Annotated in this window: 110 protein-coding genes and 3 pseudogenes (2 of these 113 cut by a window edge); 69 read left to right on the top strand and 44 right to left on the bottom strand. The window is 66.6% G+C overall.

Annotated features, from left to right (window positions below; all coding sequences use genetic code 11):
- The 12 genes from C6A86_RS28800 to C6A86_RS28745 form a co-directional block, all read left to right on the top strand.
- Positions 1-817 carry the 3' portion of an NAD(P)/FAD-dependent oxidoreductase gene (locus C6A86_RS28800; protein WP_311100970.1) on the top strand. 692 nt of this gene lie to the left of the window's left edge, so only the last 817 of its 1,509 coding nucleotides appear in the window; the start codon falls outside the window, past its left edge; its stop codon occupies positions 815-817.
- Between the two features lie 142 nt (positions 818-959).
- On the top strand, positions 960-1,388 hold the full coding sequence (locus tag C6A86_RS28795; protein ID WP_158263286.1) for a pyridoxamine 5'-phosphate oxidase family protein: 429 nt from the start codon (positions 960-962) through the stop codon (positions 1,386-1,388).
- Positions 1,389-1,498: 110 nt separating this feature from the next.
- Complete coding sequence (locus C6A86_RS28790; RefSeq protein ID WP_105364282.1) at positions 1,499-2,227, top strand: peptidase E; 729 nt, start codon at positions 1,499-1,501, stop codon at positions 2,225-2,227.
- The gene (locus C6A86_RS28785; protein WP_105364281.1) at positions 2,224-2,517 is read left to right on the top strand and encodes a hypothetical protein; all 294 of its coding nucleotides are present in this window, start codon (positions 2,224-2,226) and stop codon (positions 2,515-2,517) included. Before C6A86_RS28790 ends, C6A86_RS28785 begins: the two co-directional genes overlap by 4 nt.
- Complete coding sequence (locus tag C6A86_RS28780; RefSeq protein ID WP_105364280.1) at positions 2,508-2,987, top strand: GNAT family N-acetyltransferase; 480 nt, start codon at positions 2,508-2,510, stop codon at positions 2,985-2,987. The genes C6A86_RS28785 and C6A86_RS28780 overlap by 10 nt, the downstream gene beginning before the upstream one ends.
- A gap of 108 nt (positions 2,988-3,095) precedes the next feature.
- Positions 3,096-3,731: a DUF3887 domain-containing protein gene (locus tag C6A86_RS28775; protein WP_199196262.1), complete on the top strand. Its 636-nt coding sequence runs from the start codon at positions 3,096-3,098 to the stop codon at positions 3,729-3,731.
- 148 nt (positions 3,732-3,879) lie between these two features.
- Positions 3,880-4,572, top strand: coding sequence for a TetR/AcrR family transcriptional regulator (locus C6A86_RS28770; protein ID WP_105364279.1), 693 nt, complete (start codon positions 3,880-3,882; stop codon positions 4,570-4,572).
- Positions 4,573-4,686: 114 nt separating this feature from the next.
- Positions 4,687-5,532 carry an ABC transporter substrate-binding protein gene (locus C6A86_RS28765; protein WP_105364278.1) on the top strand — a complete coding sequence of 282 codons (846 nt, stop codon included), beginning with the start codon at positions 4,687-4,689 and terminating at the stop codon, positions 5,530-5,532.
- 31 nt (positions 5,533-5,563) lie between these two features.
- On the top strand, positions 5,564-6,367 hold the full coding sequence (locus C6A86_RS28760; protein ID WP_105364277.1) for an amino acid ABC transporter permease: 804 nt from the start codon (positions 5,564-5,566) through the stop codon (positions 6,365-6,367).
- A gap of 10 nt (positions 6,368-6,377) precedes the next feature.
- Positions 6,378-7,142: an amino acid ABC transporter ATP-binding protein gene (locus C6A86_RS28755; protein ID WP_105364276.1), complete on the top strand. Its 765-nt coding sequence runs from the start codon at positions 6,378-6,380 to the stop codon at positions 7,140-7,142.
- Between the two features lie 41 nt (positions 7,143-7,183).
- Positions 7,184-8,782, top strand: a complete 1,599-nt coding sequence (locus tag C6A86_RS28750; protein WP_233213076.1) for a gamma-glutamyltransferase family protein — start codon at positions 7,184-7,186, stop codon at positions 8,780-8,782.
- A complete protein-coding gene (locus tag C6A86_RS28745; RefSeq protein ID WP_233213075.1) occupies positions 8,779-9,456 on the top strand; it encodes a YoaK family protein in 678 nt (225 codons plus the stop codon). The genes C6A86_RS28750 and C6A86_RS28745 overlap by 4 nt, the downstream gene beginning before the upstream one ends.
- Positions 9,457-9,844: 388 nt before the next feature.
- Here C6A86_RS28745 and C6A86_RS28740 read toward each other — a convergent pair whose 3' ends face one another.
- The 3 genes from C6A86_RS28740 to C6A86_RS28730 all read right to left on the bottom strand — a co-directional run bounded on the left by C6A86_RS28740 (position 9,845) and on the right by C6A86_RS28730 (position 12,666).
- Entirely contained in the window at positions 9,845-10,630 is a 786-nt protein-coding gene (locus C6A86_RS28740; RefSeq protein ID WP_199196261.1) for an SDR family NAD(P)-dependent oxidoreductase, read from the bottom strand.
- Between the two features lie 90 nt (positions 10,631-10,720).
- Positions 10,721-11,731, bottom strand: coding sequence for a zinc-binding dehydrogenase (locus C6A86_RS28735; RefSeq protein ID WP_105364275.1), 1,011 nt, complete (start codon positions 11,729-11,731; stop codon positions 10,721-10,723).
- 47 nt (positions 11,732-11,778) lie between these two features.
- A complete protein-coding gene (locus tag C6A86_RS28730) occupies positions 11,779-12,666 on the bottom strand; it encodes an IclR family transcriptional regulator (protein ID WP_105364274.1) in 888 nt (295 codons plus the stop codon).
- 57 nt (positions 12,667-12,723) lie between these two features.
- Between C6A86_RS28730 and C6A86_RS28725 the strand changes: the two genes are divergently transcribed.
- The 5 genes from C6A86_RS28725 to C6A86_RS28705 are packed head-to-tail and all read left to right on the top strand — an operon-like array spanning position 12,724 to position 17,505.
- Complete coding sequence (locus tag C6A86_RS28725; RefSeq protein ID WP_105364273.1) at positions 12,724-13,989, top strand: sulfotransferase; 1,266 nt, start codon at positions 12,724-12,726, stop codon at positions 13,987-13,989.
- 9 nt (positions 13,990-13,998) lie between these two features.
- Complete coding sequence (locus C6A86_RS28720; protein WP_105364272.1) at positions 13,999-15,264, top strand: alkyl sulfatase dimerization domain-containing protein; 1,266 nt, start codon at positions 13,999-14,001, stop codon at positions 15,262-15,264.
- Positions 15,261-16,010 carry an SDR family NAD(P)-dependent oxidoreductase gene (locus tag C6A86_RS28715; RefSeq protein WP_105364271.1) on the top strand — a complete coding sequence of 250 codons (750 nt, stop codon included), beginning with the start codon at positions 15,261-15,263 and terminating at the stop codon, positions 16,008-16,010. Before C6A86_RS28720 ends, C6A86_RS28715 begins: the two co-directional genes overlap by 4 nt.
- A 23-nt stretch (positions 16,011-16,033) precedes the next feature.
- Entirely contained in the window at positions 16,034-16,501 is a 468-nt protein-coding gene (locus C6A86_RS28710) for a VOC family protein (protein ID WP_105364270.1), read from the top strand.
- Between the two features lie 11 nt (positions 16,502-16,512).
- Positions 16,513-17,505, top strand: a complete 993-nt coding sequence (locus tag C6A86_RS28705; RefSeq protein WP_105364269.1) for an LLM class flavin-dependent oxidoreductase — start codon at positions 16,513-16,515, stop codon at positions 17,503-17,505.
- 16 nt (positions 17,506-17,521) lie between these two features.
- Here C6A86_RS28705 and C6A86_RS28700 read toward each other — a convergent pair whose 3' ends face one another.
- The 3 genes from C6A86_RS28700 to C6A86_RS28690 form a co-directional block, all read right to left on the bottom strand.
- A complete protein-coding gene (locus C6A86_RS28700) occupies positions 17,522-18,073 on the bottom strand; it encodes a YaeQ family protein (protein ID WP_105364268.1) in 552 nt (183 codons plus the stop codon).
- A gap of 79 nt (positions 18,074-18,152) precedes the next feature.
- Positions 18,153-18,884: an SDR family oxidoreductase gene (locus tag C6A86_RS28695; RefSeq protein ID WP_158263284.1), complete on the bottom strand. Its 732-nt coding sequence runs from the start codon at positions 18,882-18,884 to the stop codon at positions 18,153-18,155.
- A gap of 122 nt (positions 18,885-19,006) precedes the next feature.
- On the bottom strand, positions 19,007-19,891 hold the full coding sequence (locus C6A86_RS28690) for an NmrA family NAD(P)-binding protein (protein WP_105364266.1): 885 nt from the start codon (positions 19,889-19,891) through the stop codon (positions 19,007-19,009).
- Between the two features lie 269 nt (positions 19,892-20,160).
- On the opposite strand from C6A86_RS28690, the gene C6A86_RS28685 reads away from it, so the two are divergent.
- A complete protein-coding gene (locus C6A86_RS28685) occupies positions 20,161-21,633 on the top strand; it encodes an MFS transporter (RefSeq protein WP_105364284.1) in 1,473 nt (490 codons plus the stop codon).
- A 256-nt stretch (positions 21,634-21,889) separates the two neighbouring features.
- Here C6A86_RS28685 and C6A86_RS28680 read toward each other — a convergent pair whose 3' ends face one another.
- Positions 21,890-22,699 carry an oxidoreductase gene (locus tag C6A86_RS28680; RefSeq protein WP_105364265.1) on the bottom strand — a complete coding sequence of 270 codons (810 nt, stop codon included), beginning with the start codon at positions 22,697-22,699 and terminating at the stop codon, positions 21,890-21,892.
- A 37-nt stretch (positions 22,700-22,736) separates the two neighbouring features.
- Positions 22,737-24,170: a DHA2 family efflux MFS transporter permease subunit gene (locus C6A86_RS28675; protein WP_105364264.1), complete on the bottom strand. Its 1,434-nt coding sequence runs from the start codon at positions 24,168-24,170 to the stop codon at positions 22,737-22,739.
- Between the two features lie 111 nt (positions 24,171-24,281).
- Here C6A86_RS28675 and C6A86_RS28670 point away from each other — a divergent pair, with 111 nt between their 5' ends.
- Positions 24,282-24,752 carry a helix-turn-helix domain-containing protein gene (locus C6A86_RS28670; RefSeq protein ID WP_105364263.1) on the top strand — a complete coding sequence of 157 codons (471 nt, stop codon included), beginning with the start codon at positions 24,282-24,284 and terminating at the stop codon, positions 24,750-24,752.
- Here the strand turns inward: C6A86_RS28670 and C6A86_RS28665 are convergent.
- Both C6A86_RS28665 and C6A86_RS28660 read right to left on the bottom strand, forming a co-directional pair.
- Positions 24,749-25,705, bottom strand: a complete 957-nt coding sequence (locus C6A86_RS28665) for a PDR/VanB family oxidoreductase (protein ID WP_199196263.1) — start codon at positions 25,703-25,705, stop codon at positions 24,749-24,751. The two genes, C6A86_RS28670 and C6A86_RS28665, sit on opposite strands and share 4 nt — an antisense overlap.
- A 49-nt stretch (positions 25,706-25,754) precedes the next feature.
- The gene (locus C6A86_RS28660; RefSeq protein WP_105364261.1) at positions 25,755-27,098 is read right to left on the bottom strand and encodes an SCP2 sterol-binding domain-containing protein; all 1,344 of its coding nucleotides are present in this window, start codon (positions 27,096-27,098) and stop codon (positions 25,755-25,757) included.
- A 199-nt stretch (positions 27,099-27,297) separates the two neighbouring features.
- Here C6A86_RS28660 and C6A86_RS28655 point away from each other — a divergent pair, with 199 nt between their 5' ends.
- Positions 27,298-27,936 (top strand): helix-turn-helix domain-containing protein, encoded by a 639-nt coding sequence (locus C6A86_RS28655; RefSeq protein WP_105364260.1) that lies wholly within the window; start codon positions 27,298-27,300, stop codon positions 27,934-27,936.
- A gap of 88 nt (positions 27,937-28,024) precedes the next feature.
- On the opposite strand, the gene C6A86_RS28650 is transcribed toward C6A86_RS28655, so the two are convergent.
- Complete coding sequence (locus C6A86_RS28650) at positions 28,025-28,918, bottom strand: LysR family transcriptional regulator (protein ID WP_105364259.1); 894 nt, start codon at positions 28,916-28,918, stop codon at positions 28,025-28,027.
- Between the two features lie 116 nt (positions 28,919-29,034).
- Here C6A86_RS28650 and C6A86_RS28645 point away from each other — a divergent pair, with 116 nt between their 5' ends.
- The 3 genes from C6A86_RS28645 to C6A86_RS28635 all read left to right on the top strand — a co-directional run bounded on the left by C6A86_RS28645 (position 29,035) and on the right by C6A86_RS28635 (position 31,531).
- Positions 29,035-29,316 carry a PLD nuclease N-terminal domain-containing protein gene (locus C6A86_RS28645; protein ID WP_158263283.1) on the top strand — a complete coding sequence of 94 codons (282 nt, stop codon included), beginning with the start codon at positions 29,035-29,037 and terminating at the stop codon, positions 29,314-29,316.
- A 70-nt stretch (positions 29,317-29,386) separates the two neighbouring features.
- Entirely contained in the window at positions 29,387-30,172 is a 786-nt protein-coding gene (locus tag C6A86_RS28640; protein ID WP_311100969.1) for a helix-turn-helix transcriptional regulator, read from the top strand.
- Positions 30,173-30,331: 159 nt separating this feature from the next.
- On the top strand, positions 30,332-31,531 hold the full coding sequence (locus C6A86_RS28635; RefSeq protein WP_105362622.1) for an FAD-dependent monooxygenase: 1,200 nt from the start codon (positions 30,332-30,334) through the stop codon (positions 31,529-31,531).
- A 103-nt stretch (positions 31,532-31,634) separates the two neighbouring features.
- On the opposite strand, the gene C6A86_RS28630 is transcribed toward C6A86_RS28635, so the two are convergent.
- Entirely contained in the window at positions 31,635-32,489 is an 855-nt protein-coding gene (locus tag C6A86_RS28630; RefSeq protein ID WP_105362623.1) for an alpha/beta hydrolase, read from the bottom strand.
- 51 nt (positions 32,490-32,540) lie between these two features.
- On the opposite strand from C6A86_RS28630, the gene C6A86_RS28625 reads away from it, so the two are divergent.
- Positions 32,541-33,110 carry a TetR/AcrR family transcriptional regulator gene (locus C6A86_RS28625; protein WP_105362633.1) on the top strand — a complete coding sequence of 190 codons (570 nt, stop codon included), beginning with the start codon at positions 32,541-32,543 and terminating at the stop codon, positions 33,108-33,110.
- A gap of 243 nt (positions 33,111-33,353) precedes the next feature.
- On the opposite strand, the gene C6A86_RS28620 is transcribed toward C6A86_RS28625, so the two are convergent.
- The 3 genes from C6A86_RS28620 to C6A86_RS28610 form a co-directional block, all read right to left on the bottom strand.
- Positions 33,354-34,442 (bottom strand): methyltransferase, encoded by a 1,089-nt coding sequence (locus C6A86_RS28620; protein ID WP_105362624.1) that lies wholly within the window; start codon positions 34,440-34,442, stop codon positions 33,354-33,356.
- 70 nt (positions 34,443-34,512) lie between these two features.
- Positions 34,513-35,139: a CIA30 family protein gene (locus C6A86_RS28615; protein WP_396834452.1), complete on the bottom strand. Its 627-nt coding sequence runs from the start codon at positions 35,137-35,139 to the stop codon at positions 34,513-34,515.
- Complete coding sequence (locus C6A86_RS28610) at positions 35,133-35,603, bottom strand: DUF4174 domain-containing protein (protein WP_105362625.1); 471 nt, start codon at positions 35,601-35,603, stop codon at positions 35,133-35,135. Before C6A86_RS28610 ends, C6A86_RS28615 begins: the two co-directional genes overlap by 7 nt.
- A 186-nt stretch (positions 35,604-35,789) precedes the next feature.
- Here C6A86_RS28610 and C6A86_RS28605 point away from each other — a divergent pair, with 186 nt between their 5' ends.
- The gene (locus C6A86_RS28605) at positions 35,790-36,044 is read left to right on the top strand and encodes a hypothetical protein (RefSeq protein WP_105362626.1); all 255 of its coding nucleotides are present in this window, start codon (positions 35,790-35,792) and stop codon (positions 36,042-36,044) included.
- 32 nt (positions 36,045-36,076) lie between these two features.
- Here C6A86_RS28605 and surE read toward each other — a convergent pair whose 3' ends face one another.
- Both surE and C6A86_RS28595 read right to left on the bottom strand, forming a co-directional pair.
- Positions 36,077-36,865 (bottom strand): 5'/3'-nucleotidase SurE, encoded by a 789-nt coding sequence (gene surE, locus C6A86_RS28600; protein WP_105362627.1) that lies wholly within the window; start codon positions 36,863-36,865, stop codon positions 36,077-36,079.
- 20 nt (positions 36,866-36,885) lie between these two features.
- The gene (locus tag C6A86_RS28595) at positions 36,886-37,905 is read right to left on the bottom strand and encodes a 1-phosphofructokinase family hexose kinase (protein ID WP_105362628.1); all 1,020 of its coding nucleotides are present in this window, start codon (positions 37,903-37,905) and stop codon (positions 36,886-36,888) included.
- 537 nt (positions 37,906-38,442) lie between these two features.
- Between C6A86_RS28595 and C6A86_RS28590 the strand changes: the two genes are divergently transcribed.
- The 3 genes from C6A86_RS28590 (at position 38,443) to C6A86_RS28580 (ending at position 43,159) form a co-directional block, all read left to right on the top strand.
- Positions 38,443-39,735, top strand: coding sequence for a hypothetical protein (locus C6A86_RS28590; RefSeq protein ID WP_142406936.1), 1,293 nt, complete (start codon positions 38,443-38,445; stop codon positions 39,733-39,735).
- Between the two features lie 36 nt (positions 39,736-39,771).
- Complete coding sequence (locus C6A86_RS28585) at positions 39,772-41,013, top strand: CdaR family transcriptional regulator (protein ID WP_105362630.1); 1,242 nt, start codon at positions 39,772-39,774, stop codon at positions 41,011-41,013.
- A 130-nt stretch (positions 41,014-41,143) separates the two neighbouring features.
- Complete coding sequence (locus C6A86_RS28580) at positions 41,144-43,159, top strand: fatty acid desaturase (protein WP_105362631.1); 2,016 nt, start codon at positions 41,144-41,146, stop codon at positions 43,157-43,159.
- Between the two features lie 18 nt (positions 43,160-43,177).
- Here C6A86_RS28580 and C6A86_RS28575 read toward each other — a convergent pair.
- Positions 43,178-43,802, bottom strand: a pseudogene (locus tag C6A86_RS28575) (winged helix-turn-helix transcriptional regulator).
- A gap of 80 nt (positions 43,803-43,882) precedes the next feature.
- On the opposite strand from C6A86_RS28575, the gene C6A86_RS28570 reads away from it, so the two are divergent.
- The 8 genes and pseudogenes from C6A86_RS28570 (at position 43,883) to C6A86_RS28530 (ending at position 51,650) form a co-directional block, all read left to right on the top strand.
- Positions 43,883-44,788: an alpha/beta fold hydrolase gene (locus C6A86_RS28570; RefSeq protein WP_105362632.1), complete on the top strand. Its 906-nt coding sequence runs from the start codon at positions 43,883-43,885 to the stop codon at positions 44,786-44,788.
- A 127-nt stretch (positions 44,789-44,915) separates the two neighbouring features.
- Complete coding sequence (locus tag C6A86_RS28565) at positions 44,916-45,680, top strand: IclR family transcriptional regulator (RefSeq protein WP_311100968.1); 765 nt, start codon at positions 44,916-44,918, stop codon at positions 45,678-45,680.
- Between the two features lie 321 nt (positions 45,681-46,001).
- Entirely contained in the window at positions 46,002-46,475 is a 474-nt protein-coding gene (locus C6A86_RS28560; RefSeq protein ID WP_158263243.1) for a tripartite tricarboxylate transporter TctB family protein, read from the top strand.
- Positions 46,476-47,974: pseudogene (locus C6A86_RS29240) on the top strand (tripartite tricarboxylate transporter permease). It begins immediately after the preceding gene.
- A gap of 46 nt (positions 47,975-48,020) precedes the next feature.
- Entirely contained in the window at positions 48,021-49,025 is a 1,005-nt protein-coding gene (locus C6A86_RS28545; protein WP_105362376.1) for a tripartite tricarboxylate transporter substrate binding protein, read from the top strand.
- Complete coding sequence (locus C6A86_RS28540) at positions 49,025-49,651, top strand: methyltransferase (RefSeq protein ID WP_105362375.1); 627 nt, start codon at positions 49,025-49,027, stop codon at positions 49,649-49,651. The genes C6A86_RS28545 and C6A86_RS28540 overlap by 1 nt, the downstream gene beginning before the upstream one ends.
- Positions 49,651-50,442 (top strand): DUF1932 domain-containing protein, encoded by a 792-nt coding sequence (locus C6A86_RS28535; RefSeq protein WP_105362374.1) that lies wholly within the window; start codon positions 49,651-49,653, stop codon positions 50,440-50,442. Before C6A86_RS28540 ends, C6A86_RS28535 begins: the two co-directional genes overlap by 1 nt.
- Positions 50,443-50,564: 122 nt before the next feature.
- Positions 50,565-51,650, top strand: coding sequence for a glycoside hydrolase (locus C6A86_RS28530; RefSeq protein WP_105362373.1), 1,086 nt, complete (start codon positions 50,565-50,567; stop codon positions 51,648-51,650).
- Position 51,651: 1 nt separating this feature from the next.
- Here the strand turns inward: C6A86_RS28530 and C6A86_RS28525 are convergent, their stop codons facing one another.
- The gene (locus C6A86_RS28525; RefSeq protein ID WP_105362372.1) at positions 51,652-52,452 is read right to left on the bottom strand and encodes a DUF1906 domain-containing protein; all 801 of its coding nucleotides are present in this window, start codon (positions 52,450-52,452) and stop codon (positions 51,652-51,654) included.
- Positions 52,453-52,651: 199 nt separating this feature from the next.
- On the opposite strand from C6A86_RS28525, the gene C6A86_RS28520 reads away from it, so the two are divergent.
- Together C6A86_RS28520 and C6A86_RS28515 are read left to right on the top strand one after the other, a co-directional pair.
- Complete coding sequence (locus C6A86_RS28520; protein WP_105362371.1) at positions 52,652-54,373, top strand: VanW family protein; 1,722 nt, start codon at positions 52,652-52,654, stop codon at positions 54,371-54,373.
- 169 nt (positions 54,374-54,542) lie between these two features.
- Entirely contained in the window at positions 54,543-56,006 is a 1,464-nt protein-coding gene (locus tag C6A86_RS28515) for an APC family permease (RefSeq protein WP_105362370.1), read from the top strand.
- Here the strand turns inward: C6A86_RS28515 and C6A86_RS28510 are convergent.
- The 4 genes from C6A86_RS28510 to C6A86_RS28495 form a co-directional block, all read right to left on the bottom strand.
- Positions 55,924-57,156: a lycopene cyclase family protein gene (locus tag C6A86_RS28510; RefSeq protein ID WP_233212918.1), complete on the bottom strand. Its 1,233-nt coding sequence runs from the start codon at positions 57,154-57,156 to the stop codon at positions 55,924-55,926. The genes C6A86_RS28515 and C6A86_RS28510 overlap by 83 nt on opposite strands.
- A gap of 25 nt (positions 57,157-57,181) precedes the next feature.
- A complete protein-coding gene (locus tag C6A86_RS28505; protein WP_105362378.1) occupies positions 57,182-58,876 on the bottom strand; it encodes a CocE/NonD family hydrolase in 1,695 nt (564 codons plus the stop codon).
- Between the two features lie 36 nt (positions 58,877-58,912).
- Positions 58,913-59,581: an NAD(P)-binding domain-containing protein gene (locus tag C6A86_RS28500; RefSeq protein ID WP_311100967.1), complete on the bottom strand. Its 669-nt coding sequence runs from the start codon at positions 59,579-59,581 to the stop codon at positions 58,913-58,915.
- Positions 59,582-59,697: 116 nt separating this feature from the next.
- Positions 59,698-60,984 (bottom strand): EAL domain-containing protein, encoded by a 1,287-nt coding sequence (locus C6A86_RS28495; RefSeq protein WP_105364508.1) that lies wholly within the window; start codon positions 60,982-60,984, stop codon positions 59,698-59,700.
- A gap of 173 nt (positions 60,985-61,157) precedes the next feature.
- Between C6A86_RS28495 and C6A86_RS28490 the strand changes: the two genes are divergently transcribed.
- The 8 genes and pseudogenes from C6A86_RS28490 (at position 61,158) to fbaA (ending at position 68,512) form a co-directional block, all read left to right on the top strand.
- On the top strand, positions 61,158-62,009 hold the full coding sequence (locus C6A86_RS28490) for a CoA ester lyase (RefSeq protein ID WP_105364507.1): 852 nt from the start codon (positions 61,158-61,160) through the stop codon (positions 62,007-62,009).
- A gap of 108 nt (positions 62,010-62,117) precedes the next feature.
- Positions 62,118-63,110: a substrate-binding domain-containing protein gene (locus tag C6A86_RS28485; protein WP_105364506.1), complete on the top strand. Its 993-nt coding sequence runs from the start codon at positions 62,118-62,120 to the stop codon at positions 63,108-63,110.
- 8 nt (positions 63,111-63,118) lie between these two features.
- The gene (locus C6A86_RS28480; RefSeq protein ID WP_105364505.1) at positions 63,119-64,126 is read left to right on the top strand and encodes an ABC transporter permease; all 1,008 of its coding nucleotides are present in this window, start codon (positions 63,119-63,121) and stop codon (positions 64,124-64,126) included.
- Complete coding sequence (locus C6A86_RS28475) at positions 64,123-64,917, top strand: ATP-binding cassette domain-containing protein (RefSeq protein ID WP_396834443.1); 795 nt, start codon at positions 64,123-64,125, stop codon at positions 64,915-64,917. Before C6A86_RS28480 ends, C6A86_RS28475 begins: the two co-directional genes overlap by 4 nt.
- On the top strand, positions 64,895-65,827 hold the full coding sequence (locus C6A86_RS28470; RefSeq protein WP_105364504.1) for a PfkB family carbohydrate kinase: 933 nt from the start codon (positions 64,895-64,897) through the stop codon (positions 65,825-65,827). Before C6A86_RS28475 ends, C6A86_RS28470 begins: the two co-directional genes overlap by 23 nt.
- Entirely contained in the window at positions 65,824-66,474 is a 651-nt protein-coding gene (locus C6A86_RS28465; protein WP_105364512.1) for a nucleoside/nucleotide kinase family protein, read from the top strand. The genes C6A86_RS28470 and C6A86_RS28465 overlap by 4 nt, the downstream gene beginning before the upstream one ends.
- Complete coding sequence (locus C6A86_RS28460) at positions 66,471-67,469, top strand: LacI family DNA-binding transcriptional regulator (RefSeq protein ID WP_105364503.1); 999 nt, start codon at positions 66,471-66,473, stop codon at positions 67,467-67,469. Before C6A86_RS28465 ends, C6A86_RS28460 begins: the two co-directional genes overlap by 4 nt.
- A 21-nt stretch (positions 67,470-67,490) precedes the next feature.
- A pseudogene (gene fbaA / locus C6A86_RS28455) lies at positions 67,491-68,512 on the top strand (class II fructose-bisphosphate aldolase).
- Between the two features lie 13 nt (positions 68,513-68,525).
- On the opposite strand, the gene C6A86_RS28450 reads toward fbaA, so the two are convergent.
- The 4 genes from C6A86_RS28450 to C6A86_RS28435 form a co-directional block, all read right to left on the bottom strand.
- Positions 68,526-68,993, bottom strand: a complete 468-nt coding sequence (locus C6A86_RS28450) for a hypothetical protein (protein ID WP_105364501.1) — start codon at positions 68,991-68,993, stop codon at positions 68,526-68,528.
- A 43-nt stretch (positions 68,994-69,036) separates the two neighbouring features.
- Positions 69,037-69,348 carry a hypothetical protein gene (locus C6A86_RS28445; protein ID WP_158263293.1) on the bottom strand — a complete coding sequence of 104 codons (312 nt, stop codon included), beginning with the start codon at positions 69,346-69,348 and terminating at the stop codon, positions 69,037-69,039.
- Positions 69,349-69,502: 154 nt separating this feature from the next.
- A complete protein-coding gene (locus C6A86_RS28440; protein ID WP_105364499.1) occupies positions 69,503-70,423 on the bottom strand; it encodes a DUF5996 family protein in 921 nt (306 codons plus the stop codon).
- Positions 70,424-70,490: 67 nt separating this feature from the next.
- On the bottom strand, positions 70,491-71,108 hold the full coding sequence (locus tag C6A86_RS28435; protein WP_233213097.1) for a sigma-70 family RNA polymerase sigma factor: 618 nt from the start codon (positions 71,106-71,108) through the stop codon (positions 70,491-70,493).
- 250 nt (positions 71,109-71,358) lie between these two features.
- On the opposite strand from C6A86_RS28435, the gene C6A86_RS28430 reads away from it, so the two are divergent.
- Complete coding sequence (locus C6A86_RS28430; protein WP_158263292.1) at positions 71,359-71,904, top strand: TetR family transcriptional regulator; 546 nt, start codon at positions 71,359-71,361, stop codon at positions 71,902-71,904.
- A gap of 13 nt (positions 71,905-71,917) precedes the next feature.
- On the opposite strand, the gene C6A86_RS28425 is transcribed toward C6A86_RS28430, so the two are convergent.
- The 6 genes from C6A86_RS28425 to C6A86_RS28400 all read right to left on the bottom strand — a co-directional run bounded on the left by C6A86_RS28425 (position 71,918) and on the right by C6A86_RS28400 (position 78,784).
- Positions 71,918-74,047 carry a DNA gyrase subunit A gene (locus C6A86_RS28425; RefSeq protein WP_105364496.1) on the bottom strand — a complete coding sequence of 710 codons (2,130 nt, stop codon included), beginning with the start codon at positions 74,045-74,047 and terminating at the stop codon, positions 71,918-71,920.
- An 18-nt stretch (positions 74,048-74,065) separates the two neighbouring features.
- The gene (locus tag C6A86_RS28420; protein WP_105364495.1) at positions 74,066-76,099 is read right to left on the bottom strand and encodes a toprim domain-containing protein; all 2,034 of its coding nucleotides are present in this window, start codon (positions 76,097-76,099) and stop codon (positions 74,066-74,068) included.
- A gap of 93 nt (positions 76,100-76,192) precedes the next feature.
- Positions 76,193-77,368 (bottom strand): aromatic acid exporter family protein, encoded by a 1,176-nt coding sequence (locus C6A86_RS28415; protein WP_105364494.1) that lies wholly within the window; start codon positions 77,366-77,368, stop codon positions 76,193-76,195.
- A 96-nt stretch (positions 77,369-77,464) separates the two neighbouring features.
- Positions 77,465-77,707: a hypothetical protein gene (locus C6A86_RS28410; RefSeq protein WP_233213098.1), complete on the bottom strand. Its 243-nt coding sequence runs from the start codon at positions 77,705-77,707 to the stop codon at positions 77,465-77,467.
- Complete coding sequence (locus tag C6A86_RS28405) at positions 77,700-78,551, bottom strand: formate/nitrite transporter family protein (RefSeq protein WP_105364510.1); 852 nt, start codon at positions 78,549-78,551, stop codon at positions 77,700-77,702. The genes C6A86_RS28410 and C6A86_RS28405 overlap by 8 nt, the downstream gene beginning before the upstream one ends.
- An 83-nt stretch (positions 78,552-78,634) precedes the next feature.
- Complete coding sequence (locus C6A86_RS28400) at positions 78,635-78,784, bottom strand: hypothetical protein (protein WP_158263291.1); 150 nt, start codon at positions 78,782-78,784, stop codon at positions 78,635-78,637.
- Positions 78,785-78,904: 120 nt separating this feature from the next.
- Between C6A86_RS28400 and C6A86_RS28395 the strand changes: the two genes are divergently transcribed.
- Positions 78,905-79,564, top strand: a complete 660-nt coding sequence (locus C6A86_RS28395; RefSeq protein ID WP_199196287.1) for a pyridoxamine 5'-phosphate oxidase family protein — start codon at positions 78,905-78,907, stop codon at positions 79,562-79,564.
- Between the two features lie 48 nt (positions 79,565-79,612).
- A complete protein-coding gene (locus C6A86_RS28390; RefSeq protein ID WP_105364491.1) occupies positions 79,613-80,713 on the top strand; it encodes a glutamate--cysteine ligase in 1,101 nt (366 codons plus the stop codon).
- Here the strand turns inward: C6A86_RS28390 and C6A86_RS28385 are convergent.
- Positions 80,659-83,073 (bottom strand): PEP/pyruvate-binding domain-containing protein, encoded by a 2,415-nt coding sequence (locus C6A86_RS28385; RefSeq protein ID WP_105364490.1) that lies wholly within the window; start codon positions 83,071-83,073, stop codon positions 80,659-80,661. The two genes, C6A86_RS28390 and C6A86_RS28385, sit on opposite strands and share 55 nt — an antisense overlap.
- Positions 83,074-83,100: 27 nt before the next feature.
- Here C6A86_RS28385 and C6A86_RS28380 point away from each other — a divergent pair, with 27 nt between their 5' ends.
- The 3 genes from C6A86_RS28380 to C6A86_RS28370 all read left to right on the top strand — a co-directional run bounded on the left by C6A86_RS28380 (position 83,101) and on the right by C6A86_RS28370 (position 84,443).
- Complete coding sequence (locus C6A86_RS28380) at positions 83,101-83,685, top strand: TetR/AcrR family transcriptional regulator (protein ID WP_105364489.1); 585 nt, start codon at positions 83,101-83,103, stop codon at positions 83,683-83,685.
- A gap of 15 nt (positions 83,686-83,700) precedes the next feature.
- Positions 83,701-84,129 (top strand): thiol-disulfide oxidoreductase DCC family protein, encoded by a 429-nt coding sequence (locus C6A86_RS28375; RefSeq protein WP_105364488.1) that lies wholly within the window; start codon positions 83,701-83,703, stop codon positions 84,127-84,129.
- 89 nt (positions 84,130-84,218) lie between these two features.
- Positions 84,219-84,443: a hypothetical protein gene (locus C6A86_RS28370; RefSeq protein ID WP_105364487.1), complete on the top strand. Its 225-nt coding sequence runs from the start codon at positions 84,219-84,221 to the stop codon at positions 84,441-84,443.
- Positions 84,444-84,512: 69 nt separating this feature from the next.
- On the opposite strand, the gene C6A86_RS28365 is transcribed toward C6A86_RS28370, so the two are convergent.
- Positions 84,513-84,767, bottom strand: coding sequence for a hypothetical protein (locus C6A86_RS28365; RefSeq protein WP_105364486.1), 255 nt, complete (start codon positions 84,765-84,767; stop codon positions 84,513-84,515).
- Positions 84,768-84,821: 54 nt separating this feature from the next.
- Entirely contained in the window at positions 84,822-85,199 is a 378-nt protein-coding gene (locus tag C6A86_RS28360; protein WP_105364485.1) for a heme-binding protein, read from the bottom strand.
- Positions 85,200-85,656: 457 nt separating this feature from the next.
- On the opposite strand from C6A86_RS28360, the gene C6A86_RS28355 reads away from it, so the two are divergent.
- On the top strand, positions 85,657-88,458 hold the full coding sequence (locus C6A86_RS28355; protein WP_105364484.1) for a hypothetical protein: 2,802 nt from the start codon (positions 85,657-85,659) through the stop codon (positions 88,456-88,458).
- Positions 88,459-88,467: 9 nt separating this feature from the next.
- Here the strand turns inward: C6A86_RS28355 and C6A86_RS28350 are convergent, their stop codons facing one another.
- Together C6A86_RS28350 and C6A86_RS28345 are read right to left on the bottom strand one after the other, a co-directional pair.
- The gene (locus C6A86_RS28350) at positions 88,468-89,490 is read right to left on the bottom strand and encodes a fused (3R)-hydroxyacyl-ACP dehydratase subunits HadA/HadB (protein ID WP_105364483.1); all 1,023 of its coding nucleotides are present in this window, start codon (positions 89,488-89,490) and stop codon (positions 88,468-88,470) included.
- 307 nt (positions 89,491-89,797) lie between these two features.
- Positions 89,798-91,357, bottom strand: coding sequence for a DUF222 domain-containing protein (locus C6A86_RS28345; RefSeq protein WP_311100966.1), 1,560 nt, complete (start codon positions 91,355-91,357; stop codon positions 89,798-89,800).
- Between the two features lie 287 nt (positions 91,358-91,644).
- Here C6A86_RS28345 and C6A86_RS28340 point away from each other — a divergent pair, with 287 nt between their 5' ends.
- Both C6A86_RS28340 and C6A86_RS28335 read left to right on the top strand, forming a co-directional pair.
- Positions 91,645-92,913 (top strand): sensor histidine kinase, encoded by a 1,269-nt coding sequence (locus tag C6A86_RS28340; RefSeq protein ID WP_233212898.1) that lies wholly within the window; start codon positions 91,645-91,647, stop codon positions 92,911-92,913.
- Entirely contained in the window at positions 92,910-93,554 is a 645-nt protein-coding gene (locus tag C6A86_RS28335; RefSeq protein ID WP_105362126.1) for a response regulator transcription factor, read from the top strand. Before C6A86_RS28340 ends, C6A86_RS28335 begins: the two co-directional genes overlap by 4 nt.
- 6 nt (positions 93,555-93,560) lie before the next feature.
- Here C6A86_RS28335 and C6A86_RS28330 read toward each other — a convergent pair whose 3' ends face one another.
- Positions 93,561-94,151: a TetR family transcriptional regulator gene (locus tag C6A86_RS28330; protein ID WP_105362127.1), complete on the bottom strand. Its 591-nt coding sequence runs from the start codon at positions 94,149-94,151 to the stop codon at positions 93,561-93,563.
- A gap of 117 nt (positions 94,152-94,268) precedes the next feature.
- Here C6A86_RS28330 and C6A86_RS28325 point away from each other — a divergent pair, with 117 nt between their 5' ends.
- From C6A86_RS28325 to C6A86_RS28315, 3 genes are read left to right on the top strand one after another with little or no spacing between them, the layout of a single operon-like run.
- Entirely contained in the window at positions 94,269-95,711 is a 1,443-nt protein-coding gene (locus C6A86_RS28325; RefSeq protein WP_233212899.1) for an MFS transporter, read from the top strand.
- A complete protein-coding gene (locus C6A86_RS28320) occupies positions 95,702-96,361 on the top strand; it encodes a 1-acyl-sn-glycerol-3-phosphate acyltransferase (RefSeq protein WP_105362128.1) in 660 nt (219 codons plus the stop codon). Before C6A86_RS28325 ends, C6A86_RS28320 begins: the two co-directional genes overlap by 10 nt.
- 26 nt (positions 96,362-96,387) lie before the next feature.
- A complete protein-coding gene (locus C6A86_RS28315; RefSeq protein WP_105362129.1) occupies positions 96,388-96,594 on the top strand; it encodes a zinc-ribbon domain-containing protein in 207 nt (68 codons plus the stop codon).
- Here C6A86_RS28315 and C6A86_RS28310 read toward each other — a convergent pair.
- Positions 96,587-98,797 carry a molybdopterin-dependent oxidoreductase gene (locus C6A86_RS28310; RefSeq protein ID WP_233212900.1) on the bottom strand — a complete coding sequence of 737 codons (2,211 nt, stop codon included), beginning with the start codon at positions 98,795-98,797 and terminating at the stop codon, positions 96,587-96,589. The genes C6A86_RS28315 and C6A86_RS28310 overlap by 8 nt on opposite strands.
- Before the next feature lie 46 nt (positions 98,798-98,843).
- Here C6A86_RS28310 and C6A86_RS28305 point away from each other — a divergent pair, with 46 nt between their 5' ends.
- The 5 genes from C6A86_RS28305 to C6A86_RS28285 are packed head-to-tail and all read left to right on the top strand — an operon-like array spanning position 98,844 to position 103,814.
- Complete coding sequence (locus C6A86_RS28305; protein ID WP_142406902.1) at positions 98,844-99,494, top strand: TetR/AcrR family transcriptional regulator C-terminal domain-containing protein; 651 nt, start codon at positions 98,844-98,846, stop codon at positions 99,492-99,494.
- On the top strand, positions 99,491-100,618 hold the full coding sequence (locus C6A86_RS28300) for an LLM class flavin-dependent oxidoreductase (protein WP_105362131.1): 1,128 nt from the start codon (positions 99,491-99,493) through the stop codon (positions 100,616-100,618). Before C6A86_RS28305 ends, C6A86_RS28300 begins: the two co-directional genes overlap by 4 nt.
- The gene (locus tag C6A86_RS28295; protein ID WP_105362132.1) at positions 100,611-101,777 is read left to right on the top strand and encodes a sulfotransferase; all 1,167 of its coding nucleotides are present in this window, start codon (positions 100,611-100,613) and stop codon (positions 101,775-101,777) included. The genes C6A86_RS28300 and C6A86_RS28295 overlap by 8 nt, the downstream gene beginning before the upstream one ends.
- 2 nt (positions 101,778-101,779) lie before the next feature.
- Complete coding sequence (locus C6A86_RS28290) at positions 101,780-102,577, top strand: TIM barrel protein (RefSeq protein ID WP_311100965.1); 798 nt, start codon at positions 101,780-101,782, stop codon at positions 102,575-102,577.
- A 1-nt stretch (position 102,578) separates the two neighbouring features.
- A complete protein-coding gene (locus tag C6A86_RS28285; RefSeq protein ID WP_311100964.1) occupies positions 102,579-103,814 on the top strand; it encodes a hypothetical protein in 1,236 nt (411 codons plus the stop codon).
- Here the strand turns inward: C6A86_RS28285 and C6A86_RS28280 are convergent.
- Positions 103,802-104,881: a cellulase family glycosylhydrolase gene (locus tag C6A86_RS28280; RefSeq protein ID WP_142406908.1), complete on the bottom strand. Its 1,080-nt coding sequence runs from the start codon at positions 104,879-104,881 to the stop codon at positions 103,802-103,804. The genes C6A86_RS28285 and C6A86_RS28280 overlap by 13 nt on opposite strands.
- Positions 104,882-105,321: 440 nt before the next feature.
- The gene (locus C6A86_RS28275) at positions 105,322-106,356 is read right to left on the bottom strand and encodes a hypothetical protein (protein WP_105362216.1); all 1,035 of its coding nucleotides are present in this window, start codon (positions 106,354-106,356) and stop codon (positions 105,322-105,324) included.
- A 76-nt stretch (positions 106,357-106,432) separates the two neighbouring features.
- On the opposite strand from C6A86_RS28275, the gene C6A86_RS28270 reads away from it, so the two are divergent.
- Complete coding sequence (locus C6A86_RS28270; protein ID WP_105362217.1) at positions 106,433-107,080, top strand: TetR/AcrR family transcriptional regulator C-terminal domain-containing protein; 648 nt, start codon at positions 106,433-106,435, stop codon at positions 107,078-107,080.
- 126 nt (positions 107,081-107,206) lie between these two features.
- Positions 107,207-108,202, top strand: coding sequence for a glycoside hydrolase family 6 protein (locus tag C6A86_RS28265; protein ID WP_105362218.1), 996 nt, complete (start codon positions 107,207-107,209; stop codon positions 108,200-108,202).
- Here the strand turns inward: C6A86_RS28265 and C6A86_RS28260 are convergent.
- Positions 108,186-108,749: a TetR/AcrR family transcriptional regulator gene (locus C6A86_RS28260; protein WP_396835417.1), complete on the bottom strand. Its 564-nt coding sequence runs from the start codon at positions 108,747-108,749 to the stop codon at positions 108,186-108,188. The genes C6A86_RS28265 and C6A86_RS28260 overlap by 17 nt on opposite strands.
- Before the next feature lie 161 nt (positions 108,750-108,910).
- Here C6A86_RS28260 and C6A86_RS28255 point away from each other — a divergent pair, with 161 nt between their 5' ends.
- The 3 genes from C6A86_RS28255 to C6A86_RS28245 are packed head-to-tail and all read left to right on the top strand — an operon-like array spanning position 108,911 to position 112,439.
- The gene (locus C6A86_RS28255) at positions 108,911-110,053 is read left to right on the top strand and encodes an RES domain-containing protein (RefSeq protein ID WP_105362220.1); all 1,143 of its coding nucleotides are present in this window, start codon (positions 108,911-108,913) and stop codon (positions 110,051-110,053) included.
- An 8-nt stretch (positions 110,054-110,061) separates the two neighbouring features.
- Entirely contained in the window at positions 110,062-111,384 is a 1,323-nt protein-coding gene (locus tag C6A86_RS28250; RefSeq protein WP_105362221.1) for a ClC family H(+)/Cl(-) exchange transporter, read from the top strand.
- Positions 111,385-111,401: 17 nt separating this feature from the next.
- Positions 111,402-112,439 carry a GlxA family transcriptional regulator gene (locus tag C6A86_RS28245; protein WP_105362222.1) on the top strand — a complete coding sequence of 346 codons (1,038 nt, stop codon included), beginning with the start codon at positions 111,402-111,404 and terminating at the stop codon, positions 112,437-112,439.
- On the opposite strand, the gene C6A86_RS28240 is transcribed toward C6A86_RS28245, so the two are convergent.
- Complete coding sequence (locus C6A86_RS28240; RefSeq protein ID WP_105362223.1) at positions 112,389-113,396, bottom strand: GlxA family transcriptional regulator; 1,008 nt, start codon at positions 113,394-113,396, stop codon at positions 112,389-112,391. The genes C6A86_RS28245 and C6A86_RS28240 overlap by 51 nt on opposite strands.
- A gap of 223 nt (positions 113,397-113,619) precedes the next feature.
- Between C6A86_RS28240 and C6A86_RS28235 the strand changes: the two genes are divergently transcribed.
- Positions 113,620-113,910: the 5' portion of a DUF1097 domain-containing protein gene (locus C6A86_RS28235; RefSeq protein WP_105362224.1), read on the top strand. The gene runs 234 nt beyond the window's last position; the window shows 291 of its 525 coding nt (coding positions 1-291); the start codon lies at positions 113,620-113,622; its stop codon lies off the right edge, out of view.

Here is a 113,910-nt window from a genome sequence, read left to right as displayed (position 1 = left end):
GTATCGTCGAGTTCCTTTGCTGCAGAAACTGGTTCGTGGCACCGTCTACACCTATCGGGAGGGCTACCTCGTACTACTGGCACATCTCACGTGGCTGCTGCCGATAGTTCAGCTGATCGCCAAGGCTCGACTGCGCCGCCAAGTGCCCGACCCGGCGTTGCGCGCCGCGTTGACGCCGGACTTCCGCATCGGGTGCAAGCGAATCCTGCTCACCAACGACTGGCTGCCCACCCTGTCACGCGCCGACGTCGATGTGGTGACCAGTGCCCTGGCCGAGATCACCGCCACCGGAGTCCGTGACGGCGCCGGGACGTTGCACGAGGTTGACACCATCATCTTCGCCACCGGCTTCACCCCCACCGAGCCTCCCGTCGCGCACCTGCTGACCTGCGCCGACGGCCACACCCTGGCCGCACACTGGGCGGGCAGCCCGAACGCGCACCTGGGCATCACCGTGGCGAGCTTCCCGAACCTGTTCCTGATGTACGGGCCCAACACCAACCTGGGACACAGTTCGATCGTCTACATGCTGGAATCTCAGGCCGCCTACCTCGCGGCTGCTCTCCGCACGATGCGCACCGAGGGCCTCGTGTCGATCGACGTCCGCCCCGAAACCCAGGCGTCCTACAACGCGTGGGTCGACGCCGCACTCGGGGGCACGGTGTGGAACTCCGGGGGATGCTCCAGCTGGTATCTGGACTCACGAGGCCGCAACTCGGTCATGTGGCCGACGTTCACCTTCCGATTCCGTTCCCGCACCAAGACCTTCGACGTGCAGAACTACTTCACCCGCACAGCGCGGCAGCCCGCGACGTGAACATCTTGGTTGGCGATGACGCTCGCCCTATCCGAGACGAGCTGGCCTTGGCCTTGGATGGCGAGTGCCGGGAGAGGATGTTGCCGAACTGCCACGCTCAGCGTTGATTTGGCGGTTGGTACCCTTTCTCATGCCAGGAAAAATGAGTGACGAACAAATCGAGGCGTATCTCGACAGCCGCCCGTCCTGGGCAGTACTGAGCACCATCGACAAGGACGGATTCCCGCACTCGGTGCCACTGGGATACTTCCGCCTTGGCCGCGACATCATCATGGGTGTGCGAGACGGGACACGCAAAGTTGCCAACGTCGAAAGCAACCAGAACGTGAGCGTCATGCTCGAAGACGGCTCGAGCATGACAGACATCCGAGGAGTGCTGTTCCAAGGTCACGCCCGGATCGTTCGCGAACCAGGCGAAGCACTCGAGCTCGCGAGAGCAGGCGCCCGGAAGCGCGGCGTGCCAGAGTCCGAATGGCCTACCCAACCTCGGGCGGGCACCGCCTACATCCGCATGACACCGCTGAGAACGTTGTCTTGGGACTATTCGAGTCCGACGTCGGACCAGGCTTAGCTTCGATCGGCACCGCCTAAGAGTGATGGCCTCAGGCGCGGCCGCCAGCACCGCCGTGGCCTCCTCAGTAATCGGTTGTGCACCTTTATGTGTGCGCCTACCGTCGTTGGATGCCCGCAGATGCACCGACCATCCTCGCCACCAGCGGGGGTATCGGGGCTGGACGGCGGACCCGATTTGAGTTCACGGCATTGACTGACTTCGCGGTCGACTTGTCCGGGGTCGTCGGTCGCGCGCCACGCATCTGCTTCCTGGCCACCGCGGTGGGTGATGACAAGGCCGTGCTGCATTGCTTGACCGAGGCCGCTCAGGTGCGCGGCTTCATTCCTTCGCACATCGCGCTGTTCCCGATGCCGACATTCGCCGATGCCGCGGCACACCTGTTGGAGCAGGATGTGGTGTGGGTGTTCGGGGGCAGTGCCGCCAACTTGCTCGCGTTGTGGCGCGTGCACGAACTTGACGTCGCGCTGCGAGCGGCATGGCAGTCCGGCGTCGTGCTGACCGGGATATCGGCAGGATCGATCTGCTGGCACGCCGGGGGCACCACTGACTCGTTTGGCCCAGCGCTTCAACCGATCAGCAATGGGTTGGGATTCCTGCCGTACGGCAATGGTGTGCACTACGACTCCGAGGAACAACGCCGCCCATTGCTGCATGCCCTCGTCGAAGATCGGGTGCTGCCGGCCTCCTACGCCACCGATGACGGGGCAGGACTGCTCTACCGCGGAACGACGTTTGTGGAGGCGGTCGCTGAGAATGGCACAGCAGGAGCATATTTCGTGCAGAGACTGGGAGATGGCGCGGCGGAGTCCGCGCTCGACGTGCGGCGGCTGCGATGACCACGATTACGTTCCGTGCGGCCGGTGTCGAGGACTTCGAGTTCATTTTCGAGCTGCACAAGGCCACGCTGGGTCCGTACGTGAATCAGGTGTGGGGCTGGGATGACGCGTTCAGCGCCGATCGCGGTGTGCGCCTGAGCGTGTTGAAGGTCAACAGCGATGCCCGCCGTCTATACCGGCGCCTGGGGTTCGTCGAGTCGAAGGTCGAGGGCGCAGACGCCGACGTCCGTGTGCATATGCGCGCCCATCCGCCGGCGCACTCAGCATTCCGGGTGATGGGATGTCGGTGACGTTGCGTGCAGCCACGCCCAGTGATCGCGTGTTCATGGTCGAGATGGCGCGGTATGCCTGCGTGATCGAGGATCGGTCCCTGCCTGACCCGGACGATGACGAGGTGCAAGAGATGTTGCCCGCGCCAGGAACCGTGGCGATCATCGCCGAGGTCCGTCAAGGATCGCCCGCTGGCGCAGTGTGGACCTATCACAGCAATCCACCGCTGCACACGGATGCTGTCGGGGTGCCGTTGCCCGAGCTGTGCATGGCGGTCGTGCCGGAACAGCGCGGCGCCGGCATCGGGGGAGTGCTGCTGGATGCTCTGTTCGCAGAGCTCGCGCCACTGTGCGACACGATGTGCACCAACGTCCACGTCCGCAATCCCGCACGACGACTCTACGAACGCAAGGGCTTCCGCGAGGTCGGCCGGGGCCACGGCCCGCTGGGGATAGCGATGCTCAAAGACCTACGCCGAGAGGGCGATTGACACAGCCGCCTGGACCCCGGTGTCGTTCGTGACCCAGGGGCGGGCCCGAGTCGCCGCCGTGTCAAGAATTACTTGACAAATGCACTCCCGTCATCTTAACCTTGACACGTGCCGGCCCCGTTTACCGCGATCGCACAGCAACTTCACCGCCAGCTGGGGCAGTTGCTTGCCGCCCCGATCCTGCGTGCCGAGGACGACCCGCTCAAGGGAGTGCTTGCGGCACAGGAGATTCAGGGACGGGCTGAGGAATTACTGGCCGCCGCCGTGCAGCGGGCACGAGAATCGGGCCGAACATGGCAGGACATCGGCGAGGTCCTAGGGGTATCGCGGCAGGCCGCCTTCCAGCGCTACGGCAAACCGATCGACCCACGAACTGGAGAAATGATGAACACCACGGCTCTGCCTGAAGCTCAGGACCTGACCGAGACGATCCTCAGCGACATGGCGCACGCCCGATGGGCAGATATCAGCGCCCGCTTCGATGCCACCATGCGCGACGGGCTCACCGATGAAGGACTTGCCGAGGCGTGGGCTCAGATCGTGGGGACGGCTGGAGCGTACGAAGGGCACGGAGACATCACCGCCGTGCGCGCCGGGATCTTCACCACGACGGACACGCCGCTGGCCTTCGAGGCCGGCGATTTCGTCGCGCGCATCACCTTTCGTGATGATCACACGGTGGCCGGGTTGTACATCCTCAACCCGGATGCGGCCGCTCGACTCAGTGGGCCGACCACGACGTAGGTCAGTCCGCCTGAAAGATGCGCTGTGTGCCTCACAGGAGTCGGTGAACTACTTCGCCGACTTCCTGGAGCGGGTCCTCACGACCGGCTGGTGATCTCCGCCCCAGCTACCGACGATGGGGAGGGAGGCCGTATGTCACAGTTGACGGGTGAAGTACGGGAAGGGCTGGGAACCGAAAGCCGTGGACTGGGCGTCGACGCGCGGCCGCATCCTGCTGTCGGCGTCGGTGCTGTTCGCCCAGCGCGGCTACTTCGGCACGTCGACGCGTGACATCGCAGAGGCCGTCGCGATCCGGCAGCCCTCACTGTTCCACCACTTCCAAGCCAAGCACGAGATCTTCCGTGCCCTGGTCGAACTGGACCTCGGGCCCTCGATCGACCGGATGAACCAGCGGCTTGCCGAGCAGTCGAGTTGGGCGGAGAAGTTGCACCTCGCCATCGCCTGCGACGTCCGCGAGATCCTGGTTCAGCCGTTCGACGCGCGGGGTCTGTACCAGGACGCCGTCCTGGGGCTCGACGACTTCGAGGCCGAGCGTGAGGGCATCGCCATGTTCCACCGGCAGGTCGAGAGCGTCGTCGACGGCGGGCACCAGGCAGGCGAATTCGTCTCCTTCGAGCCGAGTTTCGTGCAACGCGCCATCAACGGCGTGTTGTTCGAGACGCTGCGCGAGCAGGGCGGTCCTTCCGGACGTGTGCGGCACGAGCGGCCGCTGCAGGCAGCCGACTTCGTGGTGCGTTCCATGCTCGTCGATCAGTCGCGGCTGGCGAACGTCCGGGAGGTCACACGTGGGCGCCTCGGCGAGATCGAACGACGCGGCGTCGATCTGACCACCGTCAACTGACTCCGTCTCATGACGACTGGGTAAATCGTGTTACGAGTTCGGTCACACGCATCCTCCGCGGTCAAAATTGCCCTATCGTTCGATAGGGAAGCACCGCAGACATCTGGAGGAACGATGAAGACGACGTTGATCGCCGGCCTTGCCGGCGTAGCACTCTTCGGACTGGTCGGTTGTTCGTCGTCGGACGAGGCGGCGCCGAGCCCCACCGGTCCGGCGAAGGTACAGCCACCGGCAATCCTGGAAACGAACACGCTGACGATCTGCGCGTCGAACGACGGCACGCCGCCCAACGTCTATCACGACGAGACCGGCAAGCTGATCGGCAGCGAGGTCGATCTGGGAGAGGCGCTCGCCGCCCAGATGGGGGTGACTGCCAGATTCCACGAATCCTCCTTTGCCACACTGATTCCCACGCTGCAGGCCAAGCAATGCGATGTCATCATGGCGCAGCTGTACATCAAACCCGAACGTGAAAAGGTCGTCGACTTCGTGCCCTACGTCTTGTCAGGCACGGGCATCGCCGTCTCTGAGGACAAGCCCTCCGACATCACCGGCCTGAATGAGAGCCTGTGCGGAAAAAAGGTCGTACTTGCGGTGGCCACCACGGCCGAGTCTCTGGCCCAGGAGCAATCGGAGAAGTGCACGGCGGCAGGCAAGCCCCCGGTCGACATCACCCGCACCAGCCAGGCCGACGTGTCCATTCAGCAGGTGCAGAACGGCCAGGTCGACGCGTACATGGAAACCGCTGAGACAGTTGGCTACTACGCCACCAAGACCGGCGCCAAGATCGAGCCGGTGGGCGAGCCTTTCGGCACCATCCAGATCGGCGCCGCGACATTGAAGGGTAATACCGCGCTGCACGACGCGATCGCGCAGGCGCTCGGCGAACTGGAGTCCAACGGCACCTACGCCAAGATCCTGGACGAGTGGGGCATGGGCGACCTGAGCATCACGAAATAAAAGCACCACGAACGGATCGAGAGATATTCCCGTGCAATTTGATTGGGCATTCTTCTGGAAATCGCTCTTCACCCCGAGCGAACCGTTCCTCGACGGCCTCGTCCTGACCATCGTTATCTCTGCGATCGCGATGGTCCTTGCCACGCTCGTCGGTCTCGCCGTGGCACTCATGCGCCGGTCACGCGTGGCCGCCGTCCGCTGGGCTGCCGGTTTCTACATCTGGGTCATCCGGGGCACGCCACTGCTCGTGCAACTGGTGATCATCTACACCGGGCTGGCTGCCGTCGGGGTCTACCAGTTCCACGACGCGTCCATCCTCGGGCTTTCGGTGAAGGCCGCCGTGCAGGCCGCGATCATCGGGCTGATGATCAACGAGAGCGCCTACATCGCCGAGATCATCAGGTCGGGGCTGGATTCCGTGCCGAAGGGGCAGTTCGAGGCCGCGGCGTCGCTGGGCATGACACCGGCCAGGTTGATGCGCTTCGTCATCGTTCCGCAGTCCCTTCGCGTGATGGTGCCGCCGATGGGCAACTCGTTCAACGGGATGATGAAGACCACATCGGTGCTGTCGGTGATCGGCGTCAGCGAGATGTTCCTCGTCACGCAGCAGATCAGCTCGGCGACTTTCCACACCTTCGAGATCTTCATCGTCGCGGCCATCTACTACCTCGCACTGACCACGGTGTGGACGTTCATCCAGGCCGCCATCGAGAACAGCCTGACCCGCCAACTCGGTATCGAGCAGCGAGTCACGATCACCCAGCGGCTGCTGGGGGCGCGTCGAGCCGCGGGTCCCACCACTCCGGACCCCGCAACCCTGCAGCCGCACGGGTAGAGGAGAAGCTATGAACGACAAAGTCATCGTGTCGGTGCGTAATGCGTGCTGCACGCTGGGTGGGCGCCGGGTACTCAACGACGTCAACCTCGACGTCCAGCGCGGCCAGGTCGTCGTGCTCATCGGCCCCTCCGGGGCGGGCAAGACCACTCTGTTGCGGTCGCTGAACCATCTGGAGCAGCTGGACTCCGGAGAGGTGCTGATCGGCGGCGTCTCGATTGCGCATCGCGAGACGGGATCGCAGCGCAAGGTGGGCATCGCCGAACTGGCGCGTCGCCGACGCGAAATCGGCTTCGTCTTCCAGCATTTCAACCTTTTTCCGCATATGACCGCGCTGGAGAACGTGTGGAACGGTCCGGTCCGCGTGCTCGGTCAGCCCAAGGCGAAGTCGCGCGAGGACGCCAAGGCGCTGCTGGAGCGAGTGGGGCTGGGAGACAAGGAAGAATCCCGACCCAGTCAGCTCTCCGGTGGCCAACAGCAGCGCGTGGCGATCGCCCGGGCACTGGCCATGCGGCCGAAGGTGATGCTGTTCGACGAGCCCACCAGCGCGCTGGATGTCGAGATGGTGGGCGAGGTGCTCGAGGTGATGCGCGAACTGGCGCGCGACCAGATGACGATGGTGGTGGTGACCCACGAGATGCGGTTCGCCCGTGAAGTCGCCGACCGCATTGTCGTCATGGATGGTGGCCGCATCATCGAGGACTCCCCGCCAATCGAACTCTTCTCCAGCCCAAAAAGTGACCGCACCAAAGCATTCCTGTCGACAATCCACTGACATCGACACCATCGCCTACTCCTGAGGGGACCAGCTCACCCGTGCTCACGTTTCGACCAGGTGCGTTCACCGGCGCGATCGCCACACCGCATGTCGCGGCCACCGACGCGGCCATGGCGGCCTACCGCGACGGCGGAAGCGCCGTCGATGCCGCCATCGCCGCCGCCGCAGTACTGACCGTGGTGTATCCGCACAATGTGGCGCTCGGCGGTGACCTGATCGCGTTGGTCCGCACACCCGACGGCGCGGTGCGCTGCGTCAACGCGTCGGGATGGTCGGGCGCTGCCACCGACGTCGCTGCGATGCAGGCCAGGTACGGTGCGGCCCTGCCCGACCGTGGCGCGGACACCGTCACTGTCCCCGGCGGCGTGCGCGGGTGGGAGACGTTGCAGCGCTTCGGTAGTCGGCTCTCGTGGAAGCGGTTGATGCAACCCGGTGAGCAGGTGGCCCGCGAGGGGGTGCCGGTGCCGGCCTCGCTCGCCGCTCACCTCGCCGACCCGGAGAACGATGACCTGCACGGCCACGAGGACTTCGACCGGGTGTTCCGACCCGGCGGACGGCGCATCCAACGGGGCGAGGTGTTCCGACAGCCCGAGCTGGCCGCGACATTCGCAGCCCTGGCCCGCGGCGGACCCGACGAGTTCTACACCGGCGACCTCGCCGTACGCACTGTCCAGTACCTCCGCTCCCGCGGTTCGGTCCTCGACGACGCCGACTTCGCTGAGTTCGCAGCCGAGGTGACCAATCCACTGTCGGTGGACTTCGGTGGCCTGACCGTGTCGACCAGCCCGCCGAACACGCACGGCCTGGTGATGCTGCGGGCGCTGCGGGCACTCGAGGAACTGGGGATCGACGATCCCCTCGGCGAGGGAATCGGGAGGCTGATGCGGGTGTTTCACCACGCGAACCGGCTCCGGTCGGAGTATCTCGCCGACCCGCGACACCGCCCGGTCGACGTCGATGCTCTGGTCCACGGCGATCTGCGCGCGGCCACCTCGCTGGTCGACGCGACCCCCGCCGCCTCCGTGCCGGGCGGTGACACCGTGGGAATCGCAGCAGCCGACAGCGACGGCACGGCGGTCTCGCTCATTCAAAGCGTCTATCACGCATTCGGTTCCGGCCTGATCGACCCGGAGACCGGCATCCTATTCCACGACCGCGGCACCAGCTTCTCGCTACAGCCGCACTCGCCGAATCTGTTGGCGCCCAGAAAGCGTCCGCTGCATACGCTGATGCCGATGATCGTCACCCAGAACGGCGAGCTGCGGCAGGTGCTGGCGACGATGGGTGGACAGGGTCAGCCCCAGATCCTCACCCAGGTGTTCCTACGAATGTTGGCCGGGGTGTCCGCCGCGGACGCGGTCGCCGCGCCCCGTGCGATCGTCGGGTTGCAGACGGTCGGTGCGACGGCCGATTCCGTGGTGGTCGAGGCGGACGCCGACCGGGCGGCGATCACAGCGCTGCTGGACTCCGGTCTGTCGGTCGAAGTTGTGGGGCAGCACACCGAGGGACTCGGTCAAGCCAATGTGGTGACCGTCGACGCGGCCGGTCGGCTCACTGCTGCAGTGGATCCGCGGGCAGACGGCGCAGGGACGGTCACCCAGTATGCCCGACACGAACGTGACTCGGAGGCAGGGTGATCCGTCATCTGCACGTGTGGCTGATGATGGCGCTCACGGTTGTGACGGGAGCGCTGGACGCCGTCGGCTACCTCGGCCTGGACCGCGTCTTCACCGGCAACATGACAGGCAACGTCGTCATCCTCGGGATGGGCGTCGCCGCGGAGGAGGGCCTTCCCGTTGCCGGCCCGCTGATCGCCCTGGTCGGGTATGTGGCGGGGGCAGCGATCGTCGGCGGGATGATCCGCGGCCGCGCGCGGGCGTGGACTTCGGCAGTGACGGCTACCATGTGCATAAACGCCGTAGTACTGGCGGGCGTGGCAACCGCGTTACTGTTCGTGCCCGTGTCGGGACGGTCGTCGGGTGGCGTTGCGGCGGCCGCGACCATCGCACTCGTTATGGGTGCACAGGCGTCCATCGCGCGGTTCCTGGCGGTGACCGACTTGACCACCGTCGTGGTGACGTCGACCATCACGTCGTATGCCAGCGAAACCCTATACAAGGGTGGCCTGATCTGGTTCACTCACCGCCGGCTGTGGGCCGTCGTCGCCATCTTCGCCGGCGCGCTGGCGGGCGGGCTGCTGATGAAGATGCACATCAGCGTGCCGGTCTACGCGGCGGCGGCCGTGACGCTCGCCTGCGCAGTGCTGGCCCACCATTTCTGGGAGCGCGCGGAAGCTGTGGGTGCTCAATAGGCAAGACGGACAGGACAACCCCGCCGTGGGCGATCTGAGATTGCCGTCGATTTGGTGCCTATCGCGGTCCGAGTAGGGCAACTTTCCTTAGGACGGCGGAAGGTCCTCATTCGGCTGTTCGATGGTAATCACTCGGGTTACGTCTCCACGGCCGCGCTCGAACTCGCCGGCATCAGTGGTCCCGTCGAACTCGACCCGCTCAACGAAGTGGTTTGCGACGAATCCGGTCTTCCGAAAGCGCTTTTCCACGAGGAGGCGGATCTGCTCTCGGAGGTCCGATCCTGCAGGCGGTTGTCGTTCGCGCACCTGCGGCTCGCATCCAGGTGTACTCAGCGGCATCCCATATGAAAGTCGTCCGCTTCGCTGGCAACGTCAGTTCGCGGGGTATTCACGCGCCGCGCTCCTCGGCGATGGAGTTTCCGCCGTCGACGACGAAGATTTGGCCGGTGATGTAAGACGCCGCGGCGGAGGCAAGGAATGCGACGAGGGCCGCGACCTCGTCGGGCCGACCGGAGCGGCCCAGTGGGGTGGCAGCTCCCATTGCGTTCTCGTGTTCGGTCGCCGACCCCGTCGCGATCCAGCCCGGGGCCACGATGTTCGCGGTGATGCCCTGGTGGGCGTTGTCGATCGCAATCGATCGGGTCAGCCCCACTAAGGCTGCCTTTGCGGCGTGATAGGCGGCGTCTCCACGGTAGGCCATCACCGGTCCCGACACCGAACCCACGTTCACGATCCGCCCGAAACCCCGCTGCGCCATGGGCGTTAGCACGGCTCGGGTGACGAAGAAGTTCGTGTCGAGGTTGCGGGAGATTGCCGCGCGCCACAGGTCGTCGGACGTGAGTTCGGCCGGTGTCTGTTCTTCGCTGCCCGTTGTGGCGGTCATGCCCGCATTGTTAACAAGGACGTCGACTCGGCCGAAGTGCTCGACGGTGTCGCGAGCGAGTCGCTGCGCGGTCGAAGAGTCGCTGAGATCACCGATGAAGCCAACCGCCACGGCGCCGGTGGCGGTCAGCTCGGCCACACGGTCATAAATGCGCAATGACGTCGCCGCGATCAGAAGCGCATGTGTGGGCGCCAAGGCTCGGGCGCAGGCGAAACCGATGCCGGTAGGGCTGCCTGCCCCCGTCACCACCGCAACGGGCCGCGAACCATCGGCTGCTGTCGGGACCATCATTTTGTCACCGTACTAGTGGAGCGACAAACATCGCGATCGCGCACTTGGCCACACCCATCCCCTCTGCGACCGCCGGGACACAGGGTGCCCTCAGTTCGTGGTGATGATGATCTTGTCGGCGGCCCCGGGGTCGGCGGCGAGGCTGAGCGCGTGATCCAGGTCCGCGAAGTCGACGGTATGGCTGATGATGAGGGCATACTTGTGCCAATTGGCGACGAGATCTGCTGTTACGGCGAAGATCTCGGTGGGATACCCGATGGAGCCGACAAGGGTGATCTCGTTGCTCATGATGCTGAGGAAGTCCACGGGAACGGGCTTCTTGTGGACCGCGACGACGCCGACGGTGGCGCCCTTCTTGGCCAGCGCAATGGCGGTCTCGACGACTGCGGGGACGCCGGCCGCGTCGAGGTAGATGTCGGTGTCGGTCTTTCCGGGGAACATGGCTTCGCCGGTCCCGTGGATCGCGACGAGTCGCTCGGCGATGTTCTCCTCCGCGGAATTGATGACCGCGTCGGCACCGACCTGAAGCGCCTTTTCGAGACGCGATCCGATGACGTCGGCTACGACGATGTGTTGCACACCAAGTGATCTGAACGCCAGGACGGCACCCAGCCCGATGGGTCCGGCACCGAAGATGAGCACTTTGGACTCGGGTTTGGGGTTGCAGCGGTTGGCGGCGTGCAGTGCCACGGCCATGGGTTCGTTGAGGGCAGCGACTTCGAAGGGAATGTGATCGGGGATGACTTCGAGGCCTACGCCGCGCTGAGCGTCGGCGATCAGCAGGTATTCCGAGAGCCCGCCCTGGGCGCCGCCGTTGCCGATGATGTCGCCGGGCGTCGCCATCGGGTCGATGACGACGTGATCGCCGACGGCGATGCCGGTGACTTCGGAACCCACTTCGGCAACCTCCCCGGCAGCCTCGTGCCCCAGCGGCATACACCCATGGTGCGGAGGCAGACCGCCGATGGCGATGTAGAGCGCGTCCGAACCACAGATGCCGCAGGCACGAATCCGGACGAGCACGTCCCGCGGCCCGGTGACGGGCCGCTCCGCGTCCACCACGTCGGTCTTTCCGGGTGCGGTGACGATTGCTCTCAACATGGCGGGCCTTCTTTCCGGGGTCTGCGGGTGCGACTGTCGAGCGGTTGTCATCGCGTTGCTTCGATGGCGGCGGCCGCGTTGAGCACCTGAGTGCTGAGGGACCTGACCGCTGACGCGGTGAGTTCGCCGAAGGGCGCGGCGGTGATCGACATGACGACGGCCCCGTCGGGGTTGCGGATGGGCGCCGAGACGGTGGCGATGGCGACGGTCGTCTGGCTGTCGAGCTCGTCGGCCAGGTAGTCCACCACGGTCAGGTCGGCGAAGGCTTGCGCCAACCGGATCGTGATCGAGTCGCTCCCGGTGGGGGGTCCCATGGCGCGCAGGGCTGAATAGACGCTCACGTACTCGGGGGTCAGCCGTTCCAGGACGACGCCGCGGTCCCGCACCTCGGACAGCACCGCCGACAATCGGGCCCGTAGCGCACTGGAGGGCTCGCCGATGCCGTCGAGCCACCGCTGCTGATCGCCGGCGCCGGCCCAGGCCACGAAGTCTCGACCGAACGGGGCCACCAGGGGTAGCCGAAATCCGGGCTGCAGCGCCGGGCCGCGCGACGCGTCACCGGCGGCCTCGATGACGGCGATCGTGTCGGCCTCTCGACGGGCGACGAATACGGGAAGACGTGTGGCAGTGTGGAGTTCGCGCAGAACATGCTGAAAAGGGCGCTGGCCGGCGCTGCGGGTCAGAGCCAGGACGGCCGGCCCCAGCGAGTACCCGTTGGTGTTGTTATCGCGCACCGCCCACCGATGCTCGGTCAGGGTGGCGAGGATCGCGTGACAGGTCGGGCGGCTGATCTCCAGCGTGCGCGAGATCTCGGTCAATGACAATGCACCGGCGTTGTCGGTGGCCAGGAGTTCGACGATTCTGATCGCGCGTTCGGTGGGGGGCGAGGTCGCTTGACGGTCTGTGTCGTCACGGGATAGCGTCGGCCGCGTCATAATATCGAAGCGTACGTCGAATATTCGACGCTTTGCAAGTCTCGACGGGAGACGTTCATGGACACCGGTGTCTTGGAGTTCAACGACCTGGCCGCGCCACGGTTGACCGAGGTGCAGCGTCAGATCCTCGACTACACCGAGGCCCGACGGGTCGACCTCGACGTGGACCGGATGCTCGACGAGGCGGTCGCGCTGGCCGGTGCCGACGATCTCGGTGACCCCGGCGTCGCCGACCGCCTGCTCGCGTACGTGGCGGCGATCGAGGCGGACGACGGGCTGACGCAGCTGAGCAGGGGAACGCTGCGAGCGAGGGTGGTGCGACTGCTGCGCAACCGACTGTCCCTGACGGCACTGATCCGGCGCTATCCCGAGATCGAGGCGATCGAGATCGAGAAACCACTCATCGTCGTCGGGATGCCGCGGTCGGGCACCACGCATCTGGTGAACTTGCTGGCCGCCGACAGTCGGCGCCGGGCACTGCCCTACTGGGAGAGTCAGGAACCGCTGCCGCTGCCAGGTCGGGGACCCGACGTGTTCGGCGTCGATCCGCGCTACAGCGCGGCCAAGGCCGAACACGACGCCATGATGATGAGCACCCCCCACGTGGCGGCGATGCACGACCGCTTCCCCGAGGCCATCGAGGAAGAGGTCGAGATTCTCGATCTGGACTTCGCGGCCTACGTTCTGGAATGGCACGCCCGCGTGCCCGGGTGGCGCGACTTCTACCTGCACCTCGACCAGAGGGTGCACTACGCCTACCTGAAAAAGGTGCTACAGGCCTTGACCTTTCTGCGCGGGCCCCAGACCTGGGTCCTGAAGTCGCCGCAGCACTGCGAACAACTCGGGCCGCTCATGGCGACATTTCCCGACGCCACCGTGGCCTTCACTCACCGCGACCCGGTGGCGGTGATCCAATCCGCAATCACCATGATGGCGTATGCAGATCGTTTGCGTCGCAGGACCGTTGATCCTGAATGGCTGGTCGACTACTGGGCCGACCGGGTGCACCGGCTGTTGAGCGCGTGTGTGCGCGATCGGGAACTCGTGACGCCTGAGAGCAGTGTCGACGTCAGCTTCCACAACCTCAACGGACACGAACTCGACGTCATTGAGCAGCTGTACACCAAGGGTGGCGTGGAGTTGACGGCGCCGGTGCGCACGGCGCTGCGCGCGTACCTGGATGCCAATCCTCGGGGCAAGCACGGCTCGATCCGATACGACCTGCAGGGCCAATTCGGTGTCAGCCCGGACGAACTGCGGTCGCGGTTCGGGTTCTACTTCGATCGCTTCGATGTCCGGCCCGAACACGTGACCAGGAACTAGGAGTCGACGATGAACGCCAGCTCACACGACGATTTCGAACCCGTCTACCGCAGTCGACCGGGCGCCGACGCCCTCGCCCCCGCGACGGCACCCGCAGCCATCGGAATCGCGCCCGGCATTTGGGAATCCCCCGGCCTGTCCAATGCCTACCTGCTGACCACCTCCGATGGGCGGGTGATCGTCAACACCGGCATGGGCTTCGAAAGCCCGGTCCACCGAGCAAATTTCGATGCCGTCGACACCTCGCCGACGCGGTACATCATCCTCACCCAGGGGCACTACGACCACGTCGGCGGCGTGGACGTCATGCGTGACCCGGACACCGAGATCGTCGGCCAGGCCAACTGGCGGCAATGGCGCGACGACAACGAACGACTGGCGGTCTATCGATCCCACAAGAGTGCCTTCGCCTTCTCGGACACCCTCACTGCGGGCATCAGGGCCATCCAACGACGTTTCCCGGGACCACTGCCGGCGCAGGCCAGCCCCACCGTCGACGTCGAGGTCGATGACACCCGCACCCTGTCCGTGGGCGGCCGGCGGATCGAGCTCATTGCGACCCCCGGTGGGGAAACCACCGACTCGCTGGTCGTCTGGCTGCCCGAACAGTCGATCTGCCTCTGCGGCAACGTCTTCGGCCCGATCTTCGGTCACATCCCCAACTTGGTGACCATGCGTGGCGACCGCTACCGGGACGCACTGACCGTGATCTCCTCCATCGAACGGGTCCGAGACCTGCGCCCGGAAGTACTCATCACCGGACACTTCGACGCGATCACCGGCGCCGACCGCATCCATGCCGAACTCACCCGGCTTCGCGACGCCGTCGCCTACATTCACGATGAAACCGTTGCCGGCATGAACGCCGGCAAGGATGTTCAGACCCTGATGCGCGACATCGCGTTGCCACCGCACCTCGACGTCGGCCAGGGCTACGGCAAGGTCGCCTGGGACGTAAGGGCAATCTGGGAGAACTACACCGGCTGGTTCCACCACCGCTCCACCACTGAGCTGTACCCGCTCAGCCCCGCCGACGTTGCCGCCGACGTGGTCGAACTGGCCGGCGCCGACGCTCTTCTCGCGCGTGCGCAGGAACACCTTGCCGCGGGCCGCGCGGTGCGCGCGATCGCCCTGGTCGACAACGTGATCGCTGCGGTGCCCGACCACACGCAGGCCCGAGCGCTGCTGTGCGCGGCCCACGAAACACTTCTCGCCGACGCCACCAACTTCTGGGAACGGGCGTGGCTGACCAAACAGATCGAGGCACACCGATGACCGCTCATGTCACCTTCGATTTCACCGGCACCAACGTGCTGATCACCGGCGGCACAAGTGGCATCGGGTTGGCCACCGCGACATTGTTCCGGGACGCGGGGGCCGCCGTCGTCGTCACCGGAACCCGATCCGCCGCGGGGGAGTACGACGTCGACCTCTCCGGTATGCGGTATCACCCGTTGGCGTTGAGCGACGAGCAGTCCGTCGACGAGCTCGCGGCCGCCATCACCGAGCTGGACGTGCTGATCAACAACGGTGGTGCCAATTTTCCGAATGGACTCGACGAGTCCAAGCCTGACGGATTCGCGCTCTCGGTCGCGATGAACCTGACGGGAACCTATCGGCTCACCGTCGGGCTACGGCGGGTGCTGGCAGCGTCGAACCTGCCCGGCGGAGCCTGCGTCGTGAACGTGGCGTCGATGTCGGCGCTGCGCGCGGTGCCGCTGGTGCCGGGCTATTCGGCGGCGAAGGCCGGGATCATCAACGTCACCCGCAACCTCGCGGTCACCTGGGCGCCCCAGGGGATCCGGGTCAACGCGATCGCGCCGGGCACCATCGATACGCCGATGATGGCCCCGGCCAAGACGGTGCCCGACATCATCTCGGCCGAATTGGCGCACATCCCACTCGGACGGCTGGGCACCGTCGACGAGGTCGCACCGACCATCGCCTTCCTGTGTACCGAGCAGAGCGCCTATACCAGCGGTGCGGTCTTCGTCGTCGACGCCGCATCCGACTGCGTCTAACAGAGAGAAACGGACACTCACCGATGACACTGCCGCTCAAGGTTTCTGATCTCTACCACACCGGAATCGTCGTCTCGGACCTCGACGCTGAGATGGCGCGTCTCGGCGAGCTGGCCGGCTACCGCTGGACCAAGCCCATGAGCAACGACGTCACCGTCCGCATCGGGGCCGACGTCAGGCGGGTGGAGATGTCGTTCGTCTACTCGTTGCAGGCGCCGCACATCGAGTTGATCCAGGCTGTGCCCGGCACACCCTGGGTGAGTGCGCCCGGCAACGCCGTGCACCACCTGGGGTACTTCACCGATAATTTTTCCGAAACCGCGGATGCGCTGCAACGCAGCGGCTTTGAGCTGGAGGTCACGGCAGACTCGCCGTCGTCACAGCCCTCATTGTTCGCCTACTTCATCGATGCGGCCGGCATCCGCATCGAGATCGTCGATCGCACCGTCGTCGGTGACTGGGCGACGTTCCTACAACTACTCAGCAACTAGGGAGCCCGGCCATGGCCCTTGCGGTACTGCGCTTCAACTTCGCATCGCCCGGTGGCGATCCAAAGGTTCGCGGCACGCTGATCTCCTCGGCGTTGGAACTGGCCGAGTGGGGAGATTCCCGCGGCGTCTCGGTGGTGAGCGTGGACGAGCATCACGTGACCGGGCACGGCTGGAGTTGCAATCCGATCATGGCAGCGTCGATGTTCCTGGCACGGACCACCACGATGATCGCCAGCGTGGACTGCGCGTTGGGTCCGCTGTGGAATCCGGTCCGCCTCGCCGAGGACATCGCCCTGGTCGACGCGGCCAGCGGCGGCCGGCTGCACACCACATTGGGCGTGGGCTATCGACGCGTCGAGTACGAAGCTCTCGGTGTCGATTTCGACCGCCGTGGTGAACTCATGGACGAGCTGCTCGAAACGATGCTGAGCGTGTGGCACGAGGGCTCGCCGGGCGGCTCAGCGACCAGGACGCGGCCGCATCCTCCGCTGTACGTCGGCGGTGCGGTGCGTGCCACGGCGCGGCGCGCGGCGAGATTCGGACTGCCGTTGAGCCTGCCCGATCACCGGCCGGACCTGGCCTCGTACTACACCGAGCTCTGCAGGTCGGCCGGGATGCGCCCGCTGGTCATCATGCCGCCACCGGTGGTGCGTGGGATGATCTACCTGCACCCCGATCCAGACCAAGCCTGGGCCGAGTTCGGCGAGCACATCCTGTGGGAAGCCGTCACCTATGGACAATGGGCCGACGGCATAGCCCGATCCCACATGCACCTGCCCGGCGTGCAGACCCTCGAGGACGTGCGCGCCTCCGGTCGGTACCGCGTGATGACGCCCGAGCAGCTCGTCGATGAGATCAGTCAGACCCCAGACTTCGGACCGATTATGCTGCACCCCTTGGTGGGCGGCATGCCCGTGGAGCATGCCTGGCAGTCTGTGCAACTGCTCACCGATGCGGTGCTGCCAAGACTGGCCGCGATCGAAGCAGCCCAATCCGCGCCATGACGGAACTGCCGCTCGTTCACTCCATCGGCTCGGGCGTGAAGGTGACATCGACATCGCCCACGGTCATCGTCACCTGACCTTCCATCACCATCACCTGCGCCGAGACCCGTCGATCCACGGTCTGGGCCAGCTGCTGCACCGGCGCATGCGGTATCTGCACCACCGACAGGTTTGGTAGCCCCGCCACCTTGGGTCCCACGGTGCGCCACCAGGTGGCCGCGCCGGCGGCGAACGGGAACAGCAGCACCTGATCGGCCTGGCCGGCCGCCTTGCCCAAGGCGCGTTCATCAGGTTGGCCGACGTTGATCCACTCCACGATGCGGCCCGTGTAGTCGGCGAGCCGCAGGTCCGGGACCCCCGGGGTGGACAGGCCGGCCCCGAACGCCAACTCGCCGTCGACGTCGCTGAGCCGGTGTGCGCGCAGCCCAAACGCCAACAAGCGCACCACCATCCGCTCATCGGTCTCACTGGGATGACGGGCCACGGTCAGTGTGTGATCGGCGTAGTAACCGTGATCGACATCGGAGACGCCAAGTTCGACTTTGAACACTGTTGCAGAAAGGGCCACGTCATAGTGTCCACCCTGGTGGCGTTTCCCGAGCAATCAGGCCGCCCGACGCGGCCACGGCTTGGGCAGAAGACCGAACTCAGCCTTCCGTCTGGTTCACCACATTGAGCCCCAGAGATGGTGCAGCGCGGCTGAAGATCAGCAGCGCTCTGGCCAGACCGATGACGATCTCATCGCGGCCCTTGTCCAACCCGGCCATCGTGGCTTCGACGAAGGCGTCGAGTTCCATTGCGCGCGGGGGGATGCGGTCGAGATGTCGATGCAGGTCAGTCACGACGACGGGTGGGATCAACTCGACGATCTGGACGTTGGAACCTCTGAGTTGCCGCCGCAGAGCGATGGTGAAGCTGTGCACCGCGGCCTTGGTCGACGAGTAGACAGGCGCTGCGGCGAGCGGGACGTAGCCCAGCCCGGAGCCGACGTTGACCAGCCGAGCGCGGGGCTGCGCCCGCAGAATCGGCAGGAAGGCGTTGGCGACGTAGATCACGCCCTTGAGGTTGACGTCGACCTCGCGCCCAAGCTCGGCTGCATCGAGCTGAACCGACCCGGCGAAGTCGAACAGATGTTGAATGCCCGCATTGCTGATGACCGTCGTCAAGTTGGGCCACCGCTGACCCACACGCTCGGCGAGAGCCGCGACCTGCGCGGGATCGGCCACGTCGACGACTTCGGCTTCCATGCCGGGGTGCCGCGCGGCCACCGCCTCGACGCGCTCACGCCGGTGTCCAGCGATGATCACCTGGTGCCCGCGCGAATGGAGGGCGCCGGCGAGACCGGCACCGATGCCAGAGCCGCCACCGGTGATGAGCACGACCTCCGACGCGCTCACGCCTCGCGTCCTCGCGCGAGGTAGGTGTGCCCGTCGTCGCATCGTGCTCCTTTGATCGTTGCAGCGCGGCTTGGATTCACTATGCCCGCAGGGGCGGCTGATGGTCACGTCCACTCCTGGCTGTGCCACCTCCACGAGCTGTCGCGCAGGAAGTCGGCAAGGCCGCGAGGGGGCCTGCCCAGTAAGTCCTCGACATCGGTGGTGATCGGTTGGTTTCGTCCCAGCCGCGTCAGGGTGTACACCGCGGACATGAACCCGACGGTGTCCCAGCCGACGCCGCGGCGACGCAGGCGCCGCGCGAACTTGATCAGGTTGGGGTTGGTGTAGCGCACCGGGTAGCCGAGGACGTCGGTGAGTTGTTCCGCGACATCGGTCATGCTGAGCGCTTCTGGCCCGGTGAGGTGGTGAACGACATTGCGGTGCTGGTCTGGCTGTTGCAGGGCGAGCGCTGCGACGGCGGCTGCGTCGCGGGCGTCGATGAACGTCGTAAGACCCTGTCCCGCAGGGATGAACCGCTCACCATGCTCGAGGATGTCCACGCCGTGGGTGGAGATGGCGCGGTGCAAATTCTGCATGAAGAAGCTGCACCGCAGCACCGTGTAATTCAAGCCGCCGGTCCGCAGCGCCGCTTCGACCTGGTAGTGCGGGATGAAGCGGACGCGGTCGGCGCCGAACACCGACAGGTAGACGACGTGTCGAACTCCGGCGGATTCCGCAGCGGCCAGGAACGGCACGAGGGCTCGGCGCGCTGCCTTGTTGCCCGGCAAGGGAAAGAGCAGGAAGAGGGAGGTGACGTCGGCGAGGGCGTGGGACCACGTGGAGCGGTCGAAGAAGTCGAATGCCACTATCTCGGCCGTCAGATCTGGTCGCTGAGCCCGGAGATCGTTGGAGTGCCTGCCGACCACCCGCCACGGCCCGGCGCGCCCTTTATCGAGTAGGTCAACCAACTCGGCGCCAACATGGCCGGTGGGACCCGTAACCAGCAACATGGGCTCTGTCTACCAGGAGTCGCGGGACGAACCGATTGGCCCGACGAGCGGCCGGTCCGTCGGTGTCACGCCTCGCATTGTTCTCAAGTCCCGTCATGATGGGTATTCGGCGCTCAACCGGGCGTGGATCGACGGGGTCTCGTCCTGGTCGTGCGTGACGAACAGACGAGGCGTGATGGCCAGACGGACAGTGCGGGTACCGTTCGCGCGGACGGTGCCTTCTACTGGTGGGCGTGGAGGGCGGCGTGATCGATCCGAGCGGACTGCGGATGGGGACCGCCGCCGGCCGGTGGGTACTGCTTGCCACTGTGCTCGGGTCCGGCATCGTGATGATCGACAGCACCGTGGTGAACGTGGCGTTGCCGCACATCGGCGCCGACCTGGGTGCCGGCTTCGGTGGTCTGCAATGGGTCATCAACGCCTACACGCTGACGCTGGCGGCGCTGATCCTGCTCGGCGGTTCACTCGGCGACCACTTCGGCCGCCGGCGAGTATTCGTGATCGGAGTGGTGTGGTTCGCGGTCGCCTCGGCGGCCTGTGGCGTGGCGCCGAACGTCGAGACACTGATTGCCGCCAGGGCGTTGCAGGGGGTGGGCGGCGCGCTGCTCACCCCGGGCAGCCTGGCCTTGATCTCGGCGTCGTTCCGTGGCGTCGACCGCGCCGCAGCGATCGGCGCGTGGTCAGGCCTGGGTGGGCTGGCCGGTGCGGTGGGTCCGTTTGTGGGCGGCTTCCTTGTCGAGTGGAGCTGGCGGGCAGTGTTTCTCATCAATCTGCCGCTGGCCGCCGCGGTCGTCGTAGTCACCGTCCTACGGGTGCCCGAGAGTCGCGATCATCAGTCACCGCCGGGTCTGGATATCAGCGGCACGGTCCTGGCCGCGCTGGGCCTCGGCGCGCTGACGTTCGGTCTGACCAGCCTGGGCAGTTCGGGTGTCACGGCGAGCGGGTTCGTGGCGGTCGGCGCCGGGCTGCTGGCGCTGGGTGTGTTCGTCGTGGTGGAGCAACGTTCCCCGCATCCGTTGATGCCACCATCACTGTTCAGCGACAACAGTTTTCGTGTGGCGAACGCCATGACTTTGCTGATCTACGGGGCACTGGGAGTGGTCTTCCTGGTTCTGGTCTTGCAGCTGCAGACCGTTGCCGGATTCAGTCCCGTCGCGGCCGGCGCTGCCCTGCTCCCGGTAACGGCAATCATGCTGGTGTTCTCCTCCCGCGCCGGTGCACTTGCCAGCCGGATCGGGGCGCGACTGCCCATGACCCTGGGTCCACTACTGGCGGCGGCCGGACTTTTGCTGATGCTGCGTATCGGCCCGGAGGCGTCATGGCCGGCTGACGTCCTCCCCGCTGCGCTGGTGTTCGGTGCCGGCCTCGCCCTGGTCGTGGCACCACTGACTGCCGCCGTTCTCGACTCCGCACCGGATCGCCTGGCGGGAGCAGCATCCGGAGTCAACAATGCTGTCGCCCGAACCGGAGGACTGCTGGCCGTGGCCGTCCTACCGGGCATAGCGGGTATCGGCGGCACCGACTACGCCGATCCCGCTGCGTTCGACGCCGGCTTCCGCACCACCATCGTGATCGCCGCGGCCCTACTGCTGGGCGCTGGCATTCTCGCCGGAATCGGGATCAGGTCCCGCCACGCCGTCGTGGGCTCGGGAGATCGCATGCGCGTCGAAGAGCGCGTTCATTGCCAGATCAACGGCCCTGCGCCATGTCCTGACGCGTCGAGCCCGCCTGATCGGGTGTAGCGACGTCATGCGGTGTTCTCAACAAGCCGTCGCCGTCGCCGTACGCACGCAGAACCGAAGGAACGAAAGGCGTGGGTCTGATGGGCGTGCCGTGGGCAGATTCGAGAATTGTTGGCGGTCGCGTCGATGGGCGGACTCATGGACGTCCTCAACGATCGCTGGCGGCCACGGTGACGTGTGGGTTGTTGCGGATGCCTAACTTTCCATGAGTCTCTGTTTCGATGATCACCATGAGCCGCTTCGTGCGAAGCCAGGCTCACAGCCTGAAGGTTCGGCGCAGCTGCTTGTCGAATATGCGGGTAGGAACCAGCCGACGCATCACGCTGAGCTGGCGTGCCTTGACCCCGGCGGGGTAGCGCAGCTTGGGCTTGGTGTCGGTGGCTGCGGCCACGATTGCCTCGGCGACGGTCGCGGGGTCATCGCCGCCGTTGACCTGCTCAGCCACCACCTGGTTGGCGAGATTTCGCTTTCGCGTGTACACCGCCAGCGGGGTATCCGGCGCGGTGGTGTTGTCGTCGAAACCGGTTCGAGTGCCTCCTGGCTCGACGAGCAGCACCCGGATGTTGTGATCCCGGACTTCGTGGTCGACGGATTCGGAGTAGCCCTCGACGGCATGCTTGGTCGCGCTGTACGCAGCCATGAACGGTGCCGGCATGAAACCGAAGATCGACGAGATGTTGATGATCCGCCCTCCTCCCTGTGCACGCATATGCGGCAGGACGGCGTTGGTCATCCGAATGACGCCGAAGACATTGATGTCGAAGAGTCTCTGTTGCTGGGCGATCGAGTTCTCCTCGGTGGCACCGGCGAGTCCCATACCGGCATTGTTGACCAGCACATCGATACGCCCGAACTGGGCGATCACGCCTTCGATCAGCGCGGCGACGGAGTCGTCGCTGGTGACGTCGAGGTCACGGAGTGTTATGCCCGGGCGGGAAGCTGATCCGCTTGTGTTGCGGCTTGTTCCGACGACATCGAATCCGGCGCCGACCAGACCGACGGCGGCGAACTTGCCGAGACCTGAGTTGGCGCCGGTGATCAGTGCGACGGGTCGTGATGATGGCATGTTGTTCGTTCCTATCGTCGTTTGCGGTCGAGTTTTGTCATTTCGCCCGTCCGGGGCTGTCGTGTTCCCGGTCGCGGATATTCTTGTTCGCCAACGAAGTTCGATGGTCCACGACGGACAGGGCCACGCCGGCGATCGCGGTGGTGACTCCGGCGGCGGCCAGCAGTGCCCACCCGGACTGGATGGAGGCGAGTTCGGTGGGGGAGTTCGCGATGTGCGTCCCGACCACGGTGACGACGAGTGCGATGCCCAGAACTGAGCCGACCTGCCGGGCGGTGTTGATCAGCGAAGAACCGGAGCCCCAGCGTGGCCCCGGCAGCGCGGACCCGACGACCGAGGACAGTGTGGGCAGGATCAACCCGACTCCCAGTCCGGTCAGCAGTTGACCCGGCAGCAGACCGTACAGGTAGTTCTCCGATGGTCCGAGCCGCCATAACCACCACAGGGAACCGGCCGTGAAGCTCAGCGCGCCCAGAGTGGCGACAGTTCCGACTCCCAGCCGTGCCGCAACCCGATTGGCCACCCGAGCCACGACCACGACGACAACCGGGCCTGCCGCGAGGCCGAGGCCTGCCGCTTGCGCCGACCAGCCCCAGGTCGAGGCAAGGTAGAGCACGTTGACCAGGAGCATGCCGGCGAATCCGCACGAGAACGCAAGCATCATCACCGTGGCAAGCGCAAACTGGGGAACGCGCAGGACGGCGAGGTCCAGCGCGGGTACGGGGTGGCGGCGCGAGCGGATCACGACGGCGGCCATACCCAGCACTGACAGGGTGAGCGAGGCGAACACTACGGTTGCGGTCCAACCTCGTTCGGGAACTTCAACCAACGCGTAGGCCAATGATCCGACGCCGAGGACGAGAAAGGCGGCACCGAGCAGATCGGGTCTTCCGATCGGCGCGTTATCGACTTCACGCAGGATGCGCGCCGCGGCCACCACGGTGACGATGCCGATGGGAACGTTGACCAGGAACACCCACTGCCAGCCCGCCGCAACGAGGACTCCGCCCAGCGGTGGACCGAGTGCGGCCGCGACCGCTCCCACCGACGCCCAGGTTCCGACCGCACTGGCGCGCCGTTCCGCCGGCCAGGCGTTGAGCAGCAACGATAATGAGGTCGGTGTGACCAGTGCCGCCCCGACGCCCTGCACCACCCTGGCGGCGACCAAAGCCCACAGGCTGGGCGCCAGTGCGCATGCCGCCGAGGCGATGGTGAAGATCGCCAACCCGATGAGGAACACCCGACGATGGCCGTAGCGGTCGGCGAGGCGGCCGGCCAGCGCCAGCACCGCAGCGAAGACCACGGTGTAGCCGTTGAGGACCCAGGACATCTGACCGAAGTCGGAGTCCGTGAAGTCGGCGCTGATGGCGGGGAAGGCGATGTTGACGATGAACAGGTCGAGGGTCGCCAGGAAAGCCGCCGATGAGGTGATGACCAGGACGGCGCCCGGTCGAGCAGTAGCGGTGGTCATGCCGTGAGGTCTCCTGAGCTGTCGGCCACACCCCCTCTGGCTGTGCTTTTGTCTAGTCAGAGTCTATGCCCCTGGCTTTACTGAAGGCAAGTCAGCTGGCACCATGCAGACATGACCTCGATAACGCTCACCGGTCGGCTCAGCGACCGCGATGCCTGGTCGGCGGATGGCTGCTCCGTCGCGGCGGCTCTGGACGTGGTCGGGCGCCGGGCCAGTCTGCTGCTGCTTCGAGAGGCGTTTTACGGTGCGCGCCGGTTCGAGGAATTCTCACGCCGCGCCAAGCTCAGCGAGAAGATCACCGCCACCCGGTTGAAGGAACTCGTGGACGAGGGGCTTCTGGAGAAGCGGCCTTACCACGATCCCGGCCAGCGCCGCAGGGAGGCTTACCATCTCACCGACAAGGGGCAGGATCTGCTGCCGGCCCTGCTGGCCCTGATGCGATGGGGGGACCGTTGGGTCCGCGCCGACGGTGGTCGGGTGAAGTTGACGCACTCCGCGTGTGGGGCGCCGATCGATGTTGACATCCATTGCAGTGCTGGACATTCTGTCTCGGCGGAAGACATCGAGGCCGGGCCGGCTTAAAGTTCGAGGACCAGCCGATCACCACGCGCGCGGGAGACACAGATCATCATCCTGTCGCCCGCGGCGCGTTCCGTGGCGTTGAGGATCGAGTCGCGATGGTCGATCACTCCCGACAGCACCGTGGCCTCGCAGGTGCCGCATACACCCGCTTCGCACGACGACATCATCGGCACCCCAACGTCTTCGACGGCGTGGAGAATCGACATGTCGGCGGGAACGGTGACCGTCTGGCCGGACAGCGCAAGCTCGACCTCGAACGCGGCGTCTTCGTCGGTGCCCTCGCTCTTCCTCGGTGCGAACCGCTCCAGGTGTAGGGCTCCTTCCGGCCACTGTGCACTGGCGGATTCGACCGCGTCGAGCAACGGCTCCGGACCGCAGCAGTACACCGCTGTCCGCCGCTTCGGGCGGCCGAGCAGTGACTTCAGGTCCAGGTGTCCGTACTCGTCCTGCGGGCGTATCTCCACGCGCTTGCCGTAGGTGCTCTGCAGCTCATCGCGGAACGCCATCGATGTCCGTGTGCGTCCCCCGTAGACCAGGCGCCAGTCGGCACCTTTCGCGTGAGCGGCTGCCACCATCGGCAGGATCGGGGTGATACCGATTCCATCGGCAATGAAGAGATAGCGCTTCGACGGCACGAGCTCGAAGTTGTTGCGCGGACCGCGAATGTGGATCTTCTGCCCTTCGACCAGTTCGTCGTGCACATGCCGTGATCCACCACGGCTGTTTGGTGCGCGCAGCACCGAAACCTGCAGGCTGGACCGGTCGCTGGGGTCTCCACATAGCGAGTACTGCCTGACCAGGTTGTCGCCCAGCATCAGGTCGATGTGGGCGCCGGGGTGCCATTTGGGGGCCGGCCGTCCCAGCGGGTCACGCAATGTGAGCCTTACGACGTCCTCGGCGACGACGGACTTCTTCTCCAGCACGAGTTCGTGCTCGGTGTCGACAAAGAACATGTTCATGTCCCGCTGTATCTCCTCGCTTGCGGTCGGCTCAGGGCTTTGTCTAGGTGGGGAAGCAGCGCGCGAAAATGCGGAGAAGCAACGGGGACCCTTTGATCTTGATGCGTCGAGTCACCAGTGCCCATGGCATCGAGGCCTGCTTGTTCAAGAAACGGATCCAGGTGTCCGAGTCGGCGGTGACATGGATATCGGGTTTGCCGTGATGTCCCTCGGCCACGTCGAGTTTCCGGTCGCGAATCGTCACGGTGATCTTGCGCTGCTCGGATCCGGTGAAAGTGAAGTGGTACAGCACGGAGACGTCTTTGGCCTGCCCGCGTTGGAAGATGATCGGCAGGCCTTCGACCAGCCCATCGATGCTCGTGGCCCGCAAGGTCTGGCCGACGTGTCGTACCGTTTTGTGCGGATAGCGCCTCGTCACGAACTCTTCGGCATCGGATCCCTCGATGACGTACACGGGTTCCTCTTTTGCCTGCAGGGGACGCACCACGTCGGTCAGGTGCTTCTTGCGATCGTCGAGCCACGGCCCGAGCACGTCCTCGCCGGCGGGACACACCGACATGCAATACGCCGCCTTGTAATTGGCGCCGAAGGACAAGCTTTGCCACATGGACGCCGACTCGTTTGCGGTGACTTTCGAACGGAAGTCGCCTGCGTCCTTGCTGTCGGCGACGTCCTCGATGAAGTCGGTGAAGCCGCCCATGAATTCGCGGTAGTTGTGGCTGTAGCAGGCGGAGAAGTCGAAGTGTCCGTCGGCGGCGATCGCCCCGGTGGGGCAGGCGGTGACGCAGAGTTTGCATTCCAGGCACGGGTTGTAGTTGATCGGTTCGGAGTAGTCGCTGACCTCCGCGTCGATCAGCACGGTGCCGAGCAGGATGAAGTTCCCGAACTTCGGGTGGATGACATTGCGGTGTACGCCCATTTTGCCCAGACCTGCAGCCACCGCAACCGGCTTGTGGCTGACCACCCATGTCTTGCGGGGAAAGTTGTTCATCTCCATGGGAAATCCCATGGAGGGGTTGATCGCGCGTACACCCGCCGCCTCCAGCTTGCCCGCCACGCTGCGACCGACGTCGTCTGAATGGTCACCGGTGTGATGAAACTCCAGATTGGCCACCGATCGGGCCGGTGTGCGAATGTTCTCCCGGTTCATCCGGCACACATAGCTGATCAGCACCTTGACACCCGGTAGCGCCGCCGTGAGATCGGCCCTCTGGTCGGCGATTTCGGGGCGGTCGATGTGGACAAACCCCACATCGTCGGCGCCCGCGTCGAGAACCAATTGACGCAACCAGGACTCGTCCAACGGCTGAGCAGGAGTGGCTTCGTCACCGCGTTGCCGCACCGCGATCACATTCGGATGGTCTTCGAGCTTGTTCGGTTTGGCCACAAGGCCTCCTTCGTCGCTATGCCCGTGCTGCGGGACCAGGAGCGCTCAAGGCTCAGTCCCGACTTCGATACTGATGATCTACTCACTAGACAAGAAACTCAAGTGGTAAGTTTATAAGTAAGTCTATAAAGACGTGTTGATCACTCGGTGGATGCGACTCACGCCCACGAGGTGGCGCGCGTATGATCGGTCTGTGTCAATGTCAAAGACCTATCGTCAGAACTGCCCTGTCGCACTGGGTTTGGACACCCTCGGCGAGCGATGGACACTGCTCATCCTGCGCGAGCTGATGGGCGGCGCGCGTCGTTACAGTGATCTGCGTTCCGAGCTGCCAGGAATCGCCACAAACTTACTGGCGGACAGGCTTCGTGCCTTGGAGGACGCCGGTCTGGTCTCCCGCGCCGATCTGCCGGCACCGATCGCGCGGACGGTCTACGCACTCAGCGACCTCGGCTGGCGCAAGGTCGTCCCCGTGGTGAAGGCCATCGCCGACTTCGGGATGGATCAGTTCGATCGGGATGACTCGGAGTGGACGCCGTTGACCGGATTCCTGACTGGATTGCTCCTGGGGTTCGACTCGGCTGGTGCCAGCGGCCTTCACGCCTCGTATCGCCTGGACATCGATGGTCGCATCTTCGAATTTTTGGTCGACCACGGGCGTTTGGCCGGCGGTGACGGTGCTCCCGACGTCGACGTGACCGCGACGGCGGCTGACCTCATTACGGCCCGGCTGGCGCCATCTGCGCCGCGACGTAGGTCCGCGATCAAGCGCATGCGGTTTGAAGGAGACGATAGGGCTGTTGCCGATCTGCGGCGAGCCTTTCAGCTATCCCTGTGAGATAACAACTTCGGTGCTCGTTCAAGTTGTCCAGAGTCCGATCAAGGTCGCGGGCGGCGAAACTGTCGCCGCTCGTTCGCGATGCCCGTCAGTGTGAGTATCTGCCGGCGACGCGGGTCAGGATGTCGATGACGGCGGCAATGGACGGGCGGGTGGCGGTGCCGGTGCGGGTGATCGCTTCGACGTGGCGCGCCACATTGATGCCATCGACGGGCTTGCGGATGAGTTGACGCACCGTGGGTGCGTAGCGGGGGAGTAGCGCAATGCCGACCCCGGAGAGCACGAGCTCCTCGACGACGCGAAAGTCATTGATGCGTTGAATGATCCGGGGCTGCACTCCGGAGATGGTGGCCAGTGAACGCATCACGTCGTCGACCATGCGCCCGATCTCGACGCTGATCCAGGGGCAGTGTGCGAGCTCGTGCAAGGCGATCGACTCGTTGGCGGCCAGATGGTGGTCCGGCCGTAGCAGTAGGTCCAGCGGTTCGCGCAGCAGAAAGGTCGAGGTGTACCTGGGGCCCCAGGTTGTGGTGTCGCGTTCGTCGCGGTCGATGACGACGACATCGTGATCGACGAGGAGTTCGGTTGTGCGAGCGGCGGAGTGGTCGATATCGTGGGCTATAACCTCGACCCCGATTGCGGATGCCTCGGCGATGAGCCCGGGGAGGAGCATCGCCGCCGCAGAGGGCACGATCGCCACTCGCACGGCGCCTCGCGGGACGGTCCGGAAGGACTCCATCTCGGCGTGTGCACGGTCCAGCGCGGCGAGGATCTCATCGGCGCGCGCCACGAGCGCCTGGCCTGCTTCGGTGAGGCGTATGCGCCGGCCGTGGGGTTCGAGCAACTCCACTCCGGCCTCTCGCTGAAGTCGCTTGAGCTGCTGGGATACCGCCGAGGGTGTCAGGGACAGCGCGGCGGCTGTGGACTGCACGGTGCCGTGTGCGGCGAAGTCGCGCAACAGGCGCAGGCGTTCCACATCCATGAAGTGAACTCTAAACAATTCGTCAACAATGTGTTGCTTGTGTGAACAGTGCTGGTCCACCCATGCTTGCAGCGTTCGACGAGAGCAGCAGCGCGTGTGAAAGGAGACTCGTTGTCATGGGTGTAGTGCTGATCAGCGTTGCGGCGCTGCTGTGGGCGTGGGCGATCGGCGAGGTGATGTCCCTGGACGACCAGCATCTGCCGGCCAGTGAAAAAGGGACGTGGTTGGCGGCAGTCATGGTGCTACCGGTGGTGGGTGCGCTGGCATGGCTGCTGATCGGCCGGCGTGCAACGCAGACGAGTCGGACTGCGGACCAGCCGACTGGCATCGATTACGGCCCCTCTGTGTCCCGCGCGAGGCTGCGGGGCCGGGGTGATCACCGCCTCCGGAACTGCTAGGCGATCAGTCCGCCGTTCAACGGGCCGATATGGCCCGGATCTCCCCGTCGCAGGCAGCGTTGGACCGGTAATGTCGGATGCCGATGCCGGAAAGTCGCCGACCGTGACGATGCCTCCGCCTGGGGTGTCTAGCGGCGCCGGCTGGCTCGCCCACGGCTTTCACATCGACGTCCACTCGCACACCGATGGTCAACTCGTGTACCCGGCCTCCGGGGTCTTGTCCACCACCACCGGGCGCGGCACCTGGGTCGCGCCGGCCAACCGGGTGACATGGACGCCACCGGGTTTCGAGCACTCCCATCGCTTCTACGGACGCACCGATGTCCGGCTGGTCGTCATTCCGGCGGAGCTGTGCGGCGCGCTCGTGGCGCACCCCGGCGTGTTCGCGGTGAATCCCTTACTGCGAGAAGCGCTGCTGGCGCTGAGCGAACGGCAAGACGCGACGTCCGGTGGCTACGAACGGCTGCGCGCGGTGGTGATCGACGAGCTCGCCGAGGCCCCCGATCAATCGCTGCACCTGCCCGAACCGCGCGATGACCGGCTGCGCGCCGTCACTGATCTGCTACGCGCCGATCCCGGCCAGAGCGCGACCCTGATCGAACTGGGTCGGACCGCCGGCGCGAGCGCGCGGACCCTGAGCCGGCTGTTCCATGACGAACTGGGGATGAGCTTTCACCGCTGGCGAACGGTCTTGCGCATTCACCATGCCTTGATCGACCTCACCAACGGCCTGTCCGTTACCGACACCGCGATGGCGTGTGGGTGGTCCAACCCGACGAGCTTCATCGAGGCTTTCACCGCCGTCGTGGGCCAGACCCCAGGTCGCTATCAGGCCGGTCTTCGCGTCAGTCAGTAACGGCACTTCTCGGCTCTCGCCCGATCTGGCGACTTTCCGGTATCAGATGTCCATTTGCCGGTTGGCGGCACAGCCGGCAGAGCCGACAGTGGAGGCACACGACACGGGGTGCGCCTTGGCCGCCTGATCTCGATCGATACCCGGAAGAGGTGGGGATGTATGCAATCAACCAAGAAGATCCTGGTGTGCGGCAGCGGCGTTGCCGGCCCCACGTGCGCCTACTGGCTGCACAAATACGGGTACTCCACCGTCATCGTGGAAAAGGCACCGGCTTTGCGGGACGGCGGTCAAAACGTCGACATCAAGGGCGCAGGTCAACACGTCATCGACATGATGTCACTCGCCGAAAAGATCGAAGCCAAAAACACTCAGGAATGCGGCCAGAAGTATCTCGACGCCGCCGGGCGTGTGGTCGCCGTTCTGCCCAAAGGCGCGCTGGGATCGCTGACGAATGATTTCGAGATCTTGCGAGGCGATTTCGCTCAGGTGCTCTTCGAATCGACAAAAGACGACTGTGAATACCGCTTCGGGAGGTTCATCACCGCGCTCGAAGAGAAGCAGGACGGCATCTCGGTCACCTTCGACAATGGCGAGGTCGAGGATTTTGAGCTGGTCATTTGCGCCGAGGGCATCCATTCCTCGACCCGAGACATGGTCATGGCCGGGCAAACTCGTTTCCGCTACCTCGGCGCCTATATGGCGTTCTTCAAGATCCCCCGACGCGTCGAGGACGATCGGTGGGCTTATTCGGTGAACGGCTTTGGCGGAACATTCATCACCCTGCGGCCGGGCAACGAGACAGAGACCACTGTCCTCGTCACTTTCCTCAGACGAGACCCCGGCATGAATGGGGACACGCCAGCAGCGCGAAAAGGCTTGCTGCGCCAAGCCCTTGAGGGCCGGGGCGCGATTGCTGATCGCATCACCGCGAATTTGCACACAGTCGACGACTTCTACTTTGGGCCGATGAGCCAAGTGCAAGCGTCCACGTGGTCACAGGGGCGGATTGTGCTGTTGGGCGATGCCGCTTTCTGCCCGACGCCGTTCACGGGGGCAGGCACGGCGTTGGCGCTGGTGGCGGCGTATGTGCTTGCCGGCGAGATCAAACGGAGCGACGATCACTCGCAAGCTTTTGCCGTCTATGAAAGGCTTGTGCGCCCGTATGTCGAAGCGTCGCAGAGCACGTTGAATCCACGCCGCATACGGCTGATGCACCCGACAAGCCGGTGTGGAATCAACCTCACACATCTGGCGCAGAGACTCATGGCGAGCAGTGCCGTGCAAAGCCAATTCAGGTCAAACGCCGCGAAGCGCGCACAAAAGATTGCCGATGATTTCCACTTTGCCGACTACTCGTGAGAACGAGCCCTCCCGGGCGGCAATAGCTGCGGTTGGCGTCGCGTTCACCGTAGCCCACATCGCGGCATGCCTTGCCGCCACGACGTTTTCGTGCGCGATCCTGCTACAGGAGACGGCAGGTCCTGAGGTAGCTGAGGAACGAGGCCTGTAGGCCGGTGATGTGTGTCTCGCGCAGGATCTCGCCGGTGACCGCTTCGCCCCGCGAAGTGAGGCGGTGAAGGACGGTGGCGGCATTCCTCGCGAGGCTTTGGTAGACGGCGAGGTCTCCGAGAAGTTCTCGTTCGTTGATGGTCACGTGAAGCTTGGCGTCGCGCTGGCTATCGCCCATGTCGTGGAGCTGGGCGAAGATCTGACTGTCTTCGGCGATGACGCCAGGGCTGCCCGCTCCGATGCTCTCGAAGAGCGTGGCGCCGGTGAGCCAGGCGTAGAGAGTGAAGAGTCCGCCGTAGGAGTAGCCGAAAAGGCCGTGACCGCTCGCGGCTGTGCCGTAGTCGCGTTCGATCCGCGGGTGCAGTTCCGCGGTGAGGAAGCTCAGGAATGCATCGGCGTGGGTGTCGCGTAGTTCGGCGAGGTAGGCGTCGGCTTCTTCGCGTGTCCGCATGCCCGCTTGCAGTCCCATCTCCACGGCATCGATGAGTTCCTTGGCGATGGGTTCGCCGGGTGGCACGAAGTCTCTGTTGCGCAGCCGATCCCAGTCCTGCGCTTCCTCGCCCGCGTAGCCGACACTGACTTGGATGTAGGGCTGGATCCGTTGCATGGGGTCCATCTGGGTGACGATGAGCGGAGCGGTCAGGCCCACAGCGAAGTTGCCGTCGAGGACATACACGACGGACGCCTGTGTCGTGGCGGGGTCGTATCCGGGTGGCGTCGTGACCCACACGCCGTAGTCATACCCACCGCTGGAACGCATCTCGAAGTAGTCGGTGCCGGCGAGACAGCCTTGCCACATGGAGCTCATCGAACGTCCTTTTCCATTGGTAAAGTCTTATCCAATGGATAAGCTGTGGGGGTGATCTTGTCAAGCGCGGAACGCAGAGGCGACGCCCGCGACCGACTTCTGGCTCGGCTTCTCGACGCCTACGGCGAAGAGCTTCCCTCGCCGGAGGTGTCGCTGCGTGAGGTCGCCGCACGGGCCGAGACCAGCCACGCCCTGCTGCGGTACCACTTCGGGTCCCTCTCCGGTGTCTTAGCGGCCATGCTCGCGGTGCAGCGATCTCGCGACAACGAGGCGCTACTCAAGACCGCCCAGCAGGGCACCTTTGACGACCTCGTCGCGGCGATCTGGCGGGCCTACACCCGCCCGGAGCAGCTGCCGCGTGTCCGCGGCTTCTTTCACGTCGTAGGACTGGCCGCGTATGACCCGGACAGCTTTCGTGAGTTCATCGACTCGCTCGGCGACTTGACCACAATGCTGGCCTCGCTCGCGGAAAGCGAAGGGCACGGCGCCGAGGAAGCACTGAGCATGGCCACCGTCGCGACTGCCGCAATCCGTGGCCTGCTGTTACAGGAAGTTCTGACTTCAGCGGCTCATTCGCAGGACGCGATCTCCTTGATCCTGCGCATGACCAAGAGCCGATGAGCTCCCGCACACACGCCCCAGGGTTGGGCGAGCACGGCTCATCTGACCGCGCGCCGCACGCGAACGGCCGCGCTCACGGTCAGTGCGATGACTGCACCGACCGCCGCGGCACCAGGTAGCCAGACACCGTTCAGTTGCTGAATAGACTTTTGTCGCAGCCGAATCCGCACGCCGAAGGACGCGTGATGTGCCTAACACCGCTGGCAGGTTTGGCCGTGCCCTGATCGTGTCGCAGACCTGTGCTCAGATCTTCTCTGCCTCGACGAGGTCGTGTGGCACGACCGAGAACGTGCGGCCGGTGGGTCGTAGGCCGGCGCCGGTGAGCAGTGCCGACAATTCGTCCAGCGAGCGCAGACGTCCACCGTCCCGTTGGGTCAACGTATGCAGGTCGAGCAGCGGTGAGAACGGATTCGGGCGATTCCGTGGCTGCAGGTACTCGATCACCACCAGCCTGCTGCCGACGGGCATGCTCGCCGCCACCGCGTCGAGGATCTTCGCGCAGCGTTCGTCGTCCCAGTCGTGCAGCACATCCTTGAGCAGGTAGACGTCGGCGGTGGCGGGCACGGCGTGAAAGATGTCGCCCTCGACCCGGTCGATGCGGTCGGCAACCGCGCGCTCTGCCAGTAAACCTTCCGCCTCGGCGATCATTCCCGCACTGTCGACCAGAAACCCGCGCAGGTTCGCGGGCGACTCGGCCACGATGACCGACAGCAGCGTGCCGATCCCACCGGCCACGTCACACACCACGGCCCGGTCCGGCCACGGATACACCCGGGCGATGGCGCGGGCACTGATCTCGGTGGCCTGGCGCATCGTCGCGGCGAACACCCGTTGCTCGTCCGGGTGCGTGGCAAACCACTCCCAGACCGACATGCCGTGCACGATCTCGAACGCGCTGCGGCCACTACGCACGCTGGCGGCCAGCCCACCCCAGGCGTCGACGGTCGACCGCATTCCCTTGTAGCGCATCCAGGCTCGCAGCGACGCAGGGTGGTCGCTGCGCAACACCGCTCCCATCCGGGTCAGTGCCACCGCACCGGTCCGGCGATCCATCGTGCACAGGTCGCACGCGACGGCACCGCGTAGCAGGCGATGCGTGGTCTCGTCATCGCAGTCGATCCGGGCGGCAATCTGCTGTGCGGTCATCGGCCCTGCGGCGAGCACATCGGCAATCCCGAGTTCGGCTATCGCTGCGGCGATCTGGACGCCACCGACACCCTCGCCGAGGTCCAGCATCGCGATCTGAGGCGGCACCAGCCTGTCCGCCAACTGTTTGAGCAGGCGTCGCAGCGCGAGCGTGGCCAGTACCACGGGTATAGGCGTCGATGCCATCCGTGCAGGCTACGCCCTGGAGCGTCCTGGCTTTGCGGTCCTGACGGAAAAAACTGTGCAGCAACTACTTTCAGGTCGTGGCATCGATCGCGCCAATCGTGATCGCGAAGGGGCCCTGCTGTTTGTCCAGAATGTAGACCGCCACTTCGTCGATGAGCGAAGGGTCCAGTGCCTGCGGAGCGTCGGGCGCCGGATCCAGGCGCATGCCGACCGGCTCGAACCCCTCGATGGGCAGCTCGTAGACCCGGGGGACGGCGGCCTCGGTGGGGAAGCGCTGAGCGTAGGACCACGGTTGCCCTGCAATGCCCAGCTTCAACAGGTAGGTCTTTCCGTCGCCCAGTGCGTGCACGCGGAGCGACTTCGCGCCTGTTGCTCGCCGCCCGATGTCGGGGTCCTGCGGACTGCGGGCCGAGGCGAACCCGCCATTGTTCTCCAGCGAGAGATTGCCGGAGAACACGAGGCCACCGTCGCCGAATGCGATCTTGGAGGTGGACATTCCGCCCATGACAGGGTCGTTGACGGTTGTCCAGGTGGCGACCTCGCCGGCATCGTCGAGGTCGACGAGTACCGACGAGCGAGGAGTCTCCGGCGCGTTCGTCGTCTCGTCTGCGTTGGCGGATCGCTCGGTGCTTCCGCACGACGCAGCCAGAAGCGCCGAGCACGCGACGACGATGCCGACCAGCAGACGCTTCAACACCGGCTCGGACCGGAGGCCATCTCGCGGCTGCGCATGGGCATGCCGTCGACCACGGCATAGACGGCTTGAAGATCCGGTACCTGGTTGACGCGCAGCTTCTCGCCGCCGTCCTTTCCGATCAACAACACGCTGAAGGCGTTTTCCTCGATCGCATACTGGTTTGCCAGCCGCTGTGACGCATCGGCGCTGAGGACGTGGCCATCGAGCGTGCTGGTGCCCTCGGACACCACCAGGCCGATCACCATGTCCCGAGCGACAAAGTCGCATCGACTGGCCTCGATTCTGGTCAACGTTTCCACGAGCCGCGGATCGCTGTTCGTGGGCGCGAACAGCAGCAGGGGACGATTCGTCCAGCGATAGTCACTGAGTTCGGCAGCCCCGGCGGTACCCGATCCGAGGACGGCGCACATTGTCAAAGCACTGAGCATGAGCGCCAATCGTCGGCCCCTGCGCTTCGCTGCCATAGTCTTCTCGACTTTACCGACGCATGCCGGGTTGTCGAAGTCGATGCTCCCGAGGAGATCCTCGCCCGCACCGACGCCGCGCTGTCGATCTGACCGGCCACCCGTTCCAGCACCACAGGGCTGCTGCCCGTTTGGCGACCCGCGCGGTTGGGCACACATTGCTGAACGGCAATGTGAGGAGTTCTGATGGCGATCTGCGATACCTGCGGCAACGACTACGACAAGGCCTTCTCGGTGACCTTCGCGGACGGGCATTCGGCGACTTTCGACAGCGTGGAATGTGCCGCCGTCCAGCTCGCGCCCGATTGCGCGCACTGCGGCTGCCGGATCCTCGGCCATGGAGTGGAGGCGGACGAGGGCATCTTCTGTTGCGCCCACTGCGCGCGCAAAGCGTCCGGCGCCGACATCAACGACCGCTACCCGGTGCCAGCGGGCGCCTGAGGCTGCGCACATCTCGGGGCAGAGTCGGCGCGTCAGCTGTTGCCGTGCGCGGTCCTCGCCTGTAGCCAGTGCTGCACCAGTCCACCACTGTGCGCTTCGACGGACCGGAGTTCGGTGAGCGTCGGGTGCCCGGCAGCGAGCAGCGCGCTGTCGGTGCCAGGTTCGGGATCCTCGTTCATCTCGAACTCGGCCAGCCGGACGTCGCCATCGCGAACTTCGTCGACACGCGCCTGCACCGCTCCGCCACGCGCCAGCGCGGCATGGTGGATGGGTCCAACTTCGGCCCCAGGGCGGTCAGGAACGTTGAAGGACAGCACGGTGGCCTCGGGCGCATCGAGTAGCAGCTGCAGCACCGGAGCCACGAGATCGGCGGCAGTTCCCCAGTGCCGCTGCCCGCTGGGGTGCAGCGCCACATCCAAAGAAACCGCCAACGCACGAACGCCGTTGGTCTTCGCGGTCAACGCCGCGCCGACGGTGCCCGAATGCAGTACCGCCTGACCGACGTTCGCGCCATGATTGATCCCGGACAGCACCAGGTCCGGACGTGGATCGAACCAGCCGTTCAGCGCCGCAGCCACGATGTGTCCGGGTTGCGCCTGGACCGCCCATGCTTCGATGCCGTCCAGGCCGGGCACCTCTCGGCGCTCGATGACCGTGCGACCGTCGCGCCGGACCGCGGCCAGGGACGCACTGGCGCCGCTGGCCTGCTCCGCGGGTGCGGCCACGATCACGTCCAGTCCCGCCTGCCGTGCCGCGACCGCCAGCGCGTGCAGTCCGGCCGAGTCGATCCCGTCGTCATTGGTCACCAATGCGCGCGGCACCCGTCGTCCTCCCTCTCGTCCTATCCCCACGAGCGCAGCTCGACCCGTGCGGCGAGCGTCTCCACGGCCTGCGCTCCGCCGGTGCCCAAGCCGTGGCGCACCACATTCAGCGCCCCGCAAGCCGCGCCGATCTGCAACGCTTCGCGCAGCGAACGTCCGCTCGCCAGCGCGGCGACCATGCCTGCCGTCATCGAGTCCCCGGCACCGGCCGGGTCGGCCGGCTCCAACTTGGGCATCTCGACCTCTAGGACGGCACCGCCTCGCGTCCCGTCGCCCGCTGCGTCGTGTTCGTCGAGCAGGGCCAGGGCCGGTGCGGCCCCGGACCGTGACACGACGATCGTTCCCGCGCCTTCGTCGCGCAGCGATCGCATGGCCGCGACCAGGTCTTCGGCATCCTCGGACTTCGCCCGGCCGTCGTCGAGCAGTTCCTCGTGACTCACCTTGATCAGATCCGGCCCACCCGCGAGGACCGCCTCAAGTCGCTCGCCGGCGAGATCGGCGGCGACTTTGCACCCGTTGGCACCGAGGTCGGTGGCCAGGCGCCGGTAGAGGTCGGCCGGAACCACCCGGTCGTCCTGCGGCCCGGACAGCAGCACCCACCCGTGAATGAGACCGTCGGTCAGGGTCAGTTCGTAGAGCGAGTCGAGCTCGTGGCGGTCCAGCGGGCTCCCGGGGCTCTCGGCGATGATGTCTCGATCGCCCGAGCGGCGATCGTGCACGTATGCCCCGTTGCGTGCGCTGACCGCAACGCTTCGCACGGTGACGTCCGCTGTCGGCAGCAGATGGCCGAGCACGGAGCCGGTTTCCCCGCCGAGTGCGGCACACAGCACGGTCGGCACGCCGAGCGAGGACACCATGCGTGACTGCCACACGCCCTGTCCCCCCGCGTGCACGTGAATGTCGGCCTCACCGGAACGGTCCTCGACGGTCACGGTCAGCACGGGTGACGGGGCGAAGATGACCACGGTGTGCGGATGCTTCGACGCGGCTGTGGGATCGGTCTGGTCGTGCGTGTGCCCGGAGGTCTCCGTACTCGTCATGGATGGGTGAGTACCCACTCGGCGCATTTGTGCACCGACGCCGGGAACGTCGGTCCGAGTCGTTGACTGGCCGCCGGGTGGCCAGTTCGGTACGCGCAAAACGGCACGCGAACCCTCAACCCGGCGTTAGTCTCCACGAAAGTTAGCTTCATTCACTATCGCAAAGGCGCTGGGGAAATGGTGGAACGACTAACTGCGTGGGTCGGTGCCGGGCTTTTGTCCGGCGGGGTCACTGCTGCCGTATTCGCGGGTGCAGGTGCTGCTGTGGCGGACGATGCGTCGAGCCCGCAGAGCGGTTCGTCCACAAGCCCTGCGGCCGACGGCCCGACAACGGGCACCGTCCGTGGCCCCCGGCTCACCACCGTCCGAGACGTCGCGCAGAGTGAAAAGCCCGACGCCGATCCGGACTCGGGCACTCCCGTGGCGGAATCTCCCGAAATCTCCTATCCGGCAGACGGGCTCACAGAACCGCCGAAGAAAAAGAAGAGGAACCTAACCGTCAGGACCGCCGCGGTGACGGCGCCACGGTCGCACTCTGTGCCGGCGACCTCCTGGGCGCTCAGGCCGACCCTCGCGGTAGCCGCCCAACCCGATCCCGCCGCGCGCACCCCAGGTGTGGCTCCACCGGCGCTGACCGATATCGGCTCCGGTGGCGCGGCAGCGGCGCGCGTCTCTGCGCAGCCGACCGTATCGCTGGCTCTGGCCACACCCGAGGCGGCGGCGCCGGTGCAGGCCGCCGCCCCACGCACGCCGTCACTGCTGGGCTGGGTCCGCAGTGTGGCCAACGCCGTCGTCAGCACCGTTGGCTCGCTGGCCGTGAACACCATTCAGGCGCTGGAGGCACTGGTTACCGGTCCGCCGTCGCTGCCGCCGAACAGCAACGTGACGGTGCGAAGCTCCTCCATCGTGCTCTCCAACGGGCAGCGGCTGAAGGCGAACTGGTACTACCCCGAAGGGGATGTGGTGCCGGACAAGCTGATCGTCCTGCAGCACGGGTTGTTGGCGCTGGGCCCGATGTACAGCTACACCGCGGCGGACCTCGCCGCGTCGACCGGCAGCATCGTCGTCACGCCGTCGATCCCGTCGAACATTTTCGCCGGCGATGACCACTGGCTCGGCGGTGAAGGCATGGCGAAGGCCATCGCCGATCTGTTCGTCGGCGAGCGGACGGCTCTGACCGACAGTGCCCTCGCCGCCGGCTTCGCCACCCGTTACGGCTTGGACCCGACCACCGCACAGCTGCCCGAGAAGTTCGGTCTTGCCGGCCATTCCCTTGGCGGGCAGCTGGTTTCGGCCGCCGCCGGCTACTTGGTCGACAACGGTGCCGTCGACAACCTGGTCGGAGTGATCACGCTGGACGGGGTCCCGACCGGCACGACGATGGTCGACACCTTGGCCAAGTTGGCCGCCTATGAGGATGCCACCGGCCGCTTCATCCCGATCCGCGAGATCGGTGCACCCTCGAACTTCCTGAACTCGACGAGCAACGTCAAGGAGGCGCTCAACGAGGCGCGCCCGGGCCGGTTCAACGGGGTGGTGCTCAAGGGCGGTGTGCACATGGATTCGATGCGGGGCGGCAACCCGATCATCCAGTTCTCCGCCTTCATCGCCGCGGGCTTCCCGAAGCCACAGAACCAGGCTGCGGTGACGGTATTGGCCACCACCTGGTTCGACGAGTGGTTCTCCGGGGACACCGACAACGGTGACGATCTGCTCCCGGGATCGACTCTGCCCATCACGACGCAGAAGGGCACGGCTCAAGGCGTGGTCATCGGTCGCGCCGCTGTCTCGGCATTGCCGGTGAGCCGTTTCGTCACCGTGGCGGTCTGACGGCTAGCCGATCACCGTCGCGGTTAGTCTGCAGGCATGGACCCGCGCGAGTCGGCTGACGGCGCGGTCGCCGGAAGGGGTGTCGCGGCCTCGCTGCTGGGGGATGTGTCCAGCCTGGCCGACGACATGCTGAACTACCTGGTCGATCGGATACCGGAGGTCGGCGGCGATACCGAGCTCCGTGGCCTGACCCTGGGCTCATGCTCGTCGAATCTTGAAGCGGTCCTTTCGATGTTCCGTCATGGCATCGATGTCGCGGCGGCGGAGGCACCGGTCACTGCGCTCGAGCACGCGCGGGCCATGGCAGCGCGAGGGCACAGCGTCGATGTCATGTTGCGGTTCTACCGCCTGGGTCATGAGTACTTCACCGAGAAGCTCTCCGACTCGCTCATGAACTGGATAGACGATCCCGCTGTGGCACTGCGCACCTTCGCCGAGCTCGAGCGCTTCGGGTTTCGCTACATCGACCGCATTTCCTCGCTGGTGGCGGCCGAGTATGTCGCCGAGCTCGACCGACGGCAGAACCAGGCGAGAGCCGATCGCGACGACGTGGTGCGGGCACTGCTGGCCGGTGAGCGGGTCGACAGCGCCCGGGCCGAGCGTGTGCTCAGCCACCGGCTCACCGGCCGGCAGATCGGATTCGTGTGTTGGGTCAAGGACCGCGGTGTGGACCTGGAGGGATTCGCCAAGCACGTGGGCCGCCATCTCGGAGACGGTCATCCGCTCGTCGTGGCGGACGGACCACTCGCGGTGTGGGGGTGGTCCTCGGCCACGGACGAGAGGGCGGTTTCGCTCGCACGTTTGGCGGCGGAGTTCCCGGGCCCATCAGAGCACGTGCATCTGGCGGTGGGCTCACCCCATCCCGGCGCCGCGGGTTTTCGCGCGACGCACCTGGAGGCGGTGCGCACGCGGCGAGTCGTCGAACTGTCGGGGCGCGGGGCGCCATCGATCACCGAGTTCGGCGATGTCGCGTTGGTGGACGCCGTCGCGCGCGACCTCGATACGGCACGGTCTTTCGTTGCGGCACAGCTCGGTGACCTCGCGCTCGACGGCAGCAAAGAGCGCGGTGAGCGCGCCGCTCTGCTGGCTGTTCTCGACGCGCAGGGGAGTCTGACCGCCGCCGCCCGCACGTTGGGAATCCACAAGAACACGGTGCTGCAACGGGTGCGTCGTGCCGAAGAGCGCCGGGGCCGGCCCGCGACGGTCAAGGTCGCCGAACTGCACGCGGCCCTACTCGTGTGCGACGTGCTGGGAGCCTCGGTGTTACCCGGGGCCTAGCCTCGCCACCGGGGGTTGGGCCGTGCCGCGATGTGCTGCCAGCACATCGCGGAGGGCTGTGAGGGCCTTGTTGACGTTGTCGGCCGTTTGTAGGTTGGGCATCTCATCCGCAGCACGATCGAGGAGTCCGATGTTCACCACGACGGAACACTCACACTCCCAAACCCGTGCAGCGGGCTCGCCGCACGCCCTGCCTGATCCGGGTGAGCGGGTGCCGGCGCTGTCCTGGCCCATCGTCGGCATCTTCACCTTCGCGCTTGCGCTCTTCGGCGCGTCAACATGGGCCGCTCTCACCGACACGTTGCCTGCGGTCGTCACCATCGCCGCCAGCGCCGTCGCGATTTTCGTGTTGTTCACCGTGTTGCACGACGCGTCGCACTACTCGATCAGCTCCAGGCGCTGGGTCAACGTCGCGTTCGGGCGTGTCGCGATGTTCTTTGTCTCGCCGCTGATTTCGTTCAAGTCCTTCGCGTTCATCCACATCGAGCATCACCGCAACACCAACGACGGTGACGCCGACCCCGATCATTTCGTGAGTGCTGCGCCGTGGTGGCAGCTGCCCATCCGCTTCCCCGCCATGGATCTGCCGTACCTCCGCTTCCTGGTGCGCCACTGGCGCAAGCGGCCACGCGCCGAGATCGCGGAAACGGCAGCGTTGATGGCGGTCGCGGTGACGGTCATCGTGTCGGCCGCCGTCACCGGTCATCTGTGGACGCTCGCGGTGATCTATCTGATTCCCGAGCGGGTGGCCATGGCCGTGCTCGCCTGGTGGTTCGACTGGCTGCCGCATCATGACCTGGAAGACACCCAGCGCGAGAACCGCTACCGTGCGACCCGCAACCGCGTCGGCTCCGAGTGGATCCTGACCCCGCTGCTGCTGTCACAGAACTACCACCTCGTCCACCACCTCCATCCCTCCATTCCGTTCTACCGGTATGTCGCTGCGTGGCAACGCAATGAAGCCGCCTACCTGGAGCGCGACGCGGCAATCAGCACTGTCTTCGGTCAACAGCTCGACGCCCCGCAGTACCGCGAGTGGAAACGCCTCAACGGGAAACTGGCTGCGCTGCTGCCAGTCCGCACGCCACGCTCTGCGGCGACGGGCAGTGTCGGTACGCATCCGATTGCGGTCAAGAGCGTCGAGCGACTGACGCCGGACAGCGTCAAAGTCAGTTTCACTGTTCCCGATCACCTCGCCGACCAGTTCCACTTTCAGGCCGGCCAGCATCTGACCGTGAAGCACCGTATCGGTGGGGACGTGGTCCGGCGAAACTACTCGATCTGCACGTCGGCCACCTCGGGAGAACTCGCGATCGGGGTGCGACACATTGCCGGTGGGGCGTTTTCCACATTCGCGGTCGAATCTCTGCGCGCCGGTGATGTCCTGGAACTGATGACACCCACGGGTCATTTCGGTGCAGCCCTTCACCCGCTCGCTCGCCACGACTATGTCGCGGTGGCGGCCGGCAGCGGCATCACGCCCATCCTGTCGATCGTGCGCACCACCATGGAGATCGAAACCGAGAGCCGCTTCACCCTGTTCTACGGCAACCGAACCGCTGACTCGACCATGTTCGCGGCCGAAGTCGACGAACTCGAAGCGCGATATGCCGACCGGCTGCGCATCTTTCACGTCCGCTCTACCGAGGCGCACCATCCGGAATATCTTCGCGGGCGTATCGACCTGGCGATGATCCTTCGGCTGCTCGGTGGTGAGATCACCTCGGTGGACCGCTGGTACCTCTGCGGCCCAAGTGATCTCGTCACGACGCTGCACCGGGGCCTCACGTCCGAGGGGGTACCGTCCGAGCGGGTGCAGCTCGAACTGTTCCGCGGCGCCCCACAACCCACGCACGTCGGCGCGTATCCCGAAGCGCAGGTGAGCGTCACGCTGTCCGGGGCGACGCAGACCGTGGAACTCGTCGCCGGTGAGTCCATCCTCGAATCCGCCCTGAAGAACGATATCGACGCGCCCTATGCCTGTATGGGCGGCGCCTGTGGCACATGCAAAGCCAAAGTGCTGTCCGGAGCGGTGTCGATGGAGCAGAACTTTGTGCTCGACAAGGCCGAGCTCGAAGCCGGGTTCATCCTGACATGCCAGTCCCATCCCAGCACCGCAACGGTCGCCGTGGACTACGACGCCTGACCCGGGTGTGCACACCGGTCAGGTGGCGAACACCGCGCGCACCACGGACTCGTCTCCGTCGATCTCGACCAGTCCAAGCGCCCGGGCGTCGTCCAAAGTGAGGGCCCCGGCGGCGAGGCCGAGGACGTAGGCCGGTTCGGCGCGGACGGTCGCATCGAGATCGCCGCCCTGGTGCGTGCCGACCTCGAAGCCGGCCCGCGTCGCGCGAAGCGTCAGTACCTCACCGATGTCGAGGCCGACCGTCGCCGAGGACCGGACCTTGACCCGGGCGCCGAGCAGGGCGGGAATGGCGAGCGCGAACCACTCGGGGCGGAAGGAATCGCCCTCGGGGCCGCGCACCATCAGCGGGGTGGACCAGGCGATCAGGTTCTCGATCGGCCGGCGCAGTTCGGCCCCCCACGGGGTGAGGCTGTACTCGACCGCACTGCCTTCACCGGCCAACCGCCGCTCGATGACACCCGCGGACTCCAGGTCGCGGAGCCGGTCGGCGAGCAGGTTGGTCGCGATACCGGGCAAGCCGTTGACGAGGTCGCGGTAGCGGGCGGGGGAAATGAGGAGCTGCCGGACGATCAGCAGGTTCCACCGATCGCCGACGACCTTCGAGTGAGCGGGCCAGCCCGCAGTACTGCCCATAGCTACGCATCGGATCCTCCAGCACTTGATTTTCTCAAGTCTATATGAAAACTTCAAGCAACAGAAAAGGTTGGCACGCCAGGAGGCATCATGACCAAATCCACCAGGAGCACGCGGCCCGACTGGGTCGATGACGACCTGTTTCCGTTCCAGAGCCGCTTCGTCGAGATCGACGGGCACACCGTGCACTATGTCGACGAGGGTTCCGGGCCGACATTGCTTCTCCTGCATGGCAACCCGACCTGGTCGTTCCTCTGGCGTGACGTGATCGCCGCGCTGCGGGACGACTTCCGCTGCGTCGCAATGGACTACCCGGGGTTCGGACTCTCGGAGGCCAAACCGGGATACCGCTACCTCCCCGAGCAGCACACAGACGTGGTCACGGGCTTCGTCGACGCCCTCGGACTGGACCACGTGACGCTGGTCGCCCAGGACTGGGGCGGCCCGATCGGCCTGACGGCCGCACAGCGGCGGCCAGACGTCTTCGAACGGCTGGTACTCGCCAACACCTGGGCGTGGCCGGTCAACGGCGTGCTGCACTTCGAAGCCTTCGCCCGGATCGTGGGTGGGCTCCCGATGCGATTCCTGGTCCGGCAGTTCAACCTCCTCGTCAACGCCTTCATCCCCACCGGTCACCGCCGGCGAACCCCAACCTCCGCCGAGATGGCCCACTACCGCCAAGCGCTCGGCACCGCCGAGCGACGCCACGCCAGCGCCGTGCTCCCTGGCCGGGTGCTCGCCAGCCACGCCTTCTTCATCGACCTCGAGGCGGGCCTCGCCGACCTCGCCCACCTGCCCACCCTGATCGTGTGGGGCGACGCCGACATCGCCTTCCGTTCCCAGGAGCGTGAGCGACTGGAAGCCACCTTCACCGATCACGAGACGGTCATCGTCGAAGGTGCCGGCACCTACGTGCAGTCCGACGCACCCGAGGAGTTCGTCGCCGCGGTCCGCGGCTGGGCGGCGAAGCAGCGCGGCGGTGACACGATCGAGTAGGTCTGAGTGGCACGGCCGGAGGATCGCCGGAGAACGGCACCAATTCAGTCGCAGAGTTGCGCTGTGCGTCGCGAACATCTCGTAGAGTGATAAGACCGATCGGATTCGGTACGTGTCGAGGAGTCAGATGTCTACGCCGAGCGGCAACATGCGGTCCCTGGAGCGTGCATTCGACGTGCTCACCGTATTGCAGACGGCGAAGCAGCCGCTACGGCTCAGTGAGGTCGCACGCCTGAGTGACCTCCACGTCGCGACCAGTCAACGCATCCTGAATGTGCTGCTGGAGCGCGGCTACGCCGCACGCACCGGCGACACCTACACCGCCGGCCCTGCCGCGCTTGCGGTCGCGCACGCATTCATGGTGACCAACCCCTTGAGCCTGCTTGCGCAGACGACGCTGCAACAGTTGGCGGCCATCACTGGCTACACCGCATCGCTCTATGTGCGCGTGGAGAATTCGCGCGTGCTGGTTGCCCGGGTGGAAAGCGAGAATCCACTGAGCTACGTCCTGCCGGTCGGCGAGCGGCTTCCGCTGCACCTCGGTGGCGCGGGGAAAATCTTCCTCGCCGACCTGGCGGCTGAAGAGGTGGATTTGATCGTGCCGGACGCCACGCCCATTCAGCTGGCGTCCGGTGATGCGACCAGTAAGGCGGCCCTGCTCGCTGAACTGGACAAGATCCGCTCCGACGGGCACGCGTACTCGGTAAGCGAGCGCAGTTATGGGATCGCATCGATCGCGGCACCCGTCCGGTCGTCGGGCGGGACGCTGATGGGCGTACTGGGAATCACCGGACCCGCAGAAGAGATCGCTGGCCCGCAGATCGCACGCGCGATCACGGAGGTGCGCCGCGCGGCAACTGCGCTCGGCGCGCGCCTGCCTGCCAGCGGCTAGAACGAACCGCTCCACACACCCGGTTCTCTCCTGCGCGAGCAGTGGACGATCCGTCAAATACGTTCAGCAGATGGATATCTCGGTTCTTCGGCCATCGGTCAGAACACAGTCGCGCCGTCGGTCGAGTCCTTCGTGGAGTGGCTGGCCGGTCAGGCCGCACAGACAAATCGGGGTTGACAGCGACCTTCGAGTGTGACCACCATTACTACAGCAGGTGATAGTACTTATCACACACTGATAGAACGGTAGTCGATGGTGACACACCCTGATCCCCAGATGCGGTCGGCGGACATCCGCCCGACCGCGACTCAGCGAGTTCTGGTGCCCAGTGCGCAGCTCGTTCTCATTGCGATCGGCCTCTACGTCGCGGTCGAATCCACTTCCCTTGGCCTGTGGACGAGGTTGGGGCCCGGGCCGGGCCTTCTGCCGCTGGTCCTCGGTGTGGCCCTCGCCGGCCTTTCTGCGGTGTGGTCGATCCAGACGGTCATCGAGCGCCGAGGGTCGTCCGATTCAGCCGGGCGACGCGAACCGGAAGAGGCATTGGACCGCCCCTACGTGGTCGGAGTCGTCGGCGGCTTGATCGTGCTGGCCGCGGTCATGGAACTGATCGGGTTCCAGATTTCGATGGCGATCTTCCTGTTTGCAGAGCTGACGCTGCTCGGCCGTCAGAAATGGTGGGTGTCGGCTGCCGTAGCGCTCGTCGGCAGCATCGGCGTGTTCGTGTTGTTCGACCGAGTTCTGGCCGTGCAGTTGCCGCTTTCGTCCCTGCCCGGCCTGTCGGGATTGGGGCTGTAGATGGACGTCCTCGTTGATCTGGCCAACGGCTTCGCCCTGGCGCTGACATGGGAGAACCTGGCATTCGCGCTGATCGGATGCCTACTGGGCACCCTCATCGGCGTATTACCGGGCATCGGGCCGGTCGCCGGTGTGGCCCTGCTCATCCCGCTGACCATGAACCTCAACCCGGCCAGCGCCATCATCATGCTCGCCGCCATCTTCTACGGCACGACCTACGGCGGAACCATCACCAGCGTCCTGCTCAACACCCCGGGCGAGGCGGCCTCCGCCATCACCACTCTCGATGGCTATGAGATGACGAAACAAGGACGCGCCGGGTCCGCGCTGACGATCGCCGCGGTCGGTTCGTTCGTCGGGGGGACGGCGGCGACCATCCTGCTCGTCATCGCTGCGAAACCACTGGGCTCACTCGGCCTCAAAATCGGGCCACCCGAGTTCTTCGCGCTTGTCATGGTGGGGCTCTCGCTGCTGGTCGCCCTTTCAGGTAAGTCCATGATCCGGGCGTTGATTTCGGGTGTGATCGGGTTGCTGATCGCGATGATCGGGGTCGACCCCGTCGCCGGAGCCCCGCGATCACCTTCGGCGCCGACCGTCTGCTCGACGGCGTCAGCTTCGTAGCCATCGTCGTCGGCCTGTTCGGCCTTTCCGAACTGTTGATGGCCGGCCGTTCAAAGATCGCGGCGCCGAAGGCACCCGGCTTCCGTTCGCTGATGCCGACGAGGGAGGACTGGCGCCGCAGCACCCCATCCATCGGGCGGGGCACTGTCATCGGGTCGGCGCTGGGACTGATCCCCGGCATGACGGGTTCGGTGTCGTCACTGCTCGCATACGGCGCGGAAAAAAAGTTCTCACAGCATAGAGATCAACTGGGACACGGCGCCATCGAAGGTGTCGCCGGGCCGGAAACCGCCAACAACGCGCACGCCAACGGCGCACTGATCCCACTCTTCACCCTGGGTATCCCGGCATCGCCGACGATCGCCGTGCTCATGGGCGCATTCCTGCAGCAGGGACTCACCCCTGGCCCGACTCTGTTCGCCGAAGACTCCGCAATTGCGTGGACCATCATCGCCAGCTTGTTCATCGGCAATGTCATCCTGCTCGCGCTCAACGTGCCGTTGGTGAAACTGTGGACTTCGATCCTGCGCATTCCCTACCCGCTGCTCGCGGCAATCATCATGTTGTTCCTCGTCGTCGGCTCTTACACGATCAACTTCACCGTGTTCGATGTGTTCGTCATGATTGGCGCCGGAGTCGTCGGGCTGGCGATGCGAAAACTCGACATCCCGCTCGCCCCACTGGTATTGACGCTCGTCTTGGGCCCGCTGATGGAACGTTCGATGCGCGAATCCTTGGAGCTGTCCCTCGGCGACCCGGCGGTGTTCTTCACCCGCCCGATCAGCGCGGTCCTGCTGGTCATCGCCGGTCTCATCGTCCTCAGTCCGCTGCTGAAACTCCGCAAACCCAAGATGCTGCAGGACGATCCGGAGACCTGAGCCGTAGCGGCCGCACCGAACCAACCCAGAAAATCAAGGAGAAAGCATGTACACCAGACGGATTCAGATCACCGCGACCGCCGCGGTGATCGCAAGCCTGGCGTTGGCCGGCTGCGGTCGCCCCACCGAGGGCGGCGGCACCGGCGACGGATTCCCGGGCAGCAAGCCGATCGAACTGGTCGTCTCATTCGCGCCCGGCGGCGCGGTCGATACGGCTGCCCGCCTCGTCGCGCCCGAGCTGGAGAAGAGCCTCGGGACCAACATCGAGGTCGTCAACCGGCCCGGTGCCGGCGGTCAGATCGGTTACACCGAACTGACCGGCGCCAAGGCCGACGGCTACACCCTCGGAGCGACAGGCTCGCCCTCGGTGGTCGTTTCGCCATTGGACCCGGCTCGTGGCGCCACCTACACCCGCGAGAGCTTCCAGCCGCTCGGCATGCAGGTCGTCGATCCCGCCGTCATCGGTGTCGCGCCCGACAGCCCCTACACCTCGCTGAGCGCTCTGATCGACGCCGCCAAGGCAGCCCCGGGGACCATCACTGCCACCACGACCGGCATCCAGACCGGCGAGCATTTCGCCGTTGCCGACATCAGTAAGGTCACCGGCGCCGAGTTCTCGCCGGTGCACTTCTCCGAGGGCCAGTCGCAAGCCGTCGCAGCCTTTTTGGGCAACCACGTCCCCATCTATGTCGGTAGCACCAGCGATGTCATCGATCTGGTCAAACAGAACAAGATCCGCGTTCTCGGAGTGATGGACACCCAACGCAGCAAGTTCCTGCCCGATGTTCCGACCTTCCAGGAGTCCGGCTACGACGTCGTATCGACCACCGCACGTGGCTACTCGGCACCCGCTGGTCTTCCCGACGCGGTGTCGGAGAAATTGCAGGACGCGTTCAAGACGGCGATTGAAAACGACGAGGTGGTCGCCAAGATGACCGATCTCGGTCTGGAAACCCGCTACCTCGACGCCGCGAAATACGAGCAGCTGTGGACCGAACAGGAAAGCACCTACAAGGAACTGATGCCCGCCGTCAGCCAGGAAGGCAACTGATGAGCAGCCCGACCACTGCGCAGGCGAGCAACGGCCTGAACCGCCCCTCGGCCGAGATCGTGGAGAGATTCGCGCAGCTCCCGACAGCGAATGTCGGCGACGCGATGGACCGCCTCGGAGCGCTGGATGCACGCATAAAGCCGGTGTGGCACGGCGCCACGATCGCCGGGCCGGCCTTCACCGTCTGGACCCGCGCCGGGGACAACAAACTGCTGCACGAAGCCATGCGACAGGCAGCGCCCGGCGATGTGCTGATCGTCAACGGACAGGGTGATGAGACACGGGCGCTCCTGGGTGAGCTGATGGCGGAGCGCGCCAAGGTTCTCGGGCTGGCGGGGTTCGTCGTCGACGGCGCCGTCCGCGATGCCGAGGTCATCGGTGAGATCGAGCTCCCTGTCTTCGCGCGTGCCATCACACCGGCAGGCCCCTACAAAAACGGTCCGGGTCGGCTGGGCGGCGTTGTCGCCGTCGGAGGTGTGGCTGTCGCGCCGGGCGACATCGTGCTCGGTGACGCCGACGGCGTCGTCATCGTTCCGCAGCAAGATGCTGAACAAGTGCTGGAGGCCGCGGAGGCCAAGTTCGCCGACGAAACCGCCCAGCGTGCAGAGATCAAGGCCGGCCGATAGTGCACAGCGGCGACCAACCCCCACATAGTGCTGTCATCGGGCTCGGGGAGGCCGGAGCGAAATACGCTGCCGCGCTGATCGCGAGCGGCCGATCCGTCGTCGGCTTCGATCCGGGTCCACCCGCGACGCCACCAGGAGTGACACGCGCAGACACCGCGGCCGACGCCGTGCGCGGTGCCGACCTGATCCTGGTGCTCACTGCGGCCAAGGCGGCTCGTCCAGTTGCAGAATCTGTGCGGACGAGTCTTTCGGCGGGGGCTCGCTATGCAGACTTCACGTCCTCTTCGCCATCAGCCATGCGCGACATAGCCGACATCGTGGAGAACGCCGGTGCCGCATTCTGCGATGTCGCCATCCTCGGACCGGTCGCGTGGCACGGCGCGCAGACTCCCCTCATGCTGGCTGGGAACAGCGCCGAACCGGTCGCCGCCATCGCGTCCGGCTGGGGTGCGCCCGTCGAAGTCGTAGACGGGCCCCCGGGTTCGGCGATGGCCCACAAGCTGCTTCGCAGCGTGCTGATGAAAGGCCTGGCGGGTGTGGTCACCGAGGCGGTCACCGCCGGTGCCGCCGCGGGCTATGAACCGTGGATCCGCGACCAGATTGCCCGGCAGCTCGCCGGAGACGGGCACGCTGTCATCGACCGCCTTCTCACCGGCACCCGTACTCATGCCGAACGGCGCGCGCACGAGATGCACGACACCGCGGAGTACCTCGGTGAGCTCGGTGTTCCTGCTGAGATCACGCAGGCAACCGCGAGCGCGCTGCGCCGCATGGCGGCGGAAGGGCGGTAGCGCGGGGCTGATCACATCCGGGCCCAACTAGACATCCCCGGTGCCAGTTCGTAGCGTGTCGGGGGACAGTCGACCAGCCGGGCCAAGATCGGTCCTTGCAGCGAAGGATCGTGACCATCCGAATGCCCGCGGTGCGCCAGTCACTTCGGCGAGCAATGTGCGGTTTTGCGGCTACGGTCCTGGTCCTGGGCGCGTCGGTGGGCGGCGCGTACGCCGATCCTGCGGCCGATGCACTGGCCAAACTCAACGAGTTGTCCCAGCAGGCGGTGCAGAGCCGCCAGGCCGTCACCGCTGCCCAACGCGACGTGGACGCCACCGTGGCCGTTCAGGCCGCGGCCGATGACCGCCATCGCGCCGACCTGCAGGCCCTCGAGGCCGCCAACGCTCAGCTGCAGCCCTATCAGGCCGCGATCAACCGGGTGGCCGCCATGGAGTACATGAGCGGACGCAGCGGTCAGATGGCGGCGGTGCTGACGGCGGGCTCCCCACAACAGCTCATCGACCGCCTGTCACTGCAGCGGACGGTGGCCGCGCAGGCGGCCGACCAGATGAAGGTCTTCCTGGCGACCCGTGAGCGCGCGGCCACCGCCGCCCAGGCCTCGGAGAAATCGGCCGCCGGCGCGCGCGCGGCCGCCGAGAAGGCCGCCTCGGTGCGCGCCGACCTGCAAACCAAGCTGAGCGAGATGCTGAAGCAGATCGCCGCCGCGGAGGCGCAGTACGCGGCGCTGACACCGCAGCAGCAGGCCGCTGTCGACCTCGCGCCGCCGCCGGTCGCACCCGCACCACAGGACCCGGCGATCATCGCGATGCCCGGTCCGCCATCGCTGGCGGCTGCCGTCATGGACATCCCGGAGGCGGCCCTACCCGTCGGCGTCGCCAACGAGGCGGGCCTGCAGCCCAACGCGATTCTGGCGGCCCGGGCCGTGAGCGCACAGTTCCCGCAGATCGGCGAGATCGGCGGGGTACGGCCGGACTCCAAGCCCTGGCACCCGAGCGGCCTGGCGATCGACATCATGATTCCGAACTCCGGCAGTCCCGAGGGCATCGCGCTGGGCGATCAGATCATGGCGTTCGCGATGGCCAACGCCGGCAGGTTCGGGGTGCAGGACGTGATCTGGCGCGGCACGTACTACACGCCGGCCGGTCCACAGGCGTCCGGCTACGGCCACTTCGACCATGTGCACATCACCGTGACGCCACGCCGCTGATTCAGGGGTGCTTGTTCCACTGGCCGCAATCCTGGGCCAGCACATCGTTGACGTCGACGCGGATGCCGCCGACGATCGGCCCGGGATTCGAGGCGGTGTCGATGACCCGCTGGTAGAGCACGGCGGCGGGATGTATCTGCCCCTTGGACCACGACCGGGTCTGCCAGATCCACGCCTTGCCGGCCGAACTCGACCTGCCGATCACGCCGTCTTCGATAGCCCACTGGGATGGATTGATGCCGGCGTAGATCCCGGTGCGCATGACCCCGATCACCGAGTTGATTCCGCGAAACCACTGCAGTGCAACGGTGTTCCAGGTGTTGCGGTCGATGTCGTCATCGACGCTGAAGAAGATCGGTGCGCTCTTTCCGCCGCCTGCCGCGGTATGTAGCGCCCAGGCGGTCTTGGCGTCGGCGACGCCACCGGCATACCCGCGGGTGAAATCCGACGGTGCTGTCCCGCCCGGCTTTCCGTACTGGTAATTACTGACGATGATCAACCCGGCGGAGGTCAGTGACTGGGCGTAGGGCAGCGTGATCGGCTTTGCGCCGAAGGACGAGCCGGGTCGCGAGGTCGACACGTAGTTGATCACCCCGGAATGCCCGGCAGCCCGGATGTCCTGGGCCGGGATCTGGCGCATCGCGAAGTCGATCAAGGTGGGGGCGCCGGCCGAGGCTGCCGGTGCTTGGGCGACCGACGCGGCCCCGAGCCCGGCCAGCGCTGCCGATGCATAGCGCAGCGCGTCACGCCGGGAGACGGCGCGCGATCGACGCGGGCCGATGGTGGACGGCGAGTCCTGCATGGCGCGATGTTAACAGGGTGACTGCTGTGACAGCCGTGACCTCGCCGGACACTCCTGAACCATAGGTCGTCGCCGGGTCCTCCTGGGCCGACTCCGACCGGCACCGGTCGATAGCCTGGAACGTGCCGAGCACACCGCCGGTCAGAGCAGTGCCGGCTCTGGACATTCCGAGCCTGACGATGTTTTGAGGTATAGAACCATGCAGGCCACCTGGCTGAGGCTCGCTCAGTGGAAGCTCCCCGGTGCGTTCCAGAGCCGGCGTGGACGGCTGTCCCTGGTCGTCGGCGTCCCCTTCGTCGCTTTGGCGTCGCTCTACCTTGCCGACCTGACGTTCACCTCGGGCAAGGTTCCCCGCGGGGTCACCGCAGCCGGGGTGCCGCTCGGCGGTCTCACCCCCGATGCCGCGGAGCAGCGCCTGCAGAGCGTGGTCGCTCCCCGCGCCGCCCGGCCGATCGCGGTCACCATGGCGACCGTGCACGCCGAGGTGGACCCGCGCCGGATCGACTTGACCGTGGACTCTCGCGCCACCGTCGAGCAGGCGGACACGCAACCGCTGAACCCGGTCACCCGCCTCATGTCGTTCTTCGTGCACACCCCGATCGGTGTGGTCACGTCGGTCGACGAACAAGCCCTGACCGCGGCCCTGGCGGACCTGGGTGCCACCGTCGCCGAAGACCCGGTCGAGGGCTCCGTCGGATTCGTCGACGGCGAACCCGTGTCGTCAAATCCTCAGAACGGCCGACGGCTCGATATCCAAGCCGCCGCCGACGTGTTCGTGCGGGACTGGGCAGTCGGCGAGCCCCTCGATCTGCCGATGGTGGAACTCGCACCGAGCACCACCGATGCCGATGTCGCGACCGCCGTGGACGACGTCGCCATACCGGCGGTGTCCGGACCGGTCCGCGTCGACGGTGACAACGACACGCAGGCGTTCCTCTCCGAGGGCGTCATCGCGGCCGCGCTGACCTTCGATGCCGAGGACGGGCGGCTGTCGCCGGTCATCGACATCGACCTGCTCGCCGACGAGCTGCGCCCCCAACTCGCCGCGTCGGAAACCCCCCGGCGCGACGCCGATATCGACTTCGCCGTCACCCCGCCGGTCACAGTCGCCGAACAGACCGGCCGCCGGGTCGACTACGACGCCACCCTGGCGGATCTGCTCTCGGTGCTCAGCAGCACCGACAATCGGGAGGTCACGGCGGTCTACGTCGACGAAGAGCCGGCATTGACCGTTGACGAGCTCGACGAACTGGGGCCCATCGAGGTCATCGGTGAGTTCCAGACCGGTGGTTTCTCCAGTTCCTCCGGCCGGAACATCAGGCGTGCTGCGCAACAGATCAATGGCATCGTGGTCCGGCCGGGGGAGACGTTCAGCCTCAACGGAGCAACCAATCCGCGGAACGCGGCGGCGGGCTACGTCGAGGCCGGGATCATCGAAGACGGCAGGCCCGCAACGGGTATCGGGGGCGGGGTCTCCCAGATGGCCACCACCCTCTTCAATGCCGCGTACTTCGCGGGCATGGAAGACATCGAACATCACGAGCACAGCTACTACATCAGCCGCTACCCGGCCGGGCGAGAGGCCACCGTGTTCGGTGACGTGCTCGACGTGAAGTTCCGCAACAACGGCCCCACCTCGGTGCAGATACAGACCGAGTGGACGTCGGGTTCGATCACCGCACGGCTGGTCGGTATCAAACGCTACGAGGTGACATCGGCGCAGAGCCCCCGCAGCCGCCCGACGAGCCCGCGCACCATAACGATCCCGTCCGGTGAAGCCTGCAGCCCCAGCGGCGGCGCGCCGGGATTCACCATCACCGACACCCGGACCCTTCGCGAGATCGCCACTGGCGAAACGCGAACCGAGTCCCACACGGTGATCTACGATCCCATTCCCACGGTGATCTGCGGCGGCGGCTGACGCTCGGCACGATCACACCGGCGAACAGGCCCGAGCCGACTGCAGCAGCTCATTCTTCGCCACCGTCACTCTTTTCGTCGTTCACCGGCCACCGGGTGCCGCCGAAACGGCTACCGTGAGTCCACGCGCACGACCGCAATCAGGACGAGCACCGGAGAGGTGAGTTCCGATGGAGCGAAACGTAGTCGACACGACCGAGGAAGCCTCGCTGTTGAAGGTTCTCGGCAACTGGGATGTGCTGGCTCTCGGATTCGGAGCCATGATCGGCTTCGGCTGGGTGGTGCTGACCGGGGACTGGATCGGGTCGGCGGGCACGCTCGGTGCCGTGCTGGCGATGATGGCCGGCGGTGTGATCATGGGCGTCGTCGGCCTGACCTACGCCGAGCTCACCGCAGCCATGCCGAAGGCGGGCGGGGAGCACAACTTCCTGCTTCGCGGCATGGGGCCACGGTGGTCATTCATCGGCTCGTGGGGGATTGTCGGCGGCTACGTCACCATCGTGGCGTTCGAGGCCGTGGCCCTTCCGCGGACCGCGCTGTACCTCTTTCCCGACCTCAACCAGGTGAAGTTGTGGGACGTTGCCGGCAGCGAGGTCTATCTCACCTGGGCGCTGGTGGGCGCGATTGCCGCGGTGGTGATCACCACCGTCAACATCCTCGGGGTCAAATTCGCCAGCGTGGCACAGACTTTCGTGGTGGTGCTGCTGCTGATCATCGGCCTGATGCTGGTGTTCGGGTCCTTCACCGGCGGGTCAATCGAGAACATGCAACCGCTCATCACCGGTGGCACGGCAGGGTTCTTCGCCGTGCTGGTGGTGGTGCCGTTCCTGTTCGTCGGTTTCGACGTCATCCCGCAGTCCGCCGAGGAAGTCAACGTGCCCGCCCGTCAGATCGGTCGCCTGGTCGTCATCGCCGTGGTGCTGGCGACGATCTGGTACCTCATCACCATCGTGACCACGTCGTCGGCGATGCCGGCCAGCGAACTGGCCGAGGCCGACATCGCCACAGCCGATGCATTCGGTGCCATGTTCGGCAACGAGGTGATGGCGAAGCTCCTGATCGCGGGCGGCATCGCCGGAATCCTGACGTCCTGGAACTCCTTACTGCTGGGGGCATCGCGACTGATGTACTCGATGGCGCGCTCGGGCATGCTGCCCGCCTGGTTCGGCAAGCTGCACCCGAGGTTCCGCACCCCGATCAACGCGCTGCTGTTCATCGGCGGCCTGTCGTTCATCGCCCCGTTTCTGGGCGAGGCGATGCTGGTATGGCTCGTCGACTCGGGCTCCCCGAGCATCGTCATCGCCTACCTGCTGGTGTCGGTCGTGTTCCTCGTTCTGCGTCGCCGCGAACCGCAGATGGACCGGCCGCTTCGCGTCGGTGGCAAGGGGAAGGGCGGCCTGCTGATCGGCGGCGCCGCCGTGGTCCTCTGCACCGGGCTGCTCAGCCTCTATCTGCCGGGTATGCCCGCATTCCTCGACGTGCAGCCGTGGATCCTGTTCGGCGCCTGGTGGATTCTCGGCGTGTTTTTCCTGCTGCGCATCCCGACGGGGATCAGGCCGGGCCAGGAGGCCGAGCATCGATTGCTGGAGGCGCTGAAACAGCGGCGGGCGCCGACCGGCGGACGGCCGAGCTGACGAGATGGCGGCGTAACCGCCCGTCCGCCAGCCGGAACAGGTGACTCATGGCCACGGCCGTGCCAGGCACATCGTCGCGTGCGGTCAGGTAGGTCCAGCGGTGCGCCTCGGGCAGGGCGAAGAAGGTCTCGAAGAAGCTCGGGACCTCTTCGGAACGCATCCGCAGCAGTGCTTCCAGGCCGATCAGCCGGAAGCGGTGGATCGCTCGTGCCGAGCGTGGCCAGACGATCTGCCGAGCTGCTGTCAGCGCCCTGTCCGGACCTTCCGGCAGGTGGGCGGCGAGCGCCGCCGCCACGCGCGGGGCGAGGTGCAGCGATGCGGCGACGCTGAACCCCGTTGCCGGGTGGATCAATGGCGCTGCCGCACCGAACCCGAGCGAAGTTCTGCCGTTGTGCCGTGGTTGATCCAGCGGAAACGAAACCTTCTCGCTGCGTGCGCCTTCCGGGATCCGCACGCCGTGCCGGGCCAGCCGGGCCTGCAGCCGGCGGCGCAACACGGGCAGTGAAAGTCCCGGCCGCCGGGCCAGCGAGGTCTCTTCCAGCAGGACCTGGCCACCGCCGAGGGGCACCGCGTACAGGAACGTCGGCCAACCGGACTCCCCGTGGTCGGTGCGCCAGTCCATGAACAGGGCGTCTCCGGGTCGGGTGAGTGGTGCCGCCGCGTCCTCGTCGAGCACCACCCCGTAGGCCGTCTGGTCTGCGGACGCGTTGCGCGCCGGGCGGGGATCCAGCGGGCGTGACCGGCCGCCGGCGTCGACGACGACGGCGGCGCGCAACTCCGATCCGTCGGCCAGCGTGATGACCCCACACTCCGGTGACCCGAGCGCGCGACCGGTGTGAATGTGCACCCCGGCCAGCTGGTCACTGAGGTGACGATGAAGCTCGGGCACATCGAGAACGGCGTACTCCCAACCCAACTGGTGCTCGGTCAGTGCGATCGCCCGGCCGGCGGCCCGGGCCGCGATCACCGACGCGGGCAGATCCGCCGGTACCTGCGGGCTCCACATCCCGTAAGTGGCCGTCCAGGGCCGGTCCGGGGAGGGGTCCAACAATCCGGTGACCAGCCCGAGCCGCCCACACGCCGCCGCCAACGCCATTCCCGCGGGCCCGGCGCCGACCACCAGAACGTCCAGCTGCGGTCGTGAGGTCACAGTCGAACGATACGTACCCAGAATTTCACCGGGCGACAGGCACCAGGAGTCGCGCCGGGTGCGCGGGCCCCCAGTGCAGCGTGCAGGTTCCGCGCGGCCCCTGTTCATAGGCGGCGGGGAACTGTCCGGTGAGTGGGTTGCGCGGCCAGAGCCAGCGGCCGGCGACGACGAGGCGGAGTTGTTCGCCGGCTCGGAACAACGTCGCTGACGGCCCCAGCGGAATATCGATCTGGACGATCTGGCCGGGGCGCAGTGGCTCGGGACGGGTGTAGCTGGGCACGGGTTCGTGCGGCTGCGAGGCGTCGTCGTCCAGAGCGCGCATGGAGGCGCGCATCCACCCGGTGGCCACCCGGTCGCGGCCGAAGCCGTAGGAGCCTTCGAAGGGTACATACTCTGTGCCGCACCACTTTTCGACACCCACATAGAGGTCGACGTCGTCCGCACCGGCCATCTCGACGAACAGCCGCAGCGCCGCCGGACCGGTGATCTCGGTGTCCGCCGGGACGGTCCAGCCGAGACGGGCACCGCCGATCCGAGTGTCGAACGATATGGATCCACCCGCCGCGGCAGGCTCCGTTGTCAGGCCGCCGGTCGTGAGGTGCAGGGCAGTCCACCGCGTCGATGCCGGCGGCCAGGTGGTCTCGTCGCGCACTGCGGCGATGACGTCTCGGCTCTCCCGGACCTCCAGGCGTACGGTGGGCAATTCGGCCGCGTCGGCTCCGCGCAGGTGGCGGTCCAGGAAGGCCAGCTGAGCGCGGCGGGCCTCGTCGCTGTAGAACGTCGCCCATTTGCCGCTGCGGTGGGTGTAGAGGTGCTTGTCCCGCGAGGCGATGCGCTGGAAGGCCCGGAACGAGCCACGGCTGTGCAGGTTGTTGTCCGAGAAGCTGGCGCAGATCAACGCCGGGACATCGATCGTGCCCAGGTCGGGCACGATGGATCGCCAATAGTCATCGCGCACCGGGTGTTCGGCGGAGCGGTCGCCCAGCGAGTAGGTGAGGCGGTTGGCCTTGAGGCCGGTGGACCAGAGCCTGACGAAACCCGTCTCCCGGATGCCACCCGGGCGCAGCAGGTCGCGGTAGGGATCGGTCATACCTTCCCAGGGAACGATGGCGCGCAGGTGCGGCGGGCGTTGCGCCGCGCCCTCGTACTGCGAGATGGCGAGGTAGGAGACACCGATCATGCCGACCGCGCCGGTGCTCCAGGGTTGCCCGGCCGCCCACTCCACCACGTCGTAGACATCGCGGCCTTCCTGCACCGACATGAGGTCGCCGACGCCATCGGAGGTGCCTGCGCCACGCAGGTCGCAGTTGACGACGACGTATCCCTTGGCGGTCCACCACGCGGGGTCGGGTGCCTCCCAACTGGTCAGCGTCGAGAATCGGATCGGGCCGGTCTGCCGCAGTGCGCGGTACTGGAAGGAGAACGAGCTGCCGAAGCGCCCGATCTTCGGCAGCTTGTCCTTGCCGTAGGGGTGTGCACAGACCAGTACCGGGAATGCTCCTTCGCCGGGAGGCCGATACACGTTGGCGCACAGCACTGTTCCGTCCCGCAGGGCGATCGGCGCGTCGTGCTCGATGATCGGCATCTCACCGTCCGGCTCATACACCCGCACCGGCGGGCGCACGATTCCCCGCACGCGCTCGATCGCATACCGGGCAGCACCCGGACGCCGCCAGGGCCGGTCGGGCAGCGCGGCGTCGGTGGGGGCTGTCCGGGTCATGGTGTCCATCATGGACCGCCGATCGCCGGGAAAGACCTACATCGTTCGCGCGCTCCACTCGGCCGTACGCTCGGGTGTCGCCGCCGCCAGGGCCTTCACAGTGTTCTCGACGTCGAAGTCCTTGCCGTACACCGGCGTCCCGGGTTGTTGGCGCCACGACTCGGAGATCGGCCCGGCATCGACAGGATCGAATCCGAGCTGCTCGACGATCCCGTGCACCAAGTCGCGTCCCGGTCCGTCCTCGCCGGCGATCGGGAGCGCGATGCGATCGGATGCACCGCTGGGGGTGCCCTTCTTCAGCAGATGCTTCCAGAAGATCCCGTTGAACACCTTGTACACCGGCGCACCGATCTGTTCGGCGACCCAGGCGCTTTCGGCTTGACCGTCCTCGATGGCCGGGATCTCCCCGTCGCGTTGCTGGGGGTAGTAGTTGTTGGTCTCGATCACCGGTGCGCCGGGCTTGCGCGCATCGACGATGCCGTCGGCGAGATCGGGCACGTTCTTCTGCGGGATGCTCACGATGACGAGGTCGGCGCCGGCCGCGGCGTCCTTGGCCCACACCGCCGTCGCGCCGGTTTCGTTCGCCAGGTCGGTGAGCGTTTCGGGCGCCCGCGAATTCGCCACGGCCACGTCGTGCCCGAGTTCGCGCAGCCGACGGGTCAGTGTCCCGCCGATCAGCCCTGCACCGATGATTCCGATCTTCATATGTGCGCCAACGCCCGGTCTCGGGGCACTATTCCGCGGCTTGACTCTCCCTCACGGGAGCCCCCGGCGCACTGATCAGCCGGCTGGTGATCCAGCCGTGAGCGCAGCGGGCCGATTCACCTGATGTGGCCCGGTCGGCCGAGCAGGTACCCCTGCCCGTACTGGATTCCCAGGGCCCGCAGGGCGCACATCTGCTGGGGGTTCTCGATGGCCTCGGCGACCGTCGACGAGCCCAGCTCGGTGGCGAGTTGCACGATGGATGTGGCCAGCGCTCGTTTGACGGGGTCGTTGTCGATATCGGAGGTCAGTTCGCCGTCGATCTTGATCATGTCCGGTCGAAGCCGAAGCAGCTGAGTGAAGCTGGCGAACCCGGCGCCGGCATCATCGATGGCCAGGTCGATACCTTTGTCCCGCAACGGCTGCAACCGAACGGCGAAGTCCTCGGGAAACGGCTCGTGCTCGGTGATCTCCACCACGAGTCGAGACTCGGCGGAGGTCAAGATGTCCTGCACGGTCGGATCGAGGGCCGTCAGCGGACTCAGATTGACCGCGAGAAAACAATCGTTCGGGATGGCACTCGCGGCGGCGAGGATGCGCCGCAGTGCCAGCAGTTCCAGCGGATAGCTGCGGCCGAGCCGGCGTGCGGTCGCGAACCATTGGGCGGGGCTCACCTCCGGCTGTGCCGGAAATCGGGACAACCCCTCGAAGCCGAGCGTGCGGCCACTGGTCAGGTCGACAACGGGTTGGAAGACCGGCTGAAGCTCGGCCGGCGTCGACAGCAGGGCGTCCAACTGGTCGTGAAACTGGTCTTCCCGTAGGGCCTCGGGTAGCAGCACCGACGCCAGAAAACGAGCGGCCGTCTCGGCATTTGGTATGCGGGGGTCGCCCAGCAGGTCCTCGAGTAGCCGCGACAGCTCCGAGTGCGAGTCGATCAGGGCCGAGACGAACTGGCTGATCGAGGTGATGGCGAGGACGTCGGCGTCGTTGAACCTGTGGGCCTCGGTCGCCGTGACGGACAGCGCGCCGATCGCGATGCCGTTGTGCATCAACGGAATCACCACCAGGGAGTGGATGCCCAACCGGTTGCCGATCTCACGAACCTCTGAGGTCAGCGACATGTCGGAAGAGGTTTCATGGCTCACCTGGGGCCGCCCGGTGGCGATCGCACGTCCCTGGAAGGTGCCCTCCCCGGGCAGTACCAGGCCGAGCAGGGATGCCACCAGCCCGTGGGCTGACACGACGACGAACTTCTTGTCCTGGGTGTAGATGCTGATGGCGGCACCGTCGGCCTTGGGGGTGAACAGGCACGTCTGCTCGGCGATCCTGCTCATCAGGGACACGGGGTCGAGAGAGGCGGCCAGGACCGCCGTCAGCTTGTGCATGGAGCCCCGTATCAACGGCATCGTGTGTCACGCTATTTCACAACACCTTCGCCCCCGCGGTCCGAAGAAACGCCAAATGCGATGGCCTTGACGTGCCGCAGCCCACGGGCCGGTGAACATTATGTGCTTAATCTGGCCAGGGCGCCGATCGGCTCGGACGATGGAAGGGACATCGCCGAGCGAAAGGTGCACGCGTGACAGTTTCACCGCAGGCAACGCAGCGACGCCGGAAGCCGCACTGGTCACTGGCCCGCACGTGGCTGCTGCAGCCGGGGACCCCCGATGGCGGTGAGGCGTATGACGCAGCCATCGCCAGCAGCGCCGATGCGATCGTGCTGGACATCGAGGACGGACTGCCCGACGCGCAGAAACCCGCCGGCCGGGTGTCGGTGGCCGAGTGGCTGAGCACCGGGGCGCAGGCGTGGGTGCGGATCAACAGCGTGGCGACCTCGGCGTGGTCGGCCGACCTGGACGCCGTGGCGCATACCCCCGGGCTTGTCGGCGTGATGCTGGCCAAGACCGAATCCGGCGACGATATCGCCGCCACCGCCGCGCGGTTGCCGTCCGGAACGCCGGTGGTGGCTCTGGTCGAATCGGCGCTGGGCATCGAATCGGTCACCGCGATCGCCCGGGCGCCGGGATGCTCGCGGATCGCTTTCGGACTCGGTGATTTTCGCCGGGACACCGGGATGAGCCAGGATCCGATGGTGCTGGCGTATCCACGCGCCCGGCTGGTCATCGCCAGCCGCGCCGCCGGCCTTGCCGCGCCGATCGACGGGCCCACCCTGCGCGATCAGTCGCGCCACCTCGCCCGGGAGACCGCGGTCGCCAACTCCGCGGGCATGACCGGGCGGCTGTGTCTGGATCCCGAGCACGCCGAGACGATCAACACCCTGCTCAGCCCCTCGGCGCTGGACATCGAGGAGGCACGCCGGACGCTCGCGCGCCTCGACGCGCCCACCGGGCCCTATGACGGCAGCGTCGGACCCACCCGCGCCCGCGCTCAGGCGGTGCTCGACCTCGCCGAGAAGCTCGGCCTGGATTGAATCGATTCACATTTCTGCGAAAGCGCATGCGCAAGCGCTTGCCTACGGTTTAGGCTCCCGAAGATCACGTGATGCGATCCGCGTCACATCGGGGACAAGGGAGTCCACATGTTCGGGAAGCGCAGCACGCACGCGGTCGGGACGGTTCTCATGGCCGGCTCGCTGGTTCTGGGTCTGACCGCCTGCGGCGGGTCGGATTCGGACGCCATCAAGGTCGGACTGATCACCAAGACCGATTCGAATCCGTTCTTCGTGAAGTTGCGTGAGGCCGCCAAGGCGCAGGCCGACAAGGACGGCGCCGAGCTGATCGCGCTGGCAGGAGCGTTCGACGGCGACAACGAGGGCCAGGTCGCGGCCATCGAGAACATGGTCGGCCAGGGCGTCAAGGGCATCCTGATCACCCCGAACTCCTCCACCGGAGTGCTCGACGCGATCAAGAAGGCCCGCGACGCCGGTGTCGTGGTCATCGCGCTCGACACCGCGACCGACCCCGAGGACGCCGTCGACGCCACGTTCGCCACCGACAACCTGGCCGCCGGCGTCAGCCAGGGCAAATGGGTGAAAGCCGCCCTCGGTGACGCACCGCCCCAGATCGTGATGCTCGACGGCACCCCCGGCGGCACCGTCGACACCTTCCGGCACGACGGATTCCTGGAGGGCTTCGGCATCACCGAGGGTTCCCCGGAGATCGTCGGCCAGGAGAACACCAACGGAGACCAGACCAAGGCCCAGACCGCCATGGAGAACATCCTCCAGCGCGCACCGGGCATCAACGCGCTCTACACCATCAACGAGCCCGCGGCCGCCGGCGCATATCAGGCCATCCAGTCCGCCGGCCGCACCGACCAGATCACCATCGGATCGATCGACGGCAGCTGCACCGGCGTCGCCGATGTGAAATCCGGCAAGATCGGCGCCACGGTGATGCAGTTCCCGGCAAAGATGGCCGAACAAGGCGTGCAGGCCGTGGTCAAGTTCGCCACCGACGGCACCAAGCCGAGCGGATTCAACGACACCGGCTCGGAGCTCATCACCGACAAGCCCGTCCCCGGCCTCGAATCCAAGGACACCGCCTGGGCCGAACAGAACTGCTGGGGCTGAGCCCGGCCATGAGCACCGGCGCTCCCTCGACGGCTCCTTCGACGGCAAAGCCCTCGGTATCGAGCCGGTTCAACGCGGGCAGCATCCTGCGTGAGCCGCTGCTCGGCCCGATGGTCGCACTCCTGCTGGCCATCGTCATCTTCAGCGCGGTCTCGGATTCGTTCCTCAATCCGCAGAACGTCTCGCTGATCCTGCAACAGTCGGTGGTCGTCGGCATTCTGGCCGTCGGCCAGACCTTGATCATCCTCACCTCCGGTATCGATCTGTCCATCGGCGCGGTCGCCGTCTTCGGCAGCATCGTGATGGCCCAGACTGCCGGTGCGAATGGGCCTTTCGTGGCCCTGGGGGCCACGCTGCTGGTGTGCGTGGCGTTCGGTGCGATCAACGGCGGGCTGGTCACGGTGCTGCGGCTACCACCGTTCATTGTCACGCTGGGCACGTTCACCGCGATCCAGGCGGCGACCCGGCTGCTCGCCGGCTCCGAGACCTACCGCGTGGAGCAGGGCCCGCTCACCTTCCTGGGCACGTCCTTTCGCATCGGCTCGTTCTCGACCACCTACGGTGTGGTCGCGATGCTGTTGGTCTACCTCGTCATGTGGTACGCGTTATCCCAAACATCTTGGGGTAAGCATGTTTACGCGGTCGGCGGCAACCCGCAGGCCTCGATGCTGTCCGGCATCAAATCCGGGCGGGTGCTGCTGTCGGTCTACATCACCACGGGCGTGATCGCGGCCATCGCCGCGTGGGCCGCTCTCGGGCGCATCCCCAACGCCGACCCGAACGCCTATCAGAACGCCAATCTCGAGTCGATCACCGCGGTCGTCATCGGCGGCACCAGTTTGTTCGGTGGGCGCGGCGGCGTCGGCGGAACCCTGGTCGGCACGCTCATCGTCGGGGTGCTGCGCAACGGCCTCACCCAGGCCGGGGTCGACAATCTCTACCAGAACATCGCGACCGGAATTCTCGTGATCGTCGCGGTCGCCGTGGATCAGTTCGCGCGCAGGAGGTCACAGTGACGATCGCGACGAGCGGCACACCGGTGCTGGAGGCCCGCGGCCTGGTCAAGAAGTACGGCAGCGTGACGGCGATCAACGGCGCGGACTTCGCGCTGCACGAGGGTGAGGTCCTCGCCGTCATCGGCGACAACGGTGCCGGAAAGTCGAGCCTGATCAAGGCGCTCGCCGGCGCGGTGGTACCGGACGCCGGGCAGATCCTGATGAGCGGGACACCCATGTCGTTCAGGAACACCCGGGACGCCAGGGCCGCCGGAATAGAAACGGTGTACCAGGATCTCGCGGTGATACCCGCCCTCGACATCGCATCGAATCTCTACCTCGGGCGTGAGATACGGCGTAAAGGCATCGCGGGCCGCATCTTCCGCCGGCTGGACATGCCCAGAATGCGGCAGGAGGCCGCGCAGCACCTTGCCGACCTGAAGATCGGCATCAAGTCGGTGAACCAGGCCGTGGAGACGCTATCGGGTGGGCAGCGACAAGGTGTCGCGGTGGCGCGGGCCGCGGCCTTCGGTCGTGGCGTCATCATCATGGATGAGCCCACGGCCGCTCTCGGCGTGCGCGAGTCGGGACAGGTGATCGACCTGATCCGGTCGATCCGCGACCGCGGTATCCCGGTGGTGCTCATCAGCCACGACATGCCGCACGTGTTCGAGGTGGCCGACCGGATCCACATCCACCGCCTCGGCAAGCGTGCCGGTGTCGTCGATCCCAACAAGCGCTCGATGTCCGAGGTGGTCGCGCTCATGACCGGTGCGGAGGAGCCGACCGATGAGGAACGCGCCGGTATCTGAGAAGGCCCCCGTCGGGGTCTTCGTGGGATTGGCAACGCTGGACGTGATTCACCGGATCGCGAAAGCGCCTGCAGCGAACGAGAAGATCACGTCGACGGCACAGTTCGTGGCGGCCGGCGGACCGGCGGCAAACGCGGCCGTCACCTTCGCGGCACTGGGCGGGGACGCAACCCTGGTGACCGCGCTCGGAGACGATCCGGTCGCCGACCTGATCCGGGCCGATCTTGCCGGATACGGGGTGCGCGTGGTCGACGCCGCGACGGGCACCCACCGCGCGGTGCCCGTCTCCGCGGTGTCGGTCGTCGAATCGACGGGCGACCGATCGGTCGTCTCGCTGGACGCGGTGAACTCCGACGCGTCACCACCGGCAGCGCTGGGCGAGCTGATCAAGGATGCCGATGTGGTGCTCGTCGACGGACACCATCCGCTGATCGCCCAAGATGCTGCCCGGCACGCGGCAGCACGGGCCATCGCCCTCGTCGTCGACGCCGGACGCTGGAAGCCGGTGATGACCGATATCATCCCGCACGCGACGGACATGGTGTGCTCCAATGACTTCCGGGTACCGGAGGCTGACGGTCCGGAGTCCACCGCGGCCGCGCTGGTGCGCGGCGGTGTGCGCACCGTCGTCACGACGCACGGCGGCGACCCGGTGCAGTGGTGGTCGGACGGCAGATCTGGATCCGTGCCGGTGCCGCGGGTCACGGTGCTCGACACGCTGGGCGCCGGCGACGCCTTCCACGGTGCGTACTCGTATCACGCGACCCAGAGCGCGAGCAGTATCACCGAGCGCATCGATCGCTCAGCCAGGGTGGCGGCACTACGGTGTTCGATAGTCGGCCCGCGCGCATGGCTGGACCAACTCCCCAGCGACCTTCACGCAGCACACACCCGAAAGCGAGAATGGTGACCCTCGAGCAGGACGTGCAGGACGCCACCCTGGACCAACTGGTCGAGTCGGCCAGAGGTCTCGTCGTGCCCGGCGAACGCCGCATCCTCGGACTCACCGGCGCCCCAGGAGCCGGGAAGTCCACCGTCGCCGAGCAACTCGTCACCGCACTGGGCCCCGAGGCCGCGGTTCTGGTGCCCATGGACGGCTTCCATCTGGCCAACGAGGTCCTGATCGACCTGGGTCGCCTGAACCGCAAGGGTGCACACGACACCTTCGACGACGGCGGGTACGCGCGGCTGATCGCGAGCGTGCGGGCCCAGCGCCCGGACGACCCCGTCATCTACGCCCCGCGCTTCCGGCGTGAGATCGAAGAGTCGATCGGCTCCTCCATTCCCGTCCCACCTGCGGTGCCGCTCGTGGTCACCGAAGGCAACTACCTGCTGCTGGAATCCGACGCGTGGCCCGCGGCGCGGTCCCATATCGACCAGGTGTGGTTCCTGGCTCCCGACACCGACATTCGGCATGCCCGGCTCGTGCGCCGGCACGAGGCGTACGGCAAGTCCCCGGAAGAAGCGACGTTCTGGGCCCTCGGATCCGACGAGCGCAACGCGCAGTTGATCGAGTCGACCGCCGGCCGCGCGGACCGCATCGTGCGCCTCCGATGAAGACCATGGGCGATGTCGCCCGTATCGCCGGTGTCTCGCCGTCCACGGTGTCGCATGTGCTCAACGGCACCCGCAAGGTCAACACCGCCACGCGCCTGCGCGTCGAGGCGGCCATCGAGGAAATCGGCTACCGCCGCAACGGGGTGGCCCGTTCGCTCGCGGCCGGTCGCACGCACACCGTCGGTCTCTCCATCTCCGCGCTGACCAACCCGTACTTCGGCAGCCTGGTGCACGCCGTGGAGCGGGCGCTGTCCGACGCCGGGTACGTCCTGATCGTCGGGGACTCCCATGACGATGTGATCTCGGAGCAGCGCGTGACCGGTTCGCTGCTGGACCGCCAGGTGGACGGGATGATCGTGGCGCCCGCGGCCGGGTCGGAGCGGATCACCCTGCCCGAGATCACCCGCAGCGGAACCCCACTCGTCCTGATCGATCGCGGTGTCGACGCCGGGTGCGATCAGGTCGGCCCGGAGAATTTCTCCTCGGCGCGGTCGCTGACCGCGCATCTGCTCGACCTCGGGCACCGCCGCATCGCCGTCGTCCGCGGCCTTGCCGGGATCTCCTCCACCATCGAGCGATTCGATGGCTACTGCGCGGCGCTGGCCGATCGTGGTATCGCCGTGGACCCCGCGCTGGTCCTCGACGGCGATTCCAACACCGACGTGGCCGAACGTGTGGTGCACGCCCTGATGTCGCACACCGACCGGCCCACCGCGCTGGTGTCCCTGAACAACGCCATGACCATCGGAACGCTCAAAGCCCTTCGCACACTTGGCTTGTCGATACCAGGAGAGGTGGCCTTCTCGTGTTACGACGACTTCGAATGGTCGGATCTCTTCGCGCCCAGACTCACCGCCGCGGCACAGGACGTCGAGACGATCGGTGTCACCGCGGTCGAGCTGCTGCTGCGCCGCATCCACGGAAGCGATGACGCGCCGCAGCAGATTCGCGTGCCCACGACCTTTCACCACCGCAATTCGTGCGGATGCACCTGACCACCGATAGGACTGTCCATCATGCCGATTGCAACCCCTGAGCACTATGTGGCGATGCTGGATCGCGCCAAGGAGGGCGCGTTCGCGTATCCGGCCATCAACGTGACCAGTTCACAGACCCTCAACGCCGCCCTACAGGGGTTCTCCGAGGCCGACAGCGACGGCATCATCCAGGTGTCCCTGGGCACCGCGCTCTACCTGTCGGGCAATGCGGTGCAGAACCGCTTCGCGGGCTCGAAGGCGCTGGCGCTCTACGCGCACGAGGTCGCACAGCACTATCCGGTGACCGTCGCTCTGCACACCGATCACTGCCCCGCGGAGAATCTCGACGACTGGGTCCGGCCGCTGATCGCCGACGCGACAGAACGGCGCAGACGCGGGCTGGATCCGCTGTACCAATCGCACATGTGGGACGGATCCGCGGTGCCGCTCGAGGAGAACCTCCGTATCGCCGAAGGCCTGCTGGAGGCGTCGGTGGAAGCGAACACGCTGCTGGAGATCGAGGTCGGTGTGATCGGCGGCGAGGAGGACGGCGTGTCCCATGAGATCAACGACAAGCTGTACTCCACCGTGGACGACGCGCGCGCCACCGTGCAGGCGCTGGGCACCGGAGAGCGCGGTCGCTACCTCACCGCGCTGACCTTCGGCAACGTGCACGGCGTCTACCACCCGGAATCGGTGCACCTGCGTCCGGAGATCCTCGAGGAGATCCAGACCGTCATCGGTGGTGAAACCGGCAGGGCCAAGCCATTCGACCTCGTCTTCCACGGTGGGTCCGGGTCGAGCGCCGAGGACATCGCGTCGGCCGTCGCCAGCGGCGTCGTCAAGATGAACGTCGACACCGACACTCAATACGCGTTCACCCGGTCCATCGCCGGCCACATGATCTCCCACTACGACCAGGTGCTCAAGGTCGACGGTGGCTACGGCAACAAGAAGGCCTACGACCCGAGATCCTGGGTAAGCCGGCCGAGAATGCCATGGCGGCAAGGGTTGTCGAGGCCGCACAGATGCTGGGATCGGCGGGACGGGCGATGCGTTAGGCAGAACCCCGAGCTATCCGACCTTCGTCAGGGTGAAGCCGCCCCGATAGGTTGCCCCGGCCGGATCGCCGCAGCCCGCGACGGACTGAACGTGGACGGCGGTACCGCTCATCGAGCCTGCATCGAGCGAAAAGGTGACGGTTCCAGGGACCGTCACACCATCGTTGGGCGGCTTGCACCGAACGGCCTGCGTGGACGGCACGATCAACACCCACCGCCCGTCGGCCAGCCGCGCCTGCCCGCCGTGGGGGTTCACTCTCGGGTCGGTGACGGGCGTGACGGCCACGTCGGCGCATCCGGGTCCGCACGGCGTGATCACCCAGGTGGTGAGTCGTCCGGTGTCGGACTGATAGCTATAGGTGCCGCTCAGTTCACCCGATATGGCGCCGGGCGGCCCACCGGCCCATGCGGTGCCTGCCGATCCGACCGCCACGCCCGCCGCGATGATGAAGACCGCGGACCGCACGCCGGTGATGGTCATGGTGTTCCTCTCGTGGACGGTGGTAGGCGGCGCCGCGGACGTGTCAGATGGTCCCGGGCATCCCGCCGATGCCGGCAATGCCGGGCATCCCGCCGTCCATTGCGGGCGACGGCATGGAAATCGTCGGAGGAGATGGCAGCGCGTACGGCCCGCCTCCGCACACCGGATCGGCGGGCTGGCTGATGCAGGAGTCGTCGTCCGGGCCGGTGGGAGGTTCGAGCGGCACGGGCGCGCCGAAGGTGCCGGGCATCGCGAACGCCTGCGCGGGGGCACCGGTGACCGCAAGAAAGATGAGCGCACCGCCCGCAATGCTCTTCGTCACGGTGCCGGGTAATCCGGTGGTGGTCCATCTCATCGCGTGCTCCTGCGTCGGGCCTCACGGCAATCCGCCGACCAAACATATTGACGCCGAGCGATATTCGCGACAACTCGACCATCGATGGGACGGACTGATCGCAGGCTAGCCGATGAAACGTGCACCGAGGGCGATTTGGACGAGCCGGCAACCTTCAGTGCCAACGCTTGGGATCGACCTCGAGCGCCGCGCGGTCCCATCCCGCCAGATCCGCCGCCGCAACGTAGGTGAACTCGAGGAAGTCCAGCACCAGTTGCTCCGGATCGTCGGCCGTGCGCACCGCCTCATACGGCAACAGGTACTGCCGGAGCTTGCTGTCGTAGAAGGCTCCGTCGGGGCAACCCGGGAACTCGGCGTAGCCGTCCGGCTCGGGGTAGGCGTAGGCGTAGAACGCACCCTCGTCGCCACCCCCGGGCCAAAAGCCGCAACTGGTCAGTTCGTGGGAGTAGCCCTCGACCATGACCCAGTCGCCACAGTTCGGCGCCCCGCCGGGGTGCGGCGGCGCGGGACGTCCGGAGAACCGGCTGCAGGCCAGGTCGAACGAGCCCCAGAAGAAGTGCACCGGACTGACCTTCCCGATGAAACGGGACCGGAACTGGCCGATGACCCTGTCGGCCTGGATCAGCTGCTGCCAGAACTTGCCGACCGCGTCCGCGTCATACGCGGACTGGACATTCTCGACGAAGGGTACTGCCGGGTCCACCTCGTTGGGCCCGGCGGAGATCTGCACCTCGATCCCCGAGCGGGCGAGTAGGCCCAGAACCTCGTTGTGAAACTGCGCGACCGACTTGTCGCGCAACGAGATCGAGCCGGCACCGCCGTCGCTCACCCGGACCTTCAGCGCATGGTCGACGAAGTCGAACTCCACGTCGAACAGCCTCGTGTCCACCGGAATCGCCGAGGTCGTGAGTCCGCGCGGTGACACGTATAGCGGCACCTGCCACCAATGGTTGAGCAACGGTGCATGCGCCAGTCGTATTTTCCCGATGATCTGGGTCCACATGTGCAGCGTCTGGCGCGTGGGCTCCCAATCGTCGACACGCAGTGCCGGCCACCCCGCCGTTGGTTCGCTCATGACAGTCTCCTTGTCTCAGACCGCGGCCGTGCCAGTGGTGTTCGAGAAGTGCGGACTCCGGCTGTTCTCATGATGCTTTCAGCCGCGGACTGTGGTGGTAGCCGTGGTCGGTGGCGACGTCGGCGAGCAGGTGGCGCAACTGGGCGCGGCCGCGGTGCAACCGCGACATGACGGTGCCGACCGGTGTCCCGGTGATGGCGGCGATGTCCCGGTAGGACAGGCCCACGACATCCGCATAGAACACCGCGATCCGAAAGTTCTCGGGCAATGCGGTCAGGGCGTCGGTGACCGCGCGGTCGGGCAGGGAGTCCAGTGCCATCGCCTCGGCGGATCGCATCCGGTAGCGGTTGTCGGCCGCGAGTTGACCGTCGGTGAACTCGGCTGCTGTCACTTCGGTGGGTCGGCTCGACCGGCGGCGATGGTTGCTGATGTGGGTGTTGGTGAGCACCCGAAAAAGCCATGCGCGCAGATTGGTCCCCGGCCGAAACGAATGAAAACTCCGGAATGCCTTGAGCATCACCTCTTGGGTGAGGTCCTCGGCGTCGGCGCGATGCCGCGTCATCTTCAGCGCGCTGCAGAAGATCAGGTCCCGCATGGGCAGCGCATCGCGCTCGAAACGTGCGACCAGCTCGGCGCCGGCCACAGACCGGTCACCCGCGCCCGACGGTGCCGGAAGGTGCTCCACGGTGTCTCCCGTCCGGGGTGTCGGCGACCTATGAGTACATTTGTACCGTAAGTACATTTGTACCACAACCGCCCTTCGATCCCGCGCCGGTGTGTGAGCGGCCCGCGGCGTCGATGCCTGAGTAAGCTGAACGGTCTGCAAGTACACCTGTACCGCCGGTACCCCGGTACCGAAAGTAGGAGAGTGGGCGATCGCTACCCGCAAGACGGCGGAACAGATCTGCGCTGACATCGTCGACGCGGCCATCGAGGTGGCCGGTCACAAGGGTATCGACGCATTGACGCACCGGGCCGTCGCACAGACGGCCGGGGTCTCGCTGTCGTCGACCACCTACCACTACGCGTCCCGCGAGGACATCATCGCCGCGGCCTTCCGGCACACCGTGGCCACGGAGCTGGCCGAGATGAGGGCGAACACCGCCCGGTTGGCGGCCATGGCTCAGAGCGAGCCGGCGAAGGTGCGCGCCGCGGTGGACCAGTGGCTGCGCCAGGTCATGGTGTCCGAACCGCGTGGCCGCGTCTACATGCGTGCGCAGTACGAATTGCAACTGTATGCCGTGGCCAAGCCGTCCATGCGCGACGAGGTCCGTGCCTGGCAGGACGAGACCAACGACCTCTTCGCCCACCTGTTTGACGTGCTCGGCGCTCCCGAGCCCACGCTGGCGGGACAGATCGTGGTGGCCGCCGTCGACGGACTGCGCCTGGCGTTCCTGACCAGCACGCAATCCATCGAGGAGGCGGACGAAGCCTGCAGTGCCGCGCTGGTCTGGCTCACCGGACTCATCCTCGGCGGTTGACGGCGAGCATTCGCTACTCCGCCGGGGTCACATCCGCCCCGGAGCCCTTGACCGAAGCCTTGGCGCGCTTCTCCGCCCGCACCGACCGCTTCCCGCGCACGAATCCGGTCGCCGAGATGGCCGCCGACAGCAGCGCGGTCTCACCGTTGACGAGCGGGTGGAAACCGACGCCGGCTCCGCCCCGGCCCTTCACCGGTATATCGGCGACTTCGGTTACCTTCCAGGCCTTCTCGGAGATCGACAGGATCGCTTCACCGTTGCCGCACGACACCGGGAGCGCCGCAATCACCGCGTCGTCTTCGGCGGCGAGCTTCACCCCCGCCACGCCGTTACCCGCTGCGCCTTGCGGATTCACCGCCGCCGGGTCGATCCGCAGCACCTTGCCGCGGCGCGTCACCAGCGCCAGGTGGTAGCCGTCGGCCAGTACACCCGATGCCAGCAGCCCGGTGATATCCGGTGCCACCGGGATATCGCGGATCTTGTAGGGCAGACCGTTGCCGTTGGTGAACTTGATCCGCCCGTCGGTCCACACCGCCCAGCCCAGCCCTGAGCTGAGCAGTTCGCCGTGGCTGTCGGAGAACACGCCGCGGTCATCGAGACGCCAGGCGGCGTTGACCTTCTTCTCGCGGGGCCCGTCGTCGTCGGAGCCGGCGGTGACCGGTGCCGCGTCGGGGTCCAGGACGGTGCGCCGGTCGAACTCGGGCCCCTTGAACAGTTTGGCGGTCTCCACCAGCTCCTTGTCGATCACCTTGCGGCGGGCATCGGGGTTGGTCACCAGCTCGGTCAGCTCGATGAACTCGGCGTCCAGCTTGTCCGCTTCGGCCTGCAGCTCGATGACGTCGAGCTTGGTGAGCCGCCGAAGCTGCAGCGCCAGAACATAATTGGCCTGCTCTTCGTCGATCGCGAAGCGGTCCTGCAGGCCGCGCCGGGCGTCGTCGACGGTGTCGGAGTTGCGGATCACCGCGACCGCGGCGTCGATGTCCAGGTGAATGGTCATCAGACCGGCGACCAGGTGCCGCCGCGCGGTGACCTTCTCCAGCCGGTACTCGCTGCGGCGCAACACCACCGAGTCGCGCAGGTGCAGGAATGCGCCGATCAGTTCCCGCACCGTCCACCAGCGCGGCACCCGGTCCTCGTCGAGCGCTACCAGGCTGGCCGCGAACGTCGATTCCAGCGGCGTCAGCGCGAGCAACTGGTCTCGGATCGTTTCGGCGCTGTGTCCGCGCTTGGCGGTGACCACGATGCGCAGCCCGTTCCGACGGTCGGTCAGGTCCGACATGTCGGCCACCCCCGACAGCTCCCCGGATTCGACCAGCGCCCGGATGCGTTCCTGCACCGTGTTGCTCGCGACCCCGGGCGGCAACTCGGTGACGATGACGTTCTTGCCGTCCACCGATACCGTGCCGCGTACCGTGAGCTGCCCGCGTCCAGTGGTGATGTACTCCCGCAGCCCGGCGGTGCCCACCACGGTGGCCCCACATCCCCAGTCGGGGCCCGGAATGAGCTTCATCAAGGTGTCGTCGGTCGTGTTCGGCCGCGCCAATAGCGCCCGGCAGGCGGCCATGATCTCGCGCGGATTGTGGGCGGGCACCTTGGTGGCCCAGCCCTCGGCGATGCCGACGGCACCGTTGCACAGCAGCACCGGCCACTGGGCCGGCAGCATGGTCGGCTCGATCCATTCACCGTCGAACGTCGAGACCATCGGTACGGCGTGGTCATCGAGTTCGGCGGTCAGCGCGGCCCCGGGCGCCGACAACCGCATCTCGGTGTACCGGTCGGCGGCGGGAATATCGCCCTGGATGCGGGGGAAAGCGCCCTGTCCGTCAATCACTTTCACGCGCTGGAACTCCGCGGCCATCAGCGCAGCGGCCCCGTACATGGACGCGCCGCCGTGCGGGTGCAGGTTGCCGGTGACCGCCGAGCAGACCTTCGAGGACTTCTGCGGTTTGTTGCCGGGCAGCAGTCGCGAGTCGTGCATCTGGTAGAGCAGACGCCGCTGGCCGGGCTTGAGCCCGTCGAACGCGGACGGAATCGCGCGGTCGCTGACGCTGTAGAGCGCGAACGTCAGCTGGTAGTGGTTCCAGTAGTCGTCGGCGCTCTGGTCGAGCACCAGATCGGGATTCTGCTCGATGATCGCGGTCACAGTGATTTCCTAAATCTTCTAGCTCAGGTCCAGCGCGGCGGTGTCGACACGGGCGGCGATATCGGCCATCCACGTACGCCGTCCCTCCGGTGGCCCGCCGAACAGGGTGTGGTGCAGCTTGGCGTCACCGTCGTCGAGGTGCACCCGTATCACGGTGCGCCGCTGCGGATCCAGCACGGTGTTCCAGAAGTCATCGGCGTCCATCTCGCCAAGGCCCTTGTTCCGTTGCACCTCCACCTTGCGTTTGGAGGTGGCTTTCAGCTGGGCCACCGCGGTATCACGCTCGGATTCGTCCTGGCAGTAGATGCGTTCGTTGCCGTCCTTGACCACGAACAGCGGCGGCAGCGTCACATAGACCATCCCGGCTTCCACCAGTGGCCGGTAGAAGTCCAGAAACATCGAGATGAGGCTGGAGTTGATGTTGCCGCCGTCGGGGTCGGCGTCGGAGGCGAACAGGATGCGGTCATAACGGCACTGCTCGGGGTCGCAGTGCTCACGCACCCCGCAGCCCAGGATGCGTTCGATCGAGTCGAATTCGTCCTTGACCCGCGCCTTGTTGACGGTGAACCCATAGACGTTGGGCGGCTTGCCTTTCAGTGGGAAGGCGGCCTGGAACGTGGCGTCGCGGGCCGCCTTGATGGTGCCCAGCGCCGAGTCGCCCTCGCACAGAAACAATTCGGCGCCCGACCCGCGTCCGGTTTCCCTGCTGGGCAGCAGCTTCGGTGGCAGCGACAGGTTGGTGCCCAGCCCCTTGGCCTTCGACGCCGCCCGGGACCGGGCCTTGGCGCCCTCGGCGCTGCGTCGCGCCCGCGCCGATTCCAGGGCCAGCTTCGTCCACAGCGACACGGCGTCGCCGTTGGCCGGATTGGCCGCCCAGATGGTGACACTGCGCGCCACATCCGGGGCCATTGCCAAGTTGAGCGATCGTGAGGAGACCGCGGTCTTGGCCTGCGAGTCCCACGCCACGTCGGGGGCGCGGGTGTCGACGGCCAGTGCGGTCACGGCCACGAAATCCTGTGGCTCCGGGCCGTCCTCGCCTTTTGCCAGGCCGAGATCACGAATCCGGGAGGCGCGGTCGGCCAGCGCTTCGGACAGACCCTTCATCGCGGCCGTCAGGTGGGACCCGCCGCCCGGGGTGCGCACGGTGTTGCAGAACGCGGCGATGGTGGCGGGTTCTGCCGGTCCGGCGGTCAACGACCAGCGGAACGGCGTGGGGCCGCGGCCGGTGGTGTATTCGCCCCGGCCCTCTACGACGGCGCGGACGCCGGGCAGGGGAGTGCCCCCCGCGGTGCACATCAGGTCCAGCAGGGTGTCGCTGCCCCACGGGCCGCTGAACGGTTCGAGCAATGCCGGCGGCACCTCTTGACCGGGCCAGCCTTCGTCGACGACCGTCAGGTGCACACCGGGGGACATCCGCGCGGCGGCGTGCGCACGCAGCAGCACCTCACCGACGTCCACGGTCGAGTCGGGCACCACGATCGGGTCGAACAGGATGCGCACCGTGGTGCCGTGCGCGTCCGGCTTGCGGTTACCTGTGCCGCGCAGCTTCTGGTTGTCGGCGCGGGTGAACGGCGCGTCCGGGTCGAACTCGTTGCCTTCGAACGAACCGGGGTAGCCCGCGCCGAAGCTCTGCAGGTAGGTCTTGCCGGCGCGGCGCACGGTCACGTCGGTACGCGCAGAGATGAACACCGCTGCCGCGGCGCCGATTCCGTTCAGGCCGGCACCGGTGCTGGTGGCATCGGAATGCGCGGAGAACTTGCCACCGGCGCGCGCCGTGCCCAGGGTCTTGACGATGCCGTTCTTACCGGTGGTCGGATCGGAGTCGACGGGCAGGCCGCGGCCGTCGTCGGCGACACTGACCGATCCGTCGGCGTGCAGGGTGATGGTCACCGTGGAGCCGCCGTGGCTGGGATCGGCGACCTCTTCGATGGCGTTGTCGACCAACTCGCGCAGGGCGGTGTTGAGCACATCGAGGCCCAGGTTCACGGCCGGCCGCAGGCGCGTGTGCTGGACATCGTCGAGCTCGGTGATGTCTGCGGCGTTGTAACTCACTGCTGGTTGTCTCCGTCTGGGCCGGGTGGGATTGCGGGAGGAATGGTAGTCCGCTGACCCGACATCTCAGCGTATCCGTGCCGGTGAAGCCGGTCACCGATGCGGCGGAAATGCGTCGTGCAGGGCCTCGCGCAGGGATCGAACCTCCTCACACAGACGCTCGGCGTCGGTGTAGAGCGCGCCGTAGAGCGCCCAATCGTCGGGTAGGTCCAGTCGGTGGATGTCGGCGGTGGCACCGAGTAGCCGGAGGGCGCTTTCACAACGGCGGGATGGGTCGGAGGTAGCGTCACCGGGCGTCAGGTCTGCCATCGAGTGGATCGTCGCCGCCGCGGCGACGGCATCGCAGACCGCGGCCAGCACGCCGGCGTAGTGCCGATGAAATTCGTTGCGCGGAATCTCCTGCGCCGCTTGTTCACGATTTCTTTCGTGGGATACCCGGACCAGACCGGCCGTGACGAACCGGAGTTGTTCGGCGATGCGGTCGACGCCGTGCACCGTTATCCGGTAGACGGTCAGATCGCTCCGATCGCGGGCGAGCAGTCGGCGCGGATTCAGTTTGTGCGTTTCCCAGGCGTGATCGATGGTGCTGCGGGTCTGAGCGGCCATCCGCGGCAGGTCGTCGCTGCGCCGCCGCCACTCCCGAGCGGCGTCGGGTTCGGGTATTCCGGAGTCCATTGCGGCGGCCATGTCCTCGAGCAGCGTGGTGGCGGCCTGGAAGTAACCTTCGACCGCGCCCGCGGCACTTCGGTATCGCAATGGCGGTGCGATGAGCAGATTGGTGACGATGGCGACGGTTGCGCCCAGCAGCACCATCCCGGCAAGGTCGCGGATCAGGGTCAATGCGGGCTTGTCGGACGACGGGATGGCGAACACGCCGTAGGCGAATACCGCCGCCACCGTCACGTTGAAGCCCTGGCTGCCCAAGCGGTGCCAATGCCCGATCACGAGCGTCACCGCCAGGATGATCGGTAGCAGCCATGGCTGCACGCCGACCGCCAGGACAGCCCCGCCTACCAGCGCGATCCCGAGAAGTACCGCGGCGGTGTAGTGGGCCGCTTTCTCCACCGACTCCGCGATGGTCTGGTGCATGAGCAGCATCGCCGAAAACGTGGCGAATGTGGCGTAGGTGGCGTGAAAGACATCGGTCGCCACGATCCAGGCGGCGGTTCCCGCGATGATGCACTTCACCAGGACCAGTGCGGTGTTGCGGTCGACGGCGACCACGGGCAGCGCGCGCTTGAGGCGCTGGGCGGTCTCGACTGCACCCATGGCATTCACACCTCCGGCATCGGCGCACCAGCGCTGACAGGTTTCCAGCTCGATCTAGGGGCTACCCGGCTTCGGCGGTCCGTTGCGGGGTGACCGCTACGTCTCGTCGGCGATCTGGTGGCGGTCCTGATGCCGTCCGGGTGCGTCGGGGTCGTCGTTGCGATGCTCCTGCTGCTCCTGCTGTTCGGCCTGCTCCTCGGTGACCTCGGTGGCGTCCTTGGGCACGCCACCGCGGTGTTTCTCCACCACTTCTGGGGCCACTTCCCGAGTGGCCATCCCTCCGGTGCGGCCCTGGTCGGTGGGGCCGGGAGGCTTCGGCGCTGCAGTGTTGTCATTCATCGTCGGAGGATGCCCCGCTCGGCGGGTTTCCACGCCTGGCCTCCGTGCGCTCCTCCTGGATGCGGTCCTTGCTGCGCAACAACCGCAGTAGCGTGACCAGGCCGAGGCCGCCGACGACGTTGCCGACCAGGACGTAGCCGAACCAGCCGAGCCAGTCGAGATATCCGAAGGGGACCTCTCCGGTGCTCAGCGCGCCGAAGATCAGCAGCGAATCCAGGATGGAGTGAAACATCTGCAGGCCGGCGAGCAGGAAGGCACCGGCCACGGCGGCCGCGATCTTGCCGAACACCGAATCGGTGCCGTGCTGCATGCGGGTCATCAGCGTGATCGCCATGCCGCCGAGCAGGGACAACGCCACCGTCTCCACCGATATCGGGGCCGTGACGAAGTGCGAGGCCGACTCGACGGTCTGTTCGTGCAGCTTGGGGAATGCCCGCATGATCAGCCACATCAGCACCCACCCGCCGGCGAGATTGGCGACCAGGGTGCCACTCCAGAGTGTGAGCAGCTGTCGGCCACTCGCCCTCTTCGCGGCCACGGTGGTGATCGGGATGAGGAATCCCTCGGTGAACAGTTCGCTGCGGCCGAGCAACAGTGCCAGGAAGCCGATCGAGAATGCGAGCCCGGCAAGCAGGTGATCACCGGTGGCGTGCAGCACCGAAAGGTAGGCGAGCACGCCCATCGCCACTTCGGTACCACCGAAGAATCCGGTCACCAGCACCTCGCGCCAGCTGCGGTGCAGGCGCTGGGTGCCTTCGTCGACCATTCGGTTGAAGGCATCCTCCAACTCGTCCTCGATCGGACTGCCGGAACTGCCCAGATCGCGCTGGCTCGTCCTGCTCATGGACATCCTCACGATCGGGTGATTGGGTGACGGCACGGAGTACCCAACCCAGCTTTCGGCCAACCGTCCGCCGGGCGTGCCTGCTACGCCGTAGGTGTGGCCATTTCGTGGAGCGAGTGTGCGAACTGGGCGCTGAGGAAATCCCGGGCCCGCTCTTCGGTCCAGCCGAGCACGCTGACGGTGAAGTGAAAGCCGTTCTGTGGGCCGTAGTGGTAGAGGGTGACATCGGCCAACGCGTACTCGCTGAGCGAACCGGCGAAAGCTCCCGATGCCCTTATCTTCCGGGCGATTTCGTGTAGCGCTGACGTCGCAGACCGATGCCGGCGCCCGGGCAGCCGTGCTTTCATGAATCGGTGAGCACACACTACGGCGCGATCGCGTTCACCGATGCGGTGCGCGATGTTCAGCACCGCTACGGCAGCGACGGCTTCTACGATCGCAAACGTGTCCAGGGAACGGCCGTGCCCGGTGCGGACGCGCTGACCGATGACGAGAAGGACTATCTCGCCGAGCGGGACAGCTTCTATCTGGCGTCGGTCGGCGCGACAGGATGGCCCTACGTTCAGTTTCGCGGCGGCCCTGCCGGTTTCCTACGCGCCGTCGATGACAACACCATCGGTTGGGCCGACTTTCGCGGCAATCTGCAATACATCAGCACCGGCAATCTCAGCGGAAATGACCGGGTCGCGCTGATCGCCGTCGACTACGTCCACCGGCGCCGGCTCAAGATCTTCGGCCATGCGCGGGTGGTCACCGCCGAGGACGATCCAGCCTTGCTCGAGGCCTTCGTCGACCCGGGCTACGACGCCGTGGTCGAACGTGCCGTCCTGATCACCGTCGAGGCCTATGACTGGAACTGTCCCCAGCACATCACCATCCGGTTCAGTGCCGCGGACCTCGAACCCCACCTCGCGCCGCTGCACGAAGAACTCGCGGCATTGCGACGGGAGAACGTCCGGCTTTCCGAACAACTCGCCCGTTTGGTGCCGCCGGAAAACGGGCAATCCAGCTAGCGCGCAGGGACCCCTGGGCCGACACAGGGTCAATCGTTCGGGGAGATCATGTCCAACCATCCCACCTTCGGTGTGGAAGAGGAGTTTCTGCTCATCGATCCGGACTCGGGTGAGCCGGTCCCGCTCAATACGCGGGTCGCCGAGATCGCGAAGGCCGACGGTGTGGAGCTGCAGCTGGAGTTGACCAGCTGTCAGGTGGAGACCGCCACCGAGGTCGCCGACACGGTCGCCGACGTGCGGTCCCAACTCCAACGTTTGCGGCGGGTCGCCGGCACTGCCGCCGACGCCGCCGGGGCCCGCCTGTTGGCCGTCGGATTGCCGCCGACGCTCCCGCGCCAGTTCCCGATCACGGACACGCCGCGCTACGGCCGTATCGCGAAGCGGTTCGGGATGATTGCGCACGAACAGGGCATCAGTGGCTGCCATGTACACGTCGCGGTACCGAACCGAGCCGCGGCGATCCGGGTCAGCAACCGGATTCGGCAGTGGCTGCCGTTGCTGTTGGCGCTGACCGCCAACTCGGCGATCTACCGCAACGCCGACAGCGGCCATGCCAGCTGGCGTCACGTGCTGTGGTCGCGGTGGCCGAGCGCCGGTCCGCCGCCGTACTTCGATTCGCTCGACGATTACGACGGCACGGTCCAGATGATGCAGGACATCGGCGCGATGCTCGACGACGGCATGGTCTATTGGGACGTTCGCCCGTCGGCGAACTTTCCGACGGTGGAGGTGCGCGTCTCCGATGTTCCGGCCACGATTGCCGAGTCGGTGCTGCTGGCGGCGCTGACCCGCGGCGCGGTGATGACAGCACTGGAGGAGGACGAACGCGGTGTCGGCGTCTCGCCCATCGCCTCGCACGCGCTGGATGCGGCGTACTGGAAATCCGCGCACGACGGACTGGACGGGCAGGCGGTGGACCTGCTGGGCGGTTACGGTGCCGCACCGGCCTACGAACTGCTCCGGGCCTTCGTCGACATGATCGCACCGGCACTACGCAGAGTCGGCGACCTGGAGTTTGTCACCGACGAGTTGAGTCGCATTCATGAACAGGGCAACGGCGCCATGCGTCAGCGTGCCGCCTGGGAACGCCGCGGTCAGGTGTCCGATGTGATCGAGTCGTCCGCGGCGGCCACAGTAGAGGGCTGCTGATCCAGCACGGTGACCAACCCGCGATCGCCGTCGACCCGCACCCGGTCGCCGGTGCGCAACACCCGGGTGGCCACCAGAGTATTGACGACACAAGGTAACCCGTACTCGCGGGCCACCACCGCGCCGTGTGACACCGAGCTTCCGATGTCGGTGACCAGGGCGGAGATGACGGCGAAATACGGCGTCCACCCGACATCGGTGACCGGCGCCACCAGGATCTCGCCCGGCTGCAGCTCTCGCGCTTCCACCACGGAACGCGCCACGCGGACGGTACCTTCCACCGATCCGCGGCCGGCGGGCCTGCCCACGATCTGTCCGTCGGAGGCGGCCGCCGCGGTGCGCGCCACCGGGCTCGGCCGGCCCACCGACACGTCATCGAACTCCAGCGCGGCCTGGACGGCCAGCGCCTCGCGGCGGACCACCGCGCGGGCCACCAGTCCGGACGGATCGGCACCGTTCACCAGCTCGGGCAGCTCAAGGCGATCGAAGAAGAACACCAGATCGGCGTCCGGTAGCCGCCCGGCGTCGCGCAGCACCTCGCCGAGGTGCCGGTAGCCGCGCTTGAGAAGGTGTGCCACCAACGCCATTCGCGACTTGGTCTCTTCCCGGCCACGCGCTCCGCCCTGGGCGAGGCGAGCCAGCGTGCGCAGCACCCGTGACCGCGGCGGGGCGGCACCGGCCGCGGCGGATTCGTCCTGTGCCGGTGCGCGCAGCATCACCTGCATCATCGCGCCGAGTCCCGCGGGATCGTCGGCCCAGGATGGATCGCGCATGCACAGCTCGCGGTAGCCGCGGTGGCCGTGAGCGTCGAGGAACTGCCGCAGCGCGACGCCGCTGGGACTGCCGGCAGCGCACAAACCGGCAACAGCATCGGCCGGCGACGAAGCCAGGAAATTCTCGGTGGCGGCCCGGTCGCGGCGCAGCGTCCGCACCACCGCGTTCAGTTCCTCGACCATCCGCGCGCTCTCGACGCCGGCGCCGGTCATCATCCTGATCGCCTCGGCGCTGCCCTCGGTTTCACTGTCCCCCCGCTTGACGGCCTGCCGAATGAGATGGCTCTCCAACACATTCGCTGCGACCGCGGACCGTGACGAAGACCGGACGTGGGTGAGGGTGACGTCGCGGTAGATTTCGACCCCGGTCTCCAGCTGCGCCAGCACGACGCGTGGATCGCGGCTGGTGAACACCGGGAAACGCGCGATCGTGGCCGGCATGCGTTTGATGGCCGGGCCCGCGCTCAACGCGAACGCACTCAGCCGGATGGTGTTGATAAGCCTGCGCGCGAACGGTTTCGGCGGACCTGCTTCCAGTTCGTCGACCACGCGACCGCAGATCGACAGGGAGAACTGCTCGCGGGAGTTGCCGAGGATTCCTGAGCTCAGCGCGGTGCCCTCGGTCATGTTGAGGAACATGTGGCCGTAGAAGTAGCCGACCTGCGGCCAGCGGTCTTCGTACTGCTGCTGCACCCCGCCCGCGACCTGAACCATCTGCATGGCGTAGTCGATGGCATGCCCGCTGACCGACGCGGTGAGCGGGCAGAAGGCACCGGGCATCATCTCGCCGATATTGCAGCGGGTGTAGACGTGCGCGGGACCGGTGACGGGTGTGTCCATCTCGTTCAGGTCGCCCGGCAGGGTGGTGATGGGCCGGGCCTGTAGCCACCACAGCTCACCGGATTGATCGATGGCCCACTCGAGATCCAGCGGACGGCCCCAGCGCCCGGCCGCCAGCAGCGCTCCTTCGCGAATCCGGGCGATCTCGCCGGCGGACAGCGCGGGCCGGTCACCGACCTCGGCGGTCACCGGAACTCCGGCGTGGGTCAACACGTGGTGGTCCGAGGAGGTGGAACCGTCGACCAGGGCCTCGCCCAGCCCGCGGACCGCGTCGATCACCACCAGGTCGCGCCGCCCCGAGGTCGGGTCGGCGGTGAACACCACGCCGGCTGCGCGGGCATCCACCATCTGCTGGACCACCAGATGCATGTGAGCACGCGAACCGGTGTAGGACGATGCGCGCTCGGAGGACACCGATCCGACGCACCGGGCGATCGCCGCGGCAAGACTCTCGACGGAGTCGACGCCCAGCACGGTGTCGTACTGACCGGCAAAGGACTGCTCGGCTCCGTCTTCGCCGGCAGCCGAGGAACGTACCGCCACCGGCGTCGAGCCCGCCGCCTGCATACGTGAGAATCGTTCTATGACTGCGTCGTTCAGCCCCGAGCTCGACGCATGCGAGATCACGAAACCGGTCGGCACGGATACGCCCAGCCGGATCAGCTCGGCCAGGCCCAGGGCTTTGCCGCCGAAGCTGTCGTCGACCACGTCGCCGAGGTCGAGGACGGTCGATATTGCATCAGACACCGCAGTAACGTTACATGTGTCACGTATATGACGGCAGAAAACGGACGGCCACGGGACGCGCGCATCGATGCGGCGGTCCTCGACGGCGCCGCGGCGTTGTTGCTCGAGGTCGGCTATGCGGAGCTGACCGTCGCCGCCATCGCCGACCGTGCAGGCACGTCGCGGCCCGCGGTCTATCGGCGCTGGCCCAGTAAGGCACATCTGATACACGAGACCGTCTTCCGTGACGCGGACACCTCAACCGTTCCCGCCACGGGACGCCTGGACGAGGATCTGCGCGCCATCGTGGCGCGCACCGCGGCGCTGCTCACCTCGCCGCTGGCCCGGGTTGCCGTCCCCGGCCTGATCGGCGAGGCCGCATCGGACCCGTCGCTGAACCAGCGCCTGCTCGACCGGTTCTCCGGGCGAGGCTGGAGCGGACTGGACGCCTACCTGGCCGAGGCCACCGCACAAGGCCACCTCAAACCCGGGTTCGACGCCGGTGTTCTGCTCGAGTTGGTCATCGGCTCGGCGCTGGCGGCCATGCTGGTCCGCGGGCCGGACGGCCTGACCGAAGCCTGGGTGGACAGTACGACGGCGATCCTGCTCGACGGTGTGAGGATGCGTCGATGAGGGAATACTCGTGGCATGGATGCAACCCCACCGGTATTGCTCTACGACGGTGTGTGCGGAGTCTGCAATGGCGCCGTGCGCACCATCCTGCGGTTCGACCGCCAGGGCACCCTCCGCTTCGCCGCCCTGGACAGCGATTTCGCGCGTGACGTCATCGCCCGCCATCCGCGGCTGGCGGGTCTGGATTCGGTGGTCTTCGTGCGCAATGCCGGCGGCCCTGGGGAGATGGTGAGCACGGAGTCTGCCGCGCTGCTGGAGGTGGCCGATTATCTCGGCGGTTTCTGGAGGCTTGCGACGGCGGCACGGGTGATGCCGGCGTTCATCCGGGACCGGTTGTACGCCGCATTCGCGGCCGTCCGGTACCGGGTCGGCGGCAAGTACGACACCTGCCCGATTCCGGGCCCCGAGGTGCGCGGCCGTTTCCTCGATGCCACCTACGGCTGAAGGAATCAAACTCCCAGTGCGCCCGTTACACCGGATGTCGCCGGGCGATTGCCCCCGATAGAGGCTCACAGACGTAAGAGGCGAGAGCGATGAAGAACTTCGCATTGGCAGGACTGGTCGCAGGAGCGTTCTCGGCAGCGGTGATCGGCTTTGCCGGACCGGCACACGCCGGCGTAGACCTGCAGGGCATCACCGCACTGGGCAACGGCTCCGGTGTCTACGACATCTACAACAATGACAGCAACTACCCCTGGATCAACCAGCTCGTGCCGCGGGTGTACGTGCCGCACGTGGATACGTCCGTGCGGAACTGATCGACCGAAATGATGAGGGCGCCCACAGTGTGGGCGCCCTCATTCGTTTCGACGTAGCCTGTCGGCCGGCTACAGGATGCCGATGCCGCCGTAGCCGCCGTAGCCCCAGGGCCACATACCGAACTGGGACTCACCGAGCTGACCCGGCGAGCTGGTGATCTGGGCGTTGCCCGGGCTCACGCAGACGTTGCTGGTGCCGGACACGATGTTTCCGGTGTTGGTGCAATTGGTGGGTTCGGCCGACGCCATCGGTGCGGCGATGATTGCGCCGGCGGCGCCCGCGGCAGCGAGCAGTGCGGCGGCGGTCCAACGTGACTTGATCACAAGGGTCCCTTTCAATGGATTGGGTGAAGCGAAGAGGTTGATGACCGCAGTGGGTCAGAGGATGTCGACGTCGCCGTCGCTGTCGGTGTCGCCACACCGAATCCGGACGTCCTGCAGCGGCTTCCGGATGCCCTTGAGCTCCGCGCCGATCTGCGGGTTGGCGTCGAAGTACTCGTTGACCTTGGCCTCCATCTCGTTGTGCGGAAGGCCGTGCAGGCTGGTGAAGAAGTTGTTGACCTCGGGGTGGGTGAAGAGGTAGGCCGAGGTCGATGCGGAGACGCCAGAGGCCACCCCGGCAAGGTCGGCTGCGGTGCAGTTCGGCGGGGGCACCGGCTCGGCGAAGGCGGTGGGGATGGCGGCGAACAGCGTCGCACCGGTGAACGCGCCGGCTCCTAGGATTCCGGCGACCGTGCGACGGACGTTGAGCGACATTGATCGGCTCCTTTGTGATCGATGGTCGGGGAGACGCCCGACATGTGGCAGGACGCCGGGTTGGTAGTCCTGACCTGCAAAGCTAACCAGATTCCAACAGGAGATTCTCGGCTTGTGCACAGACTGCTGAGGCGGTCGCGCCGGGAGCGCCCTGTCCCATGATGCCCCGTGTCCACGGCGGGAGGCGCGGGCATCACACATATTTGACGCAAATGTCTATTTGCTGCAGGCAAAGATGAACCGCCTGAATGGCCAATATCGCCCACCGCGGGGTAGCTCAGTCATTGCGTTCGCAATAAAACGACTCAATAACGCTACGCCCGGATCGTAATTCCATTTACAGTCTCGGTGGCAACAGCGGGAAACCGTGGTGGACGTGGGGGAGCTCGTCCGACGCCGAACGACGTCAGAGCAAGCGAACGGACCCGGGGGCACGGACAGAACGATGGAGAAGTCTATGTGTGCAGCCCCCGCCCGTCATCGCGTCGAACGCAGCGGAGGTCCCCGGGACAACGAGCAGTGGTGGCTGGCCAAGCATCTTCTGACGCCGTCGGGATCCAGCGGGTCGGTGCGCCACGCACGCAAGAATTCCGCGAACCACGTACTGAACGTCGGGCGGGTGGGCGCGCTGGCGGTATCGCTGGGCGTCGGGTTCGCGATCGCCAACGCCGCAGCGCCCGCGTACGCCGACACCGGGACGACGTCCAGCAATGAGTCGTCATCGGACTCATCGGGGTCGGACTCGTCCACCCCGGCAGGCCCCCGCACGCCGTCGGCATCGTCCGGTGACGCCTCCGAGCGCCCGGCCATCAACCGTAAGCGCGGGCCCAAGACGGCGGCCAAGCCGAGCGCCACCACGACCGACGAAGATCCCGAGATCGCCGATCCCGATCTGGAGGCCACGGCGCCGGAGTCCGGCGATGACCCGGCGGTGGTGGGAGATGCGCCGGCCGAGGCCACGACGTCCGCGCCGCCGGTGCGCAAGGCCCGGGCCCATATCCAGCTCGACAAGCCTCTCGAAGTCCAAAAGGCCGTCACCGCCGTGGTGCAGGCCGCGCCGGAACTCACCACCGAGTCCGTGGCCCCGGTGCTGACCGACACCGAGCAGACACCGCCGGAGGCCCCGGCGATCGAGGTGCCGCAGGCGCCGGCGATCGAGGACACCAAGCCGACCGTCGGCGCCGCGACGCCGAAGATGACCGCGGCCAGCGCCACCCTGGGCACCCAGTCGGCGACCACGCCGAATCCGCTGGATCTGCTGGTGAACACCATGATGGCGTGGGTCGCGCGTCAGATCAGCCACACGTTCGTCAACAGGACGCCCGTCGCCGGTCCGATCGTCTACGAGCAGAACGTCCTCGGTCAGGTCTACATCGATCTCAACGCCACCGATCCCAACGGTGATGTCCTCACCTACGAGATCATCCAACCCGAAAAGGGTTGGGTGTACCGGGATCTCATCAGCGGAAAGTTCGTCTACACCCCGTGGGCACTGGTCACCGGGCAGCCCCTCGTGGACAGCTTCAAGATCGTCGTGCATGACGACTCCGAACATCTGCCCGGGGTGCTCGGCCAGATTCAGACGGTGGTCGAAACCGTCACCCGCTTCCTCGGGATCGCCCAGGCCGACAATCTGACGGTCACCATCCCGGTCACGGTTGACCCCGTCTACCAGGCACCGCCGCTGGTCACCCCGATCGCCGGTGGCGGCTACACGATCGGCAAAGAACCGGCCCATATCGTGTCCACGGTCGACATCGTCGACGGCGACTCGATCGGGCTGAAGCGGGTGGTCATCAAGGTGGCCACCCTCGCCCAGGTCGGCGACGTGCTGACCTACAACGCTCCGGTCGACAGCCCGATCGTCGGATCCTGGGATGCCGAGACGCTGACCCTCACCCTGTCCGGCTCGGCCACGCTTGCGCAGTATGAAGAAGCCATCAAGGCGGTGACGTTCTCGGCGACCCAGGGCGCGTTGCTGGTGCGCGGACTCAGCATCTCGGCCACCGACGAAGATGACGTGGACAACATCGCACCCGGGTTTGTCACGGTCGGTGTCTGGCCCGCCGCGAAGCTTCCGCCGTTGGTCACCCCGATCGCGGGTGGAGGGTTCACCCTCGGTGGCAATCCGGCCAAGATCGTCTCCGCCGTCGATATCGTCGACGGTGATTCGGACAAGCTGTCGAAGCTGACGGTGAAGATCGCGACGCTGGCTCAGTCCGGCGACGTGCTGAACTACGCTGCGCCGGAGGGTAATCCGATCATCGGGACGTGGGATGCGGCCGAGCGCACGCTGACCTTGTCCGGTGATGCGACGCTGACTCAGTACGAGGAAGCGCTCAAGGCGGTGACGTTCTCGGCCACCGGCGGTGCGCTGCTGGTGCGTGGGTTGTCCATCTCTGCCACCGATGAGGACGGCGTGGACAACATCGCTCCCGGGTTCGTCACCGTCGGTGTGGGCGCCGCGCCGACACTGCCGCCGCTGGTCACTCCGATCGCCGGAGGTGGGTTCACCCTCGGCGGCAACCCGGCGAACGTCGTCTCCGCCGTCGATATCGTCGACGGTGATTCGGGCAAGCTGTCCAAGCTGACCGTCAGAATCGTGACGTTCGCGCAGAGCGGCGACACTCTGAACTACGTTGCGCCAGAGGGTAACCCGGTAACCGCGACGTGGAATGCAGCAGACTTCACTCTGACGCTGACCGGTGCCGGCACGCTGGCTCAGTACGAGGAGGCGCTCAAGGCCGTGACGTTCACGGCGACACAGGGCGCGGCACTCGTGCGCGGGCTCTCGATCTCGGCGACCGACGAACACGGCATCGCGAACATTGCCCCCGGCTTTGTGACACTGGGCGTTTCGTCCCCGACCCGGTACGTGCCGCTGGTGACCCCGATCGGCGGCCGGTCGTACACCATCGGTGACTCCCCGATGAAGCCGGTCGCCTCGGTCAGCATCGTCGACGCGGACTCCAGCCATATGCAGAAGGTCACCATGAGTGTCACGACCTTCGGCAAGGCCGGGGACACCCTCACTTTCGCCGGCCTGTCCGGAAACCCGATCACGGCGACCTACGACGCCGGGACCAGGACGCTGACCCTGTCGGGCATCGCGACGAAGCAGCAGTACGAGGACGCGCTGAAGGCCGTCACGTTCACCGCCACCCAAGGCGGGTGGACAACCCGGACGATCCTGATCGTCGCCACCGACACCGATGGCGTGAACAGCTCGGCCGGTGCACTGACCCTGTCGGTGTGGTGACAGCCCGGGTCAGCTGAAGCGGACGTTCAGGGTCGCCAGACCGAAGATCTTTCGGCCCTGCGACTTTGCGCCGACGATCACGACGCCGGAGCGGGTCTCGGGGTCCAGCGACTTGATGCGGCCGCTGTACTCGATATCCGCTCCGCCGTCGACGGGCACGATCGCGGGCTGTGACAGCCGCACCGCGTACCGGGTCACCGAACCCGGGTCGCCGGTCCAGGAAGTGCCGAAGCTGGCTCCCAGCCCCATGGTGAGCATGCCGTGGGCCAGCACATCGGGCTGGCCGGCGAGATTGGCGACCTTGAGGTCCCAGTGCAACGGGTTGGCGTCGCCGGCCACGCCGGCGTAGTTCACCAGGTCGCCGCGGGACAGCCGGGTGTGGTGCACCGGCAACTCGTCGCCGACGTTCAGGGTGTCGAACGAGGGCGAGGCCGGAGTACCGCCGGCCTCGGCGATGCGCTGGGCGCCCTCGGGCCGCAGCGACTTGTGGTACTCGCCGGTGTTGTCGGTGCCGAGCATGTTGATGCCGTGCATCATCACGCCGGCCACAGCCGGCCGGATCGCCGGGTCGACATCGTCGCTGCCGATGCCAACGACGGTGGTGTGCAGGGTGTGCACGACCTCCCCGGCGGCATCGGTGAAGGTGTTGGTGACGGTGATCAGGTCGCGGCCGGCGATCCTGCGCACCGCCGTCAGTTCGACGTCGATGGTCAGTTCGTCACCCTCGACGATCGGGCGGTGCTGCTCGAAGACCTCCTCGGTCTGCAGGTACATGTCGTAGCCGACGACGACCTGCTCGAACATCCGCTGGTTGCACGCCATCGCCGGAGCCGAGGTGAAGGTCAGCGGCGCCACCAGGCCCGGGTAGCCGAGCTTCTGGGCCTCGGCAACCTTCCAGTGGGCCGGGTGCTTGTCCTGAACAGCGCGAGCGAACTCGCGGATCTTCTCGCGCCCGACGAGGTAGGTGTCGTCCATCTGATACCAGTGGCCGACCCGGTCTTCGAGTGCGGACGTTTCTGCTGCTGCGGTCATGACTGTGCTCAACTCTTCTATCTGCTCGTTGGCTGAGGCCGATACAGCAGGTTAACGCGCTGAGCTCCGCAGCAAAAAACGGCGGCTCACCCTGACCGCCGTGGAGGGGCGCCTTCGTGCCGTGCCGCACGTTGCGGTGGGACGGTGATCGCCGGGCAGGTGGGAAGTTGGTGACATCCCAGTCCAACGGCAGCTGATCGGTCCACTCACCGGAGGCAATAAACCCGTCGAGGACCGCCTGGCATGACCAAACCATCTTCGTCGAGTATCCGGCGGTAGGTATTCCAGCAGGGCACCGCCGAGGTCCTCATCGACCGTCTTCCCCGTCGGGTTGTGGTGGTGGGAAGAGTTCTTCGGGGTGGAAGTGGTGGTTGAGGGTGTCGGCGCCGGTGTCCATGAGTGGTGGTGGGTGCCAGTGCACGCGGCCGGTGGCGGGGTCGATGGTGTTGGTCCAGCCCAGTTCGGCGAGTTGGTTGTCGGGTCCGCATCCCAGGCCGAGGTCGGGTGCGTCGGTGAGTCCGCCGTTGTTCCAGCTGGGGTTGGCGTGGTGTGCTTGGCAGCGACATGCTGCTTGGGTGCAGCCGGGTCGGGTGCAGCCGCGGTCGCGGTTGTAGAGCAGTAGTCGTTGGGCTTTGGTGGCCAACCGTTTGGAGCGGCCCATGTAGAGCGGTTCGGCGGTGTGGTGGCGGTAGACGATCAGGTAGTGGTGGGCGTGTTCGGCCAGCCGGATCAGATCGCGCATGGGCATGCGGGTGCCTGCGCCGGTGACCGCGATCCCGGCGGCGGCTTCGAGTTCTTTGAGCGTGGTGGAGACGACCAGGGTGACGGGTAGGCCGTTGTGTTGCCCGAGTCTCTTGGAGGCCAGGGTGTCGCGTAGGACGGCTTTGATGGCGTCGTGGTTGCGTTGGGACTGGGTGCGGGGGTCGCGCAGAAATTCGTCGGGGTCCCATGTGGCCGGCGGGCCGGCGGGCCCGGGCACCCACGCCGCGGGCACCTCGGGTTCGGGCTCAACCTCCGGTTCGGCCTCTGCTGATGCGGCCTCTGCCTCTGTCTCGCCTTCGTCCTCGTCCTCGGGTCCGGTGTCGGGTTCGACAGGGTCTTCGTCGAGTGGGTTCGGGTCCGGGTTGTTTTGGGGTTGCTCGTCATCGGGGTTGTTGATACCCGGGCGCGCCCACACGTCGAGGATGGTGCGCAGGTAGGCGGCGAATTCGGCGTCCACCCAGCCCGACACTTTGGCCATACCGTCGACGTCTTGGGGACCGATGCTCAGCCCGCGCCGGTGGCGTGCCGGGTCGGGGCCATCCCCGTCGGGGTTGATCAGAGCCAGCGCGTGATCGGCGGCCTTCTGCACCGTTTCGGGGGTGTTGGTGGCGGCGATATCGACCAGTGTGGATTCCAGTTGCCCGCGCGCGGTGGCATCCAGGCGGGCGGAGGCCTTGTTCAGCGTGGTGCGGATGATGGCGATGTGCCCGGTGGTGATCCTGCCGGCGGCCAGTGCGGCCGCGCACGCCGCCAGCACCGGTTCCAGGACTTCACCGGTCATGGTGTGCCGGGGCCCCAGATCGCGGGCGGCGGTGATGCGCCGGGCGGCTTCGGTGGCGCTGAGGCGGTCGCGGGTGGTCAGCACGTCGGTCCAGGTTTTGCCGCCGATCTCGTGCGGGGTGGCCCGGTCCATCAGGGCGGCCAGGATGCGGTGATCGACGGCGGTGTCGGCGCGGGCCTGCTGCTCACGCTCAGACAGCAGTGCCAGCAGTTCGGCGGAGTCGAACATCGCGAAATCGGCGTCGAGCAGCGCCTTGACGGAGGCGCCGCGGTCGGACAGCGCGTGTTGCACTGCGTCCCGGCCGCCGGCCACATCGCTGTTCATGACTCGAACATACGTACGACCACCGACAAAACCGGCCAGGAAGTGACCGATGTGATCAATGAGTCCAAAGAAAATTCTGAGACTCGGCTGTCGCTCGAAAGTCACTGACAGCCGGGCACTTTCGCACCTGAGAGACCTCAACCCAGGGCGAACACGCGCCGCAGCATTGCCCTCCGGCGAATCCGCCCATGCCGGGCGAGCGTATCGACACGGTGGGGACAGCCCTACCCTGAACACGCAGGCGCACCGGTTGGGGGTGGATCAGTCAGATGCCTAGCGTCAAAGCGGTGACCACCACGGAGCGGCCCGCCATGATGCGTCAACTCGGCGTCGACACCGGCTACGTCCTGCTCGGATTCCCGCTCGCGGTGGTGAGCTTCAGCGTCATCGTGACCGGGCTCTCGGCCGGTGTCGGCCTGCTTGTCGTCTTCGTCGGGGTGCCGGTCCTGGTCGGCTCGGTGTTCATCGCGCGGGTCTTCGCCGACATCGAACGGTTCCGCTATCCCGCGGTGCTGAGGCAACCGCGTACGCGGCCGGCATACCGCAAGGCCGCGCCGGACACCGCATGGTGGCGACGCCTCGTCACCCCGCTGGGTGACGGCCAGTCCTGGCTGGACCTCACGCACGCTGTCGTGAGATTTCCGATCGCGGTGGCGACCTTCGTGATCGTGATCAGCTGGTGGGCGGTCGCGATCGCGGGCACCCTGACCATCGCCTGGGACTGGGCGATTCCGCGCGGGCCGGACAACACGTCGCTGGCCCAGCTGGTCGGCCTCGGTGACAGCGCGATGGCGCGCATCGGATTCCAGACGGCCATCGGTCTGCTCTGCCTGATCACGTTGCCGTTCATCGTGCGGGTCTGCGCGCTGCTCGAGGCCGGGTTCGCACGTGTCATGCTGACCGGCGTGGCCGAGCTGCGCCAGACGATCACCGTGCTCACGGAGCAGAAGTCGGCCGCCGCCTCGGCCGAGGCCCACGCCCTGCGCCGGCTCGAACGCGATATCCACGACGGCCCCCAGCAGCGCCTCATCCGGCTTGCGATGGACCTGGGCCGGGCCCGGCAGGGCAGCGAACCGGGCCCGGTGCGCGACACCCTCGATGAGGCGATCGCCCAGACCCAGGAGACCCTCGACGAGTTGCGCGCGCTCTCCCGCGGTATCGCACCGCCGGTGCTCACCGACCGTGGTCTGCCGAGTGCTCTTGCCGCACTTGCTATCCGTTGCACGGTACCGGTCGAGTTGGCCGTCGACCCCGAGCTCGGCACGCCGGTGGGCCGGCTCGATCCCGCGGTGGAGACCGCCGTCTACTTCGCGGTCGCCGAGGCGCTGACGAATGTCGCCAAGCACAGCGGCGCCACGAACTGCTGGGTGACGGTCGCGACGGGACCCGTTCTGGTCGGTGTGCAGATCGTCGACGACGGCAACGGTGGCGCACATGTGGCCAAGGGGCACGGGCTGTCGGGGCTGGCCGACCGCATCCGGGCCGGTGGCGGCACGCTGACCGTGACCAGCCCGCATGGTGGGCCGACGACGATCAGGGTGGAGCTGCCGGTATGAAAGTCATCGTGGCCGACGATTCGGTCCTGTTGCGGGAAGGCCTCATTCGGTTGCTCACCGAAAACGGCCACGAGGTGCTCGCTGCGGTCGGTGACGGACCCTCGCTGGTGCAGGCCATCGCCGCGCACCGGCCGGACGTCTCGGTGGTCGATGTCCGAATGCCGCCGTCGCACACCGACGAGGGGCTGCGTGCGGCGGTCGAGGCCCGCCATCTGGTGCCGCGGTCGCCGATCCTGGTGCTGTCCCAGTACGTCGAGGCGTCCTACGCCGACGATCTGCTGGCCGACGGCGCCGGAGCGATCGGGTACCTGCTCAAGGACCGGGTCGCCGCGGTCGCCGACTTCCTCGACGCCGTGCAACGCGTCGCGTCGGGTGGCACGGTGCTCGACCCGGACGTGGTGGCCCAACTGCTGGTGCGCCGCCGCCGCGACGATCCCTTGCGGCAGCTGACATTACGTGAGCAGGAGGTGTTGGCATTGATGGCGGAGGGGCGTTCCAACACGAACATCGCGCGCGCACTCGTGGTGTCCGACGGTGCGGTGGAGAAGCACATCAGCAACATCTTCACCAAGCTCGGGCTGCCGCCCGACGGTGCTCAGCATCGCCGGGTGCTCGCGGTGCTGACCTATCTGCGCATGTAGTGAGAATCAGCGGACAGCAAGGGTATTCGCGGACAACAGTTGAGCGAAGACATGGTCGAGAGACGCTGAGATGGTCGCTTCCTCGCCGGCCGCCCAGCGCCGCCAGGCGAGGTCCAACGCCGCGAACGCCGTGACGGCGATGGTGCGCGCGGCCTCGGGCGCGTCGATCCGCGCGGCGAGGATCGGGGTGAGGGCATCCTCGTGCGCGAAACGGCGCTGCGCCATCCGGGTGCGCAGCGAGACGGTGGAATTGATCATCCGTACCCGGGAGCGCTCAAGCTCGGAGTGTTCGTCTCGCTGGGAGAGGGCGTGCTTGAAGGCGCGGTGAAGCAGCTGCCACGGATTCTCGCCGTCGACGGCGGGCAGGGACTCCACGTGCGCGGCGTAGTCGATGGACGATGCTTCGATGGCGGCCAGGACCGCGTCCTCCTTGGAGCCGAAATAGCGAAAGAACGTCGCTCGGGAGATACCGACCTCGCCGGCCGCCTCTTCGACGGTCACCTCGTCGAAGCCTCGTTCGGCGAACACGATGCTGATCGCCTGCGCGATCTCGGTGCGTAGTGCGAGTCGCGCACGCTCGCGCACTCCTGCGGTCATCGGCCCAGAATAACCGAAACTGACGCTGAATGTCAGAAACGACACTTCGACTTCAGCTTGATACTGAGTCTCAGCGCCCGGTACGGTGGTTCGGGTAGTGAGACGAAAGGTGGGTTGATGACAGTCGACACCCCGACCGCGATCGGCCCGCAATCCGGCGCTCCCACGCGGCCCGTGCGGACCGGCGCAGTGGTGTCGGTGCTGGCCTTCGCCGGCATGTGTGCGGCGTTCACCCAGACCATCCTCATCCCGATCCAGGGCGAGCTGCCGCTGCTGCTGAACGCATCCAGCAGCGACACCGCATGGGTCATCACGATCACCTTGCTGGTGGCGGCGATCTGCACGCCCATCTCGGGGAAGTTGGGCGACATGTACGGCAAACGCCGTGTCGCGCTCGTGCTGCTCGGCGTCCTGATGCTCGGCTCGGTGGTCGCTGCGCTGTCGCCGACGGTGGCCCCGTTGATCGCGGGACGTGGCCTGCAGGGGGTGGGCATGGGTGTCATCCCCCTGGGCATCGCGATCCTGCGCGACACACTTCCCGCTGACCGACTCGGCTCGGCCATCGCCTTGGTCAGCGCCACTCTGGGTGTCGGTGGTGCGCTCGGGCTGCCGATCAGTGCCTTCGTCACCGAACATTTCGACTGGCATGCCCTCTTCTGGGTCGCCGCGGGTCTGGGCTTGATCGCGTTCGTCCTGATGGCGTTCCTGGTGCCGGAGAGCAGATTGCGCGTCGGTGGCCGGGTCGACGTGATCGGCATCATCGGCCTCGCCGTCGGTCTGTCGGGTGTGCTGCTGGCCATCTCCCGGGGTAACGACTGGGGCTGGACCTCTACGCGGACGGTGGGCTTCCTGCTCGGCGGCGTGGTCGTGCTGCTGATCTGGGGCTGGCTGGAACTGCGCATCCACGAGCCACTCGTCGATCTGCGGGTGAGCGCCCGCGGCCCGGTGCTGCTGACCAACCTCGCCTCGATCGCGATGGGTTTCGCGCTGTTCTCCTCGCAGATCGCCTTCCCGCAACTCCTCGAGCTGCCGAAAGAGGCGGGCGGACTGGGCATGCCGCTGCTGCAGGCCAGTCTGTTCCTGATGCCGGCCGGGCTGGCGATGCTCGTCATGTCACCACTGGCCGGCCGCCTCGGACGGGTGTGGGGACCCAAGCCGCTGTTGGTCGCCGGCGCGGCCATCATGGGGACGGGATACCTGGTCGCGCTGTTCTCCGACTTGCACGCCGGTCACATCCTCATCATCAACGTGCTGATCGGTATCGGTATCGGGCTCGGCTACGCGGCGATGCCGACGCTGATCATGCGGGCCGTTCCGGCCTCGGAGACCGGTGCTGCCAACGGCCTCAACACCCTGATGCGCTCGTTGGGAACCGCCACCGCGGCCGCCGTCATCGCCGCCGTGCTGGCCCGCTACACCGTGGACGTCGGCGGCGTGCCCGTGCCCAGCACGGACGGCTTCCAGTCGGCCTTCCTGTTCGGACTGGGTGCGGCCGTGCTGTGCACCGTCATCGCGATCTTCATCCCACAACCGGATGCGACGATGGAGCAATGCGACTGAGACGTCCTCGTGCGCGCGGACTCGGCAAGCGCGCGTGGCTGCTGACGTGGACCATTCGGCTGATGCTGTGGACGCTGGGTTTCACCCGCATCATCAGGACCGAAATCGTGAACGCCGATATCGTGCCCGACAAGGGCGCGGTGATCCTGGCCGCCAACCACACCTCGATGGTCGACGTCTTCTTCATCCTCGGGGCGCTGCGCCGAGAGGCCATCGCCATGGCGATGGCCGAGTTGTGGAAATCACCGTTCACCCGTTGGCTGGTGGAGGTGCTGGGGCAGATTCCGGTGGTCCGAGGTGACTCCGACTCCGGCAAGCAGGCCATGGAAAGTGCCACGGACGCTCTGGAAGACGGCGCGCTGGTCGGGATTTTCCCCGAGCAGAAGTGCGTGCGGCCCGGCGAGACCGCGCCCTACCGGCCGGGTGTCGCGGTGCTGTCCAAGCGCACGGGTGTGCCGATCATCCCGGTCCGTCTGGTCAACGCCAACAAGGTGCTGCCGCTGGGTCGCCGGTTCCCGGTCCTCGGGCACACCGTGCACGTGCTGTTCGGCGATCCCATCCACCCCGACGAATTCCCCTCCATCCCTGAACTTCTCGACGAGGTCCAGCGGCGCATCACGACGCTCGCCGTACCCGTCCCGGCAGCCTGAGCGTCACGCGTCTCTACGCTGGTGGCATGTTCTTCCTGTTCGGCTTCGGCACCAAGCAGAAGCCCCTCGGCCCCGGAGATGTGCGGACCTGCTCGCGCTGTCACAACACCACCCAGTGGATGCTGCTGCGGCAGTTCAACCAGTTCACGTTGTTCTTCGTCCCGATCGCGCGCTGGAAGCGCCGGCAGTTCGAGGCGTGCGGCATCTGCGGCGCCTCCGTCGCGGCTAGCTGACCCTCGCGGTCACCTTCACCGGGATGTTCCCCTGGCGGGGAAGCCCCGTGATCGGGTCATACTCGGTATCGGTCGGCACCAGACGGCCGACATTGCTTCCGCGCGAGCGGACTTCACCATCTTCGCTCGGTAGCCCGCCGAACGCGTGATGCATGGCGATGACATCGGGGCGCAGGCTGTCATCGGCCTCGACCACGCTCGGGATGCTGTCGTGCGGGGAGGTGACGGTGACGAGATCACCGGAGCGCAGCCCCAGCGCGGCGATGGCCGCGGGATGCATATAGGCCGGGTTGTAGGGCTTGCCGCGGTTCAGTGCGGCAAGGTTGGTGCCCGAGGAGTTCATGAAACTCCCGTGCCGGCGCGGGATCAGCCGCAACGGATACTCGGCGGTGTCCTGCGCGACGGCGAAATCCTCGGCCAGCGCCTCGGCCAGCACGCCGAGCAGGACGGCGTTGCCGACGTCGAGGCGTGCGTCGCAGTCGGTGTCCCGCTCGGCGACCACCTCGTCGACGTCGAAGATCTTGCCGTGCGGATGGCCGGCCACGACGTCGAAGGGGATGCGCGAGGTCGCGCACATCTGGGCGAACAGCTCTTCGGTGGTGAGCGCGGTGTCGGCGTTCATGTTGATGACCACGGGCGGCGACTCCATGAAACGCCCGCCACCGCCGCCGAAGAAGTTCACGAACCACAGGTCGAGGTGCATGCGCTTGGTGAGGCCGAGGAAGAACTGCCACTCCTCGGTCAGATCCGAGCCTTCCGGTGGCTCGACGAGCCGCGGCACGTACTGCCCGTACGCCGCGGGGATGCCGGTACCGCTCGTGTAGTACTTGATCAGTTCGCTGCCCATCGTCATCGCGGGTGTTTCCATCTGCATCTTGGGCGCGATGACATAGTCGGCCAGCCGCGAGGTGAGCGACATCTCGGTGTCGAGAGTGACCAGTAGATCCAGACTTTCAAGTGCACGCAACGTCTTTCGCTGATCCGGCCAGGCCGCCATCGGGTTGCCCCCGATGCAGATCAGCGCCTTCACCTGACCCTCGCCCTCCAGCAGAATCTCGTCGGCCAGTGCCGCGGTCGGCATCCCGGCCACGGTGTCGGTCAGCCCCCGCACCCGCAACCGCTCACCGTATCCCCAGCCTTCGTACGGCGGATGGGGCTGGGCTTTCGCGGTGAACGCGGGCATCAAGGTGTTCGGGCGGACCACCGGCTGTCCGGCCCGCTGCCACCGCCCACAGATCGTGGTGAGGCACAGGCATAGGTACTCCAGCAGGCTGCCGTGCGCGGCGAAATTGGCGCCGGTACCCGCGTTGACCATGCCGCGCCGCGTCCCGTGGGTCGCGAAGATGGTTGCCGCAGCGATGAATTGCGCCATCGGGACGTCGGCACGCTCGGCCACGTACTCCGGGGTGAAACCCGATACCGCCGCGGCCAGTTCGTCGAATCCGGTGACGTTGTCGGTCAGGAACGCAGTGTCGCAGAGTCCTTCGGAGATGACGAAGTTGATGATGCCCGCGACGATGGTCACGTCTTCGCCCGGGCGCGGCTGCAGGTGAACAGTGGCGCGCGCCGCGGTTTGCGAGCGGCGCGGATCGATGACGATCAGCTTCATGCCGCGGGCCAGGGCACTGCGCAACCCCTGTCCGGGGTTCTGGCCGGGGATGCCGATGGCCTTGGACACCAGCGGGTTGGTACCGATGAGCATCCAGCTGTCGGCCTCATGGAAGTCGACATCACCGCCGAGCCAGTGTCCGTGCGCGGCGAGCGCGATCTGTTTACCGGGCTGGTCGATCGTGTTGGCGGTGAAGAACATCGGGGACTCGATACCCCGGATGAAGGCGTTGGCCATCAATGCCGACGCGGGGTAGGGCAGACCGTTGGTGCCGAGATAGATGGCCACCGAACGTGGTCCGTGCGCGTCGATCAGCTGCTGCAACCGTGTGGCGATCTCGTCCATCGCCAGTTCGGCCTCGATCGGCTGGTAGGTGCCGTCGAACTGTCGTTTCTGGCTGTGCAGGAGCCGGCTCGGGTTGTTGTGGATCTCGGGCAGGGCGCGACCCTTGGCGCACGTATAGCCCTTGAACATCGGGTTGTCCGGATCGCCGGCCACCTTTGTCAGCTTGCCGTCGGTGACCGTGGCCAGCACGCCACAGTGCGCCGAACAGATCCGGCAGATGCCGGGTCGCGTCGTGGTCTGGATGGACACGCTGATATTCATACTCCCGAACGGGAAAAAATACTAGACTCGGACCGTGACGAATCGGCAGCGTGGCAGACCCCGGCAGATCAGCCGGGAGCGGATCGTCTCGGCCGCACGCGATCTACCGCCCGAGGGGTTGACCATGCAGGCGGTCGCCGGGGTCCTCGGCGTGGACCCGAAGGCGCTCAACTATCACGTGGGTGACCGGGAAGGTCTGCGTGGTCTTGTCGCGCTGGACGTCTTCGAATCAGAACTGCGGCGAGTGGAGTTGCCCGCCGACGGCGACTGGCGGGTGGTGGCGCGCTCCTTCGCAGGCGCGATCCGCGACGCCTATCTCAAGGTCGGCGTGCTGGCCGCCTCCTTTCATCTGCCCGCCGCGTCCGGGCTCACGGCGCTGGCGCCCGTCGAAACCCTGCTGCAGGCCCTCGTCGACGCCGGTTTCGACGCCGTCCAGGCCGGCCGCGCACTCACCCAGATCAGTGACACGGCGTACACCTCCGGACGGGCCGCGGTGCTGGCAGCCCAGAGCGGGGTCCACCCGAACGTGCCGGAGATCGCCGATGCCCTCGAACATGCTGCAGACAAGGACTTTTCGATACTGCGCCAGGTCATCGAATCCACCGGCGCGGATCAGGACGGCACTGCACAGTTCGAGTTCAGCCTTGCCGTTGTCATCGCCGGCCTGGAGGGGATGCTCACGTGAACGTCCAGCCCGCCGCCTTTCTGCGTACCACGTTGCCGCTCGGGCTCGACATGCTCGCGCAGTACGACTCGGGCCGCTACCACTCGATCTGGCTGCCCGACCACATGGTCAGCTTCTGGCCCGAGTCGATCTGGACACCGGAGTTCACCGATCTCGCGACCGTGTCACCGTCGCCGCACCGACACCTCGACGGGATGGCGGTGGCGGCCGCCGCCGCGGTACTGACCCGCACCACCCCGATCGTCACCACGGTAGTGGACACCGTGCGCCGGCACCCGGCCATGCTGGCCCAGTCGGCGCTCACCCTCGACCACCTATCCCGGGGACGGTTCGTGCTGGGGCTGGGCTCGGGCGAACTGGAGAACACGGTGCCGTACGGGTTCGACTTCGAGAAACCGGTGGCCCGATTCGAAGAGGCCATCGAAGTCATCAAGATGCTCTGGGACAGTGACGGACCCGTCGACTTCGAGGGTCGATTTCACCGCCTCGAGCACGCGCGGCTGGACACCGAGCCCTACGACGGGAAGCATCCGCCGATCTGGATCGGGGCGGCCGGGCCACGGATGCTGCGCATCACCGGCCGGCACGCCGACGGCTGGTGGCCCAACGGCGCCTACACTCCCGAGGACTACCACCAGAAGCTGACCATCGTGCGTGAGGCGGCCGAGCGCGCCGGCCGCGACCCGGCGGCCATCACCCCCGCGGTGACCCAGATCTGCCTCATCGGTGACGACGACGAGATCGCTGACATGCTGAAAGCGCCACTGGTGAAGGCGATCATCCTGTTGATCACCGCCGAGGACCTGCGCCGCTTCGGCTACGAACATCCGATGGGACCGCAGTGGCGCGGCGTGCAGGACTTCGATCCCGTCCAACTTTCCCGGGACAAGATCATCAGATTCTGCGAGCAGGTCGACACCCGGGCCATCACCGACATCTTCCCGTGCGGAACCCCGAAACAGGTCGCGCACCAAGTGAAAGGGTTCTGCGATGCCGGCATGCGGGTGTTCAAGCTGATGGAGTACGGCAGCATGGCCGGGCTGCGGTTCAGTGCGCGGTCCGCCGACAAGGTGCGTGAGACCGAAGACGAGATACTGCGACTGGTGGGTGCGGCACATGGCTGACCTGAATGCCACCGAATTACTGGCCGACGCGCAGGCCCGAACAGGGCTCACCGACTGGGGCGATGACACGCTGCCCGAACGATTCGCCACCGCGGTCGAGCATCTCGGCGCGGCCGGTATGGATGGCGACGGACAGCACGCCGCGGCGGCGGTCTGCACCGGCCTGCTCACCTCGCGGCTGGAACTCTTCGAGGACCGCCGGCGCTACCCGGTCGCCGAGGAGGCGATCGCGGCACCGCTGTTCGTGACCGGCGAACCGCGCACCGGCACCACCCTGATGCACGCACTGATGGCCGTCGATCCGGAGGCGCGCGCCCTGCGGTTCTGGGAGGTCATGTACCCGTCAGGTCCGCCCGGACTTGCCGCAGTGGATGATCCGCGCCGCGAGCGTGCCGATGCGGACTGGCGTGAGATCAACGCCAAGCTGCCGAAGTGGCTGCATTCGCACCCCTACAACGACATGCTCGGTGACGGACTGCCCGAGGACGAACGCACCTGGGCGTTCGATTTCCGGGTGATGACACCGACGGCGTGGTGGCGGGTGCCGGTGCCGACGGTGGTGCAGGGCCTGCCCATCGATGCGGCGGCCCAGTACCGGATTCACCGGATGATGTTGCAGCAGTGCCAGTTCGGCAGGCCGGAGAAACACTGGGTGCTCAAGGGATTCCACGGCTTTCGGCTGCGTGAGTTCTTCGACGCCTATCCCGACGCCACCCTGGTCTGGCTGCACCGGGACCCGGTCCAGGTCGCGGCATCGCGCACCATGATGATGGCCGACATCATGGACGGCATCACCGGCCCAGTGGACCTCAAGGCGACCGCCAGGTTGCACCTGGACCTGACGCGGGCGAGCATCGCCAACACGATGTCCCATCCGCTGGCCGACGACCCGCGCATCCTGCACGTCCGGTACCTGGATTTCGTCGCCGACCCGATCGAGACGATCCGGCGCTGCTACCGCTCCGCCGGCCGGACACTGACGTCGCCTGCGGAGCGGGCGATGCGGAACTACCTGGCGCACAACAAGGGCGACCGGCACGGAAAGTTCCGCTACTCGACGGCGCTGTTGACCGACATCGGGGAGGATCTCGACGCTCTGCACGAGGAGTTCAGGCCGTTCCGTGAACGCTTCGGCGTCGCGGTGGAGAATCGGGGCTGAGCGTGCATCCCCGCGTCAGCCTGCATCAGGTGGCCTTCCTGCACGAGAGCACAACGGCGTTCCTCCAACACTGCCTCGACATCGGTGTGCAGCACGCGACGCTGGTTTCTCCGATCCTGATGAAAAAGGGTGCCGTCGCGGAGGCCGCTGGGGCCGGTGTGAGTATCACCAGCATCAATCACCCTTTCGCGGTGCAACCGGATCTGGAACGTGACGACGAGCGGGCCACTACGGCTCTCAACGATGTCATCGATGCCGCGGTGGCTCTTGGACGGCCCGACATCTATCTGTTGACCGGAGCGAGGGGAGCGCTGAGCTGGGAGCTGGCTGCCCGGCGGTTCGGCGAACTCATCGCCCCCTGCAGAGCGCGGGCCGACGCCGAGGGGGTGCGGCTGCTGGTCGAGAATGCATCGACGTTCAACGCGGACATTCACATCGCACACACGCTCGCCGACACGATCACCCTGGCCTCGGGTGCCGGCATCGGCGTGTGCGTCGACGTGCACGCCTGCTGGGCCGAGGCCGGGCTGAGTGAACTGATCCGCCGTGCGATGCCGCTGACGGGCCTCATCCAGGTCAGCGACTATGTGCTCGGTGACCGTTGCGCACCGTGCCGGGCTGTGCCGGGTGACGGCGTGATACCGCTGCAACGGATCATCGGAGACGCTCTGGATGCCGGCTACCGCGGGGTCTTCGATATCGAGCTGGTCGGTCCCCGGATCGACAAGGAAGGCGCGCGGGCGGCCACCGCCCGCGCCGCCGGCCGGGTGTCGGACATCCTCACCGAACTGGGAGTGTGACATGGCTTTCGGCGATGGACCGGCGGACGAGTCGCTGCGTGACACGTGGCAGTACTTCTGTGACCGGCTCAGGAGCGCCGGGGACCTGGTGTTCAAGGACGCCAACCCGGGCACACCGTTGCAGCGGGCCGATGCAATGCGTTTCCTGACTCAGAATCTCGGGCAGGCTTTCGACCTCGCCCTGGAGACCCGGGATCCGGCGTTCCCGCAGATCCACCAGTTGTGCACGCCCAGCAGGAAACTCGGCGGCGATGTCGCCGATTTCAGCTATCGGCAAGCATGGATCGATGGTCGCCACGAATACAAAATCACCGGTAGGCGCGGCACGGCGCGGTGGCTCAACATCACAGTGCAAGGGCCCCGCCCGGACACCATTCCGGGAACCGACTGGCCCTCACTGCACGAACCCTTCGGCGACATACCCGAGGCGAACATCTTCGGTCATCAGTTGCGCCCCGACGAAGCGGGAAACTTCGAACTGTTCATTGGAGGACCCGAACGCGCCGAGAACTGGCTACCCACCACGGCCGGTAGCCGAAAGCTGTTCATCCGGGAGGCCTTCGACGCCTGGTCCGAGACACCGACGACGCTCACCATCGAACGGATCGGCATGTGGGCGCCCCGACCGCTGCCGGACGCGGAATCGATGATCGAGGCAATGGGCTGGGCCGGGGACTTCCTGAACGGCGCGATGCGCGACTGGCCGGAGCACTCGTGGAACTACTCCGGTGGAGTGTGCGATCCGGCTTACCTGAATCGGTTCCCCCCGAACAGGATCGCCGACACCGACAGCGATATGAAGCGGGGCCGGATGGCCGCGCACATGGTGTGGCAGCTGCGACCCGACGAGGCGCTCATCGTCGAGATGGACAACCATGACGGTTTCTGGGTCTTCGGCATGGGTGGGGTGTTCGCGGGCAGCATGGACTTCCTGTACCGGCCGGTGAGCTACACGCCGGCCCGCACGGTCGTCGACGGCGATGACGTCGTGCGACTCGTCATCGCCCACACTGATCCCGGGGTGCACAACTGGCTGGACACCCAGGGGTTCTCGGATGGCAACCTCACCTACCGGAACCTGTTGAGCCGGAATGCCGCGACCTTCCGCACCCGGCTGGTCAAGCATGCGGAGATCCTCGACGTCCTGCCCCTCGATACCGTGAAGGTGGGCTCCACCGAACGCGCGCAGCAGCTGCTCGACCGCTTTCACAGCATCAAGCTGCGCTACGGAATCTGACTCTGCTGCGCGGCGATCCAGGTCCGGATGGCCTCGACGGCCGGCTTGGCCACCCAGTTGCGGTCGAAGACACCCCAGGGTGTCTCGTTGGGGCGGTCGACCAGTGAGTAGATGAACACCGGTCCCACACCGTCGAGCCCCGACCATGTGGTGGCGAAGTCGGTGATCCAGGCCGCCTGGGTGGCGCCGCTGACAGCCGAGGTCGGCACACCGTATTCCGTTGTCCAGATCTTCTTCGCCCCGTCTCCGGCGTTGTTCATCAACTGACGCAGCGACATCAGTTGTTGGTAGGGCGTATTGGCGTACGGCGCCCCGGCCGAGAAGCTGCTGGAGAAATTGTAGGGGTGGAAGGACAGCGCATCGAAGTACCCCTGGGCGCCTGCGGCATACATCTGAGTCAGATAGTTGACCGGGTTGATGGTCCAGGTGCCGAACGAGAGTCCGGCGCCCAGCACACCGCCGACCACCGTCGCGGTGGGTTCGACGGCCTTGATGGCGGTATAGGCCGACTTGAGCAGTGCGGTGTACCCGGCCACGTTCGGTTGGGGCGACCAGCCGATGTTGGCATTCGGTTCGTTCCAGATCTCGTAGGCCGCGATCCGGGGTTGTGCACTGCCGGATCCGTAGCGCTGGGCCAGCTGCACCATGAATTGGGCGTAGGTGTTCGGATCGTCCGGTGCCGCGTTGGGCAGCCAGAAGCCGTTGCGAGAGGCCCAGATCGGTGTGCTCGTCACCGCGCCGACGACGGCGATGCCCCGGGCGGCGGCGGCATCCAGGATGCGGTCGGCGACCACCCAGTTGTAGCTACCCCTGGAGGGCTCCATGGCCCGCCAGGGCAGGAAGATCCGGATCTGTTGCACGCCCATCTCTTCGAATGCCTGCATCGCGGTGGCCAGCTCATCGGCGGTCATGAAGTACAGGTTCGATTCGGCGATACCGAGCGCGGTCGGTGAGGTGTTGACCGGCGCCAACGCGGCGCCTGCCGCGGGGGTGGCCACGGGGGAGGAGAGTTGGGCGGCCACCATGCACAGAACCAGGACGAGCGCGCGTAACAGGTGGACGGGCATGGCGGCCTTTCTGGCGCTCCGGTGCAACACGGCGTGTGACGACGCTCAATGTAGGCACGTCAACCACGTTGCCGCATGCCATGATTCGGCACGCGGTTCCGGCGCTCGGGGATTGCTGCAGAGCTATCGGCCGGCCGGTATTCGTACGCAGGCATCGCCACGCAGCAAATACCGAGGATGTCGCCACGGATAGCGCCGGCCCAGAGGCGGCCGGCGGCACCGGCCGTTTGCCACGGCAAACGTTCCGTTGTGAAGTAATTTGCTGGGGGGTCAAAATGTGCGCAGGTCGACATCGGTAAAGATGCGGCTCAGCCTGCGCAGGCCGCCATGAATGGGTCGCGCGTACCAGAAAACAGAAGAACCTGGGATGTGGCGGGCGCCGAACTGTCACCCAAATGAGACGTCTCCGAACGCATTCCGATACCCCGGCGGGTCACGCGTCAGCTGTCGAGCCAGGCCTTCGCGGGCGCGCAGGTGAGTCCGACGTCCTTGAGGGTGAGGATGCCGGCGGGCGCCGCGACGATGTCGAGGACGGCGTTGACCGCCGGCATCGCGGTCATGGTGTCCCACTCGTGGTTGCCCCAGGTTTCGGGCGGCACGAACCGGATTCGGGTGCGCACCTCGGGTTCGCCCTGGATCACGATGTTGTAGTGGTCCTCGTCCAGGTCCCAGTCCGCGTTCAGCTTCTTGGTGAGGTGCCAGACGACGGCGGTGCGCAGGATGGTCTTGCCGCCGAGTGTCGCACTCCACCCGCCACGTATCGCGGCGATGGTGTCCTTCTCGATGCGCATCCAGCCGAGGTCGACGGTCTCGGATGCGGTGGCGAATTCGATATCGAAATCGATGCTGTCGAACTCGTCGAAACCCAGTGCCACGCCCATCCGTTCGACCGAATCACGGAAGCTGATCATCCCCAGCTTGGCGATCTCGATGACATCGGGAGAAGCCTCGCGTTTGGAAATGCCCAGCATCTCCCATGTTTCGACGGACTCGTAGACCGAGACATCCGCTGCCTCGACGATGGTGATCGACTGCACATCGCGGCAGACCGCGGTCAGGGCGGTGGTGATGGAGTTGGCCCAGCCGGGATGGATGCCGGTGATGTAGAGCGAGCTGTTGCCGCGCTCGCACGCAGCAGCGAGGGCCGCGCGGGTCTCGCCCTGGACGCCGCCGACATTGAGGAAGAGGTTCGTGCTCAGGACGTTGAGCCCGCTCTCCAACAGCCTCACGACGTGGTCGACGTCGGCCATGAACGGCGTGTAGAGCACGGCATCGGCCTGCAGTGCGATCAGCGCATCGATATCGGTGGTGGCCGTCACCCCAGTTTCCGGGCGGCCGCACAACTGCCCGGCATCGGTACCGGCCTTCTCCTCGGAGAAGGCGTACACACCGACGAGTTCGAGGCGGGGGTCATCGAGAACGCCACGCAGGCTGAGCTTTCCCACCTTGCCGGTGGTCCATTGGATGACGCGCATGCCAGGGGCTCCTCTGTCGAGATAGTTTTCCACGATCGTGGAAAAATAACACGGCCGCAGCCGCTAGGTTCGTGAAATGACGACAGGCGCCCGCCGCGGCCGGCCACCGCGCATCGACCGGGCCCGCATCGTCGCGGCGGCGCGGGCCATCGCGCCCGAGGACCTGACCATGCAGGCGGTGGCCGACGCTCTCGGTGTGGACCGCAGCTCACTGAACTACTACGTCGGTGACCGGGGCGGCCTGCTGGAGCTGATCGTCGCCGACCTCTTCGACGCCGAGCTGCGGGACTTCGAGCTGCCCCACGATGCCGACTGGACCGGCGTCCTGCGCGCCTACGGCAAGGCCCTGCACCGGGGGGTCGTTCATCTGCAGGCCACTGCCACCTCTGTCCAGTTGCGCGGCGCGCACAGCCTGGCTCTGGCCGAACGTGTGCTTCAGACGCTGACGGCGGCGGGCTTCACCGTGGCCGAGGGCGGGCACATCCTGTCGCTGGTGTCCGGTGTCGCCTACACCGCGGCGCGGGACCTCCTCGGCGGAGAGCAATCCAGGAGCCAGCACACCTCCGAGGTCGCCCGGGTGCTCGGTGAGGCGCCGGCCGGTCAGTTCGCGCTGCTCGGGGAGATCATCGACAACCGGGCGGTGGCCGGCACGGCCGACGATTTCGAGTTCAGCCTCGACGTGGTGATCGATGGACTGCAACTGCGACTGGACCGCAAAGGCTGAGGTGTTGCTGGTTGCCCATGACCCGGTGACCGGCCACGCGAAAGAGGTTTGCCCAGCACATTTCGGGGTGGTGACCTGCCGTTTCGCGATTGGCGTTGCACATTGAGTCGCACTAACTTTCCTAGGATGAAGTCTTCCGTTGCTGGCACCGCCGCGCGGTGGCTGGCCCCCTTCCTCGCCGTCGCGGCCGTCGTCGCTGGCGTTGCGTCCCCGGTTCAGGCCCCGCAGATCCAGTTGGCCAGTGAGGCCAACCCGCTGGTCGGCAAGCCCTTCTACGTCGACCCGATCTCCAAGGCGATGCGCGCCGCGCAGAGCAACCCGAGCCCGCAACTCGACTACGTGGCGAATACGCCGCAGGCCTACTGGCTCGATCAGGCCTTCCCGGCGTCCACCGTCGGCGGCACGGTGAGCAAGCTCGTCGGCGCCGCGCAGGCTGCGGGCGCCACACCGGTGCTGTCGATCTACGCGCTTCCGCATCGAGACTGCTACAGCTATGCCGCCGGCGGCTTCGGCTCGGCCGACGGTTACCGGGCGTGGATCGACGCCATCTCGGCCGGCCTGGGTTCTGCGCCCGCCGCGATCATCCTGGAACCCGATGCGCTCGCGATGGCCGACTGCCTGACGGCGGATCAACGTGCGGAACGTTTCGACCTGATCCGCTACGCCGTCGACACCCTGACCCGTGACCCGGCCGCCGCGGTGTACATCGATGCCGGGCACTCGCGCTGGGTGAGTGCGGACAAGATGGCCGCGATGCTCAACGACGTCGGCGTGGCCCGCGCGCAGGGCTTCAGCCTGAACACCACGAACTACTACACCACCGAAGAGCAGATGGGCTACGGCAACGCCATCTCGGGGATGACGGGCGGCTCGCACTACGTCATCGACACCTCGCGCAACGGACGCGGACCCGAGAGCGACAGCGATATGGCCTGGTGCAACCCGAAGGGCCGGGCGTTGGGCGTCCCGCCGACGACGGCCACCGGGAACCCGAACGTCGATGCCTTCCTGTGGGTCAAGCGCGTCGGTGAGTCCGACGGGTCCTGCGGGCGCGGCGAGCCCGGCGCGGGAACGTTCGTCAACCAGTACGCGATCGACCTGGCGCTCAACGCGGGGATATAGGCCCCCCGAACCGTCCGTTGGTCGCGTTCCGGACCGCCCGATCGATCAGTTCGAGGGCCTCCTCCTGGCTGACCTTCTCTTTCTCGACGATGACGCGCCGACCCACGTCCTCGTCGATGACCCGGAATGCCCCGACCACCGCTGCCGCGCAGAGGCGGGCGGTGAGGTCGCCGTCCGGCAGGCCGAGTCGCTGGGCGACAACCGGAACGAATCCGCGCTCCATCTCGTCGTGCACCATCAGGTAAGCCGTCCGCAGTGCGGGTTCCTCGGCAGACATGGTCGCGATGCGCAGCGCGCTGATCTCATCGGCGAGTTCCTGCTCACTGAGCGGGTGCTCGGCCATGTCGGCCGCCATGTGCTCGGCCAGTGAGAGTTCGGCCGGCCACCGGTGCGCCTGGGCGATGAAACGTTGCGCGGACAGGGACAGCATCGGTTCGACGCAGCTTTCCTTGCTCCGGAAGTACCGCCAGATGGTGCGGGTGGAGAGCCCTGCGGCGGCGGCGATATCGTCACCACTGGTGGCGGAGACCCCACGCTCCCAGAACAGCGCGCAGGCATGGCGGGAGACGGCCAGGCGGGCTTGCGCCTGCTTCGGATTGGGCGTGCCGCGGATATCCTGGGTGGCGATGGTGAAGGCCTCCTGACACTTAGTGACATCGCCACTGTGTCACTAAGTGACAGGACGCGCAAGCTGCGGGCGGGAGCGATATGGCGACATCGGCTGAACCCGTCGGGCCGATGACACCGACCGTCTGCCCGCGCCACGTCGAGGACACCGTGCTGCGCCGGCGCATCATGGCGCAGGCAACCGAACGGCGCTGCAGCTACTGCACCGTGGACGGTCCGGCTCCGGTCGCGGCCGGCTGGGCCGCGTTCATCGAGTCATTCCTGGTGGGCGTCGGCGTGCACTATCAGCCGGGGCCCCTCGACGTCGGTGACGCCGTCTCACCGGTCGAGGTGGCCCGCGACATCCTGGCCGTGGCGGGGGTTACTCATCGCGAACTCATCGACGATGTCGTCGAGGCGCTCAGCGGCACCACGAGCTGGGTGCCACGAGACCGAAAGAGCAGCAACGGTATCGATCAATTGTCCTACAGCTGGGACGCTTTCAAGCACATCGTCAAACACGAGATGCGCTACTTCTTCGCCACCCGGGCGGCGGGATCCGGTGACATGACCGCCCTGCAGGTGCTCAAAGCTGTATCCGATCTCGGCGAGAACCATCCCGCGGTGTGGCCCGCGCCGTGTCCGGCGCCGTTGTTCCGCGCACGGATGGCGACCTCGGAGGGTGAGGCGTCGAGCTGGCGGCACGCCTGCGATCTGGGACCTCCGCCGCCGGAGTGGGCCGCGGCGAACCGGATGAGCCCGGCCGGAATCAGTATCTTCTACGGCGCGACCGACCGCGCCACCGCGATCGCGGAGGCCGGTGCCCATGCCGCCCACCGGTTCGTCGTCACCGGTGAGTTCACGCCGACACGCGAACTGCACCTGATCGATCTCACGAATCTGCCTGCGTTGCCGAGCATTTTCGACGAAAGCGCGCACACTGAGTATTTCGTGGTCAGGTTCCTTCAGCGGTTCATCCACGACATCACGCTGCCGGTGGAACTAGACGGCCACGAACACATCGACTACGTCCCGACTCAGGTGTTCACCGAGTACTTCCGGTATGCGTTCCCGGACCGCGTCGACGGCCTGATGTTCCCCAGTGCCCAGGGGCCCGGCATCAACGTCGTGGTCTTCGTCGGATCGGACCGATGTGCGGACACGGGGGCCGAGACCGAGCAGACCAGACTCAGCTTCGACACCGCCACGCTAGAGGTCAGCCGGGTCATGACGGTGGCGCGTTGAGGCCCCGGATGAGATCGGGCCTGGTGTGGGTCTGCACCGTGTCGGTCCTGGCCGGCGTGGTGATCGGCTTTGTCGGCGGCGCGTTCCGGTGGTGTCTGCAGCTCGCGGACCGCTGGCGGGTCGACCTGGTCACCTGGGCCCACGACCTGCCGGGGCCAGGGTGGCTGGTGCCGATCGCCGTGGCCGCTCTCGGGGCGACGCTGGCCGCCGTCGTGGTCCGGTGGGTGCCGCTGGCCGCCGGGAGCGGCATTCAGCACGTCGAGGCCGTCTATCGCGGGACGGCCCGACCGCCGAGCCTGCTGCTGCTGCCGGCCAAGTTCATCGGGGGTGTCCTCGCGATCGGCTCGGGCCTGGTGCTCGGCAGAGAAGGCCCGACGGTGCACATGGGTGCGGTGATCGGCGCGCAGGCCGCGCGGCGCGGCGGGCTGGACGACCGTGATGTGCGGCTGATGCAGACAGCGCTGGGCGGTGCCGGACTGGCGGTCGCGTTCAACGCGCCGATCGGTGGGGCGCTGTTCACCCTCGAAGAGGCCACCAAATCCGTGCACATCCGCACTGTGCTCGTCACCCTGTTCTCGGCCGCCACGGCCGTGGCCTGTGCCCGGTTGATCCTCGGCGACCAGCCGGATTTCCAGGTCGATCCGGTGGCGGCGCCGTCGACCACCCTGGTCCCCGTCTTCATCGTGTTCGGTCTCGTCACCGGCTGCCTGGGCGCGCTCTACAGCCGGCTCGTGCTGAGCTTCCTCGACGGCGTCGCCGCCGTTCCCCGGATTCCGGCGGTCGCGAAGGCGGCGGTCATCGGCGCGATCATCGGGCTGGTGGCGTTCGTGGATCCACGTGCCGTCGGTGGCGGTGATGGGCTGACTCAGCTGATCGTCGGAGGTGGCGCCCTGGCGTTGCCGATGGCTCTGGGGTATCTGGTGGTGCGGCTGGTGGCCGGTCCGTTGTCCTATGCGGCCGCGGTACCCGGTGGGCTGTTCGCGCCCCTGCTGGCCGTCGGCGCGCTGTGGGGTGTTCTGTTCACCGGCGGCCTGAATGTTCTTATACCCGAGAGTAAATCGTCGCTCGTGGTGCCGATGGCCATCGTCGGCATGGCCGCGTTCTTCGGTGCCGTCGTGCGGGCGCCCGTAACCGCGATCGTGCTGGTGATCGAGATGACCGCCACCACATCGCTGGTCGTGCCGATGCTGGCGGCGACCGCCGCTGCCGTGCTGGCCGCCGAACTGCTGAAATCGCCGCCCATCTACGACAGCCTGCGCGAGCGGATGCAACCTGACGGAAACAGAGGCCCGCTAGATTCGCAGGAGCGCCGAAACCGCGGGGGGCAGTGAAAGGGCACCAGCGAGACGTGGCCGACGAACCAAGCCAAGAGACCCCGGCGGCACGCACGGTCGTGTTCGCCCTCTACGACAAGGTCACCCTGCAGGATGTGGCGGCGCCCCTGGAGATCTTCGCCCGTGCCAACGATTTCGGGGCGAACTACCATGTGCTGCTGGTCTCGCCGACCGGTGCGGCGGTTGGCACCACGGCCTACGCACGCCTGGACGTGAATCTGGCGCTGGCCGACGTGCCCGCCAGGATCGACACGCTGCTGGTGCCCGGCGGCGTGCCTGCGGATTTCTCCTTCACCCCTGGCCTGCACGACATTCCCGAGGAGCCGACACCCGATACGGTGCCGGACGCCCTGGAAATGGTGCGCCTGCTCGCGCCGCGGGCACGTCGGGTGGCCTCGGTGTGCACCGGCGCGTTCGTGCTCGCCGCCCTCGGGCTTCTCGAAGGGCGGCGCGCGACCACCCACTGGGCGCACTGCCAGACATTGGCGCGCAGATATCCGAACGTGCGCGTGGATCCGGATTCGCTGTTCGTCCAGGACGGGCCGTTCATCACGGGTGCGGGCATCACCGCGGGTATCGACCTGGCGCTGGCCCTTGTCGAGAGTGACTACGGCCCGACGGTGGCCCGGCGGGTGGCGCGCTGGATGGTCGTCTTCCTCCAACGCCCGGGCGGGCAGGCGCAATTCAGCGTGTGGGCGGAATCTGCGCTGCCGGTCTCGGGTGGGCTGCGCGATATCGTGGACGCGGTGATCGCCGACCCCGGCGCGGACCATTCCATCGCATCGATGGCCGTCAAAGCGGCCGTGAGTGAGCGGCACCTCGCCCGGATGTTCCACGACCAGATCGGGATGACCCCGGCGCGATTCGTCGAACAGGCCCGGCTGGAGGCCGCCAAAGTGCTCCTCGCGACCGGTGATCAGAGCCAGGATTCCATTGCGCGACGGGCGGGCTTCGGCACGACGGACACCATGCGGCGCACCTTCCGCCGAAACCTCGGCGTGTCACCCGGCGTATACCGGAACCGCTTTCGCACCACCGGGATCGACCAGTAACGGAGCGGGCCGAGTCGGTGCCGGCAGCACGCGATGCGCCTCCAGATGGTCGCGGATGCGGGCCCCGTACCGCAGCCCGCTGCGCTGTGCCGCGGCGTGGAAGGACTCACCGGCCAGTACCAGGCTGACTGCATTCTCCAACCGGACCTCGTACACGTACTGCCGCAGCGTCACCCCGACCTGCGCCTTGAACAGCCGGGCCAGATGCCGTGGACTCATCCCGATCTGGGCGGCAACGACGTCCAACTCGTAGTGTCCGGCCGGATCCGCGCTGACGGTCGCCATCAAGCGCTCCAGCTCGGCGTGTTTGGGTCGCGGAGTCCTGGCGGCCGCAGAGATCTGGGGATGGCCCTCCATGCGCCTGCTGAGAACCACCATCTCCCTGGAGATCTCGTGCGCGAGGTCGGCTCCGTAGTCATCAGAGACCAGCGCGAGCGCCAGGTCGATGCCGGCCGCGGAACCCGCGGCGGTCCAGATGTCGTCGTCGCGGACGAACACGGACTCGCGGTCCACGATCGTGGACGGACAGCGGGTGACGAAGGCGTCCAGGTGGCGCCAGTGCGTGGTCGCGCGACGGCCGTCGAGCAGGCCGGTCGCGCCCAACGCGAAGACCCCGGCGTCGATGGCGGCGATCCGCCGCACACCGGCAGTACGAGTTCGGACCGACTGCTGAACATGTGACGGAACAACTTCGGAGACAAAGCTTTCGCCGCCGAGCAGGATCACCGTGTCCGGAGGCGTGTCCAGTAGCGCGGCCGGAGTGGCAGCGAGTGTGAGTCCCGACGAACAACGGATCGCCGAGGAATCCCCGTAGGTGTGCAGCGACACCGCGTAGTCGTAGCCGAGGGTGCGGGCCACGTCGAACACCTCCAGCGCACCGGTGACATCCAGGGTCCGGACGCCGTCACAGGCCAGCATCGCGATGCGACGCGAACGGTGCTCGACGTAGTGACACATGAGCCAAGGGTGCGCCCACCGCGGTGCGGGTGCGATCCGATGTCCGGATTTTCGCGCCTCCTGTCCGTGTCGGTCGGCCGTGGGCGGCGAGGTCCCGTTTCGCGCAGAAGATGTCCACCTCGGCGGACAACCGATAAGCGGGGTTTACCAGTCCGAAACACCATCGGCCCAACGTTGTTGCCACGAAGCAGATCTCGATACCGCGATGACAAGGGTGGACTGCATGGATTCACGATCGGCTCTGACATTGAGCATCGGTGTGCTCGGCGGGGTCGCGGTGGCGCTCACCGCGACCGTGATCACCGTCCCCATCTGGGTGGTCTTCCTGTCGTGGGCTTCCTTCTTCTTCGTCGGGGGAGGCCCGGGCGGCTGGGTGCGGTCGGTGTCATCGAATCTGGTGGGTGTCCTCATCGCCAGCGCCAGCCTGTACGCCGCGCATCTGCTCGGCGGCAGTCTGACCGTCACGGCCATCGCCGTGGGCGTGGGAAGTGCGCTGATGGTGCAGGCGTCCTGG

This window comes from Mycobacterium sp. ITM-2016-00316 (genome assembly GCF_002968335.2).
Classification (GTDB): Bacteria; Actinomycetota; Actinomycetes; order Mycobacteriales; family Mycobacteriaceae; genus Mycobacterium.
The sequence above is the reverse complement of the archived record's forward strand: the minus strand, read 5'-3'. Positions and strand labels throughout refer to the sequence as shown.

Excerpts from the sequence above, each read along its gene's own strand:
- C6A86_RS28640 (WP_311100969.1), top strand. The coding sequence starts at position 29,387 with ATGTCGGATGCCGATGCCGGAAAGTCGCCGACCGTGACGATGCCTCCG.
- C6A86_RS28445 (WP_158263293.1), bottom strand. The coding sequence starts at position 69,348 with ATGAGATGGACCACCACCGGATTACCCGGCACCGTGACGAAGAGCATT.
- C6A86_RS28335 (WP_105362126.1), top strand. The coding sequence starts at position 92,910 with ATGAAAGTCATCGTGGCCGACGATTCGGTCCTGTTGCGGGAAGGCCTC.
- C6A86_RS28585 (WP_105362630.1), top strand. The coding sequence starts at position 39,772 with ATGGACCCGCGCGAGTCGGCTGACGGCGCGGTCGCCGGAAGGGGTGTC.
- C6A86_RS28710 (WP_105364270.1), top strand. The coding sequence starts at position 16,034 with ATGACACTGCCGCTCAAGGTTTCTGATCTCTACCACACCGGAATCGTC.
- C6A86_RS28315 (WP_105362129.1), top strand. The coding sequence starts at position 96,388 with ATGTTCTTCCTGTTCGGCTTCGGCACCAAGCAGAAGCCCCTCGGCCCC.
- C6A86_RS28410 (WP_233213098.1), bottom strand. The coding sequence starts at position 77,707 with ATGAATGACAACACTGCAGCGCCGAAGCCTCCCGGCCCCACCGACCAG.
- C6A86_RS28390 (WP_105364491.1), top strand. The coding sequence starts at position 79,613 with ATGTCCAACCATCCCACCTTCGGTGTGGAAGAGGAGTTTCTGCTCATC.
- C6A86_RS28345 (WP_311100966.1), bottom strand. The coding sequence starts at position 91,357 with ATGAACAGCGATGTGGCCGGCGGCCGGGACGCAGTGCAACACGCGCTG.
- C6A86_RS28505 (WP_105362378.1), bottom strand. The coding sequence starts at position 58,876 with ATGACCCGGACAGCCCCCACCGACGCCGCGCTGCCCGACCGGCCCTGG.
- C6A86_RS28515 (WP_105362370.1), top strand. The coding sequence starts at position 54,543 with ATGGAGCGAAACGTAGTCGACACGACCGAGGAAGCCTCGCTGTTGAAG.
- C6A86_RS28715 (WP_105364271.1), top strand. The coding sequence starts at position 15,261 with ATGACCGCTCATGTCACCTTCGATTTCACCGGCACCAACGTGCTGATC.
- C6A86_RS28790 (WP_105364282.1), top strand. The coding sequence starts at position 1,499 with ATGCCCGCAGATGCACCGACCATCCTCGCCACCAGCGGGGGTATCGGG.
- C6A86_RS28735 (WP_105364275.1), bottom strand. The coding sequence starts at position 11,731 with ATGTTGAGAGCAATCGTCACCGCACCCGGAAAGACCGACGTGGTGGAC.
- C6A86_RS28440 (WP_105364499.1), bottom strand. The coding sequence starts at position 70,423 with ATGAGCGAACCAACGGCGGGGTGGCCGGCACTGCGTGTCGACGATTGG.
- C6A86_RS28295 (WP_105362132.1), top strand. The coding sequence starts at position 100,611 with ATGGCTGACCTGAATGCCACCGAATTACTGGCCGACGCGCAGGCCCGA.
- C6A86_RS28460 (WP_105364503.1), top strand. The coding sequence starts at position 66,471 with ATGAAGACCATGGGCGATGTCGCCCGTATCGCCGGTGTCTCGCCGTCC.
- C6A86_RS28270 (WP_105362217.1), top strand. The coding sequence starts at position 106,433 with ATGACGACAGGCGCCCGCCGCGGCCGGCCACCGCGCATCGACCGGGCC.
- C6A86_RS28265 (WP_105362218.1), top strand. The coding sequence starts at position 107,207 with ATGAAGTCTTCCGTTGCTGGCACCGCCGCGCGGTGGCTGGCCCCCTTC.
- C6A86_RS28275 (WP_105362216.1), bottom strand. The coding sequence starts at position 106,356 with ATGCGCGTCATCCAATGGACCACCGGCAAGGTGGGAAAGCTCAGCCTG.
- C6A86_RS28620 (WP_105362624.1), bottom strand. The coding sequence starts at position 34,442 with ATGGCATCGACGCCTATACCCGTGGTACTGGCCACGCTCGCGCTGCGA.
- C6A86_RS28765 (WP_105364278.1), top strand. The coding sequence starts at position 4,687 with ATGAAGACGACGTTGATCGCCGGCCTTGCCGGCGTAGCACTCTTCGGA.
- C6A86_RS28405 (WP_105364510.1), bottom strand. The coding sequence starts at position 78,551 with ATGAGCAGGACGAGCCAGCGCGATCTGGGCAGTTCCGGCAGTCCGATC.
- C6A86_RS28645 (WP_158263283.1), top strand. The coding sequence starts at position 29,035 with ATGGGTGTAGTGCTGATCAGCGTTGCGGCGCTGCTGTGGGCGTGGGCG.
- C6A86_RS28415 (WP_105364494.1), bottom strand. The coding sequence starts at position 77,368 with ATGGGTGCAGTCGAGACCGCCCAGCGCCTCAAGCGCGCGCTGCCCGTG.
- C6A86_RS28705 (WP_105364269.1), top strand. The coding sequence starts at position 16,513 with ATGGCCCTTGCGGTACTGCGCTTCAACTTCGCATCGCCCGGTGGCGAT.
- C6A86_RS28255 (WP_105362220.1), top strand. The coding sequence starts at position 108,911 with ATGGCGACATCGGCTGAACCCGTCGGGCCGATGACACCGACCGTCTGC.
- C6A86_RS28720 (WP_105364272.1), top strand. The coding sequence starts at position 13,999 with ATGAACGCCAGCTCACACGACGATTTCGAACCCGTCTACCGCAGTCGA.
- C6A86_RS28520 (WP_105362371.1), top strand. The coding sequence starts at position 52,652 with ATGCAGGCCACCTGGCTGAGGCTCGCTCAGTGGAAGCTCCCCGGTGCG.
- C6A86_RS28570 (WP_105362632.1), top strand. The coding sequence starts at position 43,883 with ATGACCAAATCCACCAGGAGCACGCGGCCCGACTGGGTCGATGACGAC.
- C6A86_RS28795 (WP_158263286.1), top strand. The coding sequence starts at position 960 with ATGAGTGACGAACAAATCGAGGCGTATCTCGACAGCCGCCCGTCCTGG.
- C6A86_RS28500 (WP_311100967.1), bottom strand. The coding sequence starts at position 59,581 with ATGAAGATCGGAATCATCGGTGCAGGGCTGATCGGCGGGACACTGACC.
- C6A86_RS28580 (WP_105362631.1), top strand. The coding sequence starts at position 41,144 with ATGTTCACCACGACGGAACACTCACACTCCCAAACCCGTGCAGCGGGC.
- C6A86_RS28320 (WP_105362128.1), top strand. The coding sequence starts at position 95,702 with ATGCGACTGAGACGTCCTCGTGCGCGCGGACTCGGCAAGCGCGCGTGG.
- C6A86_RS28480 (WP_105364505.1), top strand. The coding sequence starts at position 63,119 with ATGAGCACCGGCGCTCCCTCGACGGCTCCTTCGACGGCAAAGCCCTCG.
- C6A86_RS28685 (WP_105364284.1), top strand. The coding sequence starts at position 20,161 with ATGGGGACCGCCGCCGGCCGGTGGGTACTGCTTGCCACTGTGCTCGGG.
- C6A86_RS28605 (WP_105362626.1), top strand. The coding sequence starts at position 35,790 with ATGGCGATCTGCGATACCTGCGGCAACGACTACGACAAGGCCTTCTCG.
- C6A86_RS28470 (WP_105364504.1), top strand. The coding sequence starts at position 64,895 with ATGAGGAACGCGCCGGTATCTGAGAAGGCCCCCGTCGGGGTCTTCGTG.
- C6A86_RS28540 (WP_105362375.1), top strand. The coding sequence starts at position 49,025 with ATGAGCAGCCCGACCACTGCGCAGGCGAGCAACGGCCTGAACCGCCCC.
- C6A86_RS28450 (WP_105364501.1), bottom strand. The coding sequence starts at position 68,993 with ATGACCATCACCGGCGTGCGGTCCGCGGTCTTCATCATCGCGGCGGGC.
- C6A86_RS28370 (WP_105364487.1), top strand. The coding sequence starts at position 84,219 with ATGAAGAACTTCGCATTGGCAGGACTGGTCGCAGGAGCGTTCTCGGCA.
- C6A86_RS28325 (WP_233212899.1), top strand. The coding sequence starts at position 94,269 with ATGACAGTCGACACCCCGACCGCGATCGGCCCGCAATCCGGCGCTCCC.
- C6A86_RS28565 (WP_311100968.1), top strand. The coding sequence starts at position 44,916 with ATGTCTACGCCGAGCGGCAACATGCGGTCCCTGGAGCGTGCATTCGAC.
- C6A86_RS28250 (WP_105362221.1), top strand. The coding sequence starts at position 110,062 with ATGAGATCGGGCCTGGTGTGGGTCTGCACCGTGTCGGTCCTGGCCGGC.
- C6A86_RS28665 (WP_199196263.1), bottom strand. The coding sequence starts at position 25,705 with ATGTTCTTTGTCGACACCGAGCACGAACTCGTGCTGGAGAAGAAGTCC.
- C6A86_RS28330 (WP_105362127.1), bottom strand. The coding sequence starts at position 94,151 with ATGACCGCAGGAGTGCGCGAGCGTGCGCGACTCGCACTACGCACCGAG.
- C6A86_RS28350 (WP_105364483.1), bottom strand. The coding sequence starts at position 89,490 with ATGACCGCAGCAGCAGAAACGTCCGCACTCGAAGACCGGGTCGGCCAC.
- C6A86_RS28730 (WP_105364274.1), bottom strand. The coding sequence starts at position 12,666 with ATGACGCGGCCGACGCTATCCCGTGACGACACAGACCGTCAAGCGACC.
- C6A86_RS28360 (WP_105364485.1), bottom strand. The coding sequence starts at position 85,199 with ATGTCGCTCAACGTCCGTCGCACGGTCGCCGGAATCCTAGGAGCCGGC.
- C6A86_RS28680 (WP_105364265.1), bottom strand. The coding sequence starts at position 22,699 with ATGCCATCATCACGACCCGTCGCACTGATCACCGGCGCCAACTCAGGT.
- C6A86_RS28530 (WP_105362373.1), top strand. The coding sequence starts at position 50,565 with ATGCCCGCGGTGCGCCAGTCACTTCGGCGAGCAATGTGCGGTTTTGCG.
- C6A86_RS28355 (WP_105364484.1), top strand. The coding sequence starts at position 85,657 with ATGTGTGCAGCCCCCGCCCGTCATCGCGTCGAACGCAGCGGAGGTCCC.
- C6A86_RS28240 (WP_105362223.1), bottom strand. The coding sequence starts at position 113,396 with ATGTGTCACTACGTCGAGCACCGTTCGCGTCGCATCGCGATGCTGGCC.
- C6A86_RS28285 (WP_311100964.1), top strand. The coding sequence starts at position 102,579 with ATGGCTTTCGGCGATGGACCGGCGGACGAGTCGCTGCGTGACACGTGG.
- C6A86_RS28495 (WP_105364508.1), bottom strand. The coding sequence starts at position 60,984 with ATGCCGTTGATACGGGGCTCCATGCACAAGCTGACGGCGGTCCTGGCC.
- C6A86_RS28635 (WP_105362622.1), top strand. The coding sequence starts at position 30,332 with ATGCAATCAACCAAGAAGATCCTGGTGTGCGGCAGCGGCGTTGCCGGC.
- C6A86_RS28630 (WP_105362623.1), bottom strand. The coding sequence starts at position 32,489 with ATGAGCTCCATGTGGCAAGGCTGTCTCGCCGGCACCGACTACTTCGAG.
- C6A86_RS28780 (WP_105364280.1), top strand. The coding sequence starts at position 2,508 with ATGTCGGTGACGTTGCGTGCAGCCACGCCCAGTGATCGCGTGTTCATG.
- C6A86_RS28595 (WP_105362628.1), bottom strand. The coding sequence starts at position 37,905 with ATGACGAGTACGGAGACCTCCGGGCACACGCACGACCAGACCGATCCC.
- C6A86_RS28725 (WP_105364273.1), top strand. The coding sequence starts at position 12,724 with ATGGACACCGGTGTCTTGGAGTTCAACGACCTGGCCGCGCCACGGTTG.
- C6A86_RS28655 (WP_105364260.1), top strand. The coding sequence starts at position 27,298 with ATGTCAAAGACCTATCGTCAGAACTGCCCTGTCGCACTGGGTTTGGAC.
- C6A86_RS28375 (WP_105364488.1), top strand. The coding sequence starts at position 83,701 with ATGGATGCAACCCCACCGGTATTGCTCTACGACGGTGTGTGCGGAGTC.
- C6A86_RS28690 (WP_105364266.1), bottom strand. The coding sequence starts at position 19,891 with ATGTTGCTGGTTACGGGTCCCACCGGCCATGTTGGCGCCGAGTTGGTT.
- C6A86_RS28380 (WP_105364489.1), top strand. The coding sequence starts at position 83,101 with ATGACGGCAGAAAACGGACGGCCACGGGACGCGCGCATCGATGCGGCG.
- C6A86_RS28670 (WP_105364263.1), top strand. The coding sequence starts at position 24,282 with ATGACCTCGATAACGCTCACCGGTCGGCTCAGCGACCGCGATGCCTGG.
- C6A86_RS28650 (WP_105364259.1), bottom strand. The coding sequence starts at position 28,918 with ATGGATGTGGAACGCCTGCGCCTGTTGCGCGACTTCGCCGCACACGGC.
- C6A86_RS28785 (WP_105364281.1), top strand. The coding sequence starts at position 2,224 with ATGACCACGATTACGTTCCGTGCGGCCGGTGTCGAGGACTTCGAGTTC.
- C6A86_RS28610 (WP_105362625.1), bottom strand. The coding sequence starts at position 35,603 with ATGGCAGCGAAGCGCAGGGGCCGACGATTGGCGCTCATGCTCAGTGCT.
- C6A86_RS28755 (WP_105364276.1), top strand. The coding sequence starts at position 6,378 with ATGAACGACAAAGTCATCGTGTCGGTGCGTAATGCGTGCTGCACGCTG.
- C6A86_RS28525 (WP_105362372.1), bottom strand. The coding sequence starts at position 52,452 with ATGCAGGACTCGCCGTCCACCATCGGCCCGCGTCGATCGCGCGCCGTC.
- C6A86_RS28545 (WP_105362376.1), top strand. The coding sequence starts at position 48,021 with ATGTACACCAGACGGATTCAGATCACCGCGACCGCCGCGGTGATCGCA.
- C6A86_RS28485 (WP_105364506.1), top strand. The coding sequence starts at position 62,118 with ATGTTCGGGAAGCGCAGCACGCACGCGGTCGGGACGGTTCTCATGGCC.
- C6A86_RS28675 (WP_105364264.1), bottom strand. The coding sequence starts at position 24,170 with ATGACCACCGCTACTGCTCGACCGGGCGCCGTCCTGGTCATCACCTCA.
- C6A86_RS28740 (WP_199196261.1), bottom strand. The coding sequence starts at position 10,630 with ATGATGGTCCCGACAGCAGCCGATGGTTCGCGGCCCGTTGCGGTGGTG.
- C6A86_RS28280 (WP_142406908.1), bottom strand. The coding sequence starts at position 104,881 with ATGCCCGTCCACCTGTTACGCGCGCTCGTCCTGGTTCTGTGCATGGTG.